Annotated in this window: 113 protein-coding genes, 1 other RNA gene and 1 other annotated feature (2 of these 115 running past the window's edge); of the genes, 22 read left to right on the top strand and 92 right to left on the bottom strand. The window is 38.6% G+C overall.

Annotated elements, in window-relative coordinates:
• From OZX63_RS06520 to OZX63_RS06580, 13 genes are all read right to left on the bottom strand, one after another.
• Positions 1 to 948, bottom strand: partial view of a DEAD/DEAH box helicase gene (locus OZX63_RS06520; protein ID WP_277142529.1) — the 5' portion only. Its footprint begins 414 nt before the window's first position; 948 of the gene's 1,362 nt are visible here — the first part of the coding sequence; the start codon lies at positions 946 to 948; its stop codon lies beyond the left edge, outside the window.
• Entirely contained in the window at positions 941 to 1,897 is a 957-nt protein-coding gene (locus tag OZX63_RS06525; protein ID WP_277142531.1) for a bifunctional oligoribonuclease/PAP phosphatase NrnA, read from the bottom strand. The genes OZX63_RS06520 and OZX63_RS06525 overlap by 8 nt, the downstream gene beginning before the upstream one ends.
• A 54-nt stretch (positions 1,898 to 1,951) precedes the next feature.
• Entirely contained in the window at positions 1,952 to 3,088 is a 1,137-nt protein-coding gene (gene dinB / locus OZX63_RS06530) for a DNA polymerase IV (RefSeq protein WP_277142533.1), read from the bottom strand.
• Positions 3,081 to 4,529: a glucose-6-phosphate dehydrogenase gene (gene zwf / locus OZX63_RS06535; RefSeq protein ID WP_277142535.1), complete on the bottom strand. Its 1,449-nt coding sequence runs from the start codon at positions 4,527 to 4,529 to the stop codon at positions 3,081 to 3,083. Before zwf ends, dinB begins: the two co-directional genes overlap by 8 nt.
• Positions 4,530 to 4,671: 142 nt before the next feature.
• Complete coding sequence (locus OZX63_RS06540) at positions 4,672 to 5,316, bottom strand: TetR/AcrR family transcriptional regulator (RefSeq protein ID WP_277142537.1); 645 nt, start codon at positions 5,314 to 5,316, stop codon at positions 4,672 to 4,674.
• A 12-nt stretch (positions 5,317 to 5,328) separates the two neighbouring features.
• Complete coding sequence (locus OZX63_RS06545; protein ID WP_277142539.1) at positions 5,329 to 6,468, bottom strand: ABC transporter permease; 1,140 nt, start codon at positions 6,466 to 6,468, stop codon at positions 5,329 to 5,331.
• On the bottom strand, positions 6,446 to 7,186 hold the full coding sequence (locus tag OZX63_RS06550) for an ABC transporter ATP-binding protein (RefSeq protein WP_277142540.1): 741 nt from the start codon (positions 7,184 to 7,186) through the stop codon (positions 6,446 to 6,448). Before OZX63_RS06550 ends, OZX63_RS06545 begins: the two co-directional genes overlap by 23 nt.
• 149 nt (positions 7,187 to 7,335) lie before the next feature.
• Positions 7,336 to 7,758 (bottom strand): preprotein translocase subunit YajC, encoded by a 423-nt coding sequence (gene yajC / locus OZX63_RS06555; RefSeq protein WP_277142543.1) that lies wholly within the window; start codon positions 7,756 to 7,758, stop codon positions 7,336 to 7,338.
• A 68-nt stretch (positions 7,759 to 7,826) separates the two neighbouring features.
• Positions 7,827 to 8,840: a Holliday junction branch migration DNA helicase RuvB gene (gene ruvB / locus OZX63_RS06560; protein ID WP_277142545.1), complete on the bottom strand. Its 1,014-nt coding sequence runs from the start codon at positions 8,838 to 8,840 to the stop codon at positions 7,827 to 7,829.
• 45 nt (positions 8,841 to 8,885) lie between these two features.
• A complete protein-coding gene (ruvA, locus tag OZX63_RS06565; protein WP_277142547.1) occupies positions 8,886 to 9,470 on the bottom strand; it encodes a Holliday junction branch migration protein RuvA in 585 nt (194 codons plus the stop codon).
• A gap of 3 nt (positions 9,471 to 9,473) precedes the next feature.
• Positions 9,474 to 11,354 (bottom strand): DNA mismatch repair endonuclease MutL, encoded by a 1,881-nt coding sequence (gene mutL, locus OZX63_RS06570; protein ID WP_277142549.1) that lies wholly within the window; start codon positions 11,352 to 11,354, stop codon positions 9,474 to 9,476.
• Between the two features lie 2 nt (positions 11,355 to 11,356).
• Positions 11,357 to 13,930 carry a DNA mismatch repair protein MutS gene (mutS, locus tag OZX63_RS06575; protein ID WP_277145108.1) on the bottom strand — a complete coding sequence of 858 codons (2,574 nt, stop codon included), beginning with the start codon at positions 13,928 to 13,930 and terminating at the stop codon, positions 11,357 to 11,359.
• Positions 13,931 to 14,193: 263 nt separating this feature from the next.
• The gene (locus tag OZX63_RS06580; RefSeq protein WP_277142550.1) at positions 14,194 to 15,054 is read right to left on the bottom strand and encodes a hypothetical protein; all 861 of its coding nucleotides are present in this window, start codon (positions 15,052 to 15,054) and stop codon (positions 14,194 to 14,196) included.
• 544 nt (positions 15,055 to 15,598) lie between these two features.
• On the opposite strand from OZX63_RS06580, the gene OZX63_RS06585 reads away from it, so the two are divergent.
• Entirely contained in the window at positions 15,599 to 16,372 is a 774-nt protein-coding gene (locus OZX63_RS06585; RefSeq protein WP_277142552.1) for a matrixin family metalloprotease, read from the top strand.
• 103 nt (positions 16,373 to 16,475) lie between these two features.
• The gene (locus tag OZX63_RS06590) at positions 16,476 to 17,162 is read left to right on the top strand and encodes a matrixin family metalloprotease (RefSeq protein WP_277142555.1); all 687 of its coding nucleotides are present in this window, start codon (positions 16,476 to 16,478) and stop codon (positions 17,160 to 17,162) included.
• 568 nt (positions 17,163 to 17,730) lie between these two features.
• Here OZX63_RS06590 and OZX63_RS06595 read toward each other — a convergent pair.
• The 10 genes from OZX63_RS06595 to OZX63_RS06640 all read right to left on the bottom strand — a co-directional run bounded on the left by OZX63_RS06595 (position 17,731) and on the right by OZX63_RS06640 (position 24,205).
• Positions 17,731 to 18,510 (bottom strand): hypothetical protein, encoded by a 780-nt coding sequence (locus OZX63_RS06595; RefSeq protein WP_277142556.1) that lies wholly within the window; start codon positions 18,508 to 18,510, stop codon positions 17,731 to 17,733.
• A 10-nt stretch (positions 18,511 to 18,520) separates the two neighbouring features.
• Positions 18,521 to 19,051 (bottom strand): hypothetical protein, encoded by a 531-nt coding sequence (locus OZX63_RS06600; RefSeq protein ID WP_277142558.1) that lies wholly within the window; start codon positions 19,049 to 19,051, stop codon positions 18,521 to 18,523.
• A complete protein-coding gene (locus tag OZX63_RS06605) occupies positions 19,032 to 19,676 on the bottom strand; it encodes an ATP-binding cassette domain-containing protein (RefSeq protein WP_277142560.1) in 645 nt (214 codons plus the stop codon). Before OZX63_RS06605 ends, OZX63_RS06600 begins: the two co-directional genes overlap by 20 nt.
• Before the next feature lie 10 nt (positions 19,677 to 19,686).
• Complete coding sequence (locus OZX63_RS06610; RefSeq protein ID WP_277142563.1) at positions 19,687 to 20,406, bottom strand: rhodopsin; 720 nt, start codon at positions 20,404 to 20,406, stop codon at positions 19,687 to 19,689.
• The gene (locus OZX63_RS06615; RefSeq protein WP_277163664.1) at positions 20,406 to 21,014 is read right to left on the bottom strand and encodes a hypothetical protein; all 609 of its coding nucleotides are present in this window, start codon (positions 21,012 to 21,014) and stop codon (positions 20,406 to 20,408) included. The genes OZX63_RS06610 and OZX63_RS06615 overlap by 1 nt, the downstream gene beginning before the upstream one ends.
• A 267-nt stretch (positions 21,015 to 21,281) precedes the next feature.
• Complete coding sequence (locus tag OZX63_RS06620; RefSeq protein WP_277142568.1) at positions 21,282 to 21,776, bottom strand: hypothetical protein; 495 nt, start codon at positions 21,774 to 21,776, stop codon at positions 21,282 to 21,284.
• Entirely contained in the window at positions 21,769 to 22,368 is a 600-nt protein-coding gene (locus OZX63_RS06625) for an ABC transporter ATP-binding protein (protein WP_277142569.1), read from the bottom strand. The genes OZX63_RS06620 and OZX63_RS06625 overlap by 8 nt, the downstream gene beginning before the upstream one ends.
• A gap of 12 nt (positions 22,369 to 22,380) precedes the next feature.
• Positions 22,381 to 22,965 carry a hypothetical protein gene (locus tag OZX63_RS06630; RefSeq protein WP_277142571.1) on the bottom strand — a complete coding sequence of 195 codons (585 nt, stop codon included), beginning with the start codon at positions 22,963 to 22,965 and terminating at the stop codon, positions 22,381 to 22,383.
• Positions 22,966 to 22,967: 2 nt separating this feature from the next.
• Positions 22,968 to 23,774, bottom strand: a complete 807-nt coding sequence (locus OZX63_RS06635; protein ID WP_277142573.1) for a hypothetical protein — start codon at positions 23,772 to 23,774, stop codon at positions 22,968 to 22,970.
• A 68-nt stretch (positions 23,775 to 23,842) separates the two neighbouring features.
• Positions 23,843 to 24,205 (bottom strand): choline-binding protein, encoded by a 363-nt coding sequence (locus tag OZX63_RS06640; protein ID WP_277142575.1) that lies wholly within the window; start codon positions 24,203 to 24,205, stop codon positions 23,843 to 23,845.
• Positions 24,206 to 24,534: 329 nt separating this feature from the next.
• On the opposite strand from OZX63_RS06640, the gene OZX63_RS06645 reads away from it, so the two are divergent.
• Positions 24,535 to 25,371: a helix-turn-helix transcriptional regulator gene (locus OZX63_RS06645; protein ID WP_277142576.1), complete on the top strand. Its 837-nt coding sequence runs from the start codon at positions 24,535 to 24,537 to the stop codon at positions 25,369 to 25,371.
• Positions 25,372 to 25,435: 64 nt separating this feature from the next.
• Here the strand turns inward: OZX63_RS06645 and groL are convergent, their stop codons facing one another.
• Positions 25,436 to 27,064 carry a chaperonin GroEL gene (groL, locus tag OZX63_RS06650; protein ID WP_277142578.1) on the bottom strand — a complete coding sequence of 543 codons (1,629 nt, stop codon included), beginning with the start codon at positions 27,062 to 27,064 and terminating at the stop codon, positions 25,436 to 25,438.
• Between the two features lie 17 nt (positions 27,065 to 27,081).
• The gene (gene groES, locus OZX63_RS06655) at positions 27,082 to 27,366 is read right to left on the bottom strand and encodes a co-chaperone GroES (protein ID WP_277131648.1); all 285 of its coding nucleotides are present in this window, start codon (positions 27,364 to 27,366) and stop codon (positions 27,082 to 27,084) included.
• A gap of 194 nt (positions 27,367 to 27,560) precedes the next feature.
• Between groES and OZX63_RS06660 the strand changes: the two genes are divergently transcribed.
• Together OZX63_RS06660 and OZX63_RS06665 are read left to right on the top strand one after the other, a co-directional pair.
• Positions 27,561 to 27,848, top strand: coding sequence for a metalloregulator ArsR/SmtB family transcription factor (locus OZX63_RS06660; protein ID WP_277142581.1), 288 nt, complete (start codon positions 27,561 to 27,563; stop codon positions 27,846 to 27,848).
• Between the two features lie 48 nt (positions 27,849 to 27,896).
• Entirely contained in the window at positions 27,897 to 28,529 is a 633-nt protein-coding gene (locus tag OZX63_RS06665; protein ID WP_277142583.1) for a glutathione S-transferase N-terminal domain-containing protein, read from the top strand.
• A gap of 34 nt (positions 28,530 to 28,563) precedes the next feature.
• On the opposite strand, the gene OZX63_RS06670 is transcribed toward OZX63_RS06665, so the two are convergent.
• The 4 genes from OZX63_RS06670 to OZX63_RS06685 form a co-directional block, all read right to left on the bottom strand.
• Positions 28,564 to 29,193 carry a hypothetical protein gene (locus tag OZX63_RS06670; protein ID WP_277142585.1) on the bottom strand — a complete coding sequence of 210 codons (630 nt, stop codon included), beginning with the start codon at positions 29,191 to 29,193 and terminating at the stop codon, positions 28,564 to 28,566.
• Between the two features lie 234 nt (positions 29,194 to 29,427).
• Entirely contained in the window at positions 29,428 to 31,320 is a 1,893-nt protein-coding gene (locus OZX63_RS06675; protein WP_277145109.1) for a M13 family metallopeptidase, read from the bottom strand.
• A 288-nt stretch (positions 31,321 to 31,608) separates the two neighbouring features.
• The gene (locus OZX63_RS06680; RefSeq protein ID WP_277142586.1) at positions 31,609 to 32,793 is read right to left on the bottom strand and encodes an MFS transporter; all 1,185 of its coding nucleotides are present in this window, start codon (positions 32,791 to 32,793) and stop codon (positions 31,609 to 31,611) included.
• 166 nt (positions 32,794 to 32,959) lie between these two features.
• Complete coding sequence (locus tag OZX63_RS06685) at positions 32,960 to 33,607, bottom strand: redox-sensing transcriptional repressor Rex (protein WP_277142588.1); 648 nt, start codon at positions 33,605 to 33,607, stop codon at positions 32,960 to 32,962.
• 305 nt (positions 33,608 to 33,912) lie between these two features.
• Here OZX63_RS06685 and OZX63_RS06690 point away from each other — a divergent pair, with 305 nt between their 5' ends.
• From OZX63_RS06690 to abc-f, 5 genes are all read left to right on the top strand, one after another.
• Positions 33,913 to 34,779 (top strand): ABC transporter ATP-binding protein, encoded by an 867-nt coding sequence (locus tag OZX63_RS06690; RefSeq protein ID WP_277142590.1) that lies wholly within the window; start codon positions 33,913 to 33,915, stop codon positions 34,777 to 34,779.
• Positions 34,779 to 35,618 carry an ABC transporter permease gene (locus OZX63_RS06695; RefSeq protein WP_277142592.1) on the top strand — a complete coding sequence of 280 codons (840 nt, stop codon included), beginning with the start codon at positions 34,779 to 34,781 and terminating at the stop codon, positions 35,616 to 35,618. Before OZX63_RS06690 ends, OZX63_RS06695 begins: the two co-directional genes overlap by 1 nt.
• A gap of 1 nt (position 35,619) precedes the next feature.
• Positions 35,620 to 36,078 (top strand): LytTR family DNA-binding domain-containing protein, encoded by a 459-nt coding sequence (locus tag OZX63_RS06700; protein ID WP_277142594.1) that lies wholly within the window; start codon positions 35,620 to 35,622, stop codon positions 36,076 to 36,078.
• 9 nt (positions 36,079 to 36,087) lie between these two features.
• Positions 36,088 to 36,495 (top strand): DUF3021 domain-containing protein, encoded by a 408-nt coding sequence (locus OZX63_RS06705; protein ID WP_277142596.1) that lies wholly within the window; start codon positions 36,088 to 36,090, stop codon positions 36,493 to 36,495.
• Positions 36,496 to 36,595: 100 nt separating this feature from the next.
• The gene (gene abc-f, locus OZX63_RS06710) at positions 36,596 to 38,533 is read left to right on the top strand and encodes a ribosomal protection-like ABC-F family protein (RefSeq protein ID WP_277142598.1); all 1,938 of its coding nucleotides are present in this window, start codon (positions 36,596 to 36,598) and stop codon (positions 38,531 to 38,533) included.
• A gap of 176 nt (positions 38,534 to 38,709) precedes the next feature.
• Here abc-f and OZX63_RS06715 read toward each other — a convergent pair whose 3' ends face one another.
• From OZX63_RS06715 to OZX63_RS06740, 6 genes are all read right to left on the bottom strand, one after another.
• Positions 38,710 to 40,521: an FAD-dependent oxidoreductase gene (locus OZX63_RS06715; protein WP_277142600.1), complete on the bottom strand. Its 1,812-nt coding sequence runs from the start codon at positions 40,519 to 40,521 to the stop codon at positions 38,710 to 38,712.
• A gap of 162 nt (positions 40,522 to 40,683) precedes the next feature.
• Positions 40,684 to 41,634 carry an alpha/beta hydrolase gene (locus OZX63_RS06720; protein ID WP_277142602.1) on the bottom strand — a complete coding sequence of 317 codons (951 nt, stop codon included), beginning with the start codon at positions 41,632 to 41,634 and terminating at the stop codon, positions 40,684 to 40,686.
• A gap of 444 nt (positions 41,635 to 42,078) precedes the next feature.
• On the bottom strand, positions 42,079 to 42,402 hold the full coding sequence (locus OZX63_RS06725; RefSeq protein ID WP_277142604.1) for a PTS sugar transporter subunit IIB: 324 nt from the start codon (positions 42,400 to 42,402) through the stop codon (positions 42,079 to 42,081).
• Position 42,403: 1 nt separating this feature from the next.
• The gene (locus OZX63_RS06730; RefSeq protein ID WP_277142605.1) at positions 42,404 to 43,822 is read right to left on the bottom strand and encodes a glycoside hydrolase family 1 protein; all 1,419 of its coding nucleotides are present in this window, start codon (positions 43,820 to 43,822) and stop codon (positions 42,404 to 42,406) included.
• A gap of 1 nt (position 43,823) precedes the next feature.
• Entirely contained in the window at positions 43,824 to 45,107 is a 1,284-nt protein-coding gene (locus tag OZX63_RS06735) for a PTS transporter subunit EIIC (protein ID WP_277142607.1), read from the bottom strand.
• Positions 45,108 to 45,247: 140 nt separating this feature from the next.
• A complete protein-coding gene (locus tag OZX63_RS06740; RefSeq protein ID WP_277142609.1) occupies positions 45,248 to 46,279 on the bottom strand; it encodes an AraC family transcriptional regulator in 1,032 nt (343 codons plus the stop codon).
• 138 nt (positions 46,280 to 46,417) lie between these two features.
• Here OZX63_RS06740 and OZX63_RS06745 point away from each other — a divergent pair, with 138 nt between their 5' ends.
• Genes OZX63_RS06745 through pgmB form a run of 3 tightly spaced genes read left to right on the top strand, consistent with a single transcriptional unit; the run spans position 46,418 to position 51,608 of the window.
• On the top strand, positions 46,418 to 48,121 hold the full coding sequence (locus OZX63_RS06745) for a glycoside hydrolase family 3 N-terminal domain-containing protein (RefSeq protein WP_277142611.1): 1,704 nt from the start codon (positions 46,418 to 46,420) through the stop codon (positions 48,119 to 48,121).
• An 18-nt stretch (positions 48,122 to 48,139) separates the two neighbouring features.
• On the top strand, positions 48,140 to 50,962 hold the full coding sequence (locus OZX63_RS06750) for an alpha-L-rhamnosidase (protein WP_277142613.1): 2,823 nt from the start codon (positions 48,140 to 48,142) through the stop codon (positions 50,960 to 50,962).
• A complete protein-coding gene (gene pgmB, locus OZX63_RS06755; RefSeq protein WP_277142615.1) occupies positions 50,943 to 51,608 on the top strand; it encodes a beta-phosphoglucomutase in 666 nt (221 codons plus the stop codon). Before OZX63_RS06750 ends, pgmB begins: the two co-directional genes overlap by 20 nt.
• 35 nt (positions 51,609 to 51,643) lie before the next feature.
• On the opposite strand, the gene OZX63_RS06760 is transcribed toward pgmB, so the two are convergent.
• The 20 genes from OZX63_RS06760 to OZX63_RS06855 form a co-directional block, all read right to left on the bottom strand.
• Positions 51,644 to 53,026 (bottom strand): DHA2 family efflux MFS transporter permease subunit, encoded by a 1,383-nt coding sequence (locus OZX63_RS06760; protein ID WP_277142617.1) that lies wholly within the window; start codon positions 53,024 to 53,026, stop codon positions 51,644 to 51,646.
• Positions 53,027 to 53,124: 98 nt separating this feature from the next.
• Positions 53,125 to 53,667: a TetR/AcrR family transcriptional regulator gene (locus tag OZX63_RS06765; RefSeq protein WP_277142619.1), complete on the bottom strand. Its 543-nt coding sequence runs from the start codon at positions 53,665 to 53,667 to the stop codon at positions 53,125 to 53,127.
• Positions 53,668 to 53,682: 15 nt separating this feature from the next.
• Positions 53,683 to 54,732, bottom strand: coding sequence for a tRNA (adenosine(37)-N6)-threonylcarbamoyltransferase complex transferase subunit TsaD (gene tsaD, locus OZX63_RS06770; RefSeq protein WP_277142621.1), 1,050 nt, complete (start codon positions 54,730 to 54,732; stop codon positions 53,683 to 53,685).
• The gene (gene rimI, locus OZX63_RS06775; protein ID WP_277142623.1) at positions 54,729 to 55,322 is read right to left on the bottom strand and encodes a ribosomal protein S18-alanine N-acetyltransferase; all 594 of its coding nucleotides are present in this window, start codon (positions 55,320 to 55,322) and stop codon (positions 54,729 to 54,731) included. Before rimI ends, tsaD begins: the two co-directional genes overlap by 4 nt.
• Positions 55,288 to 56,028, bottom strand: coding sequence for a tRNA (adenosine(37)-N6)-threonylcarbamoyltransferase complex dimerization subunit type 1 TsaB (gene tsaB, locus OZX63_RS06780; RefSeq protein WP_277142626.1), 741 nt, complete (start codon positions 56,026 to 56,028; stop codon positions 55,288 to 55,290). The genes rimI and tsaB overlap by 35 nt, the downstream gene beginning before the upstream one ends.
• Before the next feature lie 29 nt (positions 56,029 to 56,057).
• Positions 56,058 to 56,576 (bottom strand): folate family ECF transporter S component, encoded by a 519-nt coding sequence (locus OZX63_RS06785; RefSeq protein ID WP_277142628.1) that lies wholly within the window; start codon positions 56,574 to 56,576, stop codon positions 56,058 to 56,060.
• Between the two features lie 58 nt (positions 56,577 to 56,634).
• Complete coding sequence (locus OZX63_RS06790) at positions 56,635 to 57,372, bottom strand: acyl-ACP thioesterase domain-containing protein (RefSeq protein WP_277142630.1); 738 nt, start codon at positions 57,370 to 57,372, stop codon at positions 56,635 to 56,637.
• On the bottom strand, positions 57,372 to 58,235 hold the full coding sequence (gene rsmI / locus OZX63_RS06795) for a 16S rRNA (cytidine(1402)-2'-O)-methyltransferase (protein ID WP_277142632.1): 864 nt from the start codon (positions 58,233 to 58,235) through the stop codon (positions 57,372 to 57,374). Before rsmI ends, OZX63_RS06790 begins: the two co-directional genes overlap by 1 nt.
• Positions 58,236 to 58,247: 12 nt before the next feature.
• A complete protein-coding gene (yabA, locus tag OZX63_RS06800) occupies positions 58,248 to 58,595 on the bottom strand; it encodes a DNA replication initiation control protein YabA (protein ID WP_277131673.1) in 348 nt (115 codons plus the stop codon).
• Positions 58,596 to 58,606: 11 nt separating this feature from the next.
• Positions 58,607 to 59,473 carry a DNA polymerase III subunit delta gene (locus tag OZX63_RS06805; protein WP_277142634.1) on the bottom strand — a complete coding sequence of 289 codons (867 nt, stop codon included), beginning with the start codon at positions 59,471 to 59,473 and terminating at the stop codon, positions 58,607 to 58,609.
• Positions 59,473 to 59,796, bottom strand: a complete 324-nt coding sequence (locus tag OZX63_RS06810) for a cyclic-di-AMP receptor (RefSeq protein WP_277131676.1) — start codon at positions 59,794 to 59,796, stop codon at positions 59,473 to 59,475. Before OZX63_RS06810 ends, OZX63_RS06805 begins: the two co-directional genes overlap by 1 nt.
• A gap of 5 nt (positions 59,797 to 59,801) precedes the next feature.
• Positions 59,802 to 60,449, bottom strand: coding sequence for a dTMP kinase (gene tmk / locus OZX63_RS06815; protein ID WP_277142636.1), 648 nt, complete (start codon positions 60,447 to 60,449; stop codon positions 59,802 to 59,804).
• 102 nt (positions 60,450 to 60,551) lie between these two features.
• Positions 60,552 to 60,782 carry a YaaL family protein gene (locus OZX63_RS06820; RefSeq protein WP_277131679.1) on the bottom strand — a complete coding sequence of 77 codons (231 nt, stop codon included), beginning with the start codon at positions 60,780 to 60,782 and terminating at the stop codon, positions 60,552 to 60,554.
• Positions 60,782 to 61,381: a recombination mediator RecR gene (recR, locus tag OZX63_RS06825; RefSeq protein WP_277131681.1), complete on the bottom strand. Its 600-nt coding sequence runs from the start codon at positions 61,379 to 61,381 to the stop codon at positions 60,782 to 60,784. The genes OZX63_RS06820 and recR overlap by 1 nt, the downstream gene beginning before the upstream one ends.
• Complete coding sequence (locus tag OZX63_RS06830) at positions 61,382 to 61,720, bottom strand: YbaB/EbfC family nucleoid-associated protein (RefSeq protein ID WP_277131683.1); 339 nt, start codon at positions 61,718 to 61,720, stop codon at positions 61,382 to 61,384.
• Positions 61,721 to 61,735: 15 nt separating this feature from the next.
• Positions 61,736 to 63,553, bottom strand: a complete 1,818-nt coding sequence (gene dnaX / locus OZX63_RS06835; protein ID WP_277142639.1) for a DNA polymerase III subunit gamma/tau — start codon at positions 63,551 to 63,553, stop codon at positions 61,736 to 61,738.
• Positions 63,554 to 63,606: 53 nt separating this feature from the next.
• Positions 63,607 to 63,704, bottom strand: an RNA gene (gene ffs, locus OZX63_RS06840) — signal recognition particle sRNA small type.
• Positions 63,705 to 63,730: 26 nt separating this feature from the next.
• The gene (gene tadA, locus OZX63_RS06845) at positions 63,731 to 64,228 is read right to left on the bottom strand and encodes a tRNA adenosine(34) deaminase TadA (protein ID WP_277142641.1); all 498 of its coding nucleotides are present in this window, start codon (positions 64,226 to 64,228) and stop codon (positions 63,731 to 63,733) included.
• On the bottom strand, positions 64,228 to 64,848 hold the full coding sequence (locus OZX63_RS06850) for a class I SAM-dependent methyltransferase (protein ID WP_277142644.1): 621 nt from the start codon (positions 64,846 to 64,848) through the stop codon (positions 64,228 to 64,230). Before OZX63_RS06850 ends, tadA begins: the two co-directional genes overlap by 1 nt.
• 69 nt (positions 64,849 to 64,917) lie before the next feature.
• Positions 64,918 to 66,057 carry a serine hydrolase domain-containing protein gene (locus tag OZX63_RS06855; protein ID WP_277142645.1) on the bottom strand — a complete coding sequence of 380 codons (1,140 nt, stop codon included), beginning with the start codon at positions 66,055 to 66,057 and terminating at the stop codon, positions 64,918 to 64,920.
• A 192-nt stretch (positions 66,058 to 66,249) separates the two neighbouring features.
• Here OZX63_RS06855 and OZX63_RS06860 point away from each other — a divergent pair, with 192 nt between their 5' ends.
• Positions 66,250 to 66,795 (top strand): hypothetical protein, encoded by a 546-nt coding sequence (locus tag OZX63_RS06860; protein WP_277142647.1) that lies wholly within the window; start codon positions 66,250 to 66,252, stop codon positions 66,793 to 66,795.
• A 46-nt stretch (positions 66,796 to 66,841) separates the two neighbouring features.
• Here the strand turns inward: OZX63_RS06860 and OZX63_RS06865 are convergent, their stop codons facing one another.
• The 3 genes from OZX63_RS06865 to OZX63_RS06875 all read right to left on the bottom strand — a co-directional run bounded on the left by OZX63_RS06865 (position 66,842) and on the right by OZX63_RS06875 (position 69,487).
• Positions 66,842 to 67,864, bottom strand: a complete 1,023-nt coding sequence (locus tag OZX63_RS06865) for an SLAP domain-containing protein (protein ID WP_277142649.1) — start codon at positions 67,862 to 67,864, stop codon at positions 66,842 to 66,844.
• A gap of 80 nt (positions 67,865 to 67,944) precedes the next feature.
• Positions 67,945 to 68,496 carry a L,D-transpeptidase gene (locus OZX63_RS06870; RefSeq protein WP_277142651.1) on the bottom strand — a complete coding sequence of 184 codons (552 nt, stop codon included), beginning with the start codon at positions 68,494 to 68,496 and terminating at the stop codon, positions 67,945 to 67,947.
• A 13-nt stretch (positions 68,497 to 68,509) separates the two neighbouring features.
• On the bottom strand, positions 68,510 to 69,487 hold the full coding sequence (locus OZX63_RS06875; RefSeq protein ID WP_277142653.1) for a serine hydrolase: 978 nt from the start codon (positions 69,485 to 69,487) through the stop codon (positions 68,510 to 68,512).
• A gap of 117 nt (positions 69,488 to 69,604) precedes the next feature.
• Here OZX63_RS06875 and OZX63_RS06880 point away from each other — a divergent pair, with 117 nt between their 5' ends.
• Positions 69,605 to 70,651: an NlpC/P60 family protein gene (locus OZX63_RS06880; protein WP_277142655.1), complete on the top strand. Its 1,047-nt coding sequence runs from the start codon at positions 69,605 to 69,607 to the stop codon at positions 70,649 to 70,651.
• A 40-nt stretch (positions 70,652 to 70,691) separates the two neighbouring features.
• Here OZX63_RS06880 and OZX63_RS06885 read toward each other — a convergent pair whose 3' ends face one another.
• The 16 genes from OZX63_RS06885 to rpmG all read right to left on the bottom strand — a co-directional run bounded on the left by OZX63_RS06885 (position 70,692) and on the right by rpmG (position 92,504).
• On the bottom strand, positions 70,692 to 71,738 hold the full coding sequence (locus OZX63_RS06885) for an NlpC/P60 family protein (protein WP_277142658.1): 1,047 nt from the start codon (positions 71,736 to 71,738) through the stop codon (positions 70,692 to 70,694).
• 82 nt (positions 71,739 to 71,820) lie between these two features.
• Positions 71,821 to 72,756, bottom strand: coding sequence for a C39 family peptidase (locus OZX63_RS06890; protein WP_277142661.1), 936 nt, complete (start codon positions 72,754 to 72,756; stop codon positions 71,821 to 71,823).
• Positions 72,757 to 73,034: 278 nt separating this feature from the next.
• Positions 73,035 to 73,397, bottom strand: coding sequence for a 50S ribosomal protein L7/L12 (gene rplL, locus OZX63_RS06895; RefSeq protein WP_277131712.1), 363 nt, complete (start codon positions 73,395 to 73,397; stop codon positions 73,035 to 73,037).
• A gap of 48 nt (positions 73,398 to 73,445) precedes the next feature.
• On the bottom strand, positions 73,446 to 73,955 hold the full coding sequence (gene rplJ, locus OZX63_RS06900; protein WP_277142662.1) for a 50S ribosomal protein L10: 510 nt from the start codon (positions 73,953 to 73,955) through the stop codon (positions 73,446 to 73,448).
• 35 nt (positions 73,956 to 73,990) lie between these two features.
• Positions 73,991 to 74,117: a sequence feature (ribosomal protein L10 leader region), on the bottom strand.
• 32 nt (positions 74,118 to 74,149) lie between these two features.
• Entirely contained in the window at positions 74,150 to 74,818 is a 669-nt protein-coding gene (phoU, locus tag OZX63_RS06905; RefSeq protein ID WP_277142664.1) for a phosphate signaling complex protein PhoU, read from the bottom strand.
• 14 nt (positions 74,819 to 74,832) lie between these two features.
• Complete coding sequence (pstB, locus tag OZX63_RS06910; RefSeq protein ID WP_277142666.1) at positions 74,833 to 75,588, bottom strand: phosphate ABC transporter ATP-binding protein PstB; 756 nt, start codon at positions 75,586 to 75,588, stop codon at positions 74,833 to 74,835.
• A 12-nt stretch (positions 75,589 to 75,600) separates the two neighbouring features.
• On the bottom strand, positions 75,601 to 76,401 hold the full coding sequence (gene pstB / locus OZX63_RS06915; protein WP_277142669.1) for a phosphate ABC transporter ATP-binding protein PstB: 801 nt from the start codon (positions 76,399 to 76,401) through the stop codon (positions 75,601 to 75,603).
• Positions 76,402 to 76,410: 9 nt separating this feature from the next.
• The gene (gene pstA / locus OZX63_RS06920; protein WP_277142671.1) at positions 76,411 to 77,304 is read right to left on the bottom strand and encodes a phosphate ABC transporter permease PstA; all 894 of its coding nucleotides are present in this window, start codon (positions 77,302 to 77,304) and stop codon (positions 76,411 to 76,413) included.
• Positions 77,304 to 78,299, bottom strand: coding sequence for a phosphate ABC transporter permease subunit PstC (pstC, locus tag OZX63_RS06925; protein WP_277142673.1), 996 nt, complete (start codon positions 78,297 to 78,299; stop codon positions 77,304 to 77,306). Before pstC ends, pstA begins: the two co-directional genes overlap by 1 nt.
• The gene (locus tag OZX63_RS06930) at positions 78,292 to 79,167 is read right to left on the bottom strand and encodes a phosphate ABC transporter substrate-binding protein (RefSeq protein ID WP_277142675.1); all 876 of its coding nucleotides are present in this window, start codon (positions 79,165 to 79,167) and stop codon (positions 78,292 to 78,294) included. The genes pstC and OZX63_RS06930 overlap by 8 nt, the downstream gene beginning before the upstream one ends.
• A 214-nt stretch (positions 79,168 to 79,381) precedes the next feature.
• On the bottom strand, positions 79,382 to 89,362 hold the full coding sequence (locus OZX63_RS06935) for an SLAP domain-containing protein (RefSeq protein WP_277142676.1): 9,981 nt from the start codon (positions 89,360 to 89,362) through the stop codon (positions 79,382 to 79,384).
• Positions 89,363 to 90,211: 849 nt separating this feature from the next.
• Positions 90,212 to 90,904, bottom strand: coding sequence for a 50S ribosomal protein L1 (gene rplA / locus OZX63_RS06940; RefSeq protein WP_277142678.1), 693 nt, complete (start codon positions 90,902 to 90,904; stop codon positions 90,212 to 90,214).
• A 73-nt stretch (positions 90,905 to 90,977) separates the two neighbouring features.
• Complete coding sequence (rplK, locus tag OZX63_RS06945) at positions 90,978 to 91,403, bottom strand: 50S ribosomal protein L11 (RefSeq protein ID WP_046307440.1); 426 nt, start codon at positions 91,401 to 91,403, stop codon at positions 90,978 to 90,980.
• A 124-nt stretch (positions 91,404 to 91,527) separates the two neighbouring features.
• Positions 91,528 to 92,076 (bottom strand): transcription termination/antitermination protein NusG, encoded by a 549-nt coding sequence (nusG, locus tag OZX63_RS06950; RefSeq protein ID WP_277130644.1) that lies wholly within the window; start codon positions 92,074 to 92,076, stop codon positions 91,528 to 91,530.
• A gap of 101 nt (positions 92,077 to 92,177) precedes the next feature.
• Positions 92,178 to 92,348 (bottom strand): preprotein translocase subunit SecE, encoded by a 171-nt coding sequence (gene secE, locus OZX63_RS06955; RefSeq protein ID WP_277130643.1) that lies wholly within the window; start codon positions 92,346 to 92,348, stop codon positions 92,178 to 92,180.
• Positions 92,349 to 92,354: 6 nt separating this feature from the next.
• Complete coding sequence (gene rpmG / locus OZX63_RS06960) at positions 92,355 to 92,504, bottom strand: 50S ribosomal protein L33 (protein WP_277130642.1); 150 nt, start codon at positions 92,502 to 92,504, stop codon at positions 92,355 to 92,357.
• 295 nt (positions 92,505 to 92,799) lie between these two features.
• On the opposite strand from rpmG, the gene OZX63_RS06965 reads away from it, so the two are divergent.
• Positions 92,800 to 94,536: a 1-deoxy-D-xylulose-5-phosphate synthase gene (locus tag OZX63_RS06965; RefSeq protein WP_277142680.1), complete on the top strand. Its 1,737-nt coding sequence runs from the start codon at positions 92,800 to 92,802 to the stop codon at positions 94,534 to 94,536.
• Positions 94,537 to 94,638: 102 nt separating this feature from the next.
• Here OZX63_RS06965 and OZX63_RS06970 read toward each other — a convergent pair whose 3' ends face one another.
• The 5 genes from OZX63_RS06970 to cysS form a co-directional block, all read right to left on the bottom strand.
• A complete protein-coding gene (locus OZX63_RS06970; RefSeq protein ID WP_277142681.1) occupies positions 94,639 to 94,854 on the bottom strand; it encodes a hypothetical protein in 216 nt (71 codons plus the stop codon).
• Between the two features lie 78 nt (positions 94,855 to 94,932).
• Positions 94,933 to 95,496: a sigma factor gene (locus OZX63_RS06975; RefSeq protein ID WP_277142683.1), complete on the bottom strand. Its 564-nt coding sequence runs from the start codon at positions 95,494 to 95,496 to the stop codon at positions 94,933 to 94,935.
• A 215-nt stretch (positions 95,497 to 95,711) separates the two neighbouring features.
• A complete protein-coding gene (gene rlmB, locus OZX63_RS06980; protein WP_277142685.1) occupies positions 95,712 to 96,467 on the bottom strand; it encodes a 23S rRNA (guanosine(2251)-2'-O)-methyltransferase RlmB in 756 nt (251 codons plus the stop codon).
• Positions 96,454 to 96,897: a ribonuclease III domain-containing protein gene (locus tag OZX63_RS06985; RefSeq protein WP_277142687.1), complete on the bottom strand. Its 444-nt coding sequence runs from the start codon at positions 96,895 to 96,897 to the stop codon at positions 96,454 to 96,456. The genes rlmB and OZX63_RS06985 overlap by 14 nt, the downstream gene beginning before the upstream one ends.
• Positions 96,890 to 98,314: a cysteine--tRNA ligase gene (cysS, locus tag OZX63_RS06990; RefSeq protein ID WP_277142689.1), complete on the bottom strand. Its 1,425-nt coding sequence runs from the start codon at positions 98,312 to 98,314 to the stop codon at positions 96,890 to 96,892. The genes OZX63_RS06985 and cysS overlap by 8 nt, the downstream gene beginning before the upstream one ends.
• 195 nt (positions 98,315 to 98,509) lie before the next feature.
• On the opposite strand from cysS, the gene OZX63_RS06995 reads away from it, so the two are divergent.
• The 3 genes from OZX63_RS06995 to OZX63_RS07005 are packed head-to-tail and all read left to right on the top strand — an operon-like array spanning position 98,510 to position 99,430.
• Complete coding sequence (locus OZX63_RS06995; RefSeq protein ID WP_277142691.1) at positions 98,510 to 98,812, top strand: hypothetical protein; 303 nt, start codon at positions 98,510 to 98,512, stop codon at positions 98,810 to 98,812.
• A 9-nt stretch (positions 98,813 to 98,821) separates the two neighbouring features.
• Positions 98,822 to 99,124, top strand: a complete 303-nt coding sequence (locus OZX63_RS07000; RefSeq protein WP_277142693.1) for a hypothetical protein — start codon at positions 98,822 to 98,824, stop codon at positions 99,122 to 99,124.
• A 9-nt stretch (positions 99,125 to 99,133) separates the two neighbouring features.
• Positions 99,134 to 99,430 (top strand): hypothetical protein, encoded by a 297-nt coding sequence (locus tag OZX63_RS07005; protein WP_277142694.1) that lies wholly within the window; start codon positions 99,134 to 99,136, stop codon positions 99,428 to 99,430.
• 85 nt (positions 99,431 to 99,515) lie between these two features.
• On the opposite strand, the gene OZX63_RS07010 is transcribed toward OZX63_RS07005, so the two are convergent.
• Positions 99,516 to 99,746: a hypothetical protein gene (locus OZX63_RS07010; RefSeq protein WP_277142696.1), complete on the bottom strand. Its 231-nt coding sequence runs from the start codon at positions 99,744 to 99,746 to the stop codon at positions 99,516 to 99,518.
• Between the two features lie 191 nt (positions 99,747 to 99,937).
• Between OZX63_RS07010 and OZX63_RS07015 the strand changes: the two genes are divergently transcribed.
• The gene (locus OZX63_RS07015) at positions 99,938 to 100,297 is read left to right on the top strand and encodes a hypothetical protein (RefSeq protein WP_277163665.1); all 360 of its coding nucleotides are present in this window, start codon (positions 99,938 to 99,940) and stop codon (positions 100,295 to 100,297) included.
• A gap of 49 nt (positions 100,298 to 100,346) precedes the next feature.
• Here OZX63_RS07015 and OZX63_RS07020 read toward each other — a convergent pair whose 3' ends face one another.
• From OZX63_RS07020 to OZX63_RS07050, 7 genes are all read right to left on the bottom strand, one after another.
• On the bottom strand, positions 100,347 to 101,564 hold the full coding sequence (locus OZX63_RS07020) for an ABC transporter permease (protein WP_277142700.1): 1,218 nt from the start codon (positions 101,562 to 101,564) through the stop codon (positions 100,347 to 100,349).
• Positions 101,557 to 102,447 carry an ATP-binding cassette domain-containing protein gene (locus OZX63_RS07025; protein ID WP_277142702.1) on the bottom strand — a complete coding sequence of 297 codons (891 nt, stop codon included), beginning with the start codon at positions 102,445 to 102,447 and terminating at the stop codon, positions 101,557 to 101,559. The genes OZX63_RS07020 and OZX63_RS07025 overlap by 8 nt, the downstream gene beginning before the upstream one ends.
• 76 nt (positions 102,448 to 102,523) lie before the next feature.
• On the bottom strand, positions 102,524 to 103,132 hold the full coding sequence (locus OZX63_RS07030; protein ID WP_277142705.1) for a helix-turn-helix transcriptional regulator: 609 nt from the start codon (positions 103,130 to 103,132) through the stop codon (positions 102,524 to 102,526).
• Between the two features lie 140 nt (positions 103,133 to 103,272).
• Entirely contained in the window at positions 103,273 to 104,676 is a 1,404-nt protein-coding gene (locus OZX63_RS07035; RefSeq protein WP_277142707.1) for an APC family permease, read from the bottom strand.
• Between the two features lie 177 nt (positions 104,677 to 104,853).
• Positions 104,854 to 106,353 (bottom strand): glutamate--tRNA ligase, encoded by a 1,500-nt coding sequence (gltX, locus tag OZX63_RS07040; protein ID WP_277142709.1) that lies wholly within the window; start codon positions 106,351 to 106,353, stop codon positions 104,854 to 104,856.
• A 76-nt stretch (positions 106,354 to 106,429) separates the two neighbouring features.
• On the bottom strand, positions 106,430 to 107,806 hold the full coding sequence (radA, locus tag OZX63_RS07045) for a DNA repair protein RadA (protein WP_277142712.1): 1,377 nt from the start codon (positions 107,804 to 107,806) through the stop codon (positions 106,430 to 106,432).
• A complete protein-coding gene (locus OZX63_RS07050) occupies positions 107,807 to 108,358 on the bottom strand; it encodes a dUTP diphosphatase (RefSeq protein WP_277142713.1) in 552 nt (183 codons plus the stop codon).
• Between the two features lie 114 nt (positions 108,359 to 108,472).
• Between OZX63_RS07050 and OZX63_RS07055 the strand changes: the two genes are divergently transcribed.
• A complete protein-coding gene (locus OZX63_RS07055; RefSeq protein ID WP_277142715.1) occupies positions 108,473 to 108,775 on the top strand; it encodes a hypothetical protein in 303 nt (100 codons plus the stop codon).
• A 77-nt stretch (positions 108,776 to 108,852) separates the two neighbouring features.
• Here OZX63_RS07055 and OZX63_RS07060 read toward each other — a convergent pair whose 3' ends face one another.
• The 5 genes from OZX63_RS07060 to OZX63_RS07080 form a co-directional block, all read right to left on the bottom strand.
• Positions 108,853 to 110,046: an MFS transporter gene (locus OZX63_RS07060; protein ID WP_277142717.1), complete on the bottom strand. Its 1,194-nt coding sequence runs from the start codon at positions 110,044 to 110,046 to the stop codon at positions 108,853 to 108,855.
• A 3-nt stretch (positions 110,047 to 110,049) separates the two neighbouring features.
• Positions 110,050 to 111,495, bottom strand: coding sequence for an FAD-binding protein (locus OZX63_RS07065; protein WP_277142719.1), 1,446 nt, complete (start codon positions 111,493 to 111,495; stop codon positions 110,050 to 110,052).
• An 11-nt stretch (positions 111,496 to 111,506) separates the two neighbouring features.
• Positions 111,507 to 112,241 (bottom strand): SDR family NAD(P)-dependent oxidoreductase, encoded by a 735-nt coding sequence (locus OZX63_RS07070; RefSeq protein WP_277142721.1) that lies wholly within the window; start codon positions 112,239 to 112,241, stop codon positions 111,507 to 111,509.
• 10 nt (positions 112,242 to 112,251) lie between these two features.
• Positions 112,252 to 113,727, bottom strand: a complete 1,476-nt coding sequence (locus OZX63_RS07075) for an FAD-binding protein (protein ID WP_277142722.1) — start codon at positions 113,725 to 113,727, stop codon at positions 112,252 to 112,254.
• Between the two features lie 82 nt (positions 113,728 to 113,809).
• Positions 113,810 to 114,688, bottom strand: a complete 879-nt coding sequence (locus OZX63_RS07080) for a LysR family transcriptional regulator (RefSeq protein ID WP_277142724.1) — start codon at positions 114,686 to 114,688, stop codon at positions 113,810 to 113,812.
• A 293-nt stretch (positions 114,689 to 114,981) separates the two neighbouring features.
• On the opposite strand from OZX63_RS07080, the gene pepC reads away from it, so the two are divergent.
• A protein-coding gene (gene pepC, locus OZX63_RS07085; protein WP_277142726.1) for an aminopeptidase C crosses the window boundary here: on the top strand, positions 114,982 to 115,343 show its 5' portion. Its footprint extends 985 nt past the window's final position; 362 of the gene's 1,347 nt are visible here — the first part of the coding sequence; its start codon is at positions 114,982 to 114,984; the stop codon falls past the right edge of the window.

Here is a 115,343-nt window from a genome sequence, read left to right on the forward strand (position 1 = left end):
GACTAAACTGACACCATCAATATCGAGTCCACGTGCCGCTAAGTCGGTTGCAACAACATACTGATATTGCCCAGCTTCTACTTCGCGCAATGCACGTTTACGTTCACGTTCAGTAATTCCACCATGGATTTTAGCGACTTTTAGCCCCTGGGACTGCAAGTATTCAGTCAATTCATCGACTTTTTGCTTAGTGTTAGCAAACACAAGTGCCAAATATGGCTGACCCATCGTTAATAATTGGTACAAAATCTTTTTACGGTTTTTAGCACCAACGTCTAACAAGTCGTTCTTAATTGTTGCTGAAATTACGGTTGGATTATCAATCACAATTTGCTCAGGCTTCGCCATATATTTCCGCAAAAAGTTACTTAATTGAACCGGAATTGTCGCTGAGAATGCAGCAAATAAGAGTTCTTTAGGCATTCTTTGGGCAATAAAATCAATGTCGCTCAAAAAGCCCATGTCTAGAGTCATGTCGGCTTCATCAATAATAAAGTCCTTAACGTAATCTAAAAAGAGCAGTTTCTTTTGCACAAAATCATGCAGCCGACCTGGCGTTGCAATCACAAGCTGCGGTTTATTACTCGTAATCTTCTTTAATTGGCGTTCGCGATCTGTGCCCCCTGCCAAATGAGCAATCGAAATTTCTAATCCCGATGCATCCCGCAATTGTCTTGCAACTTGGTAAAGCTGCTCAGATAACTCGCGGCTCGGCGCGGTAATAATCGCCTGCGTATACGCCAATTCTGGGTCAATGTCATTAAATACAGGTACTAAAAAGGCGTGGGTCTTCCCCGACCCAGTAACAGCCTGAACTACAGCATTCTTGTGTTTTAACAAGACAGGAATAACTTCTTCCTGAACCTTAGTCGGCTGCGTAAAATTAATCTTGCTTAACCCAGCTTGTAATTCCGGTTTAAGTTTAGCGTCTTTAAAAATATTATTCATGTGTTTTTTGATATTCCTTAGTTACTTGTACCAATTCAGCAAAAATCTGCTTAACTTCAGCTAAATCTTGAGCATTGGCACCACTAGCTAGCGCGTGGCCACCACCATCATGCTTAGCTGCTAATTCGTTAATGACCGGACCTTTTGAGCGGTAATGCACACGGTAGGTTCCATCCGGTTTTTCGACAAAAACATTCCAGGCAATAATGTCCTTAATCCGGCCCGGTGTTGAAACCGTGCAGGAAGCTTGGTCAGAGTCCACCCCTAATTTTTCCAATGCTGCCTGCGACAAAATTGCGTATGCTGCACCACTAGGGTCAACCTTCATGTAATTGAGAACATCTGCCTGCAATTTTGCTTGCACAAAGGTAACGTCGCTAATGTTGCGGGCAATTTCAGTAATATTAATTCCCGTACTTGCAAGTTTAGCAACAACATTAAATGTATGCTCCGTTGTTTCAGGATACATAAACCGACCGGTATCGCCGACAATCCCAGCATATAATGGATACGCAACTTCTGCGGTAATCGGCATTTTTTCAGCTGCTAAAAAGTCCGCAATAATCTGTGATGCAGCTGGTGCTTGGTCATCAACGTAACTCATGTCTGCATATGGTTCAACATCTGGGTGGTGGTCAATTTTAATTAAAAAATCGCCTTGATCGTATAATTTATTTGAAATCCGGGCTGTATTGCCAGTATCGGTTGTAATAACCAATGCACCCTTGTAGTCTTCCTTAGTTACCAGGTCCATGCGATTGATCCAAGCAAGGTCGCCCTCATCATTTTCACCCGCACACAAAATCCGTTTATCAGGAAACTGCAGTTTTAATGATCGTGCAAGACCAGCTTGTGAGCCCAAGGCATCTGGGTCTGGACTAGTATGACGATGCAAAATAATTGTCGAATATTGTTCAATTTTTTGATATATTTCCGCGAAAGTGCTCATAATTACTCCTTCATCTTATTAATTGTTTATCCTTTAGTTTACCAGAAAAAGCCGTCAATCTGAAAATAAGTCTAGGCCAACATCTTCAAAATCAGCCTCTGAAAAATCCGTTGCGGTCACTCCTAACAGGCGAATGCCATCACCCAGAAAGCTATTCGCCAGCGGCTCAAATAATTCGCGCGCTGCTTGGTAAATTTCTGTTGCATTGTGCGTTGCATGCGGCAATTTTCGCCGTTTAGTGACCGTTACAAAATCATTATTGCGAATTTTTAAAACGACCGTATTAGCAAAAAAGTTACGCTCTTGCAGCTTTTCTTCCAAACTAGCGGCGTAATTGCGCAGATTAGTCAGCGCGGTCTGTTCATTATAAATGCACGGCTCATAAGTACGCTCGATTCCAATCGACTTGCGATTATGCTCATCATCAGGAACAACCCGCGAGAGATCGATACCATTAGCATGTTCGGCCATCAAATAACCCATCCGGTTAAAATGCTTAATCAGCTCCCGTACATGAATCTGCTGCAACTCGCGACCAGTATAAATCCCCATCTGGTGAAGACGTTCTTGGGTTCTTGGGCCAATACCATGAAATTTCTCGATTTTTTGCCTTGCTAAAAACTCACGTGCTTCTTCAGGCAGAATTACCGTCCGACCAAATGGCTTGGCATATTCCGACCCCATTTTAGCTAAAAACTTATTATAAGTAGCGCCAAAAGAACAATTCAGCCCTTCTTCTTCGCGAATTCGCGTTTGCAGACCAATCGCCAGTTCAACCGCTGAAGTCGAGCCCAACTTATTCTCAGTTACATCCAAATAGGCTTCATCAAGTGCAATCGACTGTACAGAATCCGTGATTTCATGCATCATTTGGTGAATTTCAGCCGAAACCGCCCGATATTTAGTAAAATCCGGGCGCAAAAAGACTAATTTGTCTGCCGGGACTAACCTGATTGCCTTAATTGACGGCATCGCCGAATGCACGCCATACTTACGCGCAACGTAATTAGCTGTTGCCACCACACCATGACCATGATTTTTCCGGGCATCTTGACCAATAACCAGCGCCTTATTTTTTAAAGTCGGATTGTCGCGCATTTCAACAGAAGCATAAAAAGCATCCATATCAACATGGATAATGCGCCGGTGGGTATCATTAACCGGCAGCAAGTCATCACTTGAGCTAGTCATAGATCCAATGTTCAGTTGCTGATTCAAAAATGTGGTCAGCAGCTTTGGGCCCCATGCGGTAAGGCAAATATTCCTCAGGCTTCTTACCCGCTTGATTGTCCTGCTCCCAAGCATCTTCAATCAAGTCAATAAATTTCCAGTAATTTTTCAATTCGCTCCAATGAGTAAAATTAGTCGAATCATTAACAAAAACATCGTGCAATAGCCGCTCATAACCGTCTGGCACCTCAGCTAATTCAGATTTAGAAAAAGTATAATCTAAGTTTTCGCGGCGAATACCACTGGTAGAAATTTTCTTACCATTAATTGTAATGAAAATTTCCATCTGCGGGTCGATGACAATTGTGATGTTGTTTGAATGAGCTTGGCCATAAGGGTTAGACATGTGCTTTAACACAATATCGATTCGGCTTTCCTTCTCCTTAAATTCCTTACCCGTTCTAAAGTAGATTGGCACCCCAGCAACAGGTCCTTTTTGGAATTTAATTTCCCCAGCTGCATAAGTTTCTGTGGTTGAATCTTCCGCAACATTAGGCTCTTGCTTATAACCAAATGTCGTGTCACTACCAAGATATTGCCCGCGGACAAAGTGCTGGTCAATCTCTGCCTTGTTAGGCATCATCAGGCTGTCAAGTAGCTCTTGCTTAGCTTGGTGGATACTCTTTGATGCCAAATCTTTAGGTTCCGGCATTGCTAGTAGCGTAATAATTTGAAAAATATGGTTCTGGACCATGTCGCGCAAGGCCCCAGAAGTTTCGTAATACCCCCCGCGAGCCTCGACACCAAGCTGTTCTGCTAAAGTAACCTGGATATTTTTAATGTTGGTACTATTCCACACATTTTTAATCAGCGGATTAGTAAACCGCAGCGGCAAAATATTCTGGACCATTTCCTTACCCAAGTAATGATCAATGCGAAAAATATCGTCTTCCGCAAAAGAAGCAGTAATCTGCTTGTTCAACTTTTCAGCAGTAGCAAGGTCACGGCCAAACGGCTTTTCAACAACTATTCTGTTAAAGCCGGTACTAGTCAAGTTCTGGTCATTGATATGCGTGGCAATCGTACCAAAGAAGCGTGGTGCCATCGCCATGTAGAAAATACGATTACCTTGAGCACTGTAGAACTCATCAAGTTCTTGCGCCAGTTTTTTAAGCGTTTGGTAATGTTCAACATTCGTTACATCATGGGATTGATAGTAAAAATGACTGGCAAAAGCTTGAACATCGTTTTCGTTAACTTCTTTATGAGTTTCATGAATTGCGTCACTAACCTGTTCACGCAGATAATCGTGCGTCCACGGCCGCCGCGCCGTGCCAATAACGGCAAAATTATCATGAATCAAACCTTGCTCGTATAAATTAAATAATGCCGGATACAATTTACGGTGAGCCAAGTCGCCGCTACCGCCAAAAATAATCATTACAACTGGAATATTGTTCATAAGGGTACCCTTTCCTAAAACTAAACTTAAGTTAATTCCATTTTATACTATTTTGTAGCCAAACATTAGTTTTAAGTCGGTCTAAGCTAGATTTTTAAAGAAAAATCACCAAAGTTTAGTTAAAAACAATGGTGATTTACGATTATTTTTGCGGTGTTAAGCCCTTAATTAAAAATTCGGTTGCCTCATCGCTGACTTGGGCCACATCAATTTTGATTTCTGGCAATAAAATTTCCGGAATCAAGTAACTGGCTATTGTACCGGCAATATAACGGATAATGCGGTCATTGGACCAATCAACAAGCTGCCCCTGCTTTTTATAATAATCAAAAACATCAATCAACTGACTATTAAACAACTTAACAAATGAGAGCTTAATCTGCTCTTGAAATTGCTGATTAGTAAATAATTCGCGGGCTAAAATTCGCACTTGCGGCAGATTATCAACCACAAATTGGAGTCTGTTTACCAAAATATGATGGATAAACGTCTTAAGACTTACTTGCTTTTCCTGTGTGATTTCCGTAAGAAAATCCGTTACGATTTGCGGAACAACTTCTTCGATAATCGGTGTAATGATTGCTGCTAAAATTGCCTCCTTGGTTTTAAATTGCTTGTAAACTGTCCCTTCAGCAACACCGGCCTTTTTAGCAATGTCACTTGTACTCGTATTTTCAAATCCTTTTTCTGAAAATAAGACTAGGCCAGCCTTTAATACTGCCTTTTGCTTGGTTGATTTAACATTATCCAAGCTCTTAAGAAATAATGTCGAAATTCGTTGATTCATGATTGCTCCTCTTTAAACCTGACGATAGCGTTTCATTGCCCAAATATTCAAACTAAAGAAGACGACTATAAAGGCCAGGATAATTAACAAATCCGGATAAATTTGCGTTAACCCGCTGCCTCTTTCAATAATTGAACTAATTGCATCGGCACCATAATATAACGGCATGAAATGACCAATAACCTGCAACCATTTTGCCATATTTGTTACCGGAATAATCCCAGAAAAGAGAATTTGAGGAATTATCACAATTGGAATAAACTGCATCATTTGAAATTCCGTCGCTGCATAAGTCGAAACTAGCAAGCCAAGACATAATGCGACTAAGGCGATTAGCGCATTAACCAGCAAGACATCCCAAATGCTGCCAAGAATTTGGATTTTAAAAGCATAACTGCTATAAAGCACAATCATAATTGTTTGCAGCAATGAAAAGAAACCATAGCCACAAAGATAGCCGATGATAATTTCACTTCGTTTAACGGGGGTGGCTAACAAGCGCTTCAGGGTCCCAGTTGTTCGCTCACGTAGCAGGGCAATTCCAGAAATCAAGAACACAAAGAAAAAGACAATGAAAACGATCATAATTGGCAACAGACTGGTGAAAAAGTTGGAGTTGTGATCGCCATAAAGGTAACGCGTTGTTACAGTATACTTCTTTAACTGGTGTGCTTTTTTAGCTGACGCTTTCGGTGCTTTATTTAGCATTGCCACAATTTGCTCTAGCTGAATGATTGCTTGCTGCTGTTTTTTAATTATTTTAACAGCAGCCTGACTCTTTAATTTGATTTGTGCTTTTTGCAGGCTTTGCTTGATCAGCAGCCTTTTACTCTGATTATCATTTCGCAAAGTCAGAGTTAATTTCTGACCTCGCTGTGTAATCACGCCATCAACATTATTTTTATCGAGAACTTTTGTGGCTGGCAGATTATCAGCAAAATGATGAATTTTAACATGTTTACTTGCAATCGCCTTAGTCAAAGTTGCGTCCACATTTTGAACACCCAAGGTTGCCGTTGTCGTGCTATTTGATTGGAATAAAAAATAAAGTAGCGTCAAAATCAAAAGTGGACCGACAAACATTAAGAGTAACGTTCGTTTGTCGTGCAACATTTCTTTGAAAATTCGTTTAATTAATGCTCTGATTCTCATCTTCTTTTTGCCCCGCTTTCAAAAATACTTCTTCAATATTCTTTACCTGATAACTGTCCACCAATTCTTTTGGCCGGCCCTTAGCAATTACTTTGCCGTCGCGAATCATCAACAGCTGGTCCGCTTCTTCAGCGTCGGCCATCACGTGCGTCGTTAAGATAATTGTTTTGCCCTTCTGCGCTAAACGATGCAGTTCTTGCCAAATCTGGCGACGCAATTCTGGGTCGATGCCAATCGTGGGTTCATCCAAAATTAAAATTTGCGGATTAGAAATCAAAGCAATTGCTAGCGAAAGGCGGCGCTTCATCCCACCAGAATAGTTAACAACGCGCTTATCAAGATCGCCCGCCAGTTTAACAATGCCCACTACATAGTCAATCTGTTTGCTAAATTCCTTTTTACTTAATCCTTGCATACTAGCGAAAAAAGCAAGATTTTCGTAAGCTGTCAAATTTTCATAGAGTGCATCGGATTGGGCCATAAAACCAATCTTTCCTAAAACTTTCCGATTAGGCATTAAAGTTTTCAAAACCTCAACGCTGCCCTGTTGCGGTTTAAGTGTGCCCATAATCGAATTAATTAAAGTCGTTTTGCCAGAGCCACTTGGTCCAATTATTGCCAGAATTTCGCCGCTATTAATTTGAAGATTAATATCAGTTAGGACTGTTGTCTTGCCATAGCCTTGTTTTAAATTGTTAATTTTAATTGTCGTTGTCAATCTGATCCCAGCTTTCTTTTATAAAAAAGTGAGTGCTCACTCATTAAAAGATAGCATCATTTTACAAAAAGTCAAGTTAGTCAAAATGTATTATTTAGTAAAAAAAGAAGCTCATCGCAGATTGCAATGGGCTTCTTTAATTTTAATTTTTATTCTTCAGTTGAGTTATCGTCTGAGTTTGGCGTTACTTCATCAGGCTTATCAGCAGGTTCTGCTGGTTTTTCTTCCTTTGCAGGTTCACTTTCAGCTGGTTTTACTTCAGCAACTTCAGACTTGGCAGCTGGCAAAATTTGTTGAACAGCCATGCGACTAAAAGTAAGGTAAATCCCATCAGCGTCAACAACAACTGTCTTGTCCTTAGCATCAACAGAATCAATCTTAGCGTGCAACCCGTCAATTAAAATAACGTTGTCGCCCTTCTTCAATTGGTTCATCATTTCCATTTTCTTTTGTTGCTGCTTCTTTTGCGGCTTAATCATTGTAAAGTACATGAAAGCAATCAAAACAATAAAAATAATGATCATCATGTAGTTGCTACTACCACCAGCTGCAGCTAAAAATAGAGTATTCACTTTTACACCTCATCAATTTCATAAATATATTAACTTCTTAATTATACATAATTTTACAGCGGTTTGCACTACTCATTGGGAATTGGTAAGCCCAATTGCGCATAGGCCTTTTCTGTGACCATGCGACCTCGCGGCGTCATTAAAATAAAGCCGCGTTGCAATAGGTATGGTTCGTAAAGCGATTCGATAGTTTCAACATCTTCACCACTATTAGCTGCTAGAGTGCGCACACCCACAGGGCCGCCGTGATAATTTTCAATCATTACCCGTAAAATCTTGCGGTCAGTCTGGTCCAGTCCCTCACCGTCAACCTGTAATTGCTTGAGCGAACTGGCGGTTGTTGCAAAGGAAATAACCTTTTCACCCTTCACTTCCGCAAAATCACGCACGCGCCGCAGTAATCTATTGGCCACTCGCGGCGTACCACGCGACCTTCTGGCTAATTCGTGAGCTGCTTCTGGTGCAATTTCAATGTTAAAAACATTGCTTGAGCGCTGAATAATTTGTTCCAATTCATCAACTTGATAGTATTGCAAATGCTCGACAATCCCGAACCGGTCACGTAAAGGCGCGGACAATTGCCCTGCTAAAGTAGTCGCCCCAACTAAAGTAAACGGCGGCAGCGGCACATGAACCGCATGAGTTGTTTGCCCTTCACCAATCACAATATCGATATAGTAATCTTCCATTGCGGAATAAAGCACTTCTTCAATCGGCTTAGCCAAACGATGAATTTCATCAATGAATAGGACATCCCCCGGATTAAGGTCAGTCAATAATGCTACCAAGTCGCCCGCTTTTTCGATCGCTGGCCCACTAGTACTCTTTAAATTCACACCTAGTTCATTTGCAATCACAAATGCCAAAGTTGTTTTACCTAAGCCCGGTGGTCCGTAGAGCAAAACGTGGTCAAGCGCCTCATCACGCTGCTTAGCGGCCTTGATGTAAACTGCCAATTCCTTTTTTACTCGATTTTGCCCCAAATAATCAGCCAAACGCTGTGGTCTTAATGAAAATTCAGTCTGTTCTTCACTTGGTCCCTGACTTTCGCCAGAAACAATTGAGTCATCATTATCTGTCACCAGTTTCACTTCCTTTGAACACGTTACTCCTTATTATAGCAAGATTTACTTCTTTAAGAGAAGGGCCAGTCCCTTTTTAATATATTGATCGGCAGTCGTCGCATCTTCTTTTGCCAATTTTGGCGCTACCCGGTCAACTTCCTTTTGCGTATAGCCAAGTGCCAATAATGCTAACAAGGCATCATTAAGTTCTGGCGTAATTTCTTGATCGGCAATCTGATCAACGCGCTGAACAAAGTCTCCCAGCTTCCCCTTCAGGTCGAGCACAATCTGCGACGCAGTCTTTTTACCAACACCCGGGAAACGAGTTAGGTACTTAACTTCGCCCTGCTCAATGGCTTCGGCTAAGGAATTACTATCTTCAGCCGCCATAATTGCCAAGGCAGACTTGGGTCCAATGCCACTGACACTAAGCAGTTTTAAAAATAACCCCTTATCTTCTTCGCTTTGAAAACCATATAGAGTAACACCAGTATCACGAACAATTTGCTCGATATAAACTTTTGCCTGCTCGTCCTGATGATACGCAAATGGAGTGGGACTAAAAACTTTATAACCCACGCCATTAACATCCAGCACTACATAGTTTGGCATGATTTTGGTAATGATGCCATTTAAATACTCATACATTAATTATTTATCCTTTTTAAACATTTTATTCAATTCACTCTGTCGCAAACGCACCAGCACTAGGTTGCCGCGAGCATCGTGATAAGGGTCAGCAGTCTGCCGTAATTTAGTCAAAAGCTCACTGGCTTCCGCATTTGTTAACTTGGTCCTGCCCGTAATTTCTTGATCAGCCTGCCGCGCCGCAATTCGCTTGACCAAATTCGCAGTATCAGTCTGGTCAACATTCAAAAAGCTATCCAAAATTGCCCGAATTGCCAGTTCAGGATCGCCCTTAATCCACATTGGATAAGACCGCAAAATAAAAGTGTCGCTGCCAAACTCTTCCAAGAATAAGCCAATCTGATTAATTGCCGCCAGATTATCCTTAATTTGAAGAAAATCCAAATTGCCAAAAGAAAGTGTCAATGGCGTCAATAAGCCCTGCTGGGTGATTTTTTGTTTCAAAATCGCTTGCTCAATCGCAATAAACTGCAGTAATCGTCTTGCGGCAACTTGGTCAACTAAGTATAAATCTTCACCACTTGCGGCTACCAAGTAAGTTCTTGTCTGGCCAACCAAGGTTAATTCCGGCAAATTATTAGCGAGAACTTCATCCCCAGTCGACACAACTGCCGAATTACTTGAGCTATTCACAAATGGAGTCAACTGCTTTTGGCGGATAACATTGTCGTGCCAAGTTTTCGTAATCACGTAGCGATCATCATCACGCGGAACTGTTAAATCGACATATTGCGTGTGCTTGGGTGTTGTAATCTTGGGAGCAGAGCTTTCATGAACCTCATTAGCCGGAACAACCCGCTTGGTATCAACAACATTTTTATTCAAATTAAACTTGAGCTGGTCTACCAAGGTCTCTTGCTTAGCCGTTGTTAAATTAGCCAGTCCATCACTATGATTATTTAGCGACAACAATGTGCTGCTAATCGCATTCGTAATCAGGCGGCTGACCTCACGCTCCTTAGACAAACGCACTTCCTGCTTTGTTGGGTGAACATTGACATCGACTAGCAGCGGGTCAACCTCAACCTTAACAATTGCAATTGGATAATGTTTACTAGCTAAATGCGTGCCGTAGCCATCCATTACAGCAGCTGATAACTGATAATTCCTGATGTAACGCCCATTTAACAAAATTGAAATAAAATTACGTGTCGATCGCGTTAATTCGGGTTTTGACATTAAGCCAGTAACCGTAAAGTCACTATTGCTGCTCTCAAAAGGCAGCATTTTTTCAGCAATATGGCGGCCATAGACACTGGAGACCGTCTGCTGCAAGTTGCCATTGCCGGCAGTTCTTAATAAAACGCGCCCTTCATTTGCCAATGTTAAAGCTAAATCAGGGTAGCCCAGAGCAATCCGGTTCACAATGTCGACAATTTTCATGATTTCGGTGCGGGGACTGCGTAAATACTTTAAGCGGGCTGGCGTGTTATAAAACAGGTCTTTGACCGTGATCTGCGTGCCTTTTTTAGCCGCCGCATCTTCCTGCAAGGTTTTGACGCCGCCAGTAAATTCGGCTCGCGTTCCTGCAGTTTCATTAACGTTAGTTAAAATTTCTACATGACTAACTGCCGCAATCGAAGCTAGAGCCTCGCCGCGAAAGCCCAGAGTTCCCACATTAAACAGGTCACGCTCGTTAGTAATCTTGCTCGTTGCGTGCCGGGTAAAAGCAAGGTCAATTTGATCGCTGGCAATTCCCGAACCGTTATCTTGAACGACGATTTCTTTTAGACCCGCATCAATAAAATCAATTCGAATTCGGCTGCTGCCAGCATCAATCGCGTTTTCCACTAATTCCTTAACCACACTTGCTGGCCGCTCAATTACTTCCCCAGCCGCAATTTGGTTAGTTAAGTTTACTGACAATTCATGAATTTGCGCCATGATTATTGCTCATCCTTCAAGTCTTCCTGCCAATTTGCAACCAGCTGCATTACCTCAAGCGGCGTTTTATCCGCCAAGTAAAGATTCGAAATTTCATCAAGAATGTCTTTTTCCTTACCTGTAACTTCATCTTCTACTGGTTCTTCAAGTTGCTCATCAGTAGTGACTTCATTAGTGCTAAATAAATCCAGTTGAGTAGCCGCTGGTCCCAAATTGCTGCCTTGAGCTTCAAGTCGCTTCAATAATTTGGTTGCTTCGCGCAAAACTTTACGCGGCAATCCCGCCAATTGTGCTACGTGAATACCATAACTTTGGTCAGCTGGTCCCGGTAAAATTTTATGTAAGAAAATCAACTTACCATTTTCTTCGGTTGCACCAACATGAATGTTCTTAAGGTGTGGCAACTTCTGCTCCATCGCTGTTAATTCATGGAAGTGCGTCGCAAATAAGACTTTGGCGCCAACTTCATCATGCAAATACTGCACAATTGCACCGGCCAAAGCCATACCATCATAAGTCGCAGTGCCACGGCCAATTTCATCAAATAATACCAGACTGCGCTTCGTTGCTGACTGCAATGCGGCATTGGCTTCTGTCATTTCTACCATAAAGGTACTTTGCCCTGAAATCAGGTCATCAGCGGCCCCAATTCTGGTAAAGATTTGATCAAAAATTGGCAAATCAGCACTGTCTGCCGGAACAAAGGAACCGACTTGCGCCATCACTGCAATAAGCGCCATTTGCCGCATGTAGGTACTTTTACCGGACATGTTAGGACCAGTAATTAGGAAAATATTGGTATCTTCATCGAGTTTAACATCGTTAGGGATGTAAGCTCCTGCCTTCATTACCTTCTCAACTACAGGGTGGCGTCCTGCTACCACCTTGACATCTTGATTAGCGGAGTGAAAAGCTGGCCGGCAATAATTGTTTTCTTCTGCAACTTGAGCAAACGAACAAAAGACATCAAGACTGGCTAATTGTGCGGCTAATTTTTGCAAAGCAGCGATATACTTCTTGACTTCATCACGCAATTTAACAAACAAATCATATTCCAAATCCGTTGACTTGGTCTGTGCTTCTAAGATTAAATTCTCGTGCTCCTTTAACTCCGGCGTGATATAACGCTCGGCATTAGTTAACGTCTGCTTGCGAGTGTAACGCTCAGTTGGCACCTTATTCTTGTTAGAATTAGTCACCTGAATGTAGTAGCCAAAAACCTTGTTGTAACCGACTTTGAGGTTATCAATTCCCGTCTTTTGGCGTTCAGAAACTTCCATTTCTGCCAACCACTTTTTACCGTTATTCATTGCGTCACGATAACGGTCAAGCTGGCTATCAACTCCCGGCCGAATTAGTCCACCATCAGTAGTAACAACCGGTGGTTGGTCAACAATTGTTGATGTAATTAATTCCGCTACGCCTTTTAACGGATCAATCTTAGCGGCAAAATTTTGTAAACCCGAACTATCTGCATCTTGCAATGCCGTTAAAATTGTCGGTACAGCCTGCAGAGAATGAGCTAGTTGTAATAATTCACGGGCATTAACATTCCCAAAGGCAATTCGTCCCGTCAAACGTTCCAAATCATAGACACCCTTGAGTGCATCAATGATATTTTCCCGCGTAAAATATCCGTCAAGTAAGGCTTGAACCATTTCTTGGCGCGCAGTTAACTTTTCAATTGATAATAAAGGTCGTGCTAACCATTGCTTGAGCAAACGACCACCCATTGCTGTGTGCGTCTTATCAAGAACCCAGAACAAGGAACCCATCTTTTTGCCAGTTTTAGCAGAAGCTGTTAACTCCAAGTTGTTCTGCACTGTGTGCGACATTTGCAAATATTGGCTGACTTCATAACTTTGAGCAACTTGCAAGTGGGCCAAGCTGCGCTTTTGCGTGGTTAATAAGTAACCTACTAGTTGTTGCACAGCCGCTTTTTCGACATGATTAGTCAAATTTTGTTCAACAAAGGAAACTTCCGCATGCTTTTCGGTCAGTTCAACTGGTGCCGAAACTGTAATGTTAGCTTTATTAAAAAATTCGCTGTCGTCATTACTTAAATGACCATTATAGACGACCTCACGCGTGCGCAATGACAGCAACTCATTAGCCACTGCCGCGAACGTCTTTAAATGGGTCGCAAAAATTTCACCCGTTGACAAATCGCTATAAGCTAGGCCAAAACCGCTCTTGGTTGTCACCACCGACGTTAAATAATTGGCATCCTTGGCTTCGCTAGGTTTGTCATTCATTCGCGTGCCTGGCGTTACTAATTGGATAATCCCACGCTTAACCATTCCCTTGGCGTCTTTCGGATTTTCCAGTTGCTCACATAAGGCAACCTTGTAACCCTTCTCCACCAAAGTGTCAACGTAAGAATCAACGGCAACGTGGGGCACACCTGCCATTGGAATTGGATTTTCACTTTTATTTGACCGGTGAGTTAAGGTTAATTCCAGAATTTGTGCACCCTTAACCGCATCATCTTCGAATAATTCATAAAAATCACCGACGCGATAAAAAAGGAAGGCATCGGGATATTGCTTTTTAATTTCGTAATATTGCTCCATCATCGGAGTTGTACTTGCTTTTGCCATTTATTCCTCTTCTTCTTTGCTATTACCGTTATATTATACGCTATCTCTGGGGGCAAAAGAAAAAAGTCCGCTAGTTAATTGAATTATCTTTAGCATAATAAAGAATTTAAAGAAGGTATAATTACTTTTTATGCCAAACAAAAAAACGATCAACGCGATCGCTTCTCTCAAATTAGATTACTAAACTACTGTTTGACATTAGCATACGATGTCATCTAAGTTTATTTCACCTAAACCATCTAGAAAAATACTTCATTTTGCTGTTTTTCAGAAGCTTTCTCATTAACTGCATCAAGACAACTTCTAAGTTTCTCAACTTTTTCACTTATTAAGGCTTGAGCTGCCTTTATTTTCTTTGCTTCACGAACTTTAAGGATTTCATCTGTTTTAAGTAACTGAGCCAAGTCAAACTGATCGTTACAATCTAATAATTTACAAAATTCTGGATAATGTCTTCTTAGTCGTTTATAAAAGTTTTCAAAATTAGCAGCACCATAGCTCTTTGTTTTGCTCGTCTTAACCATACCAGTACTTAAAATCTGTAATAATGTCTGCTCTTTAAAATGATAAAAAAGACTGATTACATTCTTATCATGTACTGCCACTGCTATATTGAAAAAATCTGTTGAAATAAAGACCCAGGCAATATATTCGCGCAGAATTTCTTTTGCCATTTTAAAATTCTGCCAATCAGCAGAAGACCAGCTATCGTCTTTATTAATGGACTTAATTCTTTGATACAAACTTGCCAAATTAAAGAACAGTTCATATAGCTCCCAAGTTGAAGAAAATTTCAGATTAAGGTCAAGATTATGTTTTAAAGCAATATCAAGATATGACAACAGCTTATTATCTTGAAACGTGCTGTGATCCATTTCATCCGAAATACTATTTAAATTGTGAACTATAACAAAAACCAAAATAATCATGATGATGATTACAGAACAAGTTAACCATAAAAATTGCTGCGCAAATGATTTATTTTTATCAAAATTCACTAATGTAAGTAATAGGACTAGTAATATTGCAATTGTCCAAATTAAATTTCGATTTATTCTTTCTTTGTTTCTTTTAGTGTTCCTAGCTCTTTTACGTGTCATAATTACACCTTACTTTCTTTAAATATTTTACAGTTTGCGACAGATAAAGTCTCGATAAATTTTCCATAGATTATAAAATTCTGTTAACTAATTTAGCCACAACAAAACCCCGAAATTAGTTATTTTAATTTCGGGGGATCATCTCATTAATCCTATTTTTTCTTAAATTTTTTAAATTAATTTTTGCATAAACCTTTTAGCAAATTTATTGATCAAACAGTGAAGCCTTGTAACTACTAGCCGTTAAGCGAAATCATATCGCACATTTTGCTAGTACTTAAAAAGAATATATAAATATATGTAAGCGTATTTTAATAATTATTAAATAACTATAACGCCTAATTTATGAATTGATTTGAGCATTTTTATTGTCTTGACTACTTTATTCCAATATAATTAATACTTGTGAATTAAAGCAGTGCTTATATTACCATAATTTGGATGTTGACATGAAGGTAAACTAAAAAATCGTTTCTCATAAACAGTACACGAAACGATTTTTTTATTTGCTTTGTTAAAAGGATATAAGAAATGAACAAGGAAAATGAAGGTATTAAAACGATTAACAAGCTTAACACCGCTCTTTTTACTATTCACGTGTAATCATACTGCAGTAGCTGCCAAAGCCAAAAAGTATGAATATCACGGCTCAGATCTAATTAAGCAAGACTATTACAGCATCAAGGAAAAGAAAAAATTCAAATACAATTTATATGGTTACTCCTATAAATTATCTGAATTTAAGCCAAACCGAAATAATTTTTCAGGATATAGTTGGCCTGACAAAAATTATATTTCATATGCCGTTAATGGTACTCCAAGACAAAAAGCTCTGACTAATGATTGTGCACGTAGGATCAATAAATTACACGTAGTGAAATTAACACCTAATGATATTAATCCTGATATCAAAGTGCATTTTGTCGATCAATCAAAGATTGACGCTGAATGGCACAATGCAACCAATTATTCTACGTCAGACAATTGTATTTTAGGTTTAACAGTGCCTGGTTATGCATCATTCAAACCAAACCGCTATGCTAGCCAAACTCTAAATCATGTCGACATTTATGTTAACAAGAATGAAAAGCAAATTGCTAAACACTTTAATACAAAAGAAACTTGGCAAACTGATTATGAAAATGAAGCCATCTTAATTCACGAATTTGGACATGCGTTAGGTTTAGACCACAGCAAAACACCCTCAGACTTAATGAGCTCTGATAATGGTGATGATTGCCAAATAAACATCTTAAATCATACGCAAATCATCGATCAAGATTTTTTTGATCGTCTAAAAACACTATACACAAATTAAGGAGTGCGACCTAGTGAAATTATTAAAGAACATCTTATCTGCAGTAACAGTATTTTTATTACTTTTTGAAATTAGTTCCCCTGTTTCCGCTGCGAAAGCTAGAATGTATGAATATAACGGCTCAGATCTAATTAAGCAAGACTATTACAACATTAAGCAAACGAAAAAATTCAAATATAATTTACGCGGAAAACAGGCTTATAACGCAGCAGCTTTTACGCCACAGCGTAATAATCTCTTAGGTTACAGTTGGCCTGATAAAAACAATATCACCTATACTACAGATGGTACTGCACGCCAAGCAGCTCTTACAGATGATTCTGTGCAACGTATTAACAGCATGAATGTTGTTAAATTAACACCTACAACAAATAACCCAGATATTACCGTCCATTATGTTAGTCAAGAAAAGATCAATAGCTTTAATACTGATCCTAATCATGACCCACATATCTCAGCTTTAGGTCTAACTATCTACGGTAATGTCTGGTTGACGGCTAATAAATACGCCCCAGAAACTTTTATTCACGTTAATGTTTATGTTAACAAAGATGAAAACCATTTAAGCAATAGTTTAAACAGTAACCTTAAATGGCGTCTAGATTATCGTAATGAATCAATCATTATTCATGAATTTGGACATGCACTAGGCCTGGATCATACTAGTGGTTATTCAAACTTAATGTCTTCAAGTAACTATCAATTTAGTCAAACCGCAACTAAAAATCATACGCAAATCTTAGACCAAGATTTTTACAATCGCTTGAAAACACTTTATACAGCAAAATAACCGAAGTCTGACCAATCAGTGAATGCCAGAAAGCTAATATTTCCGGACAATATTAGCTACAAGATTGTTACTACAAAACACTATACATTTACGATATTTTCATAAACAATATAATTAATATATAACAAAATTAATCCAATTGCAAGTAACTTTTAAAAAATTATCTACTGCTTATTTGCTATTTACAATTATGCCCTTGCTGTTAAGCCATTTCTGCAAAAAATAATTTATTTAAATAATGTTTTTATTTACAGATGATACGCTTACTTAGCGGCTATACTTACTTTTAGTAAGCCTATAATCTACATCTTCATTATATTACCTTGATGTACAATTACTATCTTTAATAGTAATTGTACATTTTTTGTCTCAACAGTGCAATGCGAGATTTTGCATTTAGCAAATGTAATAGTTGGTATCAATCAAGCTCTATCAAAAATACATTTGAGTATATGCATAGTTGAACACAAAAATCGTTAGTGCTATCGCAAGAGTCTAAAAAAATCAAAAGAGAATATTAACTAAACAGGCCATCCACTCTGATGGTCTTTTTTTACGTCAAAAATTACTATTGAACAAGTCGCTTCTCAGCCAAAAAAAGCATTACTAGGCAATAAACTATCATTAATAATGTCACAATCCCTGTAACTGCTAAACTAACATTAGTAACTGGGCCATTATGCAAAAAGTCTGCTGGTGAATAACTTATGTTATTCGGTAACTTGATAAATGAATTTAACACGAAGATTGCAATTTGCAATATCAGGCTTGAGCATAGGGCTACAAAGCGATTACTAATCCAAATTGACGTAACCATCACAAAAACGGCAAATAATCCGCCCCAAATGCCAGCAAATAAAATCGCTAGTACTGAATGGACAAATGGATGGGTGTAATATAACGAAACAAAAAATGTATTGATGTTAATAATTAGGGCTCTACCATTTAACAAATTGTCTGGCTTAATATTTGGCAGACGCAGCAGCCATAAAGTTAAATTTACAAGTAAAGGCAGTGCAATTACTACAAAGCCAGAGATAAAAGCAGTAAATATATATTTGCCTAACACACTTTGCAAAGTATTAGTCAATTTAAATTTAGCCAGTAAGCCACTGTCTTGATCCTCTTTTAACATTATTCCTGCGGGTAAACTGGCAATTAGCGGTAATAAAATAAAAAAGATAGTCGAAGTAAAACTAAACGGATCAATCCCCAGCCAGCGTGTATATGGCGTATCTTCAACTGGAATTTGTCCCTGTAATAAAAACTGTGCTATGCAGACTAACAACCCAATAGCCAAGGCCAGCAGTAACCAGCGTTTATTCAAACGCGAATATAAAAATTTCATTCTACTTACCTCATTCTAGTAATAACGAATATTTAACGTAATGATCCTGAACCGGGATTAAAAAACTAAAGCGCGTTTTTGCAGAACGTTGATCATAAGTTTCTCTCGGCACTGAAAAGTACAGGGTATATTTCTGCTTTTCCTGAAGATGTTTTTTCAAATAATTATAACCAACTCGTTTGCCATTTTGATTTAGCAGATAATCACACTGATTACTGATCCCATACGGAACATTTAAATACATATTATCCCGAAAATCTGGATCATGATGCTTCTGACCATAATTAGCTGTCCCCGTTTGCTTAAGTGACAAGTTAATTTGAGCACTAACGTCATTTTTAGTCTGCGTCAATTTTGTATGATGAACAACAAATTCAACAGCATGCGCATGCACTAATTCATTCTGCTTGAAAAACCGTTCTTGTATCACTCCTCGCTCTACTGGATGGGCATTAATCTGCTGGTAGCGAAAATATCCGATTAAGCCAACGATAATTATAAATAGAACAGTTAAACTACATTTAATTTTCCTGCTTTTCATTGATAATCGTTCCCTCTTTAATAATCAACTGTTTAGTTGCCACCTGCTCAATAAAATCTCGATCGTGCGAAGCGATAATAAAAGTTGATCCTGTCGAATTATACTTTTTAATAATGTCAATCAGCTTGGCAACACTTTTTTCATCTAAAGCATTCGTTGGCTCATCTAACACAATTAATGGATACTTGCCAAGAAGAGCTTGCGCAATACCTAGCTTTTGCTTCATCCCTAAAGAAAACTTTTTTACCTTTTGTTTGGGAAACTTGTCCAAGTCAAAGTAGCTCAATAATTCAATAATCTGTTCATCTTGGATATTTTTATCTAATTTAGCGAGTAAATCCATGTTTTGATAAGCAGTAAAATTTTCAATTAAACTCGGGTTTTCAATTAAAATCCCCGCCTTAACTGGATATGGCTCTTCAACTTTTACTTGTTGATCATTAACAAATATTTGGCCAGTAGTCCTAATTAAACCTAAGATTGCCTTTAAAACTAAGGTCTTACCTGAGCCATTAATGCCCTCAAGCACAGTAATACTATTCTGTTCAATCTCAGCATTAACATCGTGCAAAAGTAGCCTGCTCTTAACCTCTTTACCAACCTGTTCTAACTTAATGTAACTCATCTAATTCTCCTTAACTCAATCTAGTAAACCGATCACTAACTAAATAAATAACGCTGGCAGCTAAAATTAATAATATTAGTTCAAAAAAGTTTGTAGTATTTACTCGAGCAAGCATTAAACTATTTAGCGGATTATTAAGCCAAGCTGTATATGCTGTAATAATTAAAAGACAAAGTGGAATTACGATGCCAATTACTGAATTAAAACAACTTATTATTGCTTGCAACAATAGTAAAAAGTAACTTCCTAGGCAATTGATTAAAAATAATAGCAATACTGCCTGAATACCAATGTAATTACCTACTCTTAATGTCAGCAATTTAAATAATTGCCCACATACTGATAAGACCAGCACAGTGATGCCGCTATATCCTAGCGCAATAATTGCCAGCAAAATAAAATTTATCTGGACAAATTTACGTGGGGCAAATTGTAATCCTCGTAAATGTAGCGTTCGCGATTGCCATAGTTCCTGTAAGCTATTCAATAAGATAAGCAATGGAATTGAAAAATATGCAAACCACAGTACAGGCAATTGAACTTGATGTTGAAATACTTGGATAAATGAAACTCCTTGAAAGAAAGCAGTAAAAGCAGATTCGCGTGGATTGCCCACAAGTTGAATGCTAATCATTACAATTGCCAAACTAATAAACATTAGCCATGCTAAACAGCGATAACGAATTATTTGCCAAAAGTAGAGCAACTGGTTCCAAAATAAGCTCATCATTAAAAGTCCCTCTTTTCAATAACTGCCATTAGTAGCGCTGCTAAAATACACAAAATGCCAAGCATTATCGGTATCCCAGCAAAAGCAATTTTCACAAAATTGGGCGCAATAAAATCATAAAACAAAGAAACATGGTTAGATATATTAAGACTAAAGGAAGCACCATTAATAATGAACACAATAAAAAACGCGACTATTTTGTTTTTAAAATAAAGATATAAAGTAGTTACCAGTAATCCGAAGACATAGCAACTTAACCACAGGTAAACACTACGGAAAAGTAAAGTTACCAAAATATGACTTAATAAACCAAAAGTATTAGTTAACCCAACAACTAAAAAATTGCCAATCAGCCAAAATAAAATCATTACTAGCCAAATTAGTGTAACCCGATAGATTACCTGCATGAATAATATTTTTCTTGTTTGGCACCGTAAAACATCATTAATGCGCAAATTGGTTGTCGCTAACACTGAAATTAATAATGTCGGTACTAGCGCAATACAAATTGTAAAGCGTGGCAAAACTGCGTTCATCAAGCCATAATCTGAATAACCATTTAGTTGTAAATTAGCATACGTAGATAATGCAATTAACAACGTTATCAAGCCACATAATATGTATTGTTTTAAATACGCTCGATTTAATAAAGTCTGCTGTTTTAAGAAATTAGCATGCATATCTTTTTCTTTCTTGATTTCTATAATGTGTATCAATTCTTTAAAATTTAAGCACGAGAAGAGCAACCTCTCGTTCTTAAATTTTATTATAATCTATTTACAATATAAATTATATATATTATTAGTAGTTACAGCTATATTAAAAAGATTAATTAACATAGAAGGCTTAAGTTTGCCTTATTTAAAATTGCTTTTTTAAACAAGTCGATTAACAAATAATCTTATTCCTAATAAAAGCGTAAAAATTACTATTCCTTGTACACTAAGAGAATGCTGATAATTCGGCCAAAAGGTAATAATCAGCCAAATAAAAGTCATTATCGTCAACATTATTATTGAACCAATTATATTACTGCTATTAAAAGCGATAATATGCACTAACACAAAGATCAATAAATATTGCCAAACATAAGGTACAACATTAACTACGAAATTCCTTAAATTTGGCTGTCGTATCATCACTAAGTCACTAATTGAATCCAAGTTGCTCCGTGGTAACCAGATAGATAAGTAATCAAAAAGTAATGTGTTGGCTGACAACAATGAAAAGATCAATGGTTTATCGACCCAGGCAAAGCTAAGTTGCCAAAGCTTTTTAGAAGATAAATATGCAGTCCAATTCTCACGAGCTAAAAAAATTAATAAGCCTGTCACAACCGCATAAATTAAAAAAGATGATTTTTTATTCATCACTAATTACACCATTTTGTAATTTTAAATATCTATCATATTTAATTTCTGAAATTTGATCATGACTAGCTACAATCACTGTCTTATTTTCGTGTTTTAATTTTGCGAGTAAAGCTACAAATTGACCAATACCATCTTGGTCAATTCCTCTAGTTGGCTCATCAAGTAAAATGATATTTTGTTCTTCCATTACAGCTTGAATAATACCAACCTTCTGTCGCATACCGACAGAATATTTAGTAATAGCTTGTTCGTCATCTGGATCAAGTTCAAAATATTTGAGTAATGCCCGCACTCTTTCTTCATTAAAACGATGATTCAAATTAGCTAAAAAATGCAAATTTGTCATTGCTGATTCATATTCCAAAAATACTGGATTTTCAATCAATGCACCAATTAAATCATCTTTGTCAATTGTGACATTACCTCCATCAGCCTTTAATAAACCTGTTATGATTTTAAAAATTGTCGACTTACCTGAACCATTAATCCCTGAAATATGTACTAATTCACCAGCGTTAGCTGTCATGGTTACATCTTGTAAAACTTGTTTCTGCTTAAAAGATTTTTTAATGTGAGTCAATTGCAACATGATAATTCTCCCTTAATATCCGCCATAAATATGATGTACTGCCCGATATAGCGGATCGTATAAAGGACTATACTTAATCAAAATTTGTTTTTCAAAATAAAAATGATATGCCACTTCTAAAATAAGAACAATGAATAGCAAAAAATATGGATGATCTAAATTATAAGCACCAACTAAGAGCCAAGCTAAAAATAGCAATATGCCAAGATGTAACAATATTATTGCAGTACCTAAGATTGGACTACCATTACGAAATAATGGAAAGCTAGTAAATAAATAAGGCACAATCAAGCCTAAACAAAAGACTAGGCAATACACTGTCACTAATATCAACAGTCTCTTAATCATTTGGTTGGTTTGACCACGAACGCCAACTAATAAACGTACACTGCGAAAACGTAAAATTTGAGTGTACATTAGTACTAAAATCATTGGTTGAACATAAAGCGATAATAAATTGGAGTCAATGTAAGCATTAATTAATTCCATAGTTTGAGATGGATTATTAGTAATCAGGTCCAGACCGCACCCCAAGCCGAGCAAAGCAATTATGACCCCTATTAGATATATGCGTTGATTTATTTTTCTAACTGACATTATTACCCCTCATGCTGCTTTTTTCGACACCAGAGAGTAATTAATAATAGTGCAACTGCCAAGTAAATTACTCCTGCTAATAAAAATGCCACTAATGAATTGATTGGTGGCATTTGACCTATAAAAGTAGTCTGCCCTGGGGCAACCAAAGTATATAAAAACCATGAAAAAGAAAATGTACGCCAAACAATATTATTCATATTACCTAAAATTGGTAACAGAATTAAAATCAACCCTAAAATTGGTCCTACAGCAATATAAAGGGCATTTTTTCGTACCAAAAGACCTACACTAAAAACTAATATAGAAAATATTCCCCAACCAATAGCAGCCAATATAATGAATAAGAGAATTTCAGTTAAATCATTAGTTGTAAAATACCCCGGACGCATTCCTGAAAGCATCTCATAATCGTGAGACTTATATATAAATGGAAAATAGAACCAATTGATTAAAAGCATTTCATACAAATTTGTTAATATTGATATTACAGCTCCACCCAAAAAACTATTAATCATACCTTTTTGCAAAAATTCAAGATAACCAGTTCGTTGATGAACAAAACTACTATTTTTTAAATAAATAAACAAACCTGAACCTAAAAATGTAAACAAAAGCATTCTAACAATTATAATTATAATATTATCGTCGGCACCGCTGTCTTGAATACTAAAGAACAAATTAATAGAAATATTACCTTGTTTGTTTAGCCCTGAATATTTGTTAATGACCGTAAAAATATACAGAGTCAATATAATTAAATATAGTGATAGGATTGTTAATATAATCTTTTTAGATTTCTTTAACATCTTTAACTCCTGACTATTAGATATAGACCAAAAAAGGAGGATTTTTATCCTCCTATAAAAAACTAAGATTACTTGCGATCAGCACTAAAATGAAGTCTAACAGTACTTTGATTAGGTTCTAAAGCTTTCGACCTAACATCCGCATAATAATTTCTACCAACCATTCCTGTATTATTATCACCATAAGTCGTATAGTCTTTATACAATCCTGTATTACCAGACATCGTTTTAGCCTTATTATTAATCAAATGTACAGTGTAACCTAAACTATTAGGAATTGCATCACCATTAAATGAGGCCACTTCAGAATTATTTCTTTTCTCATTTGGATATCCATACGTACTCCATTTTCCATGTGCACTGACAGTTTCTTGACTAACACTCCATTTTCCTGTAGCTGCACCAACCACCGTAGCACCGCTTAGTGCCACAATAGTTCCAGCTGCTAATATTGACTTACCCTAAAAATGATTCTTTAATGATAACATAATTTTATACCTCCTTATATTTTCAATTACAAAGAACTTCTATATAGCCAAAAATATATTGTTTTAAATAATTCATTCATAATATTCACTCGATTTCAATAAAATAATAATATAAATTACAGAACATAATCTTAAAGAGCTCCATATCAAATGTTCTTATAATTATAATAGCGCTTTCCAAAAAGAATTTCTGTGCGTTTTCCGCACAATTAAATTTTACATTGCAAATTTATCTCTCTATAATGTAAAATTTAAGCGAAGAGGTGTTTCAAATGTCAGACTTTGGTCAAACAATTCATCAATTGCGTGTTTCCCGTTCCATCAGTCAAGAAGAGTTAGCTGCTGGAATCTTCAATCGTAGTCGGTTATCAAGAATTGAAAGTGGTAGTGCTTACCCTTCTCAACAAGTTGCCAATCAATTAATTTCTCGTTTGAGTCTCACACCTAAGGAGTTTGAATATATCCAGCATGACTATTCAGCATCCAAGAAAGATCAAATCTTATATCAATTTTTCAATCTTAAAGATAGTACAGAAACCAAAAAGATAAATTTACTTATTAAACAATGCAACAGTATCAGAGATGATAATGATATCAAACGCATCAAAAAGATTTTGCAAGCACAGCTATTATTAGGTAATCCAGATGACTTAGAAAGAGCAAAAAAATTAGTTCAATCTATTTGGTACGATCATTTAGCCAACATCAAAGTACTAACAATCATTGATCTGTATTTATTAAATATGATTGCTTATGCCTTTGATAATAAAACTAGCCAACAAATTATTACTAAAATACTTAATGCGATTAATAAACATTATCCTTTTCTTAAATCATTAAAATGCAGCATCTTAATTAATCAAGCAAGTTTGTCACTAGAACAGCACGATTTTAATGCAGCTAAAGCCTCCTTAATTCAAGCTGCCGAATTGGCTCAAAAGAACAATCAGTATGATAAGTTACTCCTTTGCAAATCTGAATTAGCAATTTGTAATAAGGACAACAAACAAGCAACTTACTATGCCAACCTACTAAACGAAATTGGCGCGTCCGAGTTAGCTCAGCTATTAAAAATACAAATTAAACAATTCTCTTACTTTTTTAATTAATTCTCACCACGCAAAAAAAGCCGCTCACATGAGCGGCTTTTTTGAGGGTTGATTTATTTAATTATTACATCATTCCTGGAGCACCAGCGCCAGCACCTGCGGCTGGATCAGCTGGTTTGTCTTCTGGAATTTCAGCAACTACTGCTTCAGTAGTTAAGAGCAGTGCAGCAATTGAAGCGGCATTTTGTAAAGCAGTGCGAGTAACCTTGGTTGGGTCAATAATACCTGAGTCAACCATGTTCTCCCACTTGCCATTAGCAGCGTTGTAACCAACTTCGTTGTCTTGCTTTTCAAGTTCGTTCAAGATAACAGAACCATCTTCACCAGCGTTTTCAGCGATTTGGCGAACTGGAGCACTTAAAGCACGTAAAACAATGTTGATACCGGTTTGTTCATCAGCAGTTTCACCCTTAAGGTCCTTAACAGCTGATTCAACATCAACTAAAGCAGTACCACCACCAGCAACGTAGCCTTCGTCAACAGCAGCACGAGTTGAGTTCAAAGCGTCTTCAATACGGTAACGACGCTCTTTCAATTCAGTTTCAGTAGCAGCACCAACGTGGATAACTGCAACACCACCAGTTAATTTAGCCAAACGTTCTTGCAGCTTCTTCTTGTCAAAGTCAGAAGTTGTTTCTTCGATTTGCTTTCTGATTGATTCTTCACGTTCCTTGATTGCATCGTCAGAACCAGCACCATCAACAATGGTTGTTGAGTCCTTAGTAATTGTAATCCGACGTGCTTGACCTAATTGGTCAATTGTAGTGTCCTTCAATTCAAGACCTAAGTCTTCAGTAATTACAGTACCACCAGTTAAAGCAGCAATATCTTGTAATTGTTCCTTGCGGCGGTCGCCAAAGCCTGGAGCCTTAACAGCAACAACGTTGAAAGTACCACGAATCTTGTTCAAAACAAGTGTTGGCAAAGCTTCACCAGAAACATCGTCAGCAATGATTAACAATGACTTACCTTGTTGCACGATTTCTTGCAATAATGGCAAAATGTCTTGAATGTTAGAAATCTTCTTGTCGGTAATCAAAATGTATGGGTTGTCGAGGTCAGCTTCCATCTTGTCGTTGTCAGTTACCATGTATTGTGACAGGTAGCCGCGATCAAATTGCATCCCTTCAACAACTGATAATTCAGTTTCAATACCACGAGAATCTTCAATGGTAATTACACCGTCGTTACCAACCTTTTCCATTGCATCGGCAATTAAATCACCAACTTCTTTAGAAGCACTTGAAACAGCGGCAACTTGAGCGATTTGGTCTTTTGAAGAAACAGTGTGGCTGATCTTGTGTAATTCATCAGTTACAGCCTTAGTAGCCTTTTCAATCCCGCGGCGAACACCAACTGGGTTAGCACCAGCAGTTACGTTCTTCATTCCTTCGCGGATGATTGCTTGAGTCAAAACAACAGCAGTAGTAGTACCGTCACCTGCAATATCATTAGTCTTTTGTGCTGCTTCAGCAACTAACTTAGCACCCATGTTTTCATAATGGTCTTTTAATTCGATTGCTTTAGCAATTGTAACACCATCGTTTGTAATTTCTGGGTTGCCATATGATTGTTCCAAAACAACATTCCGACCCTTAGGACCAATAGTTGTCTTAACAGTATCAGCTAACTTGTCAACACCCTTTAATAGGGAACGTCTTGCATTTTCTGAAAATTTAATATCTTTTGCCAATTTAATTCGCTCCTTAATTACTTAACGATTGCTAAAATATCTTTTTCGTGAAGGACTAAGTACTTTTCACCTTCGTATTTAACGTTGGTGCCAGAATACTTATCGTATAAAACAACGTCGCCCTTCTTAACAGTCATTGGAATCTTACTGCCGTTTTCTGCATAAGCACCTTCACCAACAGCAACAATTTCACCTTCAGTTGGCTTTTCTTTAGCATTTGATGCAAGAACGATACCGCCAACAGTCTTTTCTTCTTCTTCTTTAACTTTTACGATCACGCGATCACCAATAGGTTGTAACACGATTGCCTCCTAAAATTAATTTCAAAATTTATTTACTTTAATCAGGTTAGCACTCTTATTAGTCAAGTGCTAACTTACATGTATTATAATAACCTCTTTTACTAAAAAATACAAGAAAAAGTTAGCACTTTTTCATTTAAAGTGCTAATTATCTTTTTATTGCACTAGCAGGTAATTAATAGTAAGCTAGTTCTATGAATATCGAAACAACAAAAACACAAAAGCTTGCTAGCTTATTCAATGCTCTCAGTGAGCCGAACCGAATTAACATCATCAGAATATTACGCGATAGTAATCGGGAATTGTCTTGCAGCGAGGTCAGCGACTTGCTCCAAATCGCACCATCCACCGTTTCCTATCACTTTAAAGCATTACGCAAGGCCGGGTTAACCAAGACCAGACAAGAAGCTCAAACTAAATATCTTTCATTAAATAAGGCAACTTTTGCCAAATATTTACCTGGACTCTTAGACTCATTATGAGTTTTTTTACCGTGTTATTTCGATATTTATAGAAATAAGGAGGACAACATGAAATTATTTTATTCATCAGGTGCAAGTTCCTTAGCACCACATATATTACTTGAAGAAAGCAATCTAACTTATACTGCAGAAAAGGTCAACTTAGACCACAAGACTTGGGCACAAGGCGACTATAATACAATTAATCCGAAGTCTTATGTACCAGCTCTTGAAACAGAATCCGGTTCTATCTTAACCGAATGCGCCGTTATTTTAGAATATATTGCAAGACAGGTTCCCGAAAAAGCTTTAATTGCGGGTTATGCTACTGCTGAATATTGGCAGCAGCGAACTTGGCTCAATTATATCGCCACCGAACTACACAAGAATTTCATTTCACCATTCAGAAAAGGCAATTGGCTGCCCAACACTGCAGAATCTAAAGAATTGGTCTACCAACGCGTTTTGCCACGGCTAAAATATGTTGATCAACAGTTAGCAGACCAAACTTATTTGGTTAATAATCAATTTTGCGTAGCTGATGCTTATCTCTTTGTCATGACCAACTGGCTGCAGCGTTTAGATTACGGCTTCAATGATCTAGCTAATCTAGAAAGATTTGACTCTGCCATACGTTTGCGCTCAGCGGTGCAACGCGTTTTAAAGCAAGAAGGAAAACCGCACTCATTAACAGAGCAATAAATAAGCCAGCTTTAACCCCAGCTGACTTTAACACTTACTTTTTTATGATAGAAGCAATTCCAGCAATAATGTTGTGATATTGCTTTTCATTTTCCACAAATGAATCATTATTAATAATAATATCGGCAATCTCTTTAACTTCTTTAGCACCGTGCTTTATCTTAAATTGATCTTTTTTCTTAGTTCGAGCGACGATTTCTTCAAATGTAAACTCTTTGCCATTATCAATGGTTTGCTTTTTAAATTCACGAGTAGCGCGAACCCTAAGAGGAGCCTCAATATAGATGTTCATCATCTTTGAACCCAATAGTTGTTTTAAATAAACGCCAAGCTCTGCACGATAAAGACTTTCAATTGAAGCATAATGGACATTGGCCTTTTCCATTTCACCTACCAGACGATAAAAAAATTCTCTGAAAATTTCTTGTTGATTATCGGCATAAAGATTTTGGAAGTCTGCTTCTGAAGGATGATCTACAAATTCGTAACCACGCTCACGCATCATATCCTTTTCAATCTGAATAATTTTCATTCGCTTAATCCCGATACTATCAAGATAAAGACCTGCGGCTGACTTACCACATTCACTTAAGCCGCCTAATGAGAACATGCCTTTGACATAATTTTTTCTGGCAATAAATTGTTCCTCGGTAATTTTCATCATTAACCTCTTTTCTAATCAAATAGTTTTCTGTTCGCGCTTTTATAGGCTCTTATTATGCTCAATAAGTTATCGGTCCACATTACAGCGTAAATAATTAAATAACCTTTCTTGCCATTTTACAATTACTTTTTTAATGTTATCGTTAACAAATTATTATTTTAAGCATAGTAAAACCCCGAAATTAATTCAGCTCAATTTCGGGGTTTTATCTTGCTATGACTTATGAAATAGAGATTACCAAATTATTACTCTCTTTTTTGGTGACAGCCACATACCATCAGTCTTCTTAACTTTAAAGACTTTATAGAAGTCCGGTTGACACTGCACCTGAACGTTTGCTCGCAAAGCATTTGGTGAGTGAACATCAGTAGCTAGCATAGCTGCTGTCGCTTGTGGAGTCAACTTTAACCGCCAAATTCTGGCGTAATTTTTAAAGAGTTCACGTAAATTGACGTGATCTTTCTTACCAGCGGCAATCGCTACGGATAATCCACCTTGATCGGCAATGTTTTCCGATACTGTCAGCTTACCGCTAACCTTTTTACCATCGTATTTGATACCATCAAATAATTTGGTTTCTGCCTTGACGCGCTTATTAAATGCGGCGTAATCCTTCTTAGTCCACCAATTATTCAAACTACCATATTCATCAAACTTAGAACCATTGTTGTCAAAGGCATGGGAGATTTCGTGACCAATAACTGCGCCAATACCGCCTAAGTTAGCAGCCTTACTTTGCTTCTTACTATAAAATGGTGCTTGCAAGATACCGGCAGGAATATTGATATCATTTAAGCTAGGATCATAAAAAGCATTAACTTCATCACCAGAAATGCCCCAATCATCACGATCTACTGGCTCATCTAACTCTGAAATATTTTCTTTAATGTCCTGAATCGCCATCGCTTTTCGATTAGCGTACAAACTACCACCTTGGCTCGTTGGGACAACTTTTACATCATCGTAAAAGTCTGTCACATCACTTGGATAACCAACTTTAACCTTCATTGCTTTTAATTTAGCAATCGCCTTTTGTCTAGTTGCCTTGGATAACCACTTATTCTTCTGTAAGCGTTGCTCGTAAATCTTCAGAATTTGCTTAACCATCTTGGTGACGTCTTTTTTAGCAGCAGTACCAAAATAAGTCTGGCCATAATATTGACCAATTAGATCATCGTAATCACTATCAGTAATTGCATATGCCTGTTTTGCAGCTGAAGGCAACTCTTTTTGACCAGATTCTGCTAGCGCAAAGGGTGCACTGGCTTCAACGAATTGCTGTGACAATTCTCCGGCAACATTATTAATGAAGATAACAACTAACCAACCCTTAAGTTCAGCGAAATTTTCTTTATTAAGTAGCCCGTTAACATTATTCAAAAAGTCCGGATCAGTAACAATAATCTGGTCAGGGTCTTTACCAACAGTTCTTTGTAAGAAGCCGGCCATATCAAAGTCGCCAAATTTTGCTTTAAAATCACTAACACTCATTGGATGATAAGTGCTAGTTACTTCGGCAGTGTCTTCAGCTGACTTAGAGTTCTGCGCCATTTTGCTATCGAACTTAATGGCATTTTCGGCATAAGTAGTTGCTTCATCCTCAGACACACCAGCTAGTTCCAATAATTTAATCGATTGCTTCTTAAAAATGTCGAGTAACTGCTTTGAATTAGGATCCTGATAGCTAGTAGTGTCAGGTAAAATTGTGCTGGCGCTGCCAAAGTAAAGGGCATTCTTTCTGGCATTTTTCAAATCAGGCTCTACATTCCAGCCAATTGGCATTGGCATATTTTCATTAAATAGCTTAGCTGCTTTGGTATTAAAATCAGCAAAGTCCTTAATCCCTTCCAGTGCTGCCAAATCCTTTTTAATTGGCTCAGCACCATCGCGATTACGTTGATCCATATCTAGTGCTTGCTTATATAAATCAACAGCTTTGGCAAAATTAGGGATATTCGGCAGCGGTTTTTTACCATTAGCAAAAGCTGCCATATCCTGACTTAATTCGTTATTGACCTTAACTGTAAGATTATCGGCAGCACCAGCACTATAACCATCGACTGGTATTTTAGCATTCTTTAACCATTTAGAATTAATTGCTAAATACAAATTATCCTGTGGCCGCATACCGAGCTTAGGCTTAAGCAGGTTGCCACTGCCCCCACGCTTGTCCTTAATTTGCTTCTTGTGATGCGCCTTAGCTTTACTCTTGCTAGTGGCAGCTAAGACTGGTTGACTAGCATAATTACTAATATTAGTTAAACTTATCGACCCACTCATTAAAATAGCGGTCAGTATTGCTAATACTTTCGATTTCTTATTCATACATTCACCCCATATACAGGTAACCTAATTATTCAAGTTTTATCATAGCAATATTTTACTACTGTCAATATATTTTTTACAATGGTATTTTTATGATAGCGTCAACTTAAGCAACCTTTTTTGAAACATAATGTAAATGGAAATAATCATTGCGCCAATCGCTACTGCAAAAATCAAGTGAGCATTCAGCTTCACCAAAAGCCCACTAATCAGCGACATTATTGGTCCCATAATTCTTGTTAATGTTGTCGAGGCGGACGTGACTATTCCCCGAAATTGCTTCTCAGTCAAAGCCTGCACAATTGTGAAAAAATTTGCCTGCGACCACACACTTCCAATAGAAACCAGAACATAACCACCAGTCACTAGCCAAAACGAACGCAGTAATAACATCACACTAAAACCGGCCAAAATGATTAAACCGCTGACTAGCAATTGCTGGCCGACCGAGATTTTTTGGTTAAATCGCAAATAAATAAAATTGGCGGCTATCCCAGCTACCGAAGCAATTGTGTAAAAGAGACTAATTTCAGTAACTGACCCCTTCAGCGTTTGTTTTAAAATAAACGTTAACATTGGTACCACAACTTGAAAACCCAAATTTGCTGCCAAAAAGCTCGCAATTAACCATTTTAAGCGAACATCATGCCAAATAAATTTCAACCCTGCAACGGTTTTATTAGCAACATTTTTTGTCTTAGCTGGCGCCTTTTCTTCTGGAACATCCTTAATTATGATTGCCAAATAAAAGAAGCTAACACTATCTAGCAAAAAGCCAGTCAAATAGCCAACTAAATTAATTATTAGGGATGCAATCCCTGGACCAAACATGCGCTGAATTGAAGAAATCAATCCAACACTGCCTGATATTTGGGCTAAATCTTGCGGAGATAGATTTTGGGCAATCAGCGTCTGATAACCAACCCAAGATAATAAATCAAAAAAGCCAAAGACAAAAATCACTGCCAAAATACTCCACAAAGGCAATTGCTTATTAATCATGATTGGAACAAGCAGTGCCAGCAGCATTTGCATTACTAACGCAGTCAGCATTACGTCCTTTTTGCGATAAACATCAAAAAGTGAACCAATTACCAAGCCAAACAATGCAGTTGGTAAATATTCCATTGCGCTAAGTAGGCCCATTGTTACGGAGGAATGGTTAATTGTCAGCATTAACAGTGGCACCGCAAATGTGTAAAATTGGTCACCAAGTCCTGATACTGCATAACCTAACAATAGTTTTCGTTTATTATTTAAATTTTTATTTTTCATTTTCCTCGATTATCCATAAAAGCTGTATTATTTTTTTCAAAACAATACAGCTTCTACTTCTGCATCGATTACAGTCATAACCTCGATTGTCGCCACCTCCCAAATAATTACACCTATATTATACAAACTAAAAAGCCACCTACACGAATGTAAATGGCTTTTTAGTTTAGATATTTTTTTTACTATCTTTATCAGAGTCCAAAAAGTAAATCAAGGTTTGTAATTCTGTTGCTAAATCAACATTCTGAATCCGAATACCAGTCGGAGCTGAAAGTCTAATTGGCGTAAAGTTCATTATTCCTCGAATTCCTGACTCAATCATTTCATCAGCAGTTGCCTGAGCAGTTTCAGCTGGAACAGTCAAAATTGCAATTGAAATCTGTTGATCGCTCAATTGCTGCTTCAATTCTTTCATGCTGTAAACTGGCACACCACTCAAGATTTTACCAGTGATTGCTTCATTAATATCAAATGCACAAGAAATACGAATGTTGTTACTGCGCTTGAAGTTGTAATTGAGCAAGGCATGCCCTAGATTACCAACACCAACCAAGGCAACATTAGTCAACGTATCTTGATTCAATATTTTCTTAAAAAATGATAAGAGACTCTTGACATCGTAGCCATAGCCACGCTTACCCAACGCACCAAAGTAAGAAAAATCACGCCGAATCGAAGCACTATCAACTTGAACTGCTTCTGATAATTCGGTTGAAGAAACTTTTTCTTTGCCGCTCTCATTTAAAATAATTAGATATCGATAGTAAAGCGGCAGTCTCTTTGCTGTCGCTGTAGGAATTTTAATCTTTTCCATTTTTCAAAAAGCCTCCAACTTTTATTTGTGAATTAAGCACTAATCAGTACTATTTTACCCGTAAAATTACGTCCAATGCAAATATTTTTTTCACAATCTTGTAAATTCTACCATAGGAAAGTCCTATAACCAATAAATAAAAACTTGCATTATGCAAGCAGTGCCTTTTCACGCTTATTTTTGCTACCACTCAACCAGTAGAATCAACTTCTTACCACGCATATTTCACCATTTAGAGAGTTTTTCCTGACAAAAACATTGTAAATTCATAAACTAATCCAGTAATTTACACAAAGGAGCAAAAAATGTTACTTAAAACTAAAAATTTATCTAAAAAGTACAAAAACAAGTTGGCGGTTAACAAAGTTAATCTTGAACTGAAACGTGGCAGCTTCGTCACGTTACTTGGAACCAATGGTGCTGGCAAGTCCACCCTAATTAACATGCTGGTTGGCCTAAAGCAACCAACTTCAGGTGAAATGATCACTGACGCGAACACCAAAATTGGGGTTGTCTTTCAAAATAGTGTTTTGGATCCCGAACTAACTGTCTATGAAAACTTGGTCGTCCGTGTGCACCAATACAAGAACTGTCCTTTAACTAGAATTAACGAATTAGAAAGCCAGCTAGGTTTACGCAACTTTGTTAACCAGCGGTACGGCACTCTTTCAGGAGGTCAAAAACGACGCGTTGATATTGCTCGTGCATTATTAAACAATCCGGATATTTTGTTTTTGGATGAGCCCACAACAGGACTAGATGTGCAGACACGCACAGCAATTTGGAAATTAATCCTTAAATTGCAAAAGCAGCAACAATTAACAATCCTGCTGACAACCCACTACCTTGAAGAAGCTAAAGAATCGGATTATTGTTACGTTTTAGCGCATGGCCAAATTATTGCTTCGGGTACTACCCAAGAGATTATTAAGCAACATGCGGAAAACCAGCTCCATTTGCAACCTACTGCGCCAGAGCAATTAATTACCCTACTAAATCAACTAACAATTCCTTTTGAACAAGAGAAATGCAATTTTTTAATTAAACCAGCATCTTCGCAGCAAGCACTGCAGATTTTGGAAGTAGTTAAACCTTATTTAGCAGAGTTTTCATATTCTCCCGGAGATATTTCAACGGCATTCATGAACATCACTGGTTGGGAGGTAGCCTAATGTATTATCTAGTTAAAAGAAATCTGACCTTATTTTCCCGAAATCGGGCTCGCGCCTTCTTTTCACTTTTAGGCGCCTTAATCACCTTTGCCCTGTACATCGTTTTCTTAAAGCAAACGCTAAAAAGCTCACTACCACACATTAACAATATCCAGCAGATTTTGGATAATTGGCAAATGGGCGGAACTTTAGCCGTGGCAAGCATCACTACCACCTTGACCGGACTATCGTCTGTTGTTTCAGATCGTGAAAATAATATCTTGCAAGACCTCTCCTTAACCGAGCGCAGCAAGTGGCAAATTAGGCTGAGCTATCTAATTAGTAGCGTCATTGTTGGAAGCTTATTACAAATCATTTTGCTAATATTTATGTTGGCCTATTTTATCAAAACTGATAATCTTGCATTTACTTGGTCTAACTTACCGATTATCTTGATAATTATTCTTGTTAGCTCCCTATTAAGTGCCATCTGCAATGATTTATTAGTTAGTTTCATTAAGACCTTTGCCACACTTACCCAAGTTAACTTAATAATTGGTACAGCCAGCGGCTTCCTTGTTGGGTCCTACATCCCACTAGGTATCGCACCCAAGGCCGCACAACTAGTAATGAAGTTAACTCCGGCAACTTATGTCGCCTCACTTTACCGCCGCTTGTTTGTCGGTAACACTGTTCCCGCTAATTTACGGACGCGCTTTGTCAAAGATATGGGCATCAGATTAGAGTGGCACAACCATTTATTGACAATACCAGAAACACTGACAATCACATTTGCAATTTTATTAGCAGTTATTATAATTGATTATCTAACACAAAAATTTAATCCTAGGGAGGCATAATGTGCAAATTAAGTTCCAAGAAGATTCATCTATTAGTCCAGAGAATCCCACGGTGATTGTAAAGGCAGCAAGTAAGCAGGCGCAGACGCTTGATATTTTGCAGTACCTTGAGCATTTTGCAGAAAATAATAAAACAGACATTATTCCGATCAAGGCAATTGACCAAATTTTCATGGTCAAAAGTAAAAGTATCATCTTGGTGGATATTGTCGACAACACCCTGCTAATCTATACAACTAACAGTGTTTTGCAGACTAAAGAAACTCTGAGTCACTTCGGCGAGAAGCTCAATCATGACCACTTTTTGCAAATTTCAAGGCATGCAATTATCAATGTTGACCATTTATTAACGCTTGAGGACAGTTTCTCTGGAAATTTAACGGCAAAATTAACGAACGACATCAAAACTAGCATTAGTCGTAAATATGTCAAAAGTTTAATGACTTTCTTGGGCATCTAGGAGGATATCATGAAAAAAACATTCGCCAACATTATCACAGAAGGAATTATTGGTATCGGCTTTGGCTCGTTTTCATACCTAGTCTTTCTTTTATTTAAATGGCAAACAACACTTCCGACAGCGCAGAATATTATTAGTGTTTGGCTGATGAGCTTTTTGATTGGGACTTTGACTGAAATTTTCGACTTTTACGGCCTGTCTATCTTAACCTTATTAGTTCACTTCTGCGGCACAGTAATCTTAGTGTTTGCCATGACGGCATACAATGGTTGGTTAGCAACCTTCAGCCATTCACCTCTTGCGTGGACATCAGTTATTGGACTCTATCTCTTTATTTGGCTAACTTTGTTCACATACCAGCACTTGTCGGTCAAACGGATCAATCAAAAACTAGCACAAAGAAACCAAAAGAAGTAATAATCACAAACAGGATAGCAAAAATGCTATCCTGTTTTTTCCTATAATATAGCCCCAACAAGTAAAGTTATTATGCTAAAATGGTTTCTAGGTGAAAAATATGATAATTGCACAAGGGCACGATTTAGAAAAACAATTCGGTGCCAATACTTTATTTAAAAACGTAAACTTTTCAATTGACGCAAACGCACGCATCGGTCTTGTTGGCCCTAATGGGGTCGGCAAGACGACGCTGCTTAAGATTATGACAGGCGAAGAAGACGCAACCCACGGCGAATTTACAATTAACAAGGGAATCGCTGTCGGCTACATTGCTCAGGAAAATAGCCTCGATGAAACCAAAACTATCTGGAACGAAATGCTGGGAGTTTTTGCTTCATTAATTAAAATGAGTGAAACCATCCAGGCAATGCAGGAAAAAATTGCTAACCATCCCGAAGATGAGACCCTGCTCAAGCAATATGACCAAATGCAATTTAACTTTGAGCAGCAAGGTGGCTACACATATCAATCCGATATTAAGAGCATCTTAAACGGTTTTAAATTTCCTGAAGATACGTGGTCCAAGGTAATTGGCAGTCTTTCTGGTGGTGAGAAAACGCGTTTGGCCTTTGTTAAATTGCTACTGCAAAAGCCGCCACTACTCTTACTTGATGAACCGACCAACTACCTCGACTTAGACACATTGGACTGGCTCGAGAACTTTCTTAAAGGTTATTCAGGCGCCATTTTGGTTGTTTCCCACGACCAGTACTTTTTGGATCATCTTGCTAACCAAATTTTTGAATTACAATTTGGTAAACTGACCGCATTCAAGGGTAACTACTCCGATTATGTTGCCCAACGAGAATTGCGCGACCGCCAGCAAGAAGAAGCTTACGAAAAGCAACAGGATAAAATCAAAAAAGATGAGGAATTCATCCAAAAGAACATTGTTCGGGCCACCACGACCAAGCGAGCACAGAGCCGGCGCAAGCAACTCGAAAAAATCGAGCGAATTAAGCCACCTAAGCATAAAAGCAAGGTGCGCATCACCTTCAAGAGTGAGCGACCATCTGGTAAAGAAGTTTTGATTCTCAGTCACTTGTCAATTGGTTATCCAACCAAAACAATGGTGCAGGATATTTCTTTTCAGGTTAATAAGGGTGACAGGGTTGCAGTTATTGGACCTAACGGGATTGGTAAATCCACTCTCTTAAAGACAATCATGAAAGATTTAACTCCCAAAAATGGTTCAATCAAGTACGGCGCTTCTCTTGATATTGGCTACTACGATCAAGAGTTGCAACAACTTGACCCAGGCAAAACCGTGCTTGATACAATTTGGGATCGACATAAGACAATGCCTGAGCGTGATGTCCGGTCAATCTTGGCCAGTTTTCTATTCACTGCTAAAGACATCGACAAGACAGTTGGGCAATTGTCTGGCGGTCAAAAGGCGCGGTTGACCTTAACCGTTTTATCACTTGAGCATAACAACTTCTTGCTGATGGACGAGCCGACCAACCACTTGGATATTGAAGCTAAAGAGGTGCTGGAACAAGCTTTGCAAAAGTTTGACGGTACCCTGCTCTTTGTCTCCCATGACCGGTACTTTATCAATCAGTTAGCCAATAAGATTGTTGCCGTTCAAGATGGTCATGCCAAAATTTACGAAGGTGACTATTCTTACTACTTAGATGAAAAGGCAAAACAAACTGCTGCATCAGCTAATGCAGTAACTACTGCTAGTCAGGATCAGGATGCTGCGCCAGAAACCACTGCTGCTAATTCTACTAAACTGTCATACCAAGAACAAAAACAGCGCGACTCACAAAAGCGCAAGTTGCAACGTCAGGTAGAAGACATTGAAGCCAAAATTGAAGAATTGGAACAAAAGGCACAAGAAATTCAAACGCAAATGGCCAATCCCGATATTGCTTCTGACTTTGGTAAATTAGGACCCCTGCAAGAGGACCTCACTGCTACTCAGTCCGAATTAGACAAAGCCAACGAAGATTGGGAGCAAGCATTAACTGAATTAGATAATTTTGAATAATGGAAAATTGATTATAATCTGAACCCCGAAATTAGGACTACCTGATTTCGGGGTTTTATTTTAGGTAAATTCCGGAAAAGATACAGAATTGGCATTTTGATTGAAAGCAAAAAGAACTAGCTTCCGATAAAATATCGTCAGCTAGTCCTAAGTGAAATTTTATAATTTATCTAATATTAAAGTTTAGCCAAGGCCATCGCAGCCTTTCTTCCCTGATGAATAATCCCGGAAACTGCTGTACCGGAACCAGGGTAATAAGGCCCTAACCAGCCACCAGCTGTTAGCCCTGCTGCATACAAACCAGTTATTGGTTCTTCGAAATTATCGACTACTTGACAGTCGGTAGTAATCTTCAAGCCACCAATTGAACCTAAATTCGTAGCCGCATTCTTAAAGGCATAATATGGACCACTAATTGCTTTTAGTCCGGTTTGCCGTGCAAATGATGAATCATGACCACTTGCTGCAGCCTGATTCCATACATTGACACTTTCTTCTAAACTATCAGCAGGCACATCAATCAGTTCAGCTAATTCTTCTAAACTATTTGCCTTTAAAACAATCCCCGCTTGTACATCTTTAGCTAAAGTGTCCTTAGTCCAAGGACTACCTTTTTCCTCAATCGAATTTTCACCAAAAATCATATAAGTAGGATGGGCCAACTGTTTTTCTTGCTCAAAAATAGCCCGATATTGATAAGCGTAGGTAGCATCTTCACAAACAAATCTCTTGCCTGCACCATTTACAAAAATGGCTGGAATTGTAGGCATCCGGTCATCTGTCCCATTGCCAGTCTTGCCGTCAAAGTCAATGCAGCCACCCATTCCAGTGATTGCTCCACCAACAGACATCCCCATGATAATGCCATCACCTGTATCGGACTTAGCCGACAAGCATGTCTTATGTTGCAAGTCATCATAGTGTTGCCGGTTCAGTTTAAATGCCAAGCTTGGATTGTTATCAATTCCAGCAGTAGCCAACACAACACCTTTTTTGGCTTTTACATTTCTTAAAGTTTCATTTTGTTTAACTTGTACACCAACGACTTTATTTTTTTCTTGGTCAAAAATTAATGAAACAATTGGTGCATTATACCAAAATTCAGCCCCATTCTTTTTGGCTTCATCTAACAAGACTTTAGACAGAATTGCTCCATTACCGGCCATTCCACCGCCTTCATATACGTGAATTCGATCGGCAAAAATATCATCATTAATGTAAGGAATATGGCAATTACCATACATGCTATTCCAATTGATTCCTAGTTTTGCTAGCCATTCGATGTTCTTAGGTGCACCTTCAGCCAAGTCCTTGACTAAATCTTCATCAACTGTTTCTTCTCCGGCTTTAATCCAATATTGTGCATGCTTTTGCGGATTATCATCCTGATATTGTGAATATTTCTTTTGATACTTTGTGCCAGCTGCTTGAATTACTCCGCCTGAATAGCTTGTTGAGCCACCAACAAGGCCAGCTTTTTCACAAAGTAAAACTGATAGCCCTTCACTTGAGGCTTGAGCGGCAGCTGCTAAACCAGCACCACCACCGCCGGCAATCACGACATCATAGCTTTCATCAAATTGGGTATCTTCAGTTAAGTAAACTTGGCGTTTTGCTGGGGATGTATTCCAAATTGCCTTCTTACCATGATATTCCGAAGCACCAGTTGCCACATCAGACTTAACTGCTTTGGGTAATTCAACATTTGGATCAGCGGCTTCTTCAGCAGCCATCTTTCCTTGATAAACTAAGTATGCTTTTTTGGCTGCATCCCTGTATGCAGTAGAACTAAAGGTAGCACCAGAAATTGCATCAACATCAACAGAATTCTTTGCTAAAATTTCACTTTTAACTCGATCAATTGCTAAACTACCGACTGTATTTTTAGCATAATCACCTGCTACACTTACAATTTTATTGTCAGCAATTTCCAATTCAGCACTTACAGTACCATGAAATCCTTGGGCTTTGCCTTGATATTCTGCCATACGTAAATTCTCCTAACTTCAAATTTATATATATATGTATTTTTATATTACCTTTTTCACAAAAAAGTGTAGCATACTATTAAAGTAAGCGCAAACAAATAAATATTAAATATAGCAAACTCCACAAAAAAGCTTTATAGCTTACGCTATAAAGCCTTTTTCCTAAATTTTTTCAAAATCACTTTTTTCAGGTAAATCAAGTGCAAAATACTTTTCTAACCATTTAGTACACAAAGTTGTCCATTGACCAACTTTCGGATTTATTTGTGATTTTGCTTCAGCAACTGCTTGAGTACCTAAACTTAAGCCATGACCACCTTCACCAAAGATATGAATTTCATAAGGAATCTTATGTTCTGCTAATACTTTTGCTAAGTTTAAAGAATTAATTGGTGTAACCAAGGGATCAGTAGCAGTTGTCCAGATAAAGAACGGAGGTGTATCACTATCAACGTGATCAACAGGACTCACTTCTCGTTCTGTTTCCTCATCAGGAAATTCTTGACCCAAAAAGGCAACATTTGAAGCTTTCATAAATGCATAATCCATTGGTGAGTCTTTTTTAGCCTTTACATCCTGATCCAATAAATGATAATCAGTAATTGCATAGCCTAAAATTGTAACTGCTGGACGTAATTCTTTTGCAGTAGCTCCCAAGTAATCAGTCAAAACTGGCTCATTAAATACAGTTGAGTACAATGCTGCAACATGGCCACCCGCTGAAAAGCCACATACTCCGATCCTTTTAGAATCAACATGCCATTTTTCAGCATTCTTTCTTATCAACAGCATTGACTGTCCTAATTCCCGAATTTGTCTCGGATATTGTGATTCTTTCTTTTCTGGTAATGGCTTAGATAAATCTGGCATAGCTAAGCTACCTTTAGAATAGGTTGTATATCTAAGTACAAAAGTATGGTAACCCTGATTAGCAAAATACATTGCCACAGGTTCTGCTTCACGATCAGAACAACTAAAATATCCTCCTCCTGGACAAATAATTAATGCTGGTCGTGGCGTTCCTTTGAGCATTTCAGGTGAATCATCTAATAAATATGCTGTTAAAGTAACGTCAGGATTATTTTTATCTAAATTAAATTTTTCAATTTGCATAATTTTACCTCATAATAATTAGTTTCTTAATTTGCTCGTTTAGCGATTTGATTACCAAATAGTTTAAATAGACAAGATGTTAGGAATAAAAATGTTCAATCTTCTTGTCACACTTGTAGATTACCATATTACTTCAAATCATAATATAGCTACTTTGAATTTTGATTAATAGTTTTAAAGCCAATCTTTATTTGCTATCTATCCTTATAAAGTTAAATAATCTTCGTTAATTGTACCTAGTATTTTAACCGAAATTTTTCAACTATCATAAACGATAACTTAGAACTCCAAAAGTCACTAGCAAATAATACTAATTTACAATTCTTAAATTCAAATAAAATCTTAAAAAAAGAATGTTAGTTTTTATCCTAACATTCCTTTTTGATGAGTTTTCCTCATGCCTTTTATTGTTCTACTAAATTAATAAAAGTAGCAAATATTAAATCATCTATCTTCCATTAATTGATATGCTTGTGCCAAAACTTTTGCACCATCCATCATTCCATATGCTTGCATATCAATTACAGCTAGTCCAACATTTTTTCCTTCTACTTTTTTCTTAAAGTCATCTTCCATGTAGCGAACCTGAGGTCCAAGTAAAATACAATCAATATTCTTTTCAGACATTTTACTATCAGCTTCAGATGCTGGAGCAGCAAAAATTTCAACATCCTTATTTTGCTCTTGAGCTGCTTTTTGCATTTTTGTTACTAACAAACTAGTACTCATTCCAGCAGCACAGCACAACATAATTGTTTTTTTAGCCATTTTAAAATTCTCCATTAACCTCTCTTTTGGTGACATTTTTAGCATTTTCTTTTATTACTTTTTGATAAAAATAGTAACTATCTTTAGGATATCGTTTTAACTGCTTTTCAGAATAATTATCACGATCAACAAAAACTAAACCATATCTTTTATCTACACCATCATTAACACTTAACAAATCCATAAAAGACCATGGATTGAATGATATTACATTAACACCATCTTTTATGGCCTCGCGCAATTCAAAAATATGACCATTTAGGTATTTAATTCTTTTTTGATCGTGAACCTTACCATTTTCTAGCTCTTCATGCTCAGGCCAACCACATTCAGTAATGACAATTGGAATACCAGGAAAACGATCATTAACTACTTGTAACGCTAACCTAAGCCCAACTGGATCATAAGAAAAATCCCATTCAGAATTCATTAAACGCGTATCAGTAATTTTCTCAACATTAGATATTACACCATCAAGCATTTTAGGGCTTTGATCATTGCTTAGCTTAAATACAGAAGTAGAGTACCAATTTAATCCCAAATAATTTGCTCTACCCTCTTTTAAAATATTTGCATCTTCTTCATGAATATCTAACGTTAAACCACTGTCTTTCAAGTAACGCAAATAGTAAGATGGTAATTCACCACGGATAGCAACATCCATGTCTATAAATGAGATCATATCTTCCATCGATTTACTCTTCAAAGTATTAGCTGAAGTATGATCATATGGAAAGTTCGTCATGTAAGAAACTGCCGGTCCAATTTTAGAATTTGGAAACATTTTGTGACAAAGAGAATATACTCTAGCTTGTGCTAAAAACATATTATAGTTGGAATTTTCTCCCTTTTGTCTTAAGTCATGTACATTATCGGCTGTTATTCCATTCATTGAAGGAACATTCGCAAGCAGTGACTGTTCGTTAATGGTTAACCAATACTTTACACGATCTCCAAATAATTCAAAAATCGTTTTTGCATAGTGATAATAATCATCTATAGCTTTTCTACTTGCCCAACCACCATATTGCTCAACTAAAGATTCTGGAAAATCAAAATGGAAAAGTGTAACAATCGGTTCTATTTTATTTTTAATTAGCAGATTTATTAATTTATTATAAAAGGCAATTCCCTTTTGGTTTGGTTTAGCATCATTTCCATTAGGAAAAATGCGAGCCCATGAAATTGAAAAGCGATAACTTTTTAAGCCCAACTTTGCCATTAGGTCAATATCTTCTTCAACATGATGATAATGATCAACTGAAACTGAAGTATCCAGATACTTACTTTTTTGCGAACGCAAATCAGCAACTGTTAATCCTTTACCATCTTCATTAGCTGCTCCTTCTACTTGAAAAGCAGAAGTACTCGCACCCCATAAAAAATTTGAAGGGAAGTCATCTTTTAATTGATATTGCATATTATTCTTCCTTACTATTTTCTTCATCAAGGGCTTGTTTGTCAGCAACCTTAAAGAATGGTAAATAAATAAGCATCATTAAGCCAAAGTTAATCAACCAAATGACTGCACCTTGCCAACCCATAATCATTGTATCTGCAATAATTTTAGGCATTGTCCAAGGCATACCCATTCCTAAACTCGGGTTATAACTTGTAATAAAACCTATCTTAACTGCTAATAATGCAACGCCACTAGATACAAAAGATGAAAGAATGAACGGAATAAACATAATCGGATTTAAAACAATTGGCATACCAAAGATTATCGGTTCATTGATATTAAATAAATTTGGTAAAGCAGAAACTTTAAAGAATTTCTTATAGCGTTTTGATTTACCCCAGAGCAAACCAATCAATACTAAACTCAATGTAGCACCAGCAGCATCATTATTTGTAAAGGCAAAAACAACTAAGTTGCTTAGGTATGGAATAGTTTTACCAGCTTGAAAGGCTGGTGCACTACCTACCATCATTGAAATAACCAACGGAATAATCACGGATTGAATTGCTGCTGGGTGAATACCAAATGTAAACAGTAAATTCGATAAAGCCATAATTAAGATTAAAGTTATTGGGGAACCGCCAACATGTAATAACGGTGTTGTAATCAATTTATTTACAAAATCAAATACATTACCGAAAGAAGAATAGTCAAAAATTACTCTAACAATAAATACGGTAATAAAAATAATAATACCAATTAATAAAGGCTCAATTGATGAACTTACCATGCTAGGAACTGAATCAGGCATTTTAATAACCAATTTTTTATTATGGCTTAATTTAACATAAAAAACACCAATTAAAATCGATAAAATAATTGCCACAATAATTCCTTCACTGCCCATATAAGACATTTGAAAAGCATTGATTGGCTTTTTACCAGGTATAATCTGAGGAGCCAAGACAAAGAAACTTGCTAAACTGAATAATCCAGCGGTCACACCATTTTCGTTACACTTTTGAGCATAATTATATGCAATTGTAAAAGCAATGAATACGGCTAAAATATTCATTGTTCCATTAACGATTGCCGTCATAGATGGTGTAACACCAATTTTATTAAACCAATCAGCAACTGGTTTTATTGGAAAACTTGCAAAAATCGAAAATATTGATGCACCAATTGTTACTGGCAAAGTCATTACCATACCAGATGAAATACTCTGAAGGACTTTATTTTGTCCTAATTTATTTGAAAACGGGACTAAAGTTTTTTCTAGCCATGTTTGGAAATTTTTCATTTTTATTTTTGTACTCCTAACTAAACTAATTCGCTTTCATTTGTGATTTTAGTATATTAGTGTTGTTCATAGAGCACAATATTCAAAAGCCAGAAAAAATATGTTCATTTTACAGATTAGTATTTAAATAAGCAAAAATTCTAATATCGAGAAACACCGCTTGATCTAGTATTTAATCGATACTCAGCCGGTGACATACCAAAATATTTTTTAAAAATTTTATAAAAGTATGATGGATTTTCATAACCGACTTTATTAGAAATTTTTGCAATAGACGCATTCGTATAACTTAAATACCTCGCTGCTACATTCACTCTTTGCAAATGAACTAGGTTGATAAATGTTTTACCAGTATGCTTTTGCAAATAATCAGACAAATAATTGGGATTAAAGCCAAAATTAGCTGCCATCTCGGTAAGAGTAATGTCTTTATAATTTCTTTCAATATATAGCAACAATGAAAGAAGATTATTCTTTTGGCGTTGATTACTTTTTACCTTAATGTCAGAATAATTGACTTGCCGAATTAGGCGAGAAAACAACGTCAACATTTCCAATTTAATAATTTGATCTGATTGAATCTCTGGAAAATAGTATTCGCCGATAATGTCATAAACTAAATCAACTATCTTTTGATTATGATTTAGTTCAAATAAGCTGTAACGCCCTTCCCCATATTCTTCATCTGATAATAAAGAGAACAGCAGGTTTGAAATTGCCGAGCCACTCTCTTTTGCCTGCAAAAAATTCAGTTCATTTAAAGAAAAGGCCGAGGTTTTCAAAGCTATATTTACAACAATTCCCTTCTTGCTAATCGGTTTAACCTGATGAATTGTCTGGTTACCCATAAAAATAATGTCCTCTTGCTTAACTTTAATCTTAGTATGCTCTAAAACAATCTCACAATCTTCAACTAGTGGAATCATAATTTCCACATAATCATGAATATGAAAAGGAATAAATGATTCAACTGGTTGAACAGAAATAGTAATTGCACTACTATTCAAAATCAAATCATCCGAATACGTATCATAAAATTGATATACTGGCTCGCCATCAACCATTCGTACTTTATGAGCTATTTTCCCGTTATCTTTAATTTCTGCGAAAACATCATCCCAGCTTCGCTGATGATTTTTCGTACGTAAATAATTAATTAGCTTATTAGTCAAATTGCTTCCTCTTTAGCCATACTATAAATCTGTGAAATAAACACAGTTCTTATGTTTTTTAACGATAGTATACTATTAAACAGTAAGATAAACTAAACCTAAATTCAATAATTATCAAATAATGGATAGAGGTAAACTATGACAGATTTAACTAAAAAGCCTTACAACTTAACTACTGAGCAAATTGACTTTGTTCAAAAGAAAGTTGCAAGCATGACAATAGATGCTAAGATAGGTCAGTTGTTTTTCGTAATTGGGCAAGATGAAGATACAACTAATCTAAAGGACTTCATCAATAAATATCAACCAGGTGGAATTATGTATCGACCTGATAAAGCTAAAAAATTACAACATGAAATTGAAACCATCCAAAAAGAAAGCGAAATTCCACTATTTATTTCTGCTAACCTTGAAGCTGGTGGTAATGGCTTAATCAGTGAGGGTACTTGGTTTGCTCGGCCAATGCAGGCAGCTGCAACCAATGATCCACAATCAGCTTACAACCTTGGCGATGTTTCTGGATATGAAGCCAAACAAGTTGGCGGAAACATGTCTTTTTCACCAATTGTTGACCTTGATGAAAATTTTCGTAATCCCATTATGAACACACGTACCTTTGGCAGCGATGAAGATACCGTCATTAAAATGGCCGATGCAGAAATTAACGGTTTGAAAAGCAATAATATTATTCCTGTTGCTAAGCACTTCCCTGGAGATGGTGTTGATGAACGTGATCAGCACTTACTCAGTTCAATCAATTCTTTATCCGCTGAAGATTGGATGGAATCTTATGGTCAAATTTATCATCATTTGATCGAAAATGGCCTGCCAAGTATCATGATTGCTCACATTATGCAGCCTGCTTGGGAACGAAAATTAGAACCAGGAATTGAAGACAAGGATTTACGACCTGCCACTACTTCTAAGTTACTGATCAATGGTTTATTACGTAAAGTTTTAAAATTTAATGGTTTAACAATCACTGATGCAACACCAATGATTGGCTACAATGCCATCATGCCGCGTTCTATAGCTCTGCCAACAACAATTAACGCCGGAATTGATATGATTTTATTCAATAAAAACATTGATGAAGATTATCAGTTTATCAAAGATGCAGTAAATGACGGTACTCTTTCAGTAGAGCGAATAGATGAAGCAGTCACACGAATTATCGCTACCAAAGTTGCTCAAAAAGTAATGGATACCAACTGCAAACTACTTGAACCAGCACCAGCTAAGTTTGATTTGAAATTAGCTGAACATGAAAAGCTTGCTGCTGAAGTTGCCAGAAAATCTGTAACTTTAGTTAAAGATCGAGACAAAATTCTACCTATCACTCCTCAAAAATATCCACGCTTACGCCTTGTTGTCTTAGGCGATACTGATGATGGTGGCTTTAAAGAAGGTGGCCAAGTAACTGCTAAATTCAAGAAGAAATTAGAAGCACTTGGTTTTCAAGTTTCAGTATTTGACCGCCAAAATTTAGACTTTTATGAAGTATTTGAAGGCGGTCTGCAAGATGAAAAGGACAAGTTCGACCTTGCCTTATACATTGCAAATGTAGAAACAGCTAGCAATCAAACCACAACCAGAATTGATTGGATTCACCTAATGGCAGCTGATGCACCTTGGTTTATGCGCAGCATCCCAACTGTCTTTGTATCAATGTGCAATCCATATCACCTATTCGATATTCCAATGGTTTCCACTTATATCAATGCTTATACCGGAAATGATGTAACCATTGATGCAGTTCTGCGAAAATTAATGGGTAAAGAAGAATTCTTGGGCCATAATCCCATTGATCCATTCTGTGGCCGCTTTGAAACCAGACTATAAAAGAAAATGTGATCGTCAATGCAAATTTCAGAAATTTCAATCAATCATATGCATGAACCAATTGGTTTTGATTTTGGTAATAGAGTTCGAATAGAATTTTGTGCTGCAGTTGAAAACAAAGTTGATTCGGTTCAAAAAAGATTAATTATCAAAACAGATAGTCCAATTTTTGATTCATCTTGGCAAAGCTACGACAATAATGTTTTTGATGAAGCTATTCCCTTAAAACCTCGTACTCGCTACACAGTAACTGTTCAATTAAAGCAAGCCGATGAAATTAGCGAAGGTTCAACATTTTTTGAAACAGGAAAAATGTCTGAAGCTTTTAAAGGTAAGTGGATTGGTAACTCGAACAGTAATTTACAAAATACACTATTGCGGAAACATTTTAAAATTAACAAGCCAATTAAGAGTGCTCGGTTGTACATTACTGGTCTTGGTTTATATGAAGCTTATCTTAATGGCCAAAAAATTGGTAATGAATTTCTCGCTCCTGGTGTAACAGCCTACGATAAATTAATCCAAGTCCAAACTTACGATATCGACAATTTTATAACTAATAACTCACAGCAAGAACTGCTGATTTCCCTTGGTGATGGCTGGTATAAAGGAAACTTCGGCTTCGATGGTGGCAAAGATAATATCTACGGCTCAAGACAAATGGCGCTAGCTGAACTACACATTAACTACCAAGATGGTACAAGTGATGTAATATTAAGCGATCATTCATGGCAAACAACTGCTGGTAAGATCACTAAATCAGCAATTTATTATGGTGAAGATTATGATGACAGAATTGCCATCACTAATTGGCAACCAGCAGTAGAAATTGATCATTCATTTGCGTCTTTGCATGATCGACTAAGTTTACCAATTAAGAATCATGAATTTTTGCCAGTTAAAAAAATCATTCATACTCCAAAAGGGGAAACGGTTTTAGACTTTGGTCAGAACCATGCAGGTTGGCCAGAATTTTTAAATCATGAACCTACTGGAACGACTGTTAAATTGCAGATGGGAGAAATATTGCAAAACGGCAACTTCTATCGTGACAATTTACGTGAAGCTAGAGCTGCTTTTGTTTATACATCGGATGGCAAAGAAAAATGGGTGCGGCCCCACTTTACTTACTATGGTTATCGCTATGTCAAAGTTACAGGTTTGACTAAACCGATTTCTGCAGCTGATTTTCGTTCAAATGTTATGTACTCTGATATGAAAATCACTGGCGGCATTACTACAAATAATTCAAAAGTTAATCGTCTGTTTCAAAATGTTCTTTGGGGACAAAAGAGCAACTTTATGGATGTACCAACAGATTGCCCTCAGCGTGATGAACGCCTAGGCTGGTCTGGAGATGCGGATGTCTTTTCAGGAACAGCTGTTTTAAACATGAACAGTTATGCTTTCTTTAAAAAATATGCTAAAGATATGCTGATTGAACAAAAAGAACATCATGGCATGTTAACAATGTACGCCCCAGCTATGGGTGTCGATGATGGTGGTGCTGCCGTTTGGGGCGATGCCGCTACTATTATTCCGTGGACAGCATATTTATCTACTGGTGATCCTGCAATTTTAAGACAAAATTATTCAGGCATGAAAGCATGGGTTGACTGGATTAGTGCTCACAGTTCAACACCAAATCTCTGGACTGGACAATTTCAATTTGGAGATTGGCTTTCACTAGATGGTGAAAATCCTGCACTTCCAACTGGTAAAACAGATGAAGATTTTATTGCTTCAGTATATTACTATTATTCAACCTTAATTGTCTCTAAAACTGCTAAAGTACTTAAACTTAAAACAGACGAAGCTGATAAATATTTAGCAAAGGCTAAAAAAATAAAAGAGGCAATTCGTAAAGAATACATTACTCCAAATGGTCGGTTAGCAATTGATACTCAAACTGCTTACGCGTTAGCTCTGTACTTTAATTTAGTTCCAGAAGACCAAAAGAAGCGCATAGTAAATGATTTGGTTACTAGACTAAATAAAGATAATAATCATCTTAAAACAGGCTTCGTTGGTACACCAATAATTTGTCAGGTCTTATCAGATAATGGGTATCATAAACTGGCAACACAAATTTTCTTAAATGAAGATTTTCCAAGTTGGTTATATGCAGTTAACTTAGGAGCAACGACAGTTTGGGAAAGATGGAATTCTGTATTACCTGATGGTTCGATGAATCCTGAAGGAATGAACTCGTTAAACCATTACTCCATTGGGGCAATTATGCAGTGGGCATACAAATATGTTTTGGGGCTCAAAGAACAAACAAATGGTTATCAAAGTGTCCTGCTTTCACCACAATTTGACTATCGTTTAAAGCATGTTACCGGCTTTTATGAAAGTTCATATGGTCAATTAAAAGTAGATTACCAATTGGAAACTGATGAAAATCATACCGTAAAGATAAAACTTGAAGTTCCGTTTGGACAAACCGTTAATTTAGAGCTTCCTAACTATCAAGAAGGTAGTATTAAGGTTAATGGATTAAAGACGGATGACAAATTAACTTTAACAAACGACATATTTAATATTACCTTTATACCTCAAACTAGCTATATTGAACATTATGCTTTAAACATGCCAGTTAAATTATTAATGAGTGATTCAGAATTACTTACACAGCTGATGCCAATTAATTCAGTATTTTCATTTTTTAAAGACAAGACAAACTTAGACAATTTAGGTTCAATGTCATTAAAGCAACTAAATACCATGTTACCCTTTATTAATATTTCCGATACTGACTTTAGTAAAATTGAGCAGATATTAAAACAAACACCACTACCAGAAGAAAGGAAGTTTTTGCATGAAAGGTGTTCTCTTTGATTTGGACGGCGTTATTGCCGATACATCGATTTATCATTTTCAAGCATGGCGCAAATTGATTAAGGATCATTTTTCATTAAATTTGCCTAATGAATTGGAACAACAAACTAAGGGTGTTAGTCGCGCAGATTCCTTAAAAGCTATCCTGAATTTTTTAAATATTGATGTTAGTAAAGAACAATTTGTGCAATTAGCCGCTGAAAAAAATCAAACATACCAAAACTTACTAAACAACTTAACTCCAAAAGATATTTTACCGGGAATCCAAAAATTAATTAGTGATTTTAAGAGCCATGATGTCAAGCTTTCACTTGCTTCTGCAAGTTTAAATGCTCCTTTAATTTTAGAAAAATTAGATTTACGGCAAGATTTCGATGCCATAGCTAACCCGAATGAAGTTAAACTTGGAAAACCTGCACCAGATATTTTTCTTCAAGCTGCAAAAGAAATTGGTGTGCCGCCAAAAGATTGCGTTGGCATTGAAGATTCCATTGCTGGAATCGATGCAATCAATCGTGCTGGCAGCCTATCAGTTGGTGTTGGCGCAAAAGAAGAATTAAGTAAAGCAAAATTATTATTTTCAACAACAGCAGACCTAAATTACAACCAAATCGAAACGGCTTGGGAACAAGCATCAATTAGGTAAATAATTTGAATAATAAAAAACTCCTAAGAAAATTCTTAGGAGTTTTTGCGTTGCATAATTAGATAAACAGCGACTAATAACACTTGTAATCCTGCCAAAAAGCTTAAAATGATAAATGATTCATTAATGCCTGCTAATGTCACTTTCCCATGACCAACGCTAGTCATAATTCCTGTAAAAGCAACCATACTAATCGCACCAGCATATGTCCGCATTGCACTGATTAGAGCCGACCCATGAGCAGTCAAATTGCTATCAATTTTCAGCATCCCCCAAGTTACTAACGGCATCATCAACATTGAAATCGCTAGCATCCGAAAGGCGTAAACAATTGAAATATACCAAGTTGATGTCCCAAACGATAAATTTGCCAAACCCACGCAACTAATAAATAGAGCAAGACTACCCATGATTAAAATTGGTTTAATACCATATTTATCAAATAATTTTCCTGAAATTGGACTAAAAATCATCATGACAATTGATCCGGGCAAAGTAATCAATCCCGTTGCTGTCGAAGAAAAGCCTTGAATGTTTTGTAAAAATAGCGGCAAAATTAGTGAGCCCGCCATCATCACAGCATACAAGATCATGCTTGCCAGCAATGCTAAGGTAAAATCCGCATTTTTTAATGGTTGTAAACTTAAGAACGGCTTTTTAGCTTTAACCTGCCGACTGCAAAACACAATAAGTGCGATGCAGGCAATTAAAAGTAGCAGTACAGCAAATTTGCGATAATCGTAACTGCCGAGTTGGTCAATTCCAAGTGTTAAACCACCAAAGCCAATAACTGACAACAGTAGCGAGATGTTATCTAAGCGCAATTTTTCACCAGTTGATACGTTACTGACACTTCTTAAGCTATTCAACAAAACAATTAATGTAACTACTAGAACAAAGCTAAAAATTGCGCGGTATCCTAATTTGTCCGTTAAATAACCCGACAAGGTTGGCGAAAATACAGGCACACCGCCTACTGCTAATCCATAAATCCCCATGTACGTTCCTACAGATTGTGCAGGAAAAATTTGAACAATTACAACTTGCGTTAACGATACGAAAATTCCACAACTAACTGCTTGGAATACACGACCTAAGATCATTATCGTCAAAGTATTGGCAACAGTACAAACTAGTAACCCCATGCTAAAAAGTATTAAAGAAGTAATCACAATTTTACGCGTTGAAAAACGTTTAAGTAAAAATGGCGTTACTGGAATCATAATTCCCATAGTCAGAGTAAACGCACTTGTTAGCCATTGACCTTGGCTTGCATTAACTTTTAAACTTTTCATAATCACTGGTAAAATCGTTGTTATCGATGTTTGCATCAGTGAACTCAGAATGCAGCATAACAGTAAGACGATAAACAGACGATTAGCTTGTTTAGTCGTTAACTTATTTTGTTTAGTTGACATAAAACAGCTCCTTAATTAAATATTGAACTATTTCATGCTAACAATCTCAGAAAACTAAAACAACCAACATTTTTTAGCGAAATGTTGGTTGACATCGGTTATGCATTCTTATTAATTTTATTAAGCAAAATCGTTACTAGACTAGCGACAGGTGTTTGGCAATCATTTTTTAGCCATAATTTGATTATTGCCGCCATTCCACCATTAAAGAAATTAAGATCGTAAATAAATTCTTCTGAACCACAACCATTATTTTGCTGTTTAAGTTCTTCTACAATGACAGAATTATCAAGAACATTTAATGTAGTTGCCTGATTTTTAGTAACAAAATAATAGTAATAAAAATTCTGCTCTTGCTTGATTAAGGTCAAAATTTTGGTTAATGCTTGTTTGAGATTTTGGTGTTTGATTGCGTCATCAGCCAAGATCTTTTGCAATGCATTCATATGAATTACTTGCAGTTCCTCTAAAACTTCATCTGCATCATAATAATATGAATAAAATGTGCTGCGATTAATTCCCGCTCTTTTACATAAATCAATTATTTTTACCCGTTGATTTGGCGTTTCATTAATCATCTTAAGATATAGCTGCTGGATTTTCTGCTTTGCATGTTGATTAGCTTGATTGCAGGATGACACTGTTATTCCCCATTATTAATTGAGCATACTCTTTGCATATGGTAATTCTAGTGACGGATCAGCATTGAGTGTCATATCAGCAAACTTGCCTTCGTTATACAAATTATAAGCTGCTGCACCAATCATTGCCGCATTATCGCCGCACAATTTCAGGTCAGGTAAAATCACTTTAGGCCGCATATTTTCTGACAAAGCCGCAATCTCTTGACTCATGCGGTCACGTAATCCGTGATTGGCAGCGACCCCGCCACCCATAATAAAGGTCTTTGGCTGATACTCTTTAATTGCTCTAATAGTTTTGTGAGCTAATACATCAACAACAGCAGCTTGGAAGCTGGCTGCTAGATCATACTTGTTCAATTCTTGGTGAATCTGGTCAGCATGGTGACAAGTATTAATAAAAGCACTCTTTAGACCAGAAAATGAAAAATCATAATCGTTATCTTCCATCATTGCCCGTGGGAAGTTAAACGTGTCCTGACCCTGATGTGCCCAGTCATCAATGGTTTTACCAGCCGGATATTGCACGCCGAGAACCCGCCCAATCTTGTCATAGGCTTCTCCAGCAGCATCATCACGGGTATCACCCACAATTTCAAAGTGAGTTGGATCCTTCAATAAGACAATTTCGGTATGCCCACCAGAAACTTGCAAGGCAAGAGCCGGATATTCAATTTCATCCGTTAATTGGGCTGCCATAATATGACCCATGATATGATCGACACCGATTAAGGGAATTCCCGTCGCCATCGATGCTGCCTTAGCTGCACTAACGCCAATTAAGAGTGCGCCAACAAGTCCGGGACCGTAAGTTACGGCAATGGCATCAATATCATTCCAAGTTGCATTCGCCTGGGCCAATGCTTCCTTAGTAATTTGGCTAATCACTTCAATATGATGGCGACTAGCAACCTCGGGAACTACCCCACCGAACCGTTGATGGCTCTTAATTTGCGTTGCCACAATTAAACTCTCAATCTCACGGCCATTTTTAATAACCGCTGTCGAAGTTTCATCACAGGAACTCTCATAAGCTAAAATCCGAATATCTTTTTGTTTGCTCAAAACTTAATCCCTTTCTTATCTTGTTTTTGTGTTAATTTCAGCACCATATTTAAGCCATCTGTCTGCGTCTCTTGATAATAATTTGGTCGTACAAAAGTTGTACTGAAGCCTAACTGGCGGTACAGCTTTTGCGCTACCAAGTTATCTACCCGAACTTCGAGGCTGACATATTCACAGCCCCACTTTTGTGCCAATTCAATCATTATCTGCATTAAATGTGTGCCTAAGCCCTGACCCTGCCAATTAGGTGCAACCGTCAAGTTAGTTATGTGCCCCTCAAGCTTATTAATGCGCACGCCGCCATAAGCAATCAAGGTTGAAGACTGATAAACGACTAAATATAGCAGGTTGGGCTTGGCTAGTTCTGATTGAAACACCTCGGCATTCCACGGAGTTTCTCCATCATAAGCCTGAGTTTCAAGCAGCAGCATATTGGAAATATCATCAAATTTTGCTCGCATAATTTGAACAGTCTGACCAGCAACGACAAACACAAATGGCTGAAATTCTATCTTAAGTGGCTGTTTTTTAAAATGAGAAAAATAATTATGCTGCTTAAACTTCTTCCACATAATTACTGTCTGGCTCAAACGGCTTACCCGTTTTCTTATGCCAATCGACCTCTGCCTGCGTCCGCCGTAAATAATTTGGCAGTAATTGGTCGGGATCTGTTGGTGTTGCTGCTAGTGCTAATTTACCAATCAAGCCAGCGTGAATGACATTTTGGTCATCAGTACCGTAGCTAAATGGTACAGCCAATGCCTTAATTAATTCTTCTTGTTTAGTAAAGCCAGACCCGACAAAAATAATTTTATTAAGCGGCTTAACAGCCAAATATTCCTTAACCGCTTCGAGTAAAGCCGAAATATGATAGTGACCGTCAGCCAGCACATTAACGGGTTGCCCGTCTTCATTAACATAACCACCGGCAAAGTAGTTATCATTGCGGGCATCAATTCCGGCCACAATCAATGTATCTTCATCAATACAGCTGGCAGCTAAAGCTTGCAGAGTCGAAATGCCAACAACATCCTTATTTAAAATGCTAGCAAACATCTTAACCGTGGTAATGCCAATCCGCAATCCCGTATAAGAACCCGGTCCAATCGCAACGGCAAAGCGATCAATATCTTTGAGCTGCAAGTTGTTTTCCTGCAAAATTTCATTAATTAACGGGTCAAGATGCTCACTATGATTGCGCTCATCCTGTTCACTTTTTTCAATAATAACTGATTGGCCGTCATTTAAGGCTACGCTCAAGTGATTGGTGGCCGTTGATACACTTAAAATTTTCATTTCAAATTACTTTTCCCTTTTTAAAAAATCTACCTTTTTATTTTAACACGAGAAAGGGCCTGCAAAACAAAGTAGATAACAAACATTTGCACCCAAGGAGTAATTAATTCTTTAGGTAGCCGCTGAACTAGGGCCGCATTAAAGTTTAAGCCGTACAAAATGTGCACCCATAGAGTATTTAGGCCAAGATTAACAATGATCGTAACTAGCAAAGTTGCCAAAATAATCCGCCAAATTTTAACTGGTCGATGATAAAAAAATAGTCCGTAAATTAGTGGCCCGACCATTGCGCTGATTGTAAAACCAATGAAAAAGCCACCTTGATTACCAAAAATCGCAGAAGAAGCCAAATCACCAATCGCGCCGCCAACGCTTCCCCACACGGGACCAAAAATAAAGCCGAGCATCACACTGCCGATAAAATCTAGACTGACGTGAACAACTGCTGTTCCAATACTAAAGCGATGCAAAATTATTTTGATTGCAATTACGACTCCAAGCAAAATTAAATCACGCAGCTCCAATTTCAGAGCTTTTTTTGAAATCATAGCCAACACTTCCCCTCATTAAAAAAGCATGACGACCAGTCATGCTCAATTAATTATATTATATTTTGCGCCAAGTTAGTTCACAAACGGCTCTAGGTTTGTTTTCCTCATCCTCAATTACGTGATCGGACTTAATGTCGTGACCATCATCTTCCACCTTGACTAAGGCAAATGCTTCCTGACCGTACGTTACTTCCTGATTGAACTTGATGTCAATACTTTGAACAATGTGCTTTTGTAAAAAGTCCCGATCTAAAGTATCAATAAACCAGCTAAAGTAATGACCATTGGTCATGTGGTGGTTAGTATCCAAGTCATCGTAGCGAACACGGTACTGGCGTTTTGTTTGATATTCAGTTTGTGGCCGCAAGCGCGGGAAGCGAGGCAGCTTCTTCAATAATGGGATACCTAAATCGGCCATCATTTGTTCATCTGTTGACACCATCTTGCGCTTCTTTAAGTCAAACAAGACCCATTCACTCTTGGCGGTAATGAGCTCGTTGCCTTGTTCATCGACGAAACTAAAATTCCGATACTCCAAAAAGCGATTATAACCAATGGCATCAGTAGTTACCGTAATCTTGTCATTGGGTTGCGGCAAAGATTGAACATCAATATGGTATTGGGTGACAACCCAGCCTAAGCCACGTTCAGTCAAAGAATTGGTACTTGCCTCACCGCTACCTAATTGATGTTCGGAAACACTCATCATTAAGTCAACCATTGCTGGCAGCTTTAAATGCTTATTTTCATCACATTCATAAAATTCAATTCGTTTTTGTTCACTATATTTCATTAATTGCCTCTGTTTTGGTGATATTGATCGTAAAGTTCATTTTTCGAAACATTGTTCAGCTGTGCCACTTTTTTAATGGCGGACTTTTTGCTTTCACCCTGCGTCACTTGCTCATCAACCAGCTTAATTAACTCCGGCCACGTTAGTTTTTTAGTTTCAGCTGTGCTTGGTGATACCAGCATGACGAATTCGCCTCGTGGTGCATTTTCAGAAAAGTACTCATTTAATTCGGCAACTGTCCCCCGAACAAATTCCTCGTGAATTTTGGTTAATTCGCGAGCAGCCACAATTTGCCTGTCAGGTGCAAACACCGTTGCCATGTTTTTCAATGTCTTAACCAGCCGATGTGGTGCTTCATAAAAAATTGAAGTCGCATGGGCTGCAGCCATCTCTTCAAAATATGGTTTTTGTTCTCCAGCCTTACGTGGCAAAAAGCCATAATAGGTAAACGGTTGAGCATCAAAACCCGATGCAATCAGCGCCGTTGTAAACGCCGATGGTCCCGGTAATGGAACAACCGGAATATTATTTTTGATACATTCTTGAACCAAAATGTAACCAGGATCAGAAATGACGGGCATCCCCGCATCACTAATTTCTGCAATTACTGCTCCTTCTTGCATTAGTTGAACTAATTCAGGAGCGCGCTGCTTGGAATTATATTTATGAAAGGACAGCATGTGATTGTGCACGCCAATCTTTTCCAATAAAATGCCACTAGTTCTCGTATCTTCTGCTGCAATATAGTCCGCATCTGTTAATACTTTTTTAGCCCGAATCGTAATATCTTCTAGGTTACCAATCGGTGTTGGTACCAAGTAAAGCTTACCTTTATCATCTGCATAACTACTTTGCCGCTGCATTATATCCGTCCTTTAACGTACTTTCTTTTTCTTCTTTTCGCCGAAATTATCAAGAATATCTAAACAAAACATGCAGTCAGAGCTCGGATCACGATGTGAGCCGTAATACATGTTGCAAATATGATAACCCGAGTTATAAATCTGCCGTAAAGATTCCAAGCCGCTCTGCGTCTTAATGGTGCCATTATGAGCATTCGCGTTTGTCATTTTGTCCATTTTTTCGCGTAAAAGCTGATTTTCAACCTTTAACTCGGTATTTTCCTTGAGTGTATCTAAAATATCATTTTCCAGGCTCTCGATTGTCTTTGTCATATTCATCATCGAATCGTGAAGCTGTTGTAACTTTGAATAAGAATCCACCATCAAACCACCTACCGTTTCCACTGCAAAGCCAGATAATCCAATAAGTTGCGGAAATTAACATTACTATAGCGCATTTTGTCAATTTCTAATAAATTTTTGAGCATTTTGGCTCCTGCCTGCTGATCTTTACTATTTAACTCTGTCTGCGCCATCTGCTTCAAGATTAGCCAGACATAATCCTGAGCAATTTTACTTTTGCCCAAGTCTGCTAGTTGGTGCGCGCTAACGATTGATAAAAGATCGTATTCCAGCATTTCCTGATAAAAATATTTAATTGCCTGATCCAACTTGTGCGTGTCGCCAAGTTCAAGAATTTGGTCTTTCGTAAAGCCATTCTGAATTAAAAATGCGGTTTTACCATCAGCTTGTTCGTCAGACACAAAATTAATAATTTGTGTTCTGGAACGCACCGTTGGCAAAATTTGGTCCACATTATTGGTAACCAAAATTGTCACAACGGGAGCAATTGGTTCTTCCAAAAGATTAAGCAGAGCATTGGCCGCTGGCAATGTTAATTTTTGCGCTTCATTAATAATGAAAAAGCGGCGACTGCTCTGAACCGGACTTTTGGCTAATTCTTCCTTTAATGGCCGAATCTGATCAATGCCTAAGCTCTGCTTGCCGGCGGTTGTTACCAGCAAGACATCCGGATGGTTCCCCGAAATAATCTGCCGGCAATTTTGGCAAGTACCATCAGGCCGCTGTTCACTTTCGCCAGTACAATTAAACAAGCAAGCAAGCCAATATGCCGTATTTACGGCCTCATCTTCATCACGGTCAACAAACAAATAACTATGCGCTAACTGTTTTTGCTCAAAGGCACGTCTTAAAAAGGCTGCCTCTTTAGCACCCTTCTGGGTAAGATCAATAACCATTAAAACTGCTTAAACGCTTCTACTGGTAAAACAAAACAGGTTGCGCCGCCAACAGTAATCTTAATTGGCTGACTGTTCATGTCAAAGCCGGTCACTACCATGTTGGAGTTCATATATTCCTCGCGCGCCTTGGATTCTTCCTTAATGATCTGTAAAACTTCTTTTACATGGTCATCATCAATCCCAATCAGGAACGTTGTATTTCCTTGGCTTAAAAAGCCACCAGTTGTGGCTAATTTAGTCGCACGGATATTTTCTTTAACAAAAGTGTGCTGCAGTCGATTAGCATCTTCTTTTTGCACAATTGCGATTATTAACTTCATCAAAATCAGTCCTTTAGCAATTCTTTTGGTAAACGGTTTGCAATAATTTTAACACAATCTGATACTACTTGACTAAGAGGTCTATCAGCATTTACAACTGCAATTCGGTCAGAATACTGCTCATTAACCCATTGATAACCCTGATAAACTTTTTGGTGAAAAGTTAGTTTTTCTTGTTCCAAGCGGTCTTCTTGTCCGCCATGGTCTTTGGCAATTCGTGCTAAGCCCACCTCAGGTTTCACATCTAAGAAAATCGTCAGGTCGGGTTCAATGCCGCTCGTTGCAAAATCATTAATTGCCTTAACAGCTGCAATTCCCAAATCTCGTCCGACACCCTGATAAGCTAACGAACTGTCAACAAAGCGATCAGAAAAGACAACCTCGCCCTTTTTTAACGCGGGAATAATTGTTTCTGCCATATGTTGACTTCGCGAAGCTGCGTAAAGTAAGGCTTCAGTCTTGGCACTCATCGCGGTATTGGCCGGATCCAAAATGAATTGGCGAATTTGTTCCGCTATTTTCGATCCACCGGGTTCACGAGTCACAAGATATTGTGCCGCTAACTTAGGAGCGATTTGCCCAACAACTTGCTCTAAAACGGTACTTTTGCCGGACCCATCTGGCCCCTCAAAACTAATAAAAAAACTTTTCATAAAACTCTCCATGTCTCTATTTTACAGAAGTTCTTCCTATATTAACACCCCAACGTACTCTTAATTTTCACAAAAATAAAAAAGCCTACACTGGTAGACTTTTTATTCAGAAATGGCATTTGTGTAACCACTAAATCTTGTATGTCTGTGGCGTGCCTCATTGTACAAAAAGGAATACTTAGCCTGCAAAATTTTGTTAGCAATAATATTATCGTCCGACATATCTAGCGTTGTCGGATCCAAGCTTTTCTGCACGGCCATTTCGTCCTGCAACTTTTCAATCACGTCAACTAACTTATCGTCGCCCATTTGTTTAACTTTAGTTCGTGCCATTAGATTGATGTTCTCCCTTGGACTGCTCGTTTTAAAGTAATTGAATTAGCGTACTCAATGTCGCTGCCGACTGCCAATCCAGCTGCTAGCCGCGTTACCTTAATCCCCGCTGGTTTAATCAACTTGCTGATATACATCGCCGTTGACTCACCTTCCGGAGTTGAGTTTAATGCTAAAATTACTTCTTTAACACTATCCTGCTTTTGCAAGCGGACAATTAGCGACTTAATATTAACTTCTTCCGGGCCAATTCCATCCATTGGCGACAAGACACCATGCAGCACGTGGTAGAGGCCATTATATTCGCCCATTTCTTCAAAAGCCATCACATCTTTAGGCTGCTCAACGACCATAATTGTTGACTGGTCGCGCTCGGAATTAGAACAGATTGAGCACGGATCTTGCTCCGTAATATTGCCGCAGATTGAACAACGCCGTAATTTTTCCTTGACATCTTTCAAAGCTGCACCAAAATCATAAACATCATCATCTGGCATGTCTAAAGTATAAAAAGCCAACCGAGTTGCTGTTTTTTCACCAATACCCGGTAATTTCATATATGAATCAATCAAATGCGCAATCGGTGTTGGATATTGCAATTAAATCATGCCCTTCGTGTACTTACCTAAACTCGCTTGGGTGGCTTGGTCAATTGCTGACAAGCCCTTATTAACAGCATCAATGACTAAATCCTGCAACATATCTGGATCATCAGGATCAATTGCTTCCTTGTTAATCGTAATTTCTTTTAACTTGCGATCGCCGCTAAAAGTCGCAACAACTAAGTCATCGGCAGACTTCCCAACAAATTCTTGAGCAGTAATTGTTTGTTGTTCCTGCATCATTTGCTCCTGCATTTTCTTAGCTTGCTTCATCATTTGCTGCATGTTCATTCCACCCATGCCGCCCATTGCACCAAAGTTAGGTCTCTTGCTCATCTTATTCTCCTTAATTTAATCTTTAATATTAACCGCATCGCCAAACAAATCTTTGGCCTTCTGAACAACTTCATCATTTGCGGTTTCAGTAGACTCGCCAGCTGGTTCGTGGCTCGCGCCTTCTTTTTTCTTAGCCAGCAGCTCTTTGCCATGCGTTTGTAAAAAGTCCTTGCGCACCTTGAGCCAATCCTCATCTGGTACCAAGACAATCTCATAGTCATGCTTGGTGAACTTCGCAATTTCACTGGTTAACTTGGTCAAAAAGTCATCATCCGCGCTCGCATTTTCAAACCACAAAGTATACTTGCACTTCATCACCACTTGGTCGGGGCTGGCCGCAACTGGCTGCAGGACATCAAGTAATGCCCTTTGAGAAACTGACAAGACTGATTGTAAGTCTGGCCAAATATCTCTCAATGCAATTAAATCTTGCTTAGTAGCATTTTCTAGCACATGGTATACTTGCTTACGATTTTGCTCATTAGCACGTTCAGTATTCCGCACGCGTGGCTTCTTCTTAGGCTTTTCAACTGTCGAACTAGCCTGTGCTGTTTTCTTAACGGGCGCTGATCCTGAATCAATATGGTAAACCTGATCACGACTATTGCTGCGTGGCTGACTAGATAATTTAGAAAATTTTTCGGTTAAATCAACCACTTGCTTTTTTAAAGCAGTAATTTCAGCCTGTAAATCGGCATTCTTACCACTAGTTACAGTGGCTGCACTTGAAGCAGCAGCCGGCAAAGCAGCACTTGCTTGTTGCTCGTTAGTACTTGCAACGAGGAATACTTCCAGCGGAATCTGTTGCTGGTTGGTATAACGCAAATCATTTAGTGCATCATTAGCCGCCGCAATCAGTTGAAAATAACGTTGAGCAGGAATAGCCGCAATCTTTTGCACAAAATCAGCACTTAAAAAGTTACTCTTGTTTTGCCCGTCAGCCTTGACTACTAGCAAGGCATTAGTTGCCATGTCAATCAGTTCGTCCAAAATGTTTTTGGAAGTGGCACCACTTTGTAATTCTGCTTGAGCTAAAGTCAGCGCTTTAGCCGCGTCTTTTTCTAATAATGCTAGCAAAATTTCTTCGATTTTTTCTTTAGCAGCAAAACCGGTAATCTGCAGTGCATCATCGTAGTTAACCGTATCTTTTTCATAGCTAAGCAATTGGTCCAAAATGCTCAACGCATCCCGCATCCCGCCGTCAGCGACCTGCGCAATAACAGCTAATGCCTTGTCCTCATACTTAATCTGCTCTTGGTCCAGAATATACTTCATCCGCTGCTCAAGATCAGCTTGAGCAATCCGCTTAAAATTATAGCGTTGCGTGCGTGAAATAATTGTGGCTGGTACCTTCTGCAATTCGGTTGTCGCCAAAATGAAGACAACATGCTCTGGCGGTTCCTCCAAGGTCTTAAGCAGCGCATTAAATGCCCCCATCGACAACATATGAACCTCGTCGATAATGTAGACCTTGTACTTACCTTGAGTTGGTGCGTATTTAACCTTATCGCGAATTTCACGAATTTCGTCGACACCGTTATTCGAGGCGGCATCAATCTCCATAATGTCGGGCATTGCACCCTTATCAGCAGCTAAACAATTAGCACATTCATTGCAGGGCTCGCCATCTTGCAGATTAGTACAGTTCAGAGCTTTGGCAAAAATTTTGGCACACGAAGTTTTACCAGTTCCCCGGGGACCGGCAAACAAAAAAGCGTGCGAAATCGTACCGCGCTTAATCGCATTTTTTAAAGTATTCGTAATATCTTCTTGGCCAACAACACTATCAAAAGTGCGTGGCCGCCATTTGCGGTATAACGCTTGATAAGCCATGTTCATCTTTCTCTAGTAAAAAACTCTTAACTCTTTTAAAGAGTTAAGAGTTTATTGATATCTAATAAAAGGCACATGCCTAAGCAACCTTAGTGCTGCTACCTTCCGGTCCTGACACGCTTCAGAGGTCAAACATTGCCCAATAGATATGATACCTTATTTAGTGTGAATTTTCCACTACTTTGCCGAATTTTTTGCTAATTTTTGCCGGTGTCGAATTTCTTGAAAAAAGTCCTTCAACATTCGACTTGCCTCCTCGCGATACAAGCCGCGCACGACATTCGGGTGGTGGTTAAACTTCTCTACGCTAAACAAATCAACTACGCTGCCAGCAGCACCCGCCTTAGGATCGAGTGCCCCGTAAAAGACATTCTTAATACGCGAGTTGATGATTGCGCCGGCACACATCGAGCATGGTTCCAGGGTCACAAACAGACTGCAATCAATTAGCCGCCAGCTATTCAGCCTCTGACAAGCCTGCCTAATTGCCATCATCTCAGCGTGCTGCGTGCCATCTTGATCAAGTTCACGCCGATTATAGCCAACGCCAATCACTTGGCCATCAGGATCAATTACCACTGCACCAATCGGCACTTCACCTAAAGTCTGCGCCTTCTTCGCTTGGTCAAAGGCCAGCTGCATGTACTTCTTCTTATCTTCACTGGAAAAATCCATTAGCTGTTCACTGCCTGCAAAATATAGTAACCCTTGTCCCGCGTGACAACGGTGCAATTACCAAAAGTAGCATTGAGCAGCTTACGGGCACTCGGCTCCCCCTGCTTCTTCTGAATAACAACCAACAAGACGCCATTAGCTACCAAGTGATCCTTAGCTCCAGCCAAAATGCCAGAAACCACTTTTTTACCAGCACGAATTGGCGGATTGGTTAAAATAAGACCAAACTTCTTTTCTTCAGGAACATTTTGATAAATATCAGACTGGTAAATCGTGACATTGCTAATATGATTTAGTTCCGCATTTTTACGGGCCAATTCTAACCCGCGCTCGTTAACATCAACCAGGTCAACGGTTTGCTTGGGCCAAAATTTTGCCGCAAATAAGCCCAATGGGCCATAACCTGCACCAACATCTAAAATATTGCTTGCTGGGAAAATCACATCTGCCATTGCCTTAATTAAAACACCGGACCCATAGTCAACCCGCATTTTTGAAAAAACACCGGCGTCGGTGTTGAACTTTAAATCCACGCCACCTACATGATAGTCAACAACATGCTCATCATGCTTGGCCGTTGGATTAGCCGCAAAATACATTTGATTTTTTTCGTTAGCCATTACTCGCTCATTTCTAAATTAAACTCTTTACTAATTATTTTACTACCATAATAACCGATAGTTAAAATGTTACTCTGGCAAAAATGTCCCCGGCGCAATATGCTGCAAAATAGTATACCCAACTTTCTTTTCCTTGGCTGCACTATTATTAGTTTGGTTCAAAAACATGACAATCCCAGTTTGATTATCAGAAGTTAATTGCACCCACATGCCAAAGTGCGTGCCGTGCAGATTACCATAAGCAATCTTCAGCTTACCAGATTTTTTAATGTGCAGGCCACCGGAATACGCCGTCGTCTTGCTTGCCAGATTAGTTAAATATTGAAACTGCTTCTGCGTCAAAATCGTGCCGTCAGTTAAACCGCATTGAATTTGGTAATATTCCATTGGCGTCGTTAACAAATTACCAGCGCCCAGCATTTGTGAAGCGAATGCTTTCGTCAGGTAAACAGGATTACGATAATTCGCACCACCATTAGCATAGTATGATCCCGCAATTAACTTGGATTTAGGCAAAGATGCTGCCGTAAATGTACTTGTGAGGCCAAGTGGCTTAACAATTCGCTTCCGCAAATTGGTCTGGTAAGATTGCCCAGTCTCCTGCCGGATAATTCCAGCCAGCAGAATATAATTCGCGTTATTATAATGATATTTACCAACCTTCGCAAACGAAAATTGATTGGCGTTTGCGATTGTCATCTTAATTGCTGCACTTTCGGAATAATTGTGATGCCGCCACACTTCAGTATTTGACGGTTTAATCCCCGAAGTGTGAGTCAACAAATTGCCTACTGAGATTTTCTGAGCATTCTTTAGGTTAGGAAACCACCGGTCAATTTTTGTATTTTGGTCAAACTCCTGATTGGTTTCCTTTTTCTCATCCATAATTTGCACAATCATTGCACCCGTGACCACTTTTTGCAATGAACCAGTTGGATACACGACTTTACGATTGCCGTTGCCAATTTTGCGATTACTCAAGGCATAGCCATAGCTGATCTTTTGGGGCACGCCATTTTTAATCACGACAATTGATCCACGCACATGGTGCTTAGCCATTGTTTTCCTGACAAACTTGCGCAGTGCCTGTTTCTTAGATGTTGCCGCCTGCACCTGAACCGGCTGCACTGTCTGAAAGCCCAAGACACCAGCATTAAGCGTCATTACTAATCCAATTATTCCAATTTTAAAAATATTTTGCTTCTTCACAGTTCTTCGTTAATATTCCAATCCATTCTTTTTAAACTTTTATTGCCAAACGTATACTCAGATAACAATAATGTTTTTGTTCCTGTTATTCAAGTTTAACAAAAATGAAAAACAAGTGTTTTACCATTTTATCTCTTTTCAGTGACAAAAGATGAGCTTATAATGGGGTTAATTAAATATGGGAGATAGAAAATGAAATTAAAACACACTTTATTAATCGTAACGGCTTTGATTACATTGGGTACCAGCTCGGCAATTGCGCCACAGCCTGCTGCAGCAACCACTGTCAAAGCTAAGAAAATCAAATCTTATCCTAAAAATATGCGGGGCACGTGGTATTACTATGATACTTACACGAAAAAGCTCGACAAGGAAGTTTTCACTAAAAAGACCGCTAAGTTTTACGTTGGCAAAAAGAAGGTCGGCTATACCAAATTGCACGCTTATACCAAGCATGATCCATATACCAATGATAAAGCTATCTTAAAGAAGACGGCTCACTGGACATACGCTGACGACACGATCACCGTAAATGGTATCATTTGGCTTAACATCCGTGGTTGGAATCAAGGAATGGGCGACGGTGAATACTATAACGTGGCTACCTTTGACAACAATGAGGTTTTGACCAGTGCTAGCGGTGCTAAAATTTGGGTTGACCATCATGCATACCGCACACCAGAATTGGCCAAGGCCTTGAAGAACAAGCATTATCAATATTTTAGCTATCAAAAATAAATAAAAGCACTTCGCAATGAAGTGCTTTTATTGTCGTAATTTTAACTTAATATGTTACCCCAACAGATGAATAAATATAATCGTCTTCGGTTGCTGCACCAACGCCAATTGTCTTGTCATTTGCGTTAAGCAAAATATCCCGGTGACCCCAGTTGGAATCGGCATCATTATAAATGTATTCATAGATTGCAACATCGGCAATTTCTGCTGACGTGCCACCAGTTGGTGATTGCTCTAACTCATTATTATTATGGTTTACAACCCAGCCCCACGGATCCATTGCGATACATTCGGCAATACTATGATAGCTAATACCTGCATTATCAAAGTAATTTTCCAAAATAAAGTTTCCAGCTGCGTCTACGTGTTCAAAGTTGCTTGGCAACAATGCAGACCGTTGTTGTACAACTTCGTCATAATGAGGATCTTCTGTTACTGGTGCTAGATTGCGCTTCGCACGTTCGGCATTCAGATCCTTTAAAAATTCTGCCCGGAATTCACTAATTGAAAAGTCATCAATTGTATGTTTCTTGGGCTTTTTTGCTGGCTTGGCTGGTTCAGGTTTTGTTGCACCTGTTGGTTTATTTTCACTTGGCTTGGCTGGTTCAGGTTTTGTTGCATCAGCCGGCTTAGTTTCACCTGGCTTTGGCAGTTCTGGCTTCGTTATATTAGTTGGAGTAGAATTTTCAATTGATGAGGTACTTGAACCTGAATTAGTCGAATTATTATTAGCTGGTGCTGGCTTTGCCTTCAGCAACTTAACCTTACTAATTAAGACATATCTGCCATGACCAATTGCATAATACTTCTTGCCCCGGATCTTTTTCGTGCCATAAATTGTAATTTTTTTGCCCTTTTTCAGGACTTTTTTACCAACACGATGACCCTTTTTATTGTAAACACGAGCATTTTTCTTAAGCTTAGCCTTCTTAGTTAATGCTGGAACACTCAATGTGGTTTTTGCGGTCACCGTATCGGCATTCACAGCATCACTGCTCAGAGCCAAGCTTCCCCAAGTACACCCAAGAGCAACTGTTGCAATCATAATTTTGCGATAATTAATTTTCATTTTTCTCCATCCTTTTAAATACACAATATACCAAATATCATAGTTTTAATTTGGGCTTTAGGCAATCCCCTGCGCAATATTTACTTAATAATCACGCGCATCCCCGTTGGCGCATGGTGATAAAACCACCGCGCATCGCTGGTGCTTAAATGAATGCAGCCATGAGAAGTTGGCTTTTTACCCAAATTCTTGGCAACCGACTTAATCGTTTTATGTTGCAGAGTGCGCGGGTTTTCATGAAACAAGTACAGCCCGCCTTGCAGCCAGCCAACCGCATATCTGGCACCCATTTTTTCACTAGCTGAGTAAAACCACGGTGCGCGATAAGTATTTATCTTGTAATTGCCCCGTGGTGTTTGGTGATGCGCACCAGTAGAAACATAAAATTCATAGCGCGTCTTTTTGCCCCGCTTCAAATATGCCCGCTGCTTCTTAAGAGACACAATGATGCGGTCCTTTTTGGCGCTTAAGTGCTTGGGATACGGTTTAATTTCAGATGATTTTGTGTAGCTAATCGGCTCGCGCATATCCGCCTGTGGCACCTCATCACTAGCAGTGACTGACAATGGGCGACTCAATGCAAGACCGCCAACTACCAAGCTGACGCCTAGCAACCAAACTTTTTTAATCATTAATTTTTCTTTCCTAATTATTTACATTCCGATAAGCAAAACGCATTAACTTAACTGTATCGGAAAATTCATTTTCATCATTTAGCACAACTGTAATCAAGCCATCGCCTTTGCGGCAACTGCCAACAAAGCAGTAGCCAGCACGTGGTGTCCAGCCAGTCTTCATCCCGTCAAGCTTAAAAGATTTATGGTAGTACTTGTGCCCCGGCAACATTCGGTTCTCGTTGACCAGCCATTGACCCGCGACTTTCATCGACCCAGTAGCAAAATACTTCATCAAACTGGGATAATCATGAGCGACGTGGTAAGCCACAATTGCTAAACTCTTAGCTGATAACAAATTGCCCGAAGTCTTGCCACCCTTGACGTAATAACCGTAGCGAGCCAGATCGTCATTTTCAAGTCCTGATGATGAGACAAAGCGAGCCTTAATCTGCCACAATTTGGCCTGTTTGTTCATCATCGTGATAAATTTACGGTTTGACCCAGCAACCCATTGCCCTAAGCGAATTGCCGAATTGTCGTCAGAGTCAATAATCGCTGATTCCAGTAACTGCTTAACCGTATACTTGTGGCCCTTTTTGGCATGAAAGCCATTAAAGCCTGGGTCAGCGCCCATTTTAATTAATGACTTGGAAAAGCTAAGCCGCTGATTCCAATCTTGAGGATAACTGGCCAACTTGCGTCTGGCTAAATAAATCGTCATTAATTTTCCAGTTGATGCGATTAAACGTTGTTTATCGGCATTTTTTTGCAATAAAGTCGCACCAGTTTTGCGATTAAGTACAATATATGCCTTTGCTTTAGTCTTTGGCTTTTTAGCAGTTATTCGGTCGCCGCTCTGACCAACTGTTGCGGCCTGATGATGACTATATAGTTGTGGATTATTCTCATCAGTTAATCCTGTACTAGTAGCCTTAACAGGAATAACTATGAAAATTAACAGACAAAATATTACAGCTATTCCAAAAGAGCAGCGCCTAGTTTTCAAGATTAAATTCCTCCTCCACGACTATCTATTAATATTTATTTTAAAAAATCAATTCATGTAGTTTATTATAGTATAAAATACTAACTGTGTATCGTATTTTTAAGAAAGGATTTCAATATGTCAATTAAAGCCAAGCACTTCTTAACTGCTCTGTTAATCAGCGCGGCATGTATTTATAGTGCCAACGTTAAAGTCATGGCTGCCACTCAAGAACCAGCCTCAACTAATACCCCTAGTCAAACGTCACAAGATAATAACCAACAACCTGCTCCAGCGGATCCATCTACTGTAAACTCTGAGCCCGTTATTTATCAGCAACAGGGATCAGGCATTATCTTCCAAACGCATTATGGCTTCAGTAAAAAGCTAAACCAAAAGGGCAAGGCAGCTAAAGGCTACTATAATAAACGCATTAACTATTCTAAAGTTGCCCAAACTGCTAAGGGGACTTTTGTTAAAACAAAACATGGCTGGCTAAACAAAAAGGCCTTCAATCAATATTTAATTACTAAAAGCAAATTAAATTACAAGATGAAAGTTATTGCCAATGCTTCCCTGTATAACAAGCCGGCTCACACTAATGGCGCACGTAAAATCAGTAGTATCAATGAACTGGGACTGAAAAACAAATGGGTGCACGTCAATATGATTGCACACACGAATATCAACAGTACTTATTATCGGTTTAGCTTTAACCAACAAAATTATTGGATTCAAGGAGCAAAATTAAAGTTCAACCTAAATGCCTTAAAGGGCAGTAATCGCCAGTTAGAGCGAGCTATTACCAAGGGCGAAAAGATGATTGGCCATTCTGTTTATAACGAAAACACACGCCATTATGATTGTTCAAGCTTTGTTAATTACCTCTATTCAAGCATTGGGCACCATTTAGGCTCGACAACTTTTAGCCAATGCAATAATGGTCGTAGCATCAGCTATAAACATAAAAAGCGCGGTGATTTAATTTTCTTTGATGACCAATCTGACGGCCACTTAGCACACGTTGGAATTTATCTGGGCAAGGGACTTTTCTTACACGACAGTCCGTATACAATTACCGGCGGCGTTGACGTTTCTAGTTTACATGACGCATTTTGGAATTCTCGTTCTGCCAAATCCAAGATTGTTCATTACCCTGATGGTATTGTAAGAAGAATTATTTAAAAGCAAAAAGCACTTCGATTTGAAGTGCTTTTGTTAATTATTAATTTCTTTCGTGAACTGTCTTAGAATGAGTCACTGGGAAAATCCGCTTAGCATAATAATATTGTTGGAAATTAGCATTACTTACTGTAACACCCCAATTAGGCCATGAATGCAAAACCTTGTTATTACCTAAGTAAATACCAACGTGATAAACATCTGGTTTTGGTCGACCATAGAAAATAATGTCGCCACGCTTCAAATGGCTAAGACTTACTGTTTGCAAAGTACTGCTTTGGACAAATGAACGGCAGCCCCATTCATGAGTTGCATGCCATTTTGGATTGGCCGGTGTTGGGTCAATTCCAGTTGCATACATACATTGCATAATTAAACCTGAACAGTCAACTGAAGTTCCTGGCTTCTTAGAAGTAAAGTCGATCCAAGCAGTACCAGCGTTCTTATATTGATAACCGCGCTTGATAAATGCCTTAACATAGTCACTTCTAGTTGATGCATAGGTCAAACTCTTATCAAATGGACTAGTATAGTAGCCCTTTAAGTGCAAGCTCTTCATGTGCAATTGCCGATATTTCTTAGGAATTTGGTAACGACGCACTGTTGAAATGCCGATCTTGTCACTCTTAGCTGCAGTTGCACTATCAGTTTCAGGAGCATACAAACGCCAAGTCGTATGTAAGTGGTGATACCAAACTGCAGGATAAGTTACCGTAACTTTACCATCGGCAGTAGTAGTGAATTTCTTTTCATCAACATACTTCTTGCCGTCCCACTTTTGTAAATATACTGGCCGAACTTCCTTACTGTTTAAAGAAATTTGGTCTTCAATCTTATCTCCAGCAGTCCACTTATATTTAGTACTTACTCCACTAAAAGCAGTTACTGTTTTGCTAGGTTGAGTAGCATTACTATTGTTATCGGCTGGAGTAGTTGCGGGCTGAGTAGTGTTAGTACTGTCTTGACCCGAATTACTTGTCACGCCAGTTGAACTGACACTATCAGCTTCAACAACTGTTCCTGTTGTTAAACCGCCTAATAACATTACTGCTGCAACACCAGCAAATAACCGTTGGCTATATTTCATCATTTTCCCTCCAAAATACAAATTTAAACTAACTAAAAAAATAATAGCATTAATTTTACAATAAGAAAACACTAATTTTGATATTTTAGTAACTTAATGCTCTTAAACCATCTCCGCGCCAGTGATTAAGAAAGCTGCTCTCACTCATTGCGGCTTTTTTGCCTGTCCAAGGATCATTGTAAAAAAATTGTCCATTATGATAGCCAGTCAGTGCCAAGGCATGATTAGAAAAGCCGTCGACATCCTTAACCCAAGCAACAACTAAATGTGAATGTAGCAGTTTATTTTTAACGGCCGTTAAACTATCACCAGTCATGACCTCGGCTTTACCCAAGTAATGCTTAACAACACCCTTGATGCCATTCGGTGTTACCCAATAGCCACCTGGATATTCCTTGTAAGGTGAACCAATGAAACCTTTATCTGGATTACTGCTGCGCGGGGTTTTCTTGGCAACTGTAAATTTAGAAACCTTGACACCAGCGAAGTTCAACATCATCGTCACGGCAGTCATCTCGCAACCTGTTGGCAATTCTGGTCTTTGGCTGACTACCTTAGCATTATTTTTAATACCGGTAATCTTACCCTTTTTAATCCAATAGTATGCTTTTTTGGTTGAAGCAGAATTTTCGCTCCGTTTACCATTTGCCTTGTAATAACTATACGTTGTTTTATGTGGCGTCTTGCGAACGCCCGTTAACATCACACCATTTTTATTAAATAAATAATGGCTTTGCCCAATCTTAACAACGCCTTTAGCTTTTTTACCGGATTGATAATAGTACGTGCTCTTACCTTTGACTACCCAGCCCTGCTTTTGTGGCTTAGGTTTATCAGGAGTAGTTGCCACACTATTTTCACTACTAGTGCCATCTTGCTCAGTATCATCAGTTTTACTTGTTTGTTCAACAGTATTTTGACTGTTAGCTGGGTCAATAGTTGCGGCCATAACTGATGTTGTTGATTTCCAGCCCATTAATGACAAAGCAGTAATCATTGCAAAAATGAGTTTTTTATACATAATTTCCTTTCTGTAATCCCTTAAATAAAATTCAATACTAGTATAATTTACACTTTTATAAATTCAGGTTCAATATAGTTTTCAAAAATTATCATGTGCGCAATTAGAATTTTAATTACAAATAAAAATCCCTCGTGCATTAGCGCGAAGGATTTAATGGCTAATTATTTAGTAGTTGGAACACATTTGGGCCACAATTTGGCAAAAATAAAAACCGCACAAGCTCTAAATGCTGAGCTTATGCGGTTTCTTATTAGCTTTGTCCAGTTGGACTGTAACTATTTAAGGGTTACAGTAGCTCCAACTTCTTCAAGCTTAGACTTAATGTCGTTAGCTTCGTCTTCAGAAACGCCTTCCTTAACGTTCTTAGGAGCGCCATCAACCATGTCCTTTGAGTCCTTAAGGCCAAGACCAGTAATGTCACGAACAGCCTTAATAACCTTAACCTTTTCTTGACCTGCTTCAGTCAATTCAACATCGTAAGTTGACTTAGCAGCAGCTTCGGCACCAGCACCTGCAGCAGCAACTGGAGCAGCAGCAGTAACATCAAATTCATCTTCAATAGCCTTTACAAGGTCATTTAATTCAAGAATTGAAGCACCTTTTAAGTCTTCAATAATCTTTTCAGTATCTAAAGCCATATTTAAGTATCCTCCGAAAAATTAGTATTAGATATAATTACAATCTTTTTATTCTGCAGCTTCGTCTTTTGAATCAGCAACAGCTTTAACAACACATGCGAAGTCGCGAACTGGAGCTTGCAATACAGATACAAGCATTGACAGTAAGCCTTCGCGGCCAGGAATAGCAGCAAGTTCCTTGATTTCTTCTTTAGAAGTCAATTTACCTTCAAGCATACCACCCTTAATGTCCAAGACATCAAAGTTATCTTCAAACTTAGAAACGATCCGTGCAGGTTCTGTAATGTCATCGGCATTATCAGTGTAAACAACAGCAGTAGGACCAACAAAAGTATCATCTAAGCCTTCGATACCAGCCTTAGCAGCAGCACGTCTCAAGTAAGTGTTCTTGATAACCTTCATCTTAACGTCGTTTTCACGAAGTTCCTTACGCATAGCGGTAACTTCTTCAACAGTTAAACCAAGGTAATCAATTACCAAGATGGCTTTTGCAGCTTTAAGTTCTTCAGCAAAAGCATCAACAAGCTTTTCCTTTGCAGCAATAGCAGCTTTACTCAATCGAATTCACCTCCATAAAATTCATTAATAAATCCTAAAAGGCCTAAAAAACTCCATGCCACAAAGACATGGAGTTTTGAAAAAATCTTCATTATCTTCTGGCCTCGGCGGGAAATTAAGGCGTAATGCCACCCGAGTCTTAGGTAGAATTTACTTTATCAAGTATAGCAGGCCAAATTAATTTAAGCAAGTATTTATTCCGCTTTTGGGTCGGCTAGTTCAAATAATTCTCCAGAGACCTTGTAGATAACCCAACTAGCCAGGTTGACGATGTGGTCCCCAATTCGTTTGAGCAATCTAATAATGACAAAATAACTGGCAGAAGCAACTGCCGCATTAGAATCCTTTTCAACGCCATCAATGATAACTTTTCGTGCCTTCTGATAATTGGCTGTTACCACCTCTTGGCGATCAACCATCGCCCGTGCCGTCTTTTCGTCTTCTTGGACATAAGCCGTCAGGACTTCGATTAACATTTTGCGAACCTCATGGGTCATCTGCGAAATGATTTTTTCAACCTCAGGAATTCGCGGATTACCCTTTACTCTGACGGTTTCAACGGCCAAGCTAATCGCGTTTTCACCAATTCTCTCTAGGTCTGTAGCCGCCTTTAAAATACTGATAACAACCCGAAAATCCGTGGCTACGGGCTGCTGGAGGGCCATTAAGTCCAGCGCCTTTTTTTCAATTCTTATGGCCTCTTTGGGAACCACGTCAGCCTCTTTAATCATTTTTTGAGCTGTCTTTTTGTCATGGGCGACAAACGAACGCGTCCCCTGGTCAATCTGATCGTTAACTAAAACACCCATTTCCATAAATTGCGTATTCAGCTTTTTTAATTCATCTAAAAATATTTCGTGCATGGTTTTCCTCGCTTTTAGCCAAACCGGCCATTTAGATAATTACTTGTGATTTCTTTTTTAGGCGCTAAAAACATTTCTTCAGTTGTCCCTGACTCAATTAAATTACCATTCATCAAAAATGCAACTTGATCTGAAACCCGACTCGCCTGCTGCAAGTTATGCGTTACCATGATAAAAGTATACTTCGTCTTGAGCGTCATCAATGTTTCTTCAATTTCAGAACTAGAAATCGGGTCTAGAGCAGACGTTGGTTCGTCAAGCAACACTACCGCGGGCCTAACTGCAAGTGCTCGTGCGATACAGATGCGCTGCTGCTGACCGCCGGAAAAGGCTTGCGCATTGCGATCCAAACTATCCTTAGTTTCTTGCCAAATTGCCGCTTGTTTCAAGCTTTCTTCGACGCGCTGCTGGATTAATTCTTTATCCTTAATACCCGCAACTTTCAAGCCATAGGCTACATTATCAAAAACAGAAAACGGAAACGGCGTCGGCTGCTGAAACACCATGCCCACATTTTTACGCAATTCAACCAAATCAAGGTGTGGTCGATAAATATCTTGCCCAGCTAGTAAAATATCACCCGTAATCTTAATGTTCGCAATATCATCATTCATCCGGTTAAGACATCGCAGCAATGTTGATTTGCCACAGCCTGAAGGTCCAATTAAAGCCGTCAGTTTTTGCTCCGGAAATGCTAGGTTAATGCCATGCAGCGCCTCAAAATCGCCATAATTTAATTTGACATTTTTGACTTCCATAATGTTCTTCATCGTCATGCTCCTTTAGCCAAAACTGCCTTGGATATACTTTTCAGTAATTTCACCCTGCGGATTAGTGAAAATATTGGTAGTTGTATCATATTCAAGAGCACGCCCTAAATGAAAGAATGCGGTATAATCGCTAATTCGTGAAGCCTGCTGCATATTGTGCGTCACCATAATCATCGTATATTTACTGCGTAGCTGTTTGAGCGTGTCTTCCAACTTCGCCGTGGATACTGGGTCAAGTGCACTAGCCGGCTCATCTAAAAGCAGAATTTCTGGCTTTAGCGCAATTGCCCGCGCAATACATAAGCGTTGCTGCTGACCGCCCGATAATGCTAAGGCACTGTTATCCAGCTTGTCCTTAACCTCATCCCACAAGGCAGCAGCCTTTAAACTTTCCTCAACAAGTTGATTAAGCTTGGCCTTGTCCTGCTCACCATTAGCCTTTAGTGCATAAGTGATATTTTCTTTAATTGACTTGGGAAAAGGATTGGGCTTTTGAAACACCATGCCAATTGCCTTGCGCAGTTCGTAAACGTTAATTTTTTTCTGGTTAATATCAAGTTCATGAAACATAATGTTACCATCAACTCTTGCAACACGGTCATTCAGCCTGTTTAAAGAACGTAAAAATGTGGATTTTCCAGAACCCGAGGCACCAATCAGAGCCGTAATGGTGTTCTTTTTAAAGCCCAAACTGACATCAAATAGTTTCTGCACCGTACCACCATAAAAAACACTTAAATTGTGAGTATAAAGCGCACATTCATCATTATTAAAAGTTTTAATATATTTCGTTTGGTTTTGCCAATTTTCCATATAAATTCCTTATTTTACTTTAGCAGCAGTTAAATTCTTATAGAGCCAGTTGCCCAGCAAGCGCGCGCCAAAATTAAAGATAATCACAACAATTACCAATAATGCCGATGTGGCTGCTGAAACAAGATTTACATCAGGAATAATTCCTTCAGTGTTCACCTTCCAAATATGAACTGCCAAGGTTTCTGCTGGTCGCATCACGTTCAAAAAGCTGGTTGAGCTGAACATGTTCCAGTTAGAATAATCGACGATTGAGCCGCTTTGCCCAGCAGTATAGATTAGCGCTGCTGCTTCACCGAACACACGTCCAGCACTTAAAATAATTCCCGTAATAATCCCAGGCAATGCCGATGGCAAGACAACTCCGCGGATTGTTTTCCAATTTGATAGACCTAACGCCCAGCCCGCTTCGCGCAGCGTTTGCGGCACTCCATTAATTGCCTGCTCAATATTGCTAGTCAAGATTGGCAAATTGAAAAAGGTTAAAGCTAGTGCACCAGCAATAATCGAAAAACCTAGCCCAAACTGAACTACAAACAAGAGATAGCCGAACAAGCCGACAACAATTGATGGCAGCGAGCTTAAAATTTCGATCGTTGTTCTAATCAGTCTTGTTACCCATGTGTCCTGGGCATATTCAGCCAAATAAATGGCTGCCCCTAATGCAATTGGAAGTGATATCAGTAGCGTTAAAATTAATAAGTAAAGTGAATTGAATAATTGGTCACGAATGCCGCCGCCAGCCTCAAATGATGATGAAGCCGATGTTAAAAAATGCCACGATAAGTGCGGCACACCAGCAATTAAAATATTGCCTAAAATACCAATTAATACCAGAATAATAATCGCAACCAGTAGGTAAATTACCCCTGTAGCCAGTCGGTCGGTTCTTTTTGAATTCATCAGCTACCTCTTTTTCCAATCAGGCGAACTAGGAAGTTAAACGCCAATGACATGATTAACAATAGTAGTGCTAATGACCACAGAGCATTGTTGGGCAACGTGCCCATAACCGTGTTGCCCATTTGACTCGTCAGTTGACTGGTCAATGTTGCAGAAGGGCTAACTAAGTTGTACGGCATTAAGACGGCATTACCGATAACCATTTGTACGGCTAAGGCTTCGCCGAAGGCTCGCGCCATACCAAAAATTATTGCGGTTAAAATGCGTGGCCGCGCAGCTCGCAATACAACATGATAAATTGTTTGCCAGCGTGTTGCTCCTAAAGCCGCAGACGATTTTCGCAAGTCTTGTGGGACAGCCTTAAAGGCATCAACCGTTAGAGAAGTAATTGTTGGTAAAACCATGACAAACAAAATTAACGTTGCGGCTAAAATACCAAATCCCGTACCACCAAAAATGCTGCGAATAACTGTGACAATCACTGTCAAGCCTAAGAAGCCATAAACAACTGATGGAATACCAACAAGTAATTCCATAACTGATTGCAAAAACTGCGCCTGCTTGCCAGATTTATATTCAGTCATGAATAAGGCGATAGCAATGGCAAATGGCGTTGCTACTAAGGCAGCTAATAACGTTACCGCAAAAGAAGTAACAATCATTGCTGCAGCACCAACATGATCTTTGCCAGCACTTGGGTTCCAATTGCTCGTTAACAAAAAGTGAAAAATGTTCACCTTATCGTCAACAAAAGTTGCAAGGCCACGTACGCCAACAAAACCGATAATTGCCACAATTAAAATTCCAATAACTGCAATTGCTAGCGAGGTTAATCCTTTACCCCAGTGTTCTTGTCGCGTTTCTTTAGACGGACTAGTTAAACGGGCAATATCAACGCTTTCGGGGTCAATCTTTTTAAATTTGACATGTGGTACTTTCTGTTCAGCAATTGCTTGGTCAACAACTTCTTGCAAGTCTTGTTCGTGTTTATTCATGTGCGCTACCTATTTTTGTAATTCGATTTTGACTATCGCGAGTAACCTTCATTTCATTAATGCTAAGGTAACCAATTTTAGGTACCAGATCACGCTGCACTTTTTTACTCAGAATGTAATTAATAAAAGCGGCAGTTTCCTTATCTGGCTTGCCCTTGGTATACAAATGCTCATAGGACCAGAGCCGCCACTTATTAGTTGGGATATTCTGATTTGTGGGTCTGATATGATCAATACTTAGTTTTTGAATATTGGGATCATTTGCATAAGGAAAAGAAATATACGAAATTGTGCCTGGCGTTGAACTGACAATCTTTTTAACCGTGCCATTAGAATCCTGCTCTTGCGAATTGATGGCATCCTTACCCTTCAAAATTAAGTCCTCAAAAGTTGTCCGCGTACCACTGCCACGAGAACGATTAATAACAATAATCTGCAAATTCTTACCACCAACTTGGCGCCAGTTCGTAATTTTGCCGGTAAAAATTTCCATGAGCTGCTTTGAAGATAGATTATTAATGCCAATCCCCTTATTAACAATCGGAACAATCCCGACAACCGCTACTTGAAAGTCATGAAGCTTGGCTGCATCAATTCCTTTTTGCGTATCAGCAAACACATCAGCAGTGCCAATCTGCACTGCTCCGGCTTGCACCTGACTTAGACCAGTACCAGAGCCACCACCTTGAACAATGATATTGCTATCAGGATTAGTTAAGTGATAGTCATTGCCCGCTTGTTCAACAAGCGGCTGCAAGGCACTTGACCCCACAATTGTTATTTTGTTGCGGTCTTTACTGCAACCAACCAAAAAAATTGGCAACAACAAAATTAGAGCCATCAATTTACCCAAGTGTAATTTATGCATACGTTTCCTCAATATATAAATTAGATTTTGCTATAGTTTAACAAATAATGCGTAGCATACCAAATGATAACTACCTTTAAGGTATACGAAAAATTTATACTTTATTGTGTTGACTACTTCTTGTTATATCTCAATTAACATAATACAGAAAAATCCGCTAGAACTTCTTGTTCTAACGGATTTTCTCCTTACTAAATTTTTACTTCATTTAACACTATTTTTTGAAATTTTTTACTAAAATGTAATGACCATGACTTGCGTGATAGTACTTCTTACCATTGATTGTCTTAGTACCATAAACCTTAATCTTTTGACCTTTTCCTAGTTTTTTACCACTAAGACGATGACCCTTCTTATTGTAAACATATGCATTGTGCTTTAAACGTAATTCACTACCCTTAAAGTTACCAGCTGCGATATATTTACCATGCAGAACGCTGTAGAACTTTCGACCATGAATATAAACAGTATCATAAGCCTTCATCTTCTTACCGCGTTTCAATATCTTCTTACCAATCCGCTTACCTTTAGAGTTATAGACATAAGCATTGTGACGCAGCTTCTTTTCAAAGCCAATGAAGTTTAGTGCATCTACATAATGATTATCACCAATATAATAGTAATACGTACCATTAATCAATTGTTGATCACCGTATGTATTAACCATTGTATGAGCAGTCATAACCAAATCATCAACCCGATTACCATTCTCATCATAAACATAAGCGTTATGTTGTAATTCTTTAATTACCGCATTTTCTGTGGCATTCGAAGTTGAGGTAGATGCTGAATTTGAAGCAGATGGTGTGTTGGAAGCAGGTACATAGTTGCCTCCGCCACCGTTGTCCCAGTTGCCGTTCCATTCATCAGCAGATGACTTACTCTTGCTGTCACTTTCGCTTGCAACGGTTGAAGTTGATTCACTGGCACTCGTACTTGCACTGATTGAGCTGCCGCTCTCGCTTGTACTTATGATAACTGACGTGCTGTCACTCTCACTAGTTGAAGTACTTGCACTGGCTGAACTATTACCGTCACTAATTGAAGCACTTTCACTCATACTTGCACTCACTGAGCTATTGCTATCACTAATTGATGTGCTTTCACTCATACTTGCACTCACTGAGCTATTACTATTACTAATTGATGTGCTTAGACTCTCACTAGCACTACTTACAAGTGAATTACTGTCACTCATACTTGTACTTGCAGAGCTGTTGCTGTCACTAATTGATGTGCTGAAGCTATTACTTTGACTAAGAACAATTGAATTACTGAAGCTAAGTGATTTGCTATAGCTTTCACTTTCACTACTTGCTTCAGATTTACTATCTCTCACACTTGCAGATTCACTCAAACTTGCGGAGTAGGAGCTGTTGTTAACTGAATTACTGTAACTTTCACTAGTACTATCAGCCATTGACTTACTTAAACTTTCACTAGTTGATCTACTCATGCTTGCAAGATAGTCGCTGGTACTGATTGAGGCACTAAAGCTGTCACTTTGACTTAAAACTGTTGAGTTACTTAGGCTAAGCGATGTACTTTCTCTGTCAGCTACAAATTGACTGTCTCTTTGACTAGTCGAAGTACTAAAACTTGCGGAGTATGAACTGTTGTTAACTGATTCACTGTAGCTTGTACTTGTACTGTCAGCTAGTGACTTACTTTGACTTGCTGCAGTTGAACGACTGTTACTTGCTTCCAAATCACTAGTACTGATTGATGTACTGAAGCTCTCACTTTGACTTTCGGCAACTGAATTACTATCACTCAGTGACTTGCTGTAACTTTCGCTTGCACTGATTGCAGAAGCTTGGCTATTGCTTTGACTTGTTGATGTGCTCAAGCTTGCTGCGTATGAACTGTTGTTGACTGAAATGCTGTAACTTTCACTTGCGCTTTCAGCTTGTGATTGGCTCCAACTCTCACTTGTTGAACGACTGATACTTGCAAGGTAATCGCTATTGCTAATTGATAAGCTATAGCTGTCACTTTGACTAAGAACAATTGAGTTGCTCAAGCTAAGTGACTTGCTTGTGCTCAAGCTGATAGCATCTGATACTGAATTACTATCGCTCAGTGAAGTACTATAGCTGTCACTATTGCTTGTAACTACCGAATTACTGTCACTTAATGATGAACTGTAACTCTGACTGTTACTTTCTGCAGCTGACTTGCTGTCACTTGTACTCGTTGAAGTACTTGTATTTGCAGAAGAATTACTATCGCTTACTGATTTACTGTAACTTTCACTAGTACTGTCGACTGCTGATTGGCTGTCCTTCTGACTAGTTGAAGTACTCAAACTTGCGGAGTATGAGCTGTTATTAACTGAAGCACTGTAGCTGTCGCTAGAACTTCCAGCCATTGACCTACTGTTACTCTCACTCGTTGAGCGGCTGGTACTTGCCAAGTAATTACTATCACTAATTGAAGTACTGTAACTTGCGCTCTCGCTATCAGCCTTTGATTTACTATTACTTTCACTAGTTGAGCGACTAACACTTGCCAAGTAATCACTGCCACTGATTGAAGTGCTGAAACTATTACTTTGACTAGCAACCAATGAGTTACTTGCACTAGCTGCTGAATTACTGTCACTCAATGAAGAGCTGTAGCTTTCACTTGTACTATCGGCAGCTGACTTGCTGTTGCTTGCACTCGTTGAAGCAACTTGACTTGCCAAGCTGCTACTATCAGCTAACGAGTTGCTATAGCTTTCGCTAGCGCTAACTGCAGTTGACTTACTATCTCTTGCACTTGCCGATGCACTCAAGCTTGCAGAATATGAACTGTTGTTGACTGATGCACTATAACTTTGACTAGTACTATCTGCTTCTGACTTGCTTTGGCTGGCACTTGTTGAGCGACTATTGCTTGCAATAATGTCACTATCGCTAACTGATGTGCTAAAGCTCTTACTTTGACTCTCAGCTTGTGAATTACTTGCGCTAGCTGAAATGCTTGTACTATCAGCTGTCGACTTGCTGTCACTCTGACTGGTCGATGTGCTTGCACTACCACTGACACTTGTGCTATCGGCAGTTGATTTACTGTTGCTTGCACTCGTTGAAGCGCTTTGACTTGCTGAAACATTACTGTCACTGAGCGAAGTACTGAAACTCTGACTATTACTGTCAGCCTCAGACTTACTTTGGCTGGCACTGGTTGAAGTGCTCAAACTTGCTGCATATGAACTATTCTTAACTGAATTACTGTAACTTTCACTTGCACTATCAGCCTTCGACTTACTATTACTTTCACTCGTTGAGCGACTAATACTTGCAATGTAATCACTCGTGCTTAGTGAATTACTAAAGCTTTCACTTTGGCTACTGCCCGTTGCATTACTTGCACTGATTACTGAGTTACTCTCACTTAATGATTTACTATAACTTTGACTGGTACTGTCTGCTGCTGATTTACTGTCACTGGCACTTGTCGATGTACTTTGACTATAACTTTCACTCGTGCTGATTACAGCTGAGTTACTATCCTTGATTGAGTTACTGTAACTTTGACTAGTACTGTCAACAGTTGACTTACTGTCACTTGCACTGGTTGATGTACTTTGGCTATAGCTTTCACTAGCACTATCAACAGTTGACTTACTGTCTTTTTGACTACCTGAAGTGCTTAGACTTGCAGAATATGAACTGTTATTAACTGAATTGCTATAGCTTTCACTGGTGCTATCTGCCTTTGATCTACTATTGCTTTCACTCGTTGAACGACTAGCACTTGCAAAAGAATCACTGGTACTTACTGAGTCACTGAAACTTTGACTCTGACTTTGTGCCTTAGAATTACTTGCACTGGCTGATAAGTTACTGTCACTTAATGATTTACTATAACTTTGACTGGTACTATCTGCCGCCGACTTACTGTCACTTGCACTTGTTGAGGTACTTTGGCTATAACTCTCACTTGCACTGACTACTGCAGAATTACTATCCTTGATTGAGTTACTATAACTTTGACTAGTACTGTCAGCCTCTGACTTGCTTTGACTGGCACTTGTTGATGTACTTGCATTAGTCGATGTGCTTGTGCTGTCAGCTGTCGACTTACTATTACTTTGACTCCTCGATGCACTTTGACTAGCTGAAACATTACTGTCACTAATCGAAGTACTGAAGCTTTCACTCGCACTTACTACTGTAGAGTTACTATCTTTAATTGAATCGCTGTAACTTTGACTGGTACTATCTGCCTGTGACTTACTATCACTTTGACTCTTTGATGTACTCTGACTAGCTGAAACATTACTGTCACTAATCGAAGTACTGAAGCTTTCACTCGCACTTACTGCTGTTGACTTACTGTCTCTTGCACTTGCTGATGTACTTAAACTTGCAGAATATGAACTGTTATTAACTGAGTTACTGTAACTTTCGCTCGTGCTCTCTGCCTTCGACTTACTATTACTTTCACTCGTTGAACGACTGGTACTTGCAATGTAATCACTGGTACTTACTGAATCACTAAAGCTTTCACTTTGGCTACTGCCCGTTGCATTACTTGCACTGATTACTGAGTTACTCTCACTTAATGATTTACTATAACTTTGACTGGTACTGTCTGCTGTTGACTTACTGTCTCTTGCACTTGCTGATGCACTTAAACTTGCAGAATATGAACTGTTATTAACTGAATTACTGTAACTTTCACTCGTGCTATCTGCCCGTGATTTACTGTTACTCTCGCTGGCTGAACGACTACCACTGGCAAAAGCATCACTTGTACTTATTGAGTTACTAAAGCTTTCACTTGCACTTACTGCAGTTGACTTGCTTTGACTTGTGCTAGTTGATGTACTTGCATTAGTCGATGTGCTTGTGCTGTCAGCTGTCGACTTACTATCACTTTGACTCTTTGATGTACTCTGACTTGCCGATACATTACTATTGCTAATTGAAGTACTGAAGCTTTCACTCGCACTTACTACTGTAGAGTTACTATCTTTAATCGAATCGCTGTAACTTTGACTGGTACTATCTGCCTGTGACTTACTCTGACTTGCACTCGTTGAAGTACTTGCATTAGTCGATGTGCTTGTGCTGTCAGCTGTCGACTTACTATCACTTTGACTCTTTGATGTACTCTGACTTGCCGATACATTACTATTGCTAATTGAAGTACTGAAGCTTTCACTCGCACTTACTACTGTAGAATTACTATCTTTAATTGAATCGCTGTAACTTTGACTGGTACTATCTGCCTGTGACTTACTCTGACTTGCCGAAACATTACTATTGCTAATTGACGTACTGAAGCTTTCACTCGCACTTACTACTGTCGAGTTACTATCTTTAATTGAATTACTGTAACTTTGACTGGTACTGTCTGCCTGTGACTTACTTTGACTTGTGCTAGTTGAGGTACTTACATTAGTCGATGTGCTTGTGCTGTCAGCTGTCGACTTACTATCACTCTGACTCTTTGATGTACTCTGACTAGCTGATACATTACTATTGCTAATTGAAGTACTGAAGCTTTCACTTGCACTTACTGCTGTTGACTTGCTTTGACTGGCACTTGTTGATGTACTTGCATTAGTCGATGTGCTTGTGCTGTCAGCTGTCGACTTACTATCACTCTGACTCTTTGATGTACTCTGACTTGCCGACACATTACTATTGCTAATTGAAGTACTGAAGCTTTCACTTGCACTTACTACTGTCGAGTTACTATCTTTGATCGAATCGCTGTAACTTTGACTGGTACTGTCTGCCTGTGACTTACTTTGACTTGTGCTAGTTGAGGTACTTACATTAGTCGATGTACTTGTGCTGTCAGCTGTCGACTTACTTTCACTTTGACTCTTTGATGTACTCTGACTAGCTGATACATTACTGTCACTAATTGAAGTACTGAAGCTTTCACTCGCACTTACTACTGTAGAATTACTATCTTTAATTGAATCGCTGTAACTTTGACTGGTACTATCTGCCTGTGACTTACTCTGACTTGCCGAAACATTACTATTGCTAATTGAAGTACTGAAGCTTTCACTCGCACTTACTACTGTAGAGTTACTATCTTTAATCGAATCGCTGTAACTTTGACTGGTACTATCTGCCTGTGACTTGCTTTGACTGGCACTTGTTGATGTACTTGCATTAGTCGATGTGCTTGTGCTGTCAGCTGTCGACTTACTATCACTCTGACTCTTTGATGTACTCTGACTTGCCGACACATTACTATTGCTAATTGAAGTACTGAAGCTTTCACTCGCACTTACTACTGTAGAGTTACTATCTTTAATCGAATCGCTGTAACTTTGACTGGTACTATCTGCCTGTGACTTGCTTTGACTGGCACTTGTTGATGTACTTGCATTAGTCGATGTGCTTGTGCTGTCAGCTGTCGACTTACTATCACTCTGACTCTTTGATGTACTCTGACTTGCCGACACATTACTATTGCTAATTGAAGTACTGAAGCTTTCACTCGCACTTACTACTGTCGAGTTACTATCTTTGATCGAATCGCTGTAACTTTGACTGGTACTGTCTGCCTGTGACTTACTTTGACTTGTGCTAGTTGAGGTACTTACATTAGTCGATGTGCTTGTGCTGTCAGCTGTCGACTTACTTTCACTTTGACTCTTTGATGTACTCTGACTAGCTGATACATTACTGTCACTAATCGAAGTACTGAAGCTTTCACTTGCACTGTCTGCTGTTGACTTGCTTTGACTGGCACTTGTTGATGTACTTGCATTAGTCGATGTGCTTGTGCTGTCAGCTGTCGACTTACTATCACTCTGACTCTTTGATGTACTCTGACTTGCCGACACATTACTATTGCTAATTGAAGTACTGAAGCTTTCACTCGCACTTACTACTGTCGAGTTACTATCTTTAATCGAATCACTGTAACTTTGACTGGTGCTATCTGCCTGTGACTTACTCTGACTTGCACTCGTGGAAGTACTTTGACTAGTTGATGTGCTTGCACTATCTACCGTCGACTTACTATCACTCTCGCTTGTTGACGTACTTTGACTGATTGATGTACTAGTGCTATCAACTGTCGACTTACTATTGCTCTCACTCGTTGATGTGCTTTGACTAGTTGATGTGCTTGCACTATCTACCGTCGACTTACTATTACTCTCGCTTGTTGACGTACTTTGACTAGTTGATGTACTTGCACTGTCTGCAGCCGATTTACTATTACTCTCGCTTGTTGACGTACTTTGACTAGTTGATGTACTTGCACTGTCTGCAGCCGATTTACTATTACTCTCGCTTGTTGACGTACTTTGACTGATTGACGTACTTGTACTTTCAACTGTCGATTTACTGTTGCTTTCGCTTGTTGAAGCACTTTGACTGATTGACGTACTTGTACTTTCAACTGTCGATTTACTGTTGCTTTCGCTTGTTGAAGCACTTTGACTAGTTGATGTATTTACACTTGTACTTTCAACTGTCGACTTACTTTGACTTATCGATGTGCTTGCACTGTCTGCAATTGACTTACTATTGCTCTCACTTGTTGAGGTACTTTGACTAGTTGATGTGCTTGCACTGTCTGCAATTGACTTACTATTACTTTCGCTTGTTGACGTGCTCTGACTTATCGATGTGCTTGCACTGTCTGCAATCGACTTACTATTACTCTCGCTTGTTGACGTACTTTGACTAGTTGATGTACTTGCACTGTCTGCAGCCGATTTACTATTACTCTCGCTTGTTGACGTACTTTGACTAGTTGATGTGCTTGCACTATCAACTGTCGACTTACTGTTGCTTTCGCTCGTCGAAGTACTTTGACTGATTGACGTACTTGTACTTTCAACTGTCGATTTACTGTTACTCTCACTTGTTGACGTGCTCTGACTTATCGAGGTACTTGTACTAGTGCTATCAACTGTCGATTTACTGTTACTCTCACTTGTTGAAGTACTTTGACTAGTAGATGTGCTTGCACTATCAACTGTTGATTTACTATTACTCTCACTTGTTGACGTGCTCTGACTTATCGAGGTACTTGTACTAGTGCTATCAACTGTCGATTTACTATTACTCTCACTTGTTGAAGTACTTTGACTAGTTGATGTACTTGCACTGTCTGCAGCCGATTTACTATTACTCTCGCTTGTTGACGTACTTTGACTAGTTGATGTGCTTGCACTATCAACTGTCGATTTACTGTCTTTGATTGAATTACTATCGCTGATTGAAATACTAAAGCTTTCACTCGCACTTATTACTTTTGAATTACTATCTTTAAGTGACTTACTGTAACTCTCACTTGCACTATCAGCTATCGACTTACTGTCTTTCTGACTCTGCGATGTACTCCGACTAGCTGACGCATTACTATCACTAATTGAGGTACTAAAGCTTTCACTCGCACTTATTACTTTTGAATTACTATCTTTAAGTGACTTACTGTAACTCTCACTTGCACTGTCCGCAGCCGACTTACTGTCTTTTTGACTCTTCGATGTACTTTGACTGGCCGAGACATTACTATCACTAATTGAAGTACTAAAGCTTTCACTCGCACTTGCTACTTTCGAATTGCTATCTTTGATTGAATTACTATCGCTGATTGAAATACTAAAGCTCTCACTCGTACTGTCTGCAGCCGATTTACTGTCGCTCTTACTTGTTGATGTACTTTGACTAGTTGAAGTACTTTGGCTAATTGATGTACTTACACTAGTACTATTAGCTGCTAATTCACTATCTTTTAGTGAATTACTATCGCTGATTGAAATGCTAAAGCTTTCACTCGCACTAACTACTTTTGAGTTACTATCCTTAATCGAATTACTGTAACTTTCACTCGCACTATCAGCTATCGACTTACTGTCTTTTTGACTCCTCGACGTACTCTGACTAGCCGAAACATTACTATTACTAATTGATGTACTAAAGCTTTCACTCGCACTGACTACTTTCGAGTTACTATCCTTAATCGAATTACTATAACTTTCACTCGCACTATCGGCTATCGACTTACTTTGCGATGTGCTCTGACTAGCCGAAACATTACTGTCACTTATTGATGTACTAAAGCTCTGACTTGCACTATCGTCTGCATCCAACGAACTAAAGTATAGGCTTGCACTTTTAGACATCGAGTCACTAATAACTAGGCTTGTTGAGTAACTTTTACTTGCGGAAGCACTCTGACTATATGCATCTGAAAGGAATGCTGAGTAACTTTTACTTGTTGATACAGAAGACAGTGAGTAACTTTTACTTGCGGAATCACTCTGACTATATACATCTGAAAGGGATGCTGAGTAACTTTTACTTGTTGATGCAGAAGCCAGTGAGTAACTGGTACTTGCGGAAGTGCTCTGACTATATATATTCGAAAATAATTCTGAGCGACTTTTACTTGCTGAAGTACTCTGACTGGCTGACAAAGCACTCCTGCTTTGACTTAGTGATTTGCTGGTACTTGCCGACTGGCTTAAGCTTACTACGAAATCAATTAAACTAATTGAATTACTGTAACTTGCTTTACTTGACAAAAAATCACTGGTACTTGCGGAAATGCTATGGCTGTATATACTTGATAAGTGTGTTGACTTTGATTGACTAGCACTAAGGCTCTGACTATATTGACTATATACATCTGATGAGTAATCTTTTGTATTTACTTCACTATTAGAGTTACTTGCATCATAATTACTAGTACTTTCTAACCCTCTTTGATCATTAGCCTTTGAAGAAGTTAACGATCCTTGTTCATCTAGTGCTGACTTGGAAATCTCTAACTGTTGCTTAACTACTTTACTCGTTGCATTAGCTGAAGCAGATTCAATAGTTGACATTGAACTAGCAGTTAATTGTGACTTAATAGCCATACTCTGTGCTTCATTTTGATCAACAGCCGACTGTGAGTTATAACGAGTGGTTTGTTGCTGACTGAGAGCTTTTATAGAATTATCTTGTACTGACTGTTTTTGTGCAGTCTGAGAGGCTGGAATTACTGCCGAGTTGGCATTAACCAGTAAATGTTCATAATTAGTGGTCTTAATCTTGGGAACATTAGTTGCTGCGTGAGCTACTTGCGGCGAATTTAACAAGCCGCCCAAAATACCGCCAAGTCCAGCTGTACCTGCTGTTAATAAATTACGCCGAATTGAACGGATTTTATCTAATTTTTCTTTTTCACTTAGCTCTTTCTTTGAATTTTTATTCTGATCTGAATTTACCATTTTATACACCTAACACCTAATCTAATAATAGTTAACTTTGTTTTTATGACTATTACCTATACGTAACACCAAATTTTATTAATGCTAATTAAACCTGAAAAAACTTTTCATAATATAAAAAATAAAATACCTTGTATCCAAATTTATATTTGCACAGTAAGTAATTTAATCACAATTAATATAACAGTTATTCATATAAATTCAACAGTATCAACTATTTATTTACGCAAATAAAAAATAACAGAGTATTATATAGCTAATTAAATACTCAATAATTTTTTATATTGCAACCAGATTTTAAAATAGTTAACGAAACAATTATATTAAATAACACATATATAATTTACTAGCAGTAAGATGCTTTGATCAACCAAAAATTAAATAACGCTCGTTTTTAAAGTCTTTACCAAATCTTAATATTTTGCATTGATTAAAAGTAAAATAAATTTATATTAATAAAATGCTTCGCTCATAATCGCATATCAATAATTATATAGGCTAAAAAGGCAATAATAAATGGTGAAAATTTTCTATTACTTAGCTATTCATAAAATCATTCTATTACTTCAGAGGATAGATTAAAATTGTTTCTATAGTTCTCGATACTTACCTCATAAAATTGAAACCACTTCACCTTAATCTTAGTTGACACATATAACACTCCTCAAGATATGAATTCATAATTTTTGTACAACTCGTAAAGTAGTAACTTCTATTGCTTTTGCCGAAGAAAATTACTTAAAGTTTAGCAAATTAAATAATTTTCTTTATCAACAGGATTTAAAAATACGAAAAAAAAAGCAACTTACATTTCTGTAAATTGCTTTTAATTGATTAATCTATATTAAATTAGTCCAAGTTTAATGGATCAAGCTTGATCCCTGGGCCAAAGGTTGCTGCAACAGCAACACTCTTAATGTATTGACCCTTGGCTGCTGCTGGACGTGCACGTAAGATAACGTCACGTAAAGCATCAAAGTTTTCTACTAATTGTTCATCAGTAAATGAAACCTTACCAATAGCTGCATGAATAGCAGCTTGACGGTCAACACGGTATTCAACTTGACCAGCTTTAACGTTCTTAACGGCCTTTTCGATGTCCATTGTAACTGTACCAGTCTTAGGGTTAGGCATTAAACCTTTAGGCCCTAAAATACGACCTAAACGTCCAACCTTGGCCATCATCATTGGTGTAGCAACAACAACGTCAAAGTCCAAGTAACCGTTTTGAACTTTTTCTACTAAGTCGTCTGAACCAACTTCGTCAGCACCGGCAGCCTTAGCTTGTTCAGCTTGTGGGCCTTCAGCAAAAACAACAACCTTTTGGGTCTTACCAGTACCGTTAGGCAATACAAGTGAACCACGAATTTGTTGGTCAGCTTGCTTAGGGTCAACACTCAAGTTGTATGAAACTTCAACTGAAGCATCAAAACCTGCGTATGAAGTTTCTTTAACTAACTTCATTGCTTCAGCAACTGAATATAACTTCTTTGAATCTACTTTTTTAGCAGCTTCTACATATTTTTTACCATGCTTTGGCATGTGATTTCCTCCTTAATATGTGGTCAAACAAGCCCGAGCAGCTCTCCCACCTAAATTGTTATAAATAACAGGATTAGTCTTCGACTTCGATACCCATGCTTCTAGCAGTACCTTCGATCATCCGCATAGCAGCTTCGACATCAGCAGCGTTAAGGTCCTTCATCTTTGTTTCAGCGATTTCCTTAACTTGGTCCTTGGTTACCTTACCAACTTTCTTGGTATTAGGTTCACCAGAAGCCTTGTCGATCTTAGCAGCTTGCTTCAATAATACTGGAGCTGGTGGAGTCTTAGTAATGAATTCGAATGAACGATCTTCATATACAGTGATGACTACAGGAATAATCATGCCTTTTTGATCAGCTGTTCTAGCATTGAAGTCCTTAGTAAAACCAACAATGTTGATACCTGCTTGACCTAAAGCTGGACCAACTGGAGGTGCGGGTGTTGCAGCACCAGCTGGGATTTGTAATTTGACAACGTTAATAACTTTCTTTGCCACGGTCAAAACCTCCTTGATTCCGTGTGTGGTTAAAATGGAGAAGTTACCTACTTCTCCTCCCACAATAATAAAAGTACGTTAGTATCTTATCATCGTTTGGCGATAATTGCAATACTAACTTACTTTAATCAATCTTTTTAACTTGGTCGTAGTCTAGTTCAGTTGTAGTTGCACGACCAAACATATCAACAGAAACAAATAACTTGTACTTGTCTGGTTGAATTTCAGTGATTTTACCTTCAACACCGTTAAAGGCACCGTCGATAATTGTAACTGTTTCGCCAACTTCAAAGTCAATTTGTGGCCGTTTAGCTGGTTCACCTTGTTGACGCAACAAGCGGTTAACTTCTTCATCAAGTAATGGTGACGGCTTAGAACCACCACCATGGGAACCAACAAAGCCCGTAACGTTTGGTGTGTTTCGAACAACAAACCAACTTTCGTCAGTCATAACCATTTCAACTAAAACGTATCCTGGGAAAATCTTTTCTTCGACTTCCTTCTTCTTATCATGGACAGTTTCAATCTTTTCTTGTTCAGGGACCATTACCCGAAAAATATAGTCTTGCATCCCCATACTTTGCGCACGTGATAACAGGTCAGACTTAACTTTATCTTCATAACCTGAGTAAGTATGCAATACGTACCATTGCTTCTTTGTTGTTTCAACCATTTAACTCAATTTCTCCTTTTGATTTTTGGCAAACAAAAAAACCTCGACCGAGGTTCTTTCAACTAATATCCATTATAACACGGATCTAAAATTATTTCTATTTACATCACTATCTGTGTCAAACTACTAAATGCTAAGTCAAGTAGACCCAAATATGCCGCAAACAGGATTGAAGTTACGATAACAATTGCTGTATCGTGACGGTTTTGTTTAGCAGTTGGCCAAGTAACTAACTTCATTTCTTGGACAACACTCTTAAAAAACTTAATCATTAACTCCTACCTCGTTTCCTTATGCACAGTCATTTTACCGCAATGCTTACAAAACTTTTTCAGTTCAAGCCGTTGAGTGCGATTTTTACTTGCCGTGATTGAGTAGTTACGCGAGCCGCAGACGCTGCAGGCCAAAGATGCTTTTTTCACTGCCATAATCTCACTTCCAAACTCTTTTATTTTAGCAAAAAAATACCATATGAGCAATTAATATTGGCCAACAAATTTATTCACTGCGTAACCTTTTTAAAAAATATCTGGCGCAAGTAGCTTGGTTGAGCAAAGACATTGCCGTCATAATTAACCATATTTACGCAATTTTTTGATTACCAATCTTATAAACATCGTGATAAACGTTACTCAGTTCACAATATAATGCTGTAAAAGTATTGGTAAAAGCGGTTTCGGTAGCTGTATAATCTACTTGATACCAACATAAGGAGTATACATTATGAATAAACATCCGCATTATTTATTAAACCAAATTTCTGGCCCTGATGACCTGAAAAAGTTAACGTTGCCGCAACTGGAAACGTTAGCCGAAGAAATTAGAACGTTAATTATCGAAAAAGACACGGCTGTTGGCGGGCACTTTGGCCCCGACCTAGGCATTGTTGAAATGACCATTGCCTACCACTACGTCTTTAATGCACCCCAAGATAAACTAATCTGGGACGTTTCCCACCAGACTTATCCCCATAAAATGCTAACGGGTCGCGCGCAAGCCTGGCTTGATCCCGACCATTACGAAGACGTTTCGCCATATACGGACCCCAATGAAAGTCCCTACGATTATTACGCTGTTGGCCATACCTCGACTTCTATTGCCTTAGCAACAGGAATGGCAAAGGCTCGCGACCTTCTGGGCAATCACGAAAACATCATGGCGTTAATCGGCGATGGGGCAATGACTGGCGGCCTGGCTTATGAGGGCTTAAACAACGCGGCAATTGAGCCGCACAATCTGGCTATTGTGGTTAACGACAATCAATGGTCGATTGATAAAAACGTGGGCGGCCTTGTTACTGCCTTAAAGAAATTACGCGACACAAATGGCAAGTCACCAGAGAATCCTTTTACAGCAATGGGATTTGACTATCATTATGTTGCAGACGGCAACGATCTTGCGGCAATGATTGTAGCTTTTCAACAAATTAAAGACGTAGATCATCCAATTTTATTACATATTAATACGCTCAAAGGTAAGGGCTATGCACCTGCGCTTAAAGATGAAGAGGCTTATCACTGGGCTTCTGCTGATTTGTTGGCAGGTAAAGATAAGACTGCTACTAGTCCGAGCGCTAATTCGGTTGCCATTGCTACTGTTGAAGATGAAATTAAGGCCGGCAAGCAAGCAATGATTATCAATGCCGCCATTCCACGCAGCTTTGGTCTTGATGAGTTTAAAAATAACTATCCTGACCACTACACCGATGTCGGAATTGCCGAGCAAGAGTCCGTTGCTTTTGCCGCTGGCTTTGCTAAGGAAGGCGCCATTCCAGTTTTATTTGAAAATTCGAGCTTCTTGCAGCGTGCGTTCGACCAGCTGTCACATGATGTCGCCGCCAACGATTTACCCGTTGTAATGGTCATCGGCAATAACGGCATCACCACCCAATCAAAAACGCACCTTGGACTGTTTGATCAAGTGCTAGTTGCCAACTTACCTAACTGGATTTACCTTGCACCAACCTCCCTTGCCGAAGAAAGGGCCATGCTCAAGTGGGCAATCAACCAGAGCCAACATCCCGTTGCCATCAAGCTGCCAACTAAGCCAGTCCCAGAAGATGGCGCTAGTATTTTAACCGATTATAGCGCCATCCATTACCAAGTATCTCCTGGTAAAAGTGTTGCTGTGATCGCACTTGGTGACTTTTACCAGTTAGGTCAACAAGTCGCCGCTAAAATTGGTGCCACGCTAGTTAATCCACTTGCGGCCAATATTTTAGATAAGCCAACGCTGGATAAACTAGCCCAAGAAAACCAAGTCATTGTCACAATTGAAGATGATCTGATCGACGCTGGCCTAGGGCAAAAGATTGCTTCATACTTAGGTAACAAAGATGTTAAGGTTTTAAATTATGGGCAAAAGCGCGTCTACACCGATCAGTTACCGCTTGAAACCAATTATCACGATAACCACCTTACTGCTGACCAAATTATTAGCGACTTAAATTCCTTATTATAATTAATTGCCAAACAAAAAGCAGCTACTCAAATGAGCAGCTGCTTTTCTAGTGGTCAAACTTAATGCGTAACCACCGGGCGTAGAACATTGTAATAGTCGGATTTACTTCTTAAGATTTTCGTTTACAAAGGATTCGATTTTATCATCAGTGTCTTTTAGGAACGGAAGCATATCTGCTTCTGTCTTCATGGTATCTCTACCATTCTTTTCCATAAAATAGTCCCAAAGGGCATCTCTAACTGGAAGATCAGAATCACTCCAGTCAAAAACTTCCTTCATGTGACGATCCAACAATGCAGTCTTTTCAATCTCTGCCATCTTAATTACCTCCTAAAAATTAATTCTACAAGGTCTATTATACCGCATTTTTACATAATCATATAATATTATTATTTTTCATAACAGTGTCTTACGCATTTTTTGCATAAGTCGTGAGCGTGCACGCACTAGAGCCACCTGCTCTATCTGCAATTTCTGTAAGACCTCCTCTTGATGCCAAACGCCCAAAGCAATTAATAAAGTCTTAATTTCTAAATCTGATAACTGGGCAAATAGTTCGGTGAATTTTTCACTAACTGGAATTTCTGCCAGTTGTGTTGTTTTCTGGTGCAACTGCTCGATGCCCTTTTCCATTGCTGCTTCAAGTGAAGTTGCCTGCGCAAGTGCGCGCCGCCTATATGCCATGTCATGACGAAGCAGTGACCTAGCATGATTATGAAGCCTGGTCTTAAAATAGCTGCCAAACTTGCCTTTGCCCTGTTCATAACTCATAGCTGCTTGGTAGCACACAATCAGCGCATCTTGATCCCAATCCTGACCATCATAACAACGCACAAAGTATTTTTGCTTAATACTATTAATTAACGGCCGATAAAAGTAACATAATTCTACCAATGCATCGTCACTGCCAGCTTGAACTTGCTTAATTAATTTTTGCTCGTATGCTTCTGTTAACTGCATCTTCTTTCTCCTTATATTAATTCGAAAAACTAATTAAGGTGAGAATACTGATTTTTTTAATTACAAAATATCGAACGCGCGTTCAGACGGCGCAATCAAATTTATTTGCTCAGAGCAGCAAAAACAAAAACTAGCTTTTGTTGAAAGCGCGTTAATTCAGAAAAAATTATCGCTTTAAACAAAAAACAGCTGCAATTGCAAGCTGTCTATCTATGTTATTTAAGTGGATTGCGGCTATTTAGCATCTGATAAAGTAAGACCCCAGTTGCCACACTAGCATTCAGTGACTGAACATGGCCCACCATTGGCAGAGTAAGCATCTGATCCATCTGCTCTTTCAAAAGTCGAGCAATACCCTTGCCCTCATTACCAATGACCAGCACCGTTTTACCCTTAGCATTCCACTCACGGTAATCAGTGCCCTGCATATCGGTGCCAAACAACCAGTAGCCGCGCTTTTTCAACAACTGACTGGTTTGAACAAGATTATTAACGCGGGCAACTGGCACATAATCAATCGCTCCCGTTGATGTCTTAGCAACAACAGACGTTAAGCCAGTCGCATGACGTTTAGGAATAATAATCGCATCAACGCCCGTTGCATCAGCTGACCGTAAAATTGAGCCCAAATTATGCGGATCTTCAATTGAGTCAAGCATTAACAAAAACGGTTCTTTGCCTTGCTCATCAAATTGATCAAGTAATTGCTCTAGGTCTGCATATTCAAAGCTAGCAACGGTCAAGACCAAGCCTTGGTGGTTGCCACCCTGCACTAACCGGTCCAGCTTAGTTTTAGGGACAGTTTGTATAACAATCCCCTTCTTTTTAGCTAAGCCATAAACCTCATTGGCGAAGCTATCCTGCACACCTTGCTGTAAAAACACCTTGTTAATTCGCTCAGCATCTTGTGTCTTTAAAAAATCAACCCCAGCATGCCGACCGAAAACAAAATCTTTATCAATTGAAGTCATAGTTATCAATCCCGCCTTCCTCAACAGTCTGAATGCACCACGTTGTCAATTCACGGACGCGGTCTTTTTTATCTAATAAATCCAAATAACCCCATACAGCTTCAAAGCCCGTTGACAACTGGTAAGTTGCTAGGCTAGTGTTTTTGGCCTTAGTATGAGTCTTCGCATTTCGTCCCCGGCGAAAAGTTGCCAGTTCATCTTCGGTAAGCAGCTGCTCATCCTGCAACTTGGTAATCAGTGCTGCTTGCGCCTTAGCCGAGACGTAATGCGTTGCTTCGCGCTGCAATACCTGCGGCTTCACAATGCCGCCTTTCAATAAATGGCGTCTAATAAATAACTCGTATACAGCATCCCCCAAATACGCCAGCGTCTGCCCGCTGAGCGTATCTGGATTAACTTTTTCTTCCGTTAACTTTTTAATTTTAGTCACGTGTCCACCTTGTTCCCTGTGGGGTATCCTGAATTGTAATCCCCAGTTCTTTTAATTGATCGCGCAATTGGTCGCTCTTAGCCCAATCCTTGTTTTTGCGTGCTTCATCGCGTGCCTTAACCAATGCCGTAATTTCCTCATCATCACTTGTTTGCGACTTTTGAATTAATTTAGCCGTATCAATGCCAAAAATACTGAGCCACTGCCCCAATAATTCCTTGGCTTGTGCCAACGCCTCTTTATCAGCCTGGGCGCTATTGGCATTAGCGTTAACTAGCGGCAACAAATCGTAAATCGCTGCTAAAGCATTTTGCACATTAATATCGTCATCCATTGCAGTGACAAACTTCGTTTGCGTTTCTTGGATAGCCTGCCGTAATTGAGCTGAAGTACGCTCAGAAGTGGCATCTTCTAAGCGATAGTCAATATTAATTAGCGTGTTCTTAAAACGCTGCAAAATATTCTTCGCCTGCTCCAGATTCTCCTGTGAGTAATTAATTTGCTTGCGATATTGCACACTTGCCATGAAAAAGCGTAATACTTGTGGGTCAACCGTTTTAAGCAAATCATGCACCGTCACAAAATTATGCAGCGACTTCGACATTTTTTCTTCATCATGACCAACAGTTACAAAACCATTGTGCAGCCAATAATTGACAAACTTTTGACCTGTTGCGGCTTCACTCTGCGCAATTTCATTTTCATGGTGCGGAAATTCCAAATCTTGACCACCACCATGAATATCAATTGTCTTGCCCAGATATTTAGTCGACATTACTGAACACTCAATGTGCCAACCTGGTCGCCCTAGTCCCCATGGCGATTGCCACGCAATCTCATCAGGCTGCTTCTGCTTCTTCCACAGGGCAAAGTCAATTGGGTCTTCCTTACGCTGCTGCTCCTCATCATTGACATGCTCAGAAGCACCTTCTTCAAGTTCGGCAATGTTTTGGCTGCTTAACTCACCATAATGCTTGAACTTTTTAGCACGATAATAAACATCACCGTCAGCTTCATAAGCATAACCATTTTTAATTAATTGTTCAATAAATTCGATAATTTCAGGAATTTCGTGAGTTGCTCGGGGATGCTTAGTTGCTGGCTCCACGTTTAGCGCGGTCGTATCTTCAAGATAACATTTAATGTAACGATCAGCGAGCTCTGGCACAGTAATGCCCTCAGCTCGCGCCTCATTAATCATCTTGTCGTCAACATCTGTAAAGTTAGAGACGTAATTTACCTTATATCCGCGATATTCAAAGTATCGCCGAATTGTATCAAATGCGATGACACTGCGTGCATTCCCAATATGAATGTAATTATAAACTGTCGGGCCACAGACATACATCGAGATTTGTCCTGCAACTAGTGGCTTAAATTCTTCTTTTCTCTTTGTCAAAGTATTATAAATTTTCACGGCTAAGCCTCTCTTCTGTTAATAGCTATTCCCATTTTAGCAGAATCCAGCCAACTTGCTAACCTCCAGGCAAGAATTGCCATCAATTTTACTTTAATAGTTATTAAAAAACTATTTTGACTATCATTTTAAATTTTCCGGACTATAATATTAGTATCTAATATTAATAATGTATAGTATATGAAGGTGATAGATATGAAAATTACAATTACTAGATTTTTTCATCAACATTATTTTGTTTCATGCATGATTCTTTATGCCATAGTTGATTTTATTTTTGACACCATCGGTTTGGCTTTAGGACACTCGCCTAAGATGTTTTTAGCTGATGCAATATCTGCAATAGTAATGATTGTTGGCGGCTTTTGGGTAGAAAAGCGCATTGATCCTAATAAAAACGAGTGGAGCGAATTATTCACAATGGCTGGTTGCGCTCTACTTTATCTTGTAGTTTGCGGTGCTGTGCGACTTATTAGTATGTATCTTTTACACGTTTGAGGTTAGATTATGAAAATTACAATTAAAAACTTTTATTATCGCCATCGAATCGTTTCAGGTATGACATTATATGCCATAATGAATATTATTTTTGACATTATCGGACTATCCTTAGGACATTCACCCAAGATGATTTTAACTGATATGATAACTGCAATTGCATTTATTATCGGCGGCTTCTGGGTGGAAAAGCGCATTGATCCTAATAAGAATGAATGGAGCGAATTATTCACAATGGCTGGTTGCGCTCTACTTTATCTTGTAGTTTGCGTTGCTGTGCGGCTTATCAGTATGTATCTTTTGCACGTTTGAGGTTAGATTATGAAAATTACAATTAAAAACTTTTACCATAAATATCAAACTATTTTTGTTGTTTTAATAATTGGTCTATATAGTTTAGATACATATTGGAAATATTTATTCTCTAACTCAATTAGGGCAACGATTTGTAGTGCTGTACTTACAGTGCTAACAATGCTAATTGCATATTGCGCTCGTTTCTTTGCCTTTGACATCAACAATGCAACTTGGAAACAGTTGTTTAGCGCCGCAGGAATCTTCTTCCTATGGCTAATCGTCGAATATGGCGGTTTAGCTTTCCTAATACTAAACTTTTAACAAATAAAAATGCTACTTCAATCTGAAGCAGCATTTTATTTTACATTCCATGTACTTATTTACAACCACACCATAAAGTCTGCTACTAAAACCAAGTTGCCGAACTTCGAGCAACATCTTCATTGATGTTTGGCTTACTCAACTGAATCAGCAATTGTACTCCTGCTTTAGATAATTGCCTTTTAAGGGCAAGCTCAGTCAAAGCAGATTGCACATTAGTTTTAACTAAATATGGATTTTCGTGCTGGTTTAATTTAATAATCGCTTGTTTAATAATGAACTGTTCATTGGTATTGGACAATTGTTGTTGCAACAATTTTAGTAGATCAAAGTCATTTTTAGGTTTTTTTGAACATCGCTCGTACTCCTACTCTTATTTTTTAATAATATAACACTATTTTTTTGCTCTGATTACAATATTTTGTTTTATAATATTCTTGTTAATATTAAAAACGTATAGTATAAGTATAAAGCAAAGTGAAGTAATTACTGATGTTCGAAATCAACTTGACTAAAAAACAAATAATGTGGTTAATCGCAATTTTACAAGTAGCATTTGCCGGAATTGATTATTACATTAATCGTCCAAACGCAGATTTAACCAGTATTATTGCTTACCTAGCAATTGGTCTTCTATTCTTAGGTATATCTTTTTCCAAACGCTTAACTTCTGGAAAAACTATTAAAAAAGCCGATATGACCAAAAATCAGAAACTTGAACAAAAATTTGAACTTGGCTTTTTAGTTTTTATATTATTTATGACAGTTATCGACTATTCGAATATTGGCTTTAATTTATTGATGATCGATTGCAGCATAATGGATTTACTAATGTCACCTCTGCCTGATAGATCAGTGGCAAAATAACACAAAAACGTATTATCTTCACCAGATAATACGTTTTTCATTGCCTTTTTTAATTTCTTCTAAATAATCTAAGCTTACGTTTTGACTGGTCTTGTTGCAACATCAATTTGCCATAACTCTTGCCAATATAGTAGACGGCTAGAATAATGGCTAACATTAATAGCAGCAATGAACCGATAATTTCCATCACACTGACATTGCCGCCAAATACCCGCAAAGGCATAAAGTAAGACGAAAATAATGGTACATAAGACAAGATTTTAACCAGAACTGCATGAGGCTGCGTTGCGTATGTCAGTGCCAGAATAAAGGCAACAACACAAATCATTGTTGGCCACTGTGCTGCCTGAGATGCGTTTGCACTAGACTTAGAAATAGCCCCGAAATACGCTGCCAGAATAACATAAGCAGTCACGCCCAAAATAATATACAACATTGCCGACCCTAATAAATTATGCAAAATTTGTCTAATCAGGCTTTGATTAGCAATTAACCAGTTGTGTGCTGACTTTATATGCTGTGCAAAAGGCCATGCAATAAAGCCAAAAGCAATATAAGATACCATTTGGGTAATAATCATTAGTAAAATAGCAATTACTTTCCCGCAAAAGTATTTTTCAGGTGTAGTGCTCGAAAAGATAATTTCGATAATCTTATGTCCCTTATCGGCAACAACTTCCTGGGCCATAATTGAGGAATAAATTAGTATCACGAAGTACACTACAAAAACAACTGCCATAAACGTAATCATTTTAATTGTCGTGTCATTAGCCTTACCTGTGACTTGTTTAATTTTAAGCTGCGGCCGCGTTTGTAATTCATGGATTTGCTTAACAGTTAAACGAGCCTGCTGCACATTCACTGCGGTCTGCAACGCATTAATACTTGGGGCTAAATCTTCCTTATCAGGCGCATTATCAGAATCTCCTTGATAAAATTCCGCTTGTAACCTGCCCTGTTTTTCGTTAAGTACGAGATAACCCTGAAGGTCGTCTTTTTTGGTCAGCTTTTCTGCTTGTTTACTTGAAGTAACTGCACTTTTAACCTTCAATTTCTTATTTTGGCTAATGAATGCCTGCTTCAAGGCCGGCTGTGAACTAATTACCGCAATTTCAGCTGTACTGGAGTCACCGTTACTTGCCGTAAAATAGCCAATTCCCATCCCAATTGCCAGAATTAAAAATGGCCCAAAAATTAAGGATAGAAAACTCCATGACTTAACTTGTCTTGAGTAGGTTTCGCTAATAATTGTCCATAATTTACTCATCGCTCTTACCTGCCTTCATCCGGAAAATCTCGTCCAAGCTAAGTGCTTCCTGACTGAACTGCTCAATATATTGTCCTTGTGTTAGCTGGGTAAAAATTTGCTTACCAGCTTCCGGCGTTGTCAGTTTAAGTAAATAATGTTGCGGCGCTAATTTTCTCACACTTTTCACGCCAGCAAGCTCAGCTAGCTGTTGCTCAGTCCAATCTGTCGTCACAAACAGGTTGATTTTACCGAACTGATTGCGCACCTCATCAACGTTGCCATGCAGCACTATCTCCCCTAAGTTGAGCATCACAAGCTGGTCACAGACTTCTTCGACATTTACCATATTATGACTAGAGAAAATAATTGCGGCGCCATTTTCTTTTGCCGATAAGATTGCTTGCTTGAGCAATTCCGCATTTACCGGATCAAGACCGCTGAAAGGTTCATCAAGAATAATTAGTTTAGGCTGATGAATCAAAGTACAAATTAGCTGCACTTTCTGCTGATTACCCTTAGATAGCATCTTAATCTTGGTCTTACGATCACCTTTAACTTCAAAACGCTTGAGCCAATCATCAATTAAGCTCGAGCTGGCATTAAAGTCCTTCAATTTTGCCAGATACTTAATTTGCCGCTCAATTGTCAAATTGGGTAGCAGACTTCTTTCTTCGGGCAAGTAACCAATTTGATCAAAAGCTGATTCAGTAATCTGCTGGTCCTGCCAAGTGATATTGCCTTCATAAGAAAATAAATTTAAGATACTGTGAAATAATGTTGACTTTCCCGCACCGTTTTGCCCAATTAAGCCCAGAATTTGCCCTGGCGCAACAGTAAAAGAAACATCCTTCAACGCGGCCAGTTCACCAAAATTTTTACTAACATGGTCAATTTTTAACATATTATCTCCTTTCATGACTTATATCAAAATTATATAAATTCCAGCATGCAAATGCTAGGCTATTTTTGTTAATATCTTAATATTTATGATGGCGATATAGCCAAGCTCCTACTAAAAATCCGCTGCCTAATCCTATTGACATAACAAGGCCTCTAACTTGGCCAATAATCAAACTCAACCCGATTGTTAGCCCAATGACCAGTGTGACTTCTACATATTTTCCTTTATTACTTGTCAAAAATTTCTGCCAATTATATTCCAAGCCTAAAGATTGTGACTGATCAAAATTATTTACGTCCATCAAGGCTGAGCACAGTGTCAGGTCGCTAATCCAGAATAAAATCATTGCTATCGTTGAAACATTATCTTTTGAAAATACTGCACTTAAGCCGACAACTAACATTCCGATAACAGCAACCACCAGTTTTTTCTTAATCTGTTTCAGATTATTAACGACCTCACGCTTTTCCAGGTTTTCGCGCATCCCAGAATCCTCTTTCAGCAATTCATCAAGTGTAATCTGGTAATAATCACTTAGCTTAATCAAGCTGCCGATATCGGGATAGGATTTTTCATTCTCCCAATTTGAAAGTGTCTGCCGAGTGATGGCAAATTCTTGCGCTACTTGTTCCTGCGTCAAATTTTTAGCTAGCCGCGCTTGCCTTAGATGTTCACCGAATCTCATTATTTGCCCCTCCATTACACCATCAATTTTGCTTAATTGTTGATGAAAGTTCAAGCAAAGATTCTTTGCGTGCTGGTTTATCAAGGTTTTTGCCAATAAAAAAGATCCTATATTTAATAGGACCTTAATATATAAAACATTTATTCTGCGTCTTGCCATTCTCGCCGAGAAATCAAATACATCAATAACGGCAAAATCACAAAGCCAAAGCCAACTGCCAAAATTGCGTACCAGTTAATGCCAACTACTTGGCCGTTTACGATTATCCCAAATTGTACTCGCCAGTTATATTCGACTAACATAAATAGCACAATGATGACGGACAATACCGATGCCACCACATCGGTCAGCAAATTCTTATTTGCCGGTAAAATTTCACCTTTATTATGGCCACGATAAAATTGAATGACCGCAATCGGCACTACCGCAAATTCCAAGAATCTGACGATGGACCCCAAAGTGACTAAATTAGTCAAATCATACTGGAAAGCCATCGGAATCAAAGTTGTGATTGCTGCCGAGATAAAAAACGTTCTAATTGGAAAATTACGCTTGGTTCTCTTGGTTAAATGCGTTGATAGTTGGTGCTCACGTGCCATTGCCTCCAAAAATCGCGGTGCACTAAAACTATAAGCAAAATTTATCCCTAGCATTGAGATTAGTGCCCCAGCCAACACAATGTTGTTCAACAATGGATTAGCAAAAATTGTTGCCAGTGCTACCACTTGGTTTGTCTTCATTAAAGCACTTGGATTTAGCAGCATGGCCACTGCTAAAACGCCAATATAGATGAAAGCAATCAAAATTACGGCCAACGGAATCGCCCGCGGCAAATTTTTCTCGGGTTCTTCCATATCTTCAGCACCCGATGCCACGGCTTCAAAACCCGAGAAAGCATACAGTGCCGAAACGACTGCCATCATAAAGGTGCTAACTGTTACCGTCGGGACAATAACTTTGCCACTCTCACGAATGCGGTCAACTGCACTCAAATCATAATTGCTACCAGTAGTCATTAAGATAATCGCTCCCGCAACAATTAAAACTACTAATGATAAAGTCTTGCAAACTGTTGATAAATTCATAACATACTTAGTAATCCGCTGACCAAATAAATTGATGATTAAATTCAACAACATTAATAGTAGCAAGCCAGCAGTAATCGACATAAATCGATTGGGATTACCACCCAAAATCGCAATAATTGCCTTAACAATGCCAACCGAACTTGTACACCACACGGCATCATTAGCAAAATAACAGGTAATGCCAATATAAAAGCCAAATTTATCACCAAATGCAGCTTTAGCATAAGCATAGGAGGAGCCGGATTTATTAACGTATTTGGACGCGGAGGCAAATGGCAGTGCTAGTACAGCTGCAAAAACTGCAGCTAAAAGATAGACTAGCAGGGATTTGCTACCCACCTGTCTAACTACCGTGCCAGGAGTTAAAAAGATTCCTGACCCGATAATTAGGTTAATTGTTAAAAAGACAATCGCAATAAATCCTAACTTATCGCTCGCTTGTTTATGCTTGCTCATTATCCTGCCCCCATTTCTTGAGTATATTGTTAACATTATATTAGATTGTTAAAATAATTGCTAGCTAAATATAATATTTTATTATCTGAATTTTTGGTTATACCTATTGCTTTTTAATTACAAAACAAAAAAGCTGACCTACTTTAACAGTAAGTCAACTTTTTCATTTATTAATCATTAAAGACCATTTTCGCTCATTTGCTTTAAGGTCAAATCGAGGTGTTCAATCACTCTTGCTTTGCCCAAAAGTTCCATGGCTTCCCCTACTCCAGGGCCAACCATTGATCGAGTTGTTGCAATTCGAATTGGCATAAACAAGCGTCTGCCCTTAATTCCGGTTTCACGCCGAGTTGCTTGAACAGCGTTCATAATTTGTGGCGCTGTAAAACGTGGAATCAAATTAATTTGCTTCTTGAATTCTTCAATTACTGGACGAGCTTCATCCTTACGGATTTCATCAATTTCTGCATCGCTCAAATCCTTTGGTGCATCAAAGAAGATTTTAGCCAAATCAACAATCTGCTTAGTGTAAGACATTTGCACTGAATAGATGTTAACTAATTGGCGAACCCATTCCATCTTTTCTGGTGTCGGATCTTGCTCAACTAGACCAGCTTCTTGCAAGTTGTTCAATGACAAGTCTAGCAAGGTGTCACGATCAGCCTTCTTGATGTATTGGTTGTTAATCCATTCCAACTTCTTTTGGTCAAAGGTAGCTGGCGACTTGGATAACCGTTCTGGATCAAATTGCTTAATCAATTCACGTTGATTAAAGATTTCGTTTTCACCACCCGGTGACCAACCAAGCAAAGTAATGAAGTTGAACATTGCATCTGGTAAGTAACCGAGGTCACGATATTGTTCAATAAACTGCAAGACTGATTCATCACGCTTAGATAATTTCTTACCCGTGTCAGCACTGATAATCAAAGTCATATGACCAAACTTCGGTGGTTCCCAGCCAAGAGCTTGGTAAACGGCCAATTGCTTAGGCGTGTTTGAGATGTGGTCATCCCCACGCAAAACATGTGTGATTTCCATCAAGTGGTCATCAATAACAACCGCAAAGTTGTAAGTTGGCATGCCATCGCGCTTTTGAATAACAAAATCGCCACCGATAGTGTCAGATTCAAAGCTTAAATGACCCTTAACAATATCATCCCAAGCATAAGTAACCATTTCTGGAATATGAATCCGGACAACTGGCGTTAAGCCCTTAGCTTCAGCCTTTTCTTGTGCCTGCTTGATTTCATCAGCAGTCATGCCTTCATATTCATAAGTGTAGTGCGGGGCAATTCCCATTGCTCGTTGCTCTTCACGTTGCTCTTCAAGCTCTTCTTCAGTCTTGTATGAGTAATATGCCTTACCTTCATCAATTAATTGCTTGATGTACTTGTTATAGATGTCTTTACGTTCGGATTGACGATACGGACCAAAGTCGCCGCCCTTGTCTGGACCTTCATCCCAGTCAATGCCTAACCAGTGCAGGTTCTCCATCTGTGACTGTGAACCGCCCTTAACGTTACGCTTCTGGTCTGTATCTTCGATTCTTAACACTAAAGTTCCTTTAGTGTGCCGCGCAAACAAGTAATTAAACAGCGCGGTCCGTGCGTTACCGATGTGCAAGTGTCCCGTTGGACTTGGGGCATATCTTACACGAATCTTTTGTTTAGCCAAAATTCATGCCTCTTTCAAAAATAGTAAATTCAAACAATTTTAGTTTACCCGTAATCAGCAAAAAGTTCAATATTTGCTAGCCTAAAACCAACTTTAATGCCTGCGGAATGCTAGAAACAGGAATTACTTCTATTCCTAAGTTCTTCAAACTAGCCTGCATATTGTGCCGCGGAATAAAAATTCGCTTGAAGCCGACTTTCGCTGCTTCTTTAATCCGAACTTCAATTTTATTAACCCGGCGGACTTCGCCAGTCAGACCAACTTCGCCAACAAAACAGTCAGTTGGTAAAATCTCTTGATTTTTATAACTGGAAGCAATCGCCATCACAACAGCTAAGTCAACTGCCGGCTCATTCAAGCGAATACCACCAGTTGCGGTCAGGTAAACATCCTGATTTTGCAGCATTAAGTTGCCACGCTTTTCCAAAACCGCCAATAATAATGCAGCCCGATTATAATCAATTCCCGATGTTGTTCTCTTGGCATAGCCAAAGGCCGTCGGGGTTACCAGCGCTTGAATTTCTGCCAGTAATGGCCTTGTGCCCTCAAGCGAAACGGCAATCGCCGACCCCGTGGACTTAGGCAAACGTTCATCTAAGAAAATTGCCGACGGATTAGTGACTTCTTGCAAGCCCTCATTGACCATCTCAAACATCCCAATTTCGTTAGCAGCACCAAAGCGGTTTTTAACAGAATGCAAAATGCGGTAAGCATGGTGCTCGTCGCCTTCAAAGTACAGAACCGTATCAACCATATGTTCCAAAATTTTTGGTCCAGCAATTGCCCCTTCTTTAGTTACGTGGCCAATCACAAAGACTGTAATTGCATCCATCTTGGCAATTTTCATTAATTCACTGGTAACCTCGCGCACCTGCGAAGCTGAACCCGTCATCGAATCAAGGCTTGGCTCATTCATCGTTTGAATTGAATCAATGACAACAAAGTCAGGTTGCACGTCCGCAATTTGCTGGCGAATATCTTCCATATCGGTCTCTGGAAACAGCAACATATCACTGGCACCTAACCCTAAGCGATTAGCCCGCAGCTTAATCTGATTAGCCGATTCCTCACCGGAAACATACAACACCTTATGATCTTTAGCCAGATCACTCATAATCTGCAACATCAGTGTCGACTTACCAATTCCGGGGTCACCACCAATTAGAACTAATGACCCGGGAACAATGCCGCCGCCAAGCACCCGATTTAGTTCCTCGGATTTAGTCTGGATGCGTTCTTCTTTTTCTGCTTTAACACTATTAAGTTGTACCGGCTCATTAACCCCAGTTTTTTTAATCAACCTACTAGGGCTGGCCTTACTTGACCGTGCTACTACCTGTTCAGTTTCTTTTTCAAACTGGTTCCACGCTCCACAATTAGGACAGCGCCCTAAGTAACTAGCCGAGATATAGCCGCACGAACGGCATTTATACTTAGTCTTGATTTTTGCCATTTAGTTTCCTTCCTTATTAGTTGAGCCAAAGCCATTGGTCCGCTGCCGGCTAACAGGCAAGTCATTATCGGTTTTTAAATATTGAACAAAAATCCCCTGTCCAATCCGGTCACCCTTGTGAATTTGCAGCGGCCGCACACCATAATTAATCACCTGCATAAAAATTTCGCCCTCATTATTAGGATTATTGTAATAGTCAGAATCAATCACACCAATCCCATTGGGGAGGCTTAAGTTACGCTTAAAAGTATTGGACGACCGGTTGGCCAGCAATAACACCTCATTGTCAGGCATATATGCTTTAACGCCCGTTGGAATTAGCAGCGGCTGCAAGATTTGGTCCGCCAGTTGATAATCAGGTTCATATAAGTGATGCCCGTTTCTAATTAAGCGAAAAATCCGCACAAAATTCAACCGCCAAATGCTGGGAATAATCATGTCCTTAGCAGCTTCTAAGTCATAACCAGCACTGGCAATCGTTTGCCGCCGCGGTAAATTAATATTTTTATTTTCATAACTCGATACGATCTCAAAACCCCGTGTTTTATTCATTATTTACTCCCTTTAACCTTTGTAAAACTATTTTACAATAGATTGCGAGCTTTAATTAAAATCTTCTATAATAAATACGTAAAAAGTCAAATTTATTTTGTAAAGGATACATCAATGGATAATATTAACGATCCGCACCAATTTTGTGAAATTTATGATGATAACGACATTCTTATTTGCCGCTGGACAATGGATAAGATTGAGCGCCAAGATGCCACTGTCTGGGTTATGAACCACTTCTTTATTAATCCCGCAACAGACAGTAAGCAAATTTTAGCAGAGCAAATGGCGTCAGTCTTAGAAATTGCTCAAGAATCACAGCTGCCAATCTGGCCGCTCGATCCACTAGTAATTGACTACTTTAGTCAGCATCCCGAATTTAACAAAGTTTGGTATCACAAGCCAGCACAAAAATAGCTGCACTCTTTAAAATTTAACTAACCAAAAAAGCTCGCAAGTATGATTCTTACGAGCTTTTTCAGTAAAATATTCTACTAATTACAGGAATTCTTGATTAAATTCTTTTGGAACTTAAACAGCAGACAGCAACAACTGATTATTATTGCCAAGATGCCACTAACTGAGAAGACATTAATTCCGATATTCTTAACCATTGCTGTCAACGGATTAACGATAAACGGGCTAACAACACCGCCAACTGAGTAAATGGCAACATAAACACCTAACGCCATCGACACACTGCTATCATCAACGGCAAGTGAAATCAGATAAGGGAACTGCCCCATTGCAATACTCATGGCTGCACCAACTAAAAAGCTGCCAACGAAGACAATAATTAATGAATGGATAAAGCCAATTAATAAATACGCTACACCATAAAGTAAAAATGAGAGTGCAATTGACGAATATCTGAATTTCTTACCGATGATTCCCACGATTAAGCCGCAGAGCATCCCACCAATTAGGGAAATTGTCGAGGTCAATGCGGCTTGCGACGTGGCACCTAAGTGCTGCTCGACAACAAAGAGTGAAATATTGTTATTCAAGACATTATTTAACAGCATTGTTAAAAATGCCCACGATGCACAATAGAACACATACTTGTTTAACTTAATTTTACCCGGTTCTTGATTCTGACTAGTATTACCAGAAACATCTTTGGGATGCAGCGGCAACAACAGAAGAACGACTAGCAGAATTAATAATGAAAAGAGATAAATCCAATAATTATTAACCCAGCTACTTGCGGCGGCTAACTGACCACCACCCATGATAAAGACAACCCCACCAATGTTAATGAAGGTGGTTGAGATGCCCATCGTTGATTCACGTTCTTTTTTAGGTAAAATTTGGGAGATCAGAACTTGCGTCAGATTAGTGCAAGCTCCTTGACCCAAACCAACTAAGCAAGAACAAATTATCAAAAAAGCAAAACTTTCATGGAAGAATACCGGCAATAAGCCACCGATTACGACCAGCAGAATTGAGCCAACCGTTAAGCTTTTTAAATTAATCTTGCTGGCCGTCAATTTACCAATGATTAACCCAGCCACCATCATAAACAGGTTGGGTAGCGAGGTCAGCATTTGCACACTGGTATTGTTTAAGGCAAAATGCTGGGCAATCGCCGCATACGATGGGGTAATGGCTAAGGCTGCCATGCCAATCATACTAACTGCTAAAACACCGATACGCGTTTTAGTAACATATTGTTGAGAAACTTTCACTCTTTACCGCTTTCCTTTGCAAATACTTATGACTGCATTGCGGCCAGAAAAGGCAGCATAACCAGCTGTACTTCCCGGCAAGGTAACAGCGTAAGTATCACCAACTAGCATGCCAGCAGCATCATTACCAACAGCATAGAGTCCCTCAAGAGGATAACCATAACTATTTAAGACTTCGTTATCATTGTCAACCCGAATGCCGCCAAGCGCACATGCCATTCCAACGCCAAGTTCAACAGCATAATATGGGCCCTTCTTGAGTGGTGTCAGATAATCTGCAGCCTTGCCGAAGTCACTATCTTTACCTTGGCTAGCGACTTCGTTATAACGCTCGATTGTTGATTTCAAGTTAGGCAAGTTAAGCTTGTCAGCAAGGTCTGCAATTGAATCAGCTTTGGTTAAGTATTTCTCGTTATTTTTAAGATCGCGCTCAATCTCCATAGTTAAATTATCTAACTTTTCTGGCGAAACCGGTGAGTTACCCAGTTCCTTATATAAGCCAACATTAGTTAAATGGTCCACAGCAGCTTGATCCAAAATTGAAAATGTTCTCGCCTGCGTTAAAATACTGCTCCCGGCATGGCACATGTTGTCATTAACATCTTCATTGACGAACCGGTCACCGCGCTCATTAACCCATAAGATTGCTTCTTGCGTAGCAGCGGCTGCCAATTGCGAAGCCATATGGACAAATGGCGGTTTAGTTTTATCAAAAATTGCACCACCACCATATTGGATTGCGCCCATTTGATAATGTTCAGCTCCCGCCTGCCATGCAAGCTGCATCCCATCACCAGTTGACTTGCCATCACTAACGGATAACAACCGACTGTTAAGTGGCGTCCGCTTCTTAACCAATTCTGGGTTATCGATATAGCCACCTGTGGCAAGAATCACATCATCTGCTGCTAATTCACGCATTTGACCAGTAGCTTCATTCTTAATCATCAATCCAGAAACATGACCATTGTGTTGCAAAATCTTTTGCGCACTGATACTCGTTACAATTTCAATTCCGTATTCATTAACTTTAGCTAGTAAGGTCTCAATTGCTGCCTTACCGCCACCAGTAAAGGTGTGAATTGTTGGCCAACTCTTTCCTTGCGGACCAACTTTAACAAATTCAACGCCTAAATCATGCAACCAATCAATGATTGCACCACTTTGATTAATAAACTTCTTTAAGTGTGGTGCATTGGCTTCATAGTGAGAATAATTTAGTTCATCCTGCAAAAGCCGAGTAGGATCAATTTCAATTCCCTCTTGCTTTTGCAAATAACTATCTACACCCATGGCGCCTTCAACATAATTGCCGTCGCCGCCTAATGACCGGCCTTTTTCAATTATTAAGGTATCAAGATGGTTTTCACCAGCACTAACTGCCGCAGCTAAGCCTGACAGGCCACCACCGACAATCACTAAATCATAGTGTGCTTTCTTAGGAAACATTAACCTGCCTCCTATTTCAAACCAACTGAAACACCACCATCACTCAGAATGGTTTGACCAGTCATAAAGGTTGCTTCACTAGCGACAAAGACGTAAACTTTTGCGACTTCTGCTGCAGTTTCGTAACGTTTCATTGGGACAGTTGGCAAAATCTTCTCAAGGAAGCCACCATCGTTTAATGGTGTCTTGGTTAAACCAGGAGCAACACAGTTTACGCGAATATTGTTTTCTGCATAATCAACGGCTGCTGCTTGGGTCATTCCCATAATACCGTTCTTGGCAGCGTTATAAGCACCCATACCACCTGGATTGTAGATACTACCTAAAGCACCAGCATTAACAATCGAACCATAACCTTGCTTTAAGAAAATTTTGATTTCTTCACGCATACATAAGAATGTTCCACGCAAGTCAAGGTTGATGGTCTTATCAAAATCGTCATCGGTTAATTCAGCAAATGGCTTAAGCACACCACCACCGGCATTGTTAACGGCATAATCCAGCTTGCCATAAGTGTCGATGATTTTATTTAAACTGTCTACAATACTGTCGGTTTTCATAACATTTAAAACCAAGCCAGTAATTTCACCATCATATTTTTTGTTCAACTCTTTGGCTGCGTCAATAACGCTTGGGTTGTAGTCTGTCAATACAACATTTGCACCTTGAATCGCAAATTCTTCACCAATTGCATAACCAATTCCTTGAGCAGCACCTGTAACCATCGCAACTTTATCTTTTAACATTTTTCTTCTCCTAATTTAAACTCTTAATTGCTTCTTTAGCGGCAATCCAACCTGAAACAAAGGCAAAACCATTCGCAATTCCTTCATAACTTGGGTAACCATCTGAATAAAGTCCGTTAACATTATTACCAACAATATATAAATCTTTGATTGGCGAGCCATCTTCTCTAACCGGCTCGCAATTGCGATTGACATTCACACCATCCAAAGTTCCCAAAATTGCACAATGTTCAATAATTGCGTAGAACGGACCATCATGAACACCAAAAAGTAGTTCGTCAGCTGGCTTTAAGAAAGTATCATCAGTTTTATTTTCAACTGCCTTGTTGTATGAAGCTAGGCTGCGCTTCAAAGCATCGACTGGTACATTTAACTTTTGTGCTAATTCTTCAAGCGTATCTGCTTTAACAACCTCACCGGTTTTAATAGCAGCATCAAAGTCTTGTTGAATATTTGGCAGTGGACCAACAGCAGTTCGTGGCTCTTCACCAACATCACAGAACTGTCTTTCAAACGTATCTTCTAGCTCAACTTCATGATTCTTGAAGTAATCAAGTGTTGCTTGGTCTAACACAACATAATATTTACCGTGAACATTGTGTGCCGCATTAGCCCACATCGCAAAGTCATAAACAACATCTTCATTGACAAACCGGTTAGCAGTTTGGTCTAACCACAATAATGGCACGTTAGTTAGAGTTTCGACGCCGCTATCACGCTTCATTGGATTAATTTGCATACTTGGTGCACAACCATGAGCAAACAAGACCGGACTGTGACGCAAATCAGCGCCCAACTTTTGCGATAACCGAATACCAACACCGGTTGACTTATGCTCGCCCAAGTTTAGTAACTCGTCAGTATCTGAATAGCGCTCCCGCATCATCTCGTCGCTGCCGCAATATCCACCATCGGCAAAAATAACTTTGCTGGCTTCAATTCTGATTTGTTTACCAGTGCTGTCTTTGGCAATGACAGCTTTTAAGCCATTGTCGTAGTCAAGGTCAACAGCTTCGGTTTCGGTTAATACATGATTCCCAGCTGCTTCAAATTTGGCAGGCAATTTATCCCAATTAGTAATCTTTTCCTTGAAATCATTGAACTTATGATAAACAAGCGGGTCATTTAAGTGAGCCTTTTGCTCACTTTGCTCAACAGTGACCGGCAAGCCCATTTCGGTTAACCGCGCAATATTTTTACCAGATTCTTTTAAAAATCTGGCCAATAACTCACCATTAACAAAAAAGTGGTTATAGTCTGTCAAGCCTTGAAACGCTTCACGATAGTTATACTTAACGCCTAACTTCTCCTGTTGCTCAGAATTAATCGCAAAAACACCGTGGGCACCAAACTTACCAGCGCCACCAACTTTATTTCCCTTTTCAATGAGAACAAACGGAATATTTTGTTGATAAAGTTCAAAACTTGCAGAAATTCCAGATGAACCCGAACCTACAACCACTACTTTCGTTGAAATAGTTTCCATTCAAATTCCACCTTTCTTGTGACTTTTATTACAATAAAAATTGTAAAACCAATCACAAGAAAACGCTAACATAAAAAAGTTACTACCGATAACTTAAAGTTATTGCCTTGGTGATTAATCTAGAGAATTCCTTTTGTTTACTGGTACTGAACGCCACAACGATTTCAAATTTACCCTTCAAATGTTCAGGTGATATTCTGTAAATATTTTCACAATAATTGACAGACTGAAAGGTACTAGGCACCATTGTCATGCCGCCTTTATAATTAACATTTAAATACGCAGCCGAAAAATCATTCACCGCCGCTACTTCCTTATAGCACCAACCATCTTGAGCATATGCCTCAAGCATTGCTGTCTGAATATTTAAAATCCCTGTTGAGCGCCAATCCTGCATATAGATCGTTGAATTTTGTGCCAATTTCTTTAGGTTCTGACCATATTTTTGGACAGCTTGAGAATTAAATACTAAGTCAAAGTCAACTTTCTCTAGTGGTAAAGTTACCACCTTACTATTACCCGCAAATTCAAGCTGGAAGCCAATTAGTAGATCATAATTATTTTTAAGCAGCCGGCTGATACTGGTGTTGAATGCCTCCTCATCAAAGCTAACGACGTACTTTTTAGGTAGACAACTAGCAAGCCTAGCAGCATTAGCCTCTAATCCTTGCAAAAAATGAATGCGCAATAATTTTTCAGGATGCTTATCCGGATTGTGCCAGATTTCGCTATAAGAATTAATAATTTCGACAGCTCGCTCATAGAAAAGCTCTCCAGTTGGCGTTAAAGAAAATTCGCCGGCTGTCCGATTAAGTAACTTGTGTCCTAATTCGTTCTCCAATTTTTTGATCGCTGAACTGACAGCAGTTTCGGAAACATAATTTCTTTTAGCAGCAGAAATAAAGCCATGTGTTTGAACAACATCTACAAAATACTTGACTGGCATTAAATTATAATTCATTGTTCTTCCCTTTTTGTTTAACCAATATATTATCCTTTTCACATAAGATAACATAAATTTATCGTATTAATTCAATTATCTTGTAAGAAAATATTGTTGAATTTACTGTAAGTATTGCATGCTTTTTACAAAATAGCTTTTAAATTTAATTAACTAGGTAACAATTAGGGCTTTTTTTGCTTAATATTCACAAATACTATTTTGATTAAAATTAATTATTACCTAGCTAATAGACGTTAGCGCTGTTATAGGCTAAAATATTAGTTATACCAATTATCAAGGAGGAATATTTTATGACAAAAGAAATCACAAACGATGCTATTAGCAAATACACTCAAGATCTTGCTAAACATGCTGGTGTTAACATTGCCAGTCATGCTGCCCAAGAAAATGGCATTTACAAGGCTAGTCAAAATACGCAAACCAAAATCGACTTAGACCCAACTTTTTCAGTTGAAATTGACACGGGTAAACCAGCTGATCAAAAGCAATCAGGTCGCTGCTGGATGTTCTCAGCTTTGAACACGATGCGTCACCCATTGCAAAAGGAATACAAGGTTAAGGACTTTGAATTATCCCAAAACTATACTAACTTTTGGGATAAATTTGAAAAATCTAACTGGTTCTTCGAAAACGTTATTGCAACAGCCGACAA

This window comes from Lactobacillus sp. ESL0700 (genome assembly GCF_029392095.1).
In the GTDB taxonomy this organism is placed as follows: domain Bacteria; phylum Bacillota; class Bacilli; order Lactobacillales; family Lactobacillaceae; genus Lactobacillus.

Bases quoted from the DNA above. Each gene is read 5' to 3' on its own strand.
- OZX63_RS06525 (WP_277142531.1), bottom strand. From the start codon at position 1,897: ATGAGCACTTTCGCGGAAATATATCAAAAAATTGAACAATATTCGACA.
- dinB (WP_277142533.1), bottom strand. From the start codon at position 3,088: ATGACTAGCTCAAGTGATGACTTGCTGCCGGTTAATGATACCCACCGG.
- zwf (WP_277142535.1), bottom strand. From the start codon at position 4,529: ATGAACAATATTCCAGTTGTAATGATTATTTTTGGCGGTAGCGGCGAC.
- OZX63_RS06540 (WP_277142537.1), bottom strand. From the start codon at position 5,316: ATGAATCAACGAATTTCGACATTATTTCTTAAGAGCTTGGATAATGTT.
- OZX63_RS06545 (WP_277142539.1), bottom strand. From the start codon at position 6,468: ATGAGAATCAGAGCATTAATTAAACGAATTTTCAAAGAAATGTTGCAC.
- ruvA (WP_277142547.1), bottom strand. From the start codon at position 9,470: ATGTATGAGTATTTAAATGGCATCATTACCAAAATCATGCCAAACTAT.
- mutL (WP_277142549.1), bottom strand. From the start codon at position 11,354: ATGGCGCAAATTCATGAATTGTCAGTAAACTTAACTAACCAAATTGCG.
- mutS (WP_277145108.1), bottom strand. From the start codon at position 13,930: ATGATGGAGCAATATTACGAAATTAAAAAGCAATATCCCGATGCCTTC.
- OZX63_RS06580 (WP_277142550.1), bottom strand. From the start codon at position 15,054: ATGACACGTAAAAGAGCTAGGAACACTAAAAGAAACAAAGAAAGAATA.
- OZX63_RS06585 (WP_277142552.1), top strand. From the start codon at position 15,599: ATGAAGGTATTAAAACGATTAACAAGCTTAACACCGCTCTTTTTACTA.
- OZX63_RS06590 (WP_277142555.1), top strand. From the start codon at position 16,476: ATGTATGAATATAACGGCTCAGATCTAATTAAGCAAGACTATTACAAC.
- OZX63_RS06595 (WP_277142556.1), bottom strand. From the start codon at position 18,510: ATGAAATTTTTATATTCGCGTTTGAATAAACGCTGGTTACTGCTGGCC.
- OZX63_RS06600 (WP_277142558.1), bottom strand. From the start codon at position 19,051: ATGAAAAGCAGGAAAATTAAATGTAGTTTAACTGTTCTATTTATAATT.
- OZX63_RS06605 (WP_277142560.1), bottom strand. From the start codon at position 19,676: ATGAGTTACATTAAGTTAGAACAGGTTGGTAAAGAGGTTAAGAGCAGG.
- OZX63_RS06610 (WP_277142563.1), bottom strand. From the start codon at position 20,406: ATGATGAGCTTATTTTGGAACCAGTTGCTCTACTTTTGGCAAATAATT.
- OZX63_RS06620 (WP_277142568.1), bottom strand. From the start codon at position 21,776: ATGAATAAAAAATCATCTTTTTTAATTTATGCGGTTGTGACAGGCTTA.
- OZX63_RS06625 (WP_277142569.1), bottom strand. From the start codon at position 22,368: ATGTTGCAATTGACTCACATTAAAAAATCTTTTAAGCAGAAACAAGTT.
- OZX63_RS06630 (WP_277142571.1), bottom strand. From the start codon at position 22,965: ATGTCAGTTAGAAAAATAAATCAACGCATATATCTAATAGGGGTCATA.
- OZX63_RS06635 (WP_277142573.1), bottom strand. From the start codon at position 23,774: ATGTTAAAGAAATCTAAAAAGATTATATTAACAATCCTATCACTATAT.
- OZX63_RS06645 (WP_277142576.1), top strand. From the start codon at position 24,535: ATGTCAGACTTTGGTCAAACAATTCATCAATTGCGTGTTTCCCGTTCC.
- OZX63_RS06660 (WP_277142581.1), top strand. From the start codon at position 27,561: ATGAATATCGAAACAACAAAAACACAAAAGCTTGCTAGCTTATTCAAT.
- OZX63_RS06665 (WP_277142583.1), top strand. From the start codon at position 27,897: ATGAAATTATTTTATTCATCAGGTGCAAGTTCCTTAGCACCACATATA.
- OZX63_RS06670 (WP_277142585.1), bottom strand. From the start codon at position 29,193: ATGATGAAAATTACCGAGGAACAATTTATTGCCAGAAAAAATTATGTC.
- OZX63_RS06675 (WP_277145109.1), bottom strand. From the start codon at position 31,320: ATGCGGCCACAGGATAATTTGTATTTAGCAATTAATTCTAAATGGTTA.
- OZX63_RS06680 (WP_277142586.1), bottom strand. From the start codon at position 32,793: ATGAAAAATAAAAATTTAAATAATAAACGAAAACTATTGTTAGGTTAT.
- OZX63_RS06685 (WP_277142588.1), bottom strand. From the start codon at position 33,607: ATGGAAAAGATTAAAATTCCTACAGCGACAGCAAAGAGACTGCCGCTT.
- OZX63_RS06690 (WP_277142590.1), top strand. From the start codon at position 33,913: ATGTTACTTAAAACTAAAAATTTATCTAAAAAGTACAAAAACAAGTTG.
- OZX63_RS06695 (WP_277142592.1), top strand. From the start codon at position 34,779: ATGTATTATCTAGTTAAAAGAAATCTGACCTTATTTTCCCGAAATCGG.
- OZX63_RS06705 (WP_277142596.1), top strand. From the start codon at position 36,088: ATGAAAAAAACATTCGCCAACATTATCACAGAAGGAATTATTGGTATC.
- abc-f (WP_277142598.1), top strand. From the start codon at position 36,596: ATGATAATTGCACAAGGGCACGATTTAGAAAAACAATTCGGTGCCAAT.
- OZX63_RS06715 (WP_277142600.1), bottom strand. From the start codon at position 40,521: ATGGCAGAATATCAAGGCAAAGCCCAAGGATTTCATGGTACTGTAAGT.
- OZX63_RS06720 (WP_277142602.1), bottom strand. From the start codon at position 41,634: ATGCAAATTGAAAAATTTAATTTAGATAAAAATAATCCTGACGTTACT.
- OZX63_RS06725 (WP_277142604.1), bottom strand. From the start codon at position 42,402: ATGGCTAAAAAAACAATTATGTTGTGCTGTGCTGCTGGAATGAGTACT.
- OZX63_RS06730 (WP_277142605.1), bottom strand. From the start codon at position 43,822: ATGCAATATCAATTAAAAGATGACTTCCCTTCAAATTTTTTATGGGGT.
- OZX63_RS06735 (WP_277142607.1), bottom strand. From the start codon at position 45,107: ATGAAAAATTTCCAAACATGGCTAGAAAAAACTTTAGTCCCGTTTTCA.
- OZX63_RS06745 (WP_277142611.1), top strand. From the start codon at position 46,418: ATGACAGATTTAACTAAAAAGCCTTACAACTTAACTACTGAGCAAATT.
- OZX63_RS06750 (WP_277142613.1), top strand. From the start codon at position 48,140: ATGCAAATTTCAGAAATTTCAATCAATCATATGCATGAACCAATTGGT.
- pgmB (WP_277142615.1), top strand. From the start codon at position 50,943: ATGAAAGGTGTTCTCTTTGATTTGGACGGCGTTATTGCCGATACATCG.
- OZX63_RS06760 (WP_277142617.1), bottom strand. From the start codon at position 53,026: ATGTCAACTAAACAAAATAAGTTAACGACTAAACAAGCTAATCGTCTG.
- tsaB (WP_277142626.1), bottom strand. From the start codon at position 56,028: ATGAAAATTTTAAGTGTATCAACGGCCACCAATCACTTGAGCGTAGCC.
- OZX63_RS06785 (WP_277142628.1), bottom strand. From the start codon at position 56,576: ATGATTTCAAAAAAAGCTCTGAAATTGGAGCTGCGTGATTTAATTTTG.
- OZX63_RS06790 (WP_277142630.1), bottom strand. From the start codon at position 57,372: ATGAAATATAGTGAACAAAAACGAATTGAATTTTATGAATGTGATGAA.
- rsmI (WP_277142632.1), bottom strand. From the start codon at position 58,235: ATGCAGCGGCAAAGTAGTTATGCAGATGATAAAGGTAAGCTTTACTTG.
- OZX63_RS06805 (WP_277142634.1), bottom strand. From the start codon at position 59,473: ATGGTTATTGATCTTACCCAGAAGGGTGCTAAAGAGGCAGCCTTTTTA.
- OZX63_RS06810 (WP_277131676.1), bottom strand. From the start codon at position 59,796: ATGAAGTTAATAATCGCAATTGTGCAAAAAGAAGATGCTAATCGACTG.
- tmk (WP_277142636.1), bottom strand. From the start codon at position 60,449: ATGAAAAGTTTTTTTATTAGTTTTGAGGGGCCAGATGGGTCCGGCAAA.
- OZX63_RS06820 (WP_277131679.1), bottom strand. From the start codon at position 60,782: ATGGCACGAACTAAAGTTAAACAAATGGGCGACGATAAGTTAGTTGAC.
- OZX63_RS06830 (WP_277131683.1), bottom strand. From the start codon at position 61,720: ATGAGCAAGAGACCTAACTTTGGTGCAATGGGCGGCATGGGTGGAATG.
- dnaX (WP_277142639.1), bottom strand. From the start codon at position 63,553: ATGGCTTATCAAGCGTTATACCGCAAATGGCGGCCACGCACTTTTGAT.
- tadA (WP_277142641.1), bottom strand. From the start codon at position 64,228: ATGGATTTTTCCAGTGAAGATAAGAAGAAGTACATGCAGCTGGCCTTT.
- OZX63_RS06850 (WP_277142644.1), bottom strand. From the start codon at position 64,848: ATGGCTAACGAAAAAAATCAAATGTATTTTGCGGCTAATCCAACGGCC.
- OZX63_RS06860 (WP_277142647.1), top strand. From the start codon at position 66,250: ATGAAATTAAAACACACTTTATTAATCGTAACGGCTTTGATTACATTG.
- OZX63_RS06865 (WP_277142649.1), bottom strand. From the start codon at position 67,864: ATGAAAATTAATTATCGCAAAATTATGATTGCAACAGTTGCTCTTGGG.
- OZX63_RS06870 (WP_277142651.1), bottom strand. From the start codon at position 68,496: ATGATTAAAAAAGTTTGGTTGCTAGGCGTCAGCTTGGTAGTTGGCGGT.
- OZX63_RS06880 (WP_277142655.1), top strand. From the start codon at position 69,605: ATGTCAATTAAAGCCAAGCACTTCTTAACTGCTCTGTTAATCAGCGCG.
- OZX63_RS06885 (WP_277142658.1), bottom strand. From the start codon at position 71,738: ATGATGAAATATAGCCAACGGTTATTTGCTGGTGTTGCAGCAGTAATG.
- OZX63_RS06890 (WP_277142661.1), bottom strand. From the start codon at position 72,756: ATGTATAAAAAACTCATTTTTGCAATGATTACTGCTTTGTCATTAATG.
- rplL (WP_277131712.1), bottom strand. From the start codon at position 73,397: ATGGCTTTAGATACTGAAAAGATTATTGAAGACTTAAAAGGTGCTTCA.
- phoU (WP_277142664.1), bottom strand. From the start codon at position 74,818: ATGCACGAAATATTTTTAGATGAATTAAAAAAGCTGAATACGCAATTT.
- pstB (WP_277142666.1), bottom strand. From the start codon at position 75,588: ATGAAGAACATTATGGAAGTCAAAAATGTCAAATTAAATTATGGCGAT.
- pstB (WP_277142669.1), bottom strand. From the start codon at position 76,401: ATGGAAAATTGGCAAAACCAAACGAAATATATTAAAACTTTTAATAAT.
- pstA (WP_277142671.1), bottom strand. From the start codon at position 77,304: ATGAATTCAAAAAGAACCGACCGACTGGCTACAGGGGTAATTTACCTA.
- pstC (WP_277142673.1), bottom strand. From the start codon at position 78,299: ATGAATAAACACGAACAAGACTTGCAAGAAGTTGTTGACCAAGCAATT.
- OZX63_RS06930 (WP_277142675.1), bottom strand. From the start codon at position 79,167: ATGCATAAATTACACTTGGGTAAATTGATGGCTCTAATTTTGTTGTTG.
- OZX63_RS06935 (WP_277142676.1), bottom strand. From the start codon at position 89,362: ATGGTAAATTCAGATCAGAATAAAAATTCAAAGAAAGAGCTAAGTGAA.
- rplA (WP_277142678.1), bottom strand. From the start codon at position 90,904: ATGCCAAAGCATGGTAAAAAATATGTAGAAGCTGCTAAAAAAGTAGAT.
- nusG (WP_277130644.1), bottom strand. From the start codon at position 92,076: ATGGTTGAAACAACAAAGAAGCAATGGTACGTATTGCATACTTACTCA.
- secE (WP_277130643.1), bottom strand. From the start codon at position 92,348: ATGATTAAGTTTTTTAAGAGTGTTGTCCAAGAAATGAAGTTAGTTACT.
- rpmG (WP_277130642.1), bottom strand. From the start codon at position 92,504: ATGGCAGTGAAAAAAGCATCTTTGGCCTGCAGCGTCTGCGGCTCGCGT.
- OZX63_RS06965 (WP_277142680.1), top strand. From the start codon at position 92,800: ATGAATAAACATCCGCATTATTTATTAAACCAAATTTCTGGCCCTGAT.
- OZX63_RS06970 (WP_277142681.1), bottom strand. From the start codon at position 94,854: ATGGCAGAGATTGAAAAGACTGCATTGTTGGATCGTCACATGAAGGAA.
- OZX63_RS06975 (WP_277142683.1), bottom strand. From the start codon at position 95,496: ATGCAGTTAACAGAAGCATACGAGCAAAAATTAATTAAGCAAGTTCAA.
- rlmB (WP_277142685.1), bottom strand. From the start codon at position 96,467: ATGACTTCAATTGATAAAGATTTTGTTTTCGGTCGGCATGCTGGGGTT.
- OZX63_RS06995 (WP_277142691.1), top strand. From the start codon at position 98,510: ATGAAAATTACAATTACTAGATTTTTTCATCAACATTATTTTGTTTCA.
- OZX63_RS07000 (WP_277142693.1), top strand. From the start codon at position 98,822: ATGAAAATTACAATTAAAAACTTTTATTATCGCCATCGAATCGTTTCA.
- OZX63_RS07005 (WP_277142694.1), top strand. From the start codon at position 99,134: ATGAAAATTACAATTAAAAACTTTTACCATAAATATCAAACTATTTTT.
- OZX63_RS07020 (WP_277142700.1), bottom strand. From the start codon at position 101,564: ATGAGTAAATTATGGACAATTATTAGCGAAACCTACTCAAGACAAGTT.
- OZX63_RS07025 (WP_277142702.1), bottom strand. From the start codon at position 102,447: ATGTTAAAAATTGACCATGTTAGTAAAAATTTTGGTGAACTGGCCGCG.
- OZX63_RS07030 (WP_277142705.1), bottom strand. From the start codon at position 103,132: ATGAGATTCGGTGAACATCTAAGGCAAGCGCGGCTAGCTAAAAATTTG.
- OZX63_RS07035 (WP_277142707.1), bottom strand. From the start codon at position 104,676: ATGAGCAAGCATAAACAAGCGAGCGATAAGTTAGGATTTATTGCGATT.
- radA (WP_277142712.1), bottom strand. From the start codon at position 107,806: ATGGCAAAAATCAAGACTAAGTATAAATGCCGTTCGTGCGGCTATATC.
- OZX63_RS07050 (WP_277142713.1), bottom strand. From the start codon at position 108,358: ATGAATAAAACACGGGGTTTTGAGATCGTATCGAGTTATGAAAATAAA.
- OZX63_RS07055 (WP_277142715.1), top strand. From the start codon at position 108,473: ATGGATAATATTAACGATCCGCACCAATTTTGTGAAATTTATGATGAT.
- OZX63_RS07065 (WP_277142719.1), bottom strand. From the start codon at position 111,495: ATGTTTCCTAAGAAAGCACACTATGATTTAGTGATTGTCGGTGGTGGC.
- OZX63_RS07070 (WP_277142721.1), bottom strand. From the start codon at position 112,241: ATGTTAAAAGATAAAGTTGCGATGGTTACAGGTGCTGCTCAAGGAATT.
- OZX63_RS07075 (WP_277142722.1), bottom strand. From the start codon at position 113,727: ATGGAAACTATTTCAACGAAAGTAGTGGTTGTAGGTTCGGGTTCATCT.
- OZX63_RS07080 (WP_277142724.1), bottom strand. From the start codon at position 114,688: ATGAATTATAATTTAATGCCAGTCAAGTATTTTGTAGATGTTGTTCAA.